115 protein-coding genes and 1 riboswitch (2 of these 116 running past the window's edge) are annotated in these 111068 nt (G+C 67.0%); of the genes, 36 read left to right on the plus strand and 79 right to left on the minus strand.

Annotated features, from left to right (window positions below):
* From BLR51_RS08085 to mutY, 6 genes are all read right to left on the minus strand, one after another.
* Positions 1–434, minus strand: the 5' portion of a protein-coding gene (locus tag BLR51_RS08085) for an adenosine deaminase (RefSeq protein ID WP_242656683.1). The gene continues 592 nt to the left of window position 1, outside the view; only the first 434 of its 1026 coding nucleotides appear in the window; it begins with the start codon at positions 432–434; its stop codon lies off the left edge, out of view.
* Complete coding sequence (locus BLR51_RS08090; protein WP_089845790.1) at positions 431–1636, minus strand: phosphopentomutase; 1206 nt, start codon at positions 1634–1636, stop codon at positions 431–433. Before BLR51_RS08090 ends, BLR51_RS08085 begins: the two co-directional genes overlap by 4 nt.
* Entirely contained in the window at positions 1636–2925 is a 1290-nt protein-coding gene (locus BLR51_RS08095; RefSeq protein WP_207543593.1) for a thymidine phosphorylase, read from the minus strand. The genes BLR51_RS08090 and BLR51_RS08095 overlap by 1 nt, the downstream gene beginning before the upstream one ends.
* Positions 2925–3317, minus strand: coding sequence for a cytidine deaminase (locus BLR51_RS08100; RefSeq protein ID WP_089845794.1), 393 nt, complete (start codon positions 3315–3317; stop codon positions 2925–2927). The genes BLR51_RS08095 and BLR51_RS08100 overlap by 1 nt, the downstream gene beginning before the upstream one ends.
* A gap of 148 nt (positions 3318–3465) precedes the next feature.
* Positions 3466–4611 (minus strand): alkane 1-monooxygenase, encoded by a 1146-nt coding sequence (locus BLR51_RS08105; protein WP_089845796.1) that lies wholly within the window; start codon positions 4609–4611, stop codon positions 3466–3468.
* 143 nt (positions 4612–4754) lie between these two features.
* Entirely contained in the window at positions 4755–5810 is a 1056-nt protein-coding gene (gene mutY / locus BLR51_RS08110; RefSeq protein WP_375342680.1) for an A/G-specific adenine glycosylase, read from the minus strand.
* Between the two features lie 86 nt (positions 5811–5896).
* Here mutY and BLR51_RS08115 point away from each other — a divergent pair, with 86 nt between their 5' ends.
* On the plus strand, positions 5897–6403 hold the full coding sequence (locus BLR51_RS08115; protein WP_089845798.1) for a DUF721 domain-containing protein: 507 nt from the start codon (positions 5897–5899) through the stop codon (positions 6401–6403).
* Between the two features lie 32 nt (positions 6404–6435).
* Positions 6436–7113 carry a DsbA family protein gene (locus BLR51_RS08120; RefSeq protein WP_089845799.1) on the plus strand — a complete coding sequence of 226 codons (678 nt, stop codon included), beginning with the start codon at positions 6436–6438 and terminating at the stop codon, positions 7111–7113.
* Positions 7114–7159: 46 nt separating this feature from the next.
* Here BLR51_RS08120 and BLR51_RS08125 read toward each other — a convergent pair whose 3' ends face one another.
* The 3 genes from BLR51_RS08125 to BLR51_RS08135 are packed head-to-tail and all read right to left on the minus strand — an operon-like array spanning position 7160 to position 10877.
* Positions 7160–9355, minus strand: a complete 2196-nt coding sequence (locus BLR51_RS08125; protein WP_089845801.1) for a xanthine dehydrogenase family protein molybdopterin-binding subunit — start codon at positions 9353–9355, stop codon at positions 7160–7162.
* A complete protein-coding gene (locus BLR51_RS08130) occupies positions 9352–10374 on the minus strand; it encodes an FAD binding domain-containing protein (protein ID WP_089845803.1) in 1023 nt (340 codons plus the stop codon). Before BLR51_RS08130 ends, BLR51_RS08125 begins: the two co-directional genes overlap by 4 nt.
* Positions 10371–10877 carry a (2Fe-2S)-binding protein gene (locus BLR51_RS08135; protein WP_089845804.1) on the minus strand — a complete coding sequence of 169 codons (507 nt, stop codon included), beginning with the start codon at positions 10875–10877 and terminating at the stop codon, positions 10371–10373. Before BLR51_RS08135 ends, BLR51_RS08130 begins: the two co-directional genes overlap by 4 nt.
* A 170-nt stretch (positions 10878–11047) precedes the next feature.
* On the opposite strand from BLR51_RS08135, the gene BLR51_RS08140 reads away from it, so the two are divergent.
* Positions 11048–12448 carry a dihydrolipoyl dehydrogenase gene (locus BLR51_RS08140; RefSeq protein ID WP_089845806.1) on the plus strand — a complete coding sequence of 467 codons (1401 nt, stop codon included), beginning with the start codon at positions 11048–11050 and terminating at the stop codon, positions 12446–12448.
* A 2-nt stretch (positions 12449–12450) separates the two neighbouring features.
* Here BLR51_RS08140 and BLR51_RS08145 read toward each other — a convergent pair whose 3' ends face one another.
* The 5 genes from BLR51_RS08145 to ubiA form a co-directional block, all read right to left on the minus strand.
* Positions 12451–13506 (minus strand): saccharopine dehydrogenase, encoded by a 1056-nt coding sequence (locus tag BLR51_RS08145; RefSeq protein ID WP_089845808.1) that lies wholly within the window; start codon positions 13504–13506, stop codon positions 12451–12453.
* Between the two features lie 15 nt (positions 13507–13521).
* On the minus strand, positions 13522–14175 hold the full coding sequence (locus tag BLR51_RS08150; RefSeq protein WP_089845810.1) for a histidine phosphatase family protein: 654 nt from the start codon (positions 14173–14175) through the stop codon (positions 13522–13524).
* A 35-nt stretch (positions 14176–14210) separates the two neighbouring features.
* Positions 14211–14543, minus strand: a complete 333-nt coding sequence (locus BLR51_RS08155; RefSeq protein ID WP_089845812.1) for a hypothetical protein — start codon at positions 14541–14543, stop codon at positions 14211–14213.
* Complete coding sequence (locus tag BLR51_RS08160; RefSeq protein WP_089845814.1) at positions 14540–16462, minus strand: OmpA family protein; 1923 nt, start codon at positions 16460–16462, stop codon at positions 14540–14542. The genes BLR51_RS08155 and BLR51_RS08160 overlap by 4 nt, the downstream gene beginning before the upstream one ends.
* Positions 16463–16524: 62 nt before the next feature.
* Complete coding sequence (gene ubiA / locus BLR51_RS08165) at positions 16525–17493, minus strand: 4-hydroxybenzoate octaprenyltransferase (protein WP_375342681.1); 969 nt, start codon at positions 17491–17493, stop codon at positions 16525–16527.
* A gap of 12 nt (positions 17494–17505) precedes the next feature.
* On the opposite strand from ubiA, the gene BLR51_RS08170 reads away from it, so the two are divergent.
* The 3 genes from BLR51_RS08170 to BLR51_RS08180 all read left to right on the plus strand — a co-directional run bounded on the left by BLR51_RS08170 (position 17506) and on the right by BLR51_RS08180 (position 20251).
* Positions 17506–18231, plus strand: a complete 726-nt coding sequence (locus tag BLR51_RS08170) for a 16S rRNA (uracil(1498)-N(3))-methyltransferase (protein WP_089846111.1) — start codon at positions 17506–17508, stop codon at positions 18229–18231.
* A 55-nt stretch (positions 18232–18286) separates the two neighbouring features.
* Complete coding sequence (locus BLR51_RS08175) at positions 18287–18814, plus strand: hypothetical protein (RefSeq protein ID WP_089845818.1); 528 nt, start codon at positions 18287–18289, stop codon at positions 18812–18814.
* Positions 18815–18880: 66 nt separating this feature from the next.
* Positions 18881–20251 carry a glutamate--cysteine ligase gene (locus BLR51_RS08180; protein WP_089845820.1) on the plus strand — a complete coding sequence of 457 codons (1371 nt, stop codon included), beginning with the start codon at positions 18881–18883 and terminating at the stop codon, positions 20249–20251.
* 42 nt (positions 20252–20293) lie between these two features.
* Here the strand turns inward: BLR51_RS08180 and BLR51_RS08185 are convergent, their stop codons facing one another.
* From BLR51_RS08185 to BLR51_RS08195, 3 genes are all read right to left on the minus strand, one after another.
* Complete coding sequence (locus BLR51_RS08185; RefSeq protein WP_089845822.1) at positions 20294–21871, minus strand: gamma-glutamyltransferase family protein; 1578 nt, start codon at positions 21869–21871, stop codon at positions 20294–20296.
* A gap of 464 nt (positions 21872–22335) precedes the next feature.
* Complete coding sequence (locus tag BLR51_RS08190) at positions 22336–22794, minus strand: ATP-binding protein (protein ID WP_165616773.1); 459 nt, start codon at positions 22792–22794, stop codon at positions 22336–22338.
* A 22-nt stretch (positions 22795–22816) separates the two neighbouring features.
* Positions 22817–23155, minus strand: coding sequence for an STAS domain-containing protein (locus BLR51_RS08195; RefSeq protein ID WP_089845824.1), 339 nt, complete (start codon positions 23153–23155; stop codon positions 22817–22819).
* Between the two features lie 156 nt (positions 23156–23311).
* Between BLR51_RS08195 and msrC the strand changes: the two genes are divergently transcribed.
* The 4 genes from msrC (at position 23312) to ptsP (ending at position 28181) form a co-directional block, all read left to right on the plus strand.
* Complete coding sequence (gene msrC, locus BLR51_RS08200) at positions 23312–23764, plus strand: free L-methionine (R)-S-oxide reductase MsrC (RefSeq protein ID WP_089845825.1); 453 nt, start codon at positions 23312–23314, stop codon at positions 23762–23764.
* Positions 23765–23830: 66 nt separating this feature from the next.
* On the plus strand, positions 23831–24478 hold the full coding sequence (locus BLR51_RS08205) for a pseudouridine synthase (RefSeq protein ID WP_089845826.1): 648 nt from the start codon (positions 23831–23833) through the stop codon (positions 24476–24478).
* Between the two features lie 81 nt (positions 24479–24559).
* Positions 24560–25819 (plus strand): aspartate kinase, encoded by a 1260-nt coding sequence (locus tag BLR51_RS08210; protein WP_089845827.1) that lies wholly within the window; start codon positions 24560–24562, stop codon positions 25817–25819.
* A 121-nt stretch (positions 25820–25940) separates the two neighbouring features.
* Positions 25941–28181: a phosphoenolpyruvate--protein phosphotransferase gene (ptsP, locus tag BLR51_RS08215; protein ID WP_089845828.1), complete on the plus strand. Its 2241-nt coding sequence runs from the start codon at positions 25941–25943 to the stop codon at positions 28179–28181.
* A gap of 259 nt (positions 28182–28440) precedes the next feature.
* On the opposite strand, the gene BLR51_RS08220 is transcribed toward ptsP, so the two are convergent.
* A complete protein-coding gene (locus tag BLR51_RS08220; RefSeq protein ID WP_089845829.1) occupies positions 28441–29190 on the minus strand; it encodes an EcsC family protein in 750 nt (249 codons plus the stop codon).
* Between the two features lie 51 nt (positions 29191–29241).
* Positions 29242–29727: a GNAT family N-acetyltransferase gene (locus BLR51_RS08225; protein ID WP_089845830.1), complete on the minus strand. Its 486-nt coding sequence runs from the start codon at positions 29725–29727 to the stop codon at positions 29242–29244.
* Between the two features lie 80 nt (positions 29728–29807).
* Between BLR51_RS08225 and BLR51_RS08230 the strand changes: the two genes are divergently transcribed.
* Positions 29808–30410 (plus strand): flavin reductase family protein, encoded by a 603-nt coding sequence (locus BLR51_RS08230; protein ID WP_089845831.1) that lies wholly within the window; start codon positions 29808–29810, stop codon positions 30408–30410.
* Between the two features lie 6 nt (positions 30411–30416).
* Here the strand turns inward: BLR51_RS08230 and BLR51_RS08235 are convergent, their stop codons facing one another.
* The 6 genes from BLR51_RS08235 to ccrA all read right to left on the minus strand — a co-directional run bounded on the left by BLR51_RS08235 (position 30417) and on the right by ccrA (position 35718).
* Positions 30417–30815, minus strand: a complete 399-nt coding sequence (locus tag BLR51_RS08235) for a PaaI family thioesterase (protein ID WP_089845832.1) — start codon at positions 30813–30815, stop codon at positions 30417–30419.
* A gap of 57 nt (positions 30816–30872) precedes the next feature.
* Positions 30873–32417: an ATP-dependent DNA helicase gene (locus BLR51_RS08240; RefSeq protein ID WP_089845833.1), complete on the minus strand. Its 1545-nt coding sequence runs from the start codon at positions 32415–32417 to the stop codon at positions 30873–30875.
* A gap of 140 nt (positions 32418–32557) precedes the next feature.
* Positions 32558–33202: an acyl-homoserine-lactone synthase gene (locus tag BLR51_RS08245; RefSeq protein WP_089845834.1), complete on the minus strand. Its 645-nt coding sequence runs from the start codon at positions 33200–33202 to the stop codon at positions 32558–32560.
* A gap of 140 nt (positions 33203–33342) precedes the next feature.
* Positions 33343–34071, minus strand: a complete 729-nt coding sequence (locus BLR51_RS08250; protein ID WP_089845835.1) for a helix-turn-helix transcriptional regulator — start codon at positions 34069–34071, stop codon at positions 33343–33345.
* A complete protein-coding gene (locus BLR51_RS08255; protein ID WP_089845836.1) occupies positions 34019–34216 on the minus strand; it encodes a hypothetical protein in 198 nt (65 codons plus the stop codon). Before BLR51_RS08255 ends, BLR51_RS08250 begins: the two co-directional genes overlap by 53 nt.
* Positions 34217–34431: 215 nt before the next feature.
* Positions 34432–35718, minus strand: coding sequence for a crotonyl-CoA carboxylase/reductase (gene ccrA, locus BLR51_RS08260; protein WP_089845837.1), 1287 nt, complete (start codon positions 35716–35718; stop codon positions 34432–34434).
* Between the two features lie 302 nt (positions 35719–36020).
* Here ccrA and BLR51_RS08265 point away from each other — a divergent pair, with 302 nt between their 5' ends.
* The 3 genes from BLR51_RS08265 to deoD all read left to right on the plus strand — a co-directional run bounded on the left by BLR51_RS08265 (position 36021) and on the right by deoD (position 39155).
* Entirely contained in the window at positions 36021–37985 is a 1965-nt protein-coding gene (locus BLR51_RS08265) for an ethylmalonyl-CoA mutase (RefSeq protein WP_089845838.1), read from the plus strand.
* A 154-nt stretch (positions 37986–38139) separates the two neighbouring features.
* Entirely contained in the window at positions 38140–38451 is a 312-nt protein-coding gene (locus tag BLR51_RS08270; protein WP_089845839.1) for an H-NS histone family protein, read from the plus strand.
* Positions 38451–39155: a purine-nucleoside phosphorylase gene (gene deoD, locus BLR51_RS08275; protein ID WP_089845840.1), complete on the plus strand. Its 705-nt coding sequence runs from the start codon at positions 38451–38453 to the stop codon at positions 39153–39155. Before BLR51_RS08270 ends, deoD begins: the two co-directional genes overlap by 1 nt.
* Positions 39156–39236: 81 nt before the next feature.
* Here deoD and BLR51_RS08280 read toward each other — a convergent pair whose 3' ends face one another.
* The 14 genes from BLR51_RS08280 to BLR51_RS08340 form a co-directional block, all read right to left on the minus strand.
* On the minus strand, positions 39237–40079 hold the full coding sequence (locus BLR51_RS08280) for an urea carboxylase-associated family protein (protein WP_089845841.1): 843 nt from the start codon (positions 40077–40079) through the stop codon (positions 39237–39239).
* A gap of 120 nt (positions 40080–40199) precedes the next feature.
* Positions 40200–40391: a hypothetical protein gene (locus BLR51_RS08285; protein ID WP_089845842.1), complete on the minus strand. Its 192-nt coding sequence runs from the start codon at positions 40389–40391 to the stop codon at positions 40200–40202.
* 63 nt (positions 40392–40454) lie between these two features.
* Complete coding sequence (locus tag BLR51_RS27705) at positions 40455–40601, minus strand: hypothetical protein (protein ID WP_165616771.1); 147 nt, start codon at positions 40599–40601, stop codon at positions 40455–40457.
* A gap of 199 nt (positions 40602–40800) precedes the next feature.
* The gene (locus BLR51_RS08290; protein ID WP_089845843.1) at positions 40801–41580 is read right to left on the minus strand and encodes a succinate dehydrogenase iron-sulfur subunit; all 780 of its coding nucleotides are present in this window, start codon (positions 41578–41580) and stop codon (positions 40801–40803) included.
* Between the two features lie 3 nt (positions 41581–41583).
* Positions 41584–42438, minus strand: a complete 855-nt coding sequence (locus BLR51_RS08295; RefSeq protein WP_089845844.1) for a hypothetical protein — start codon at positions 42436–42438, stop codon at positions 41584–41586.
* Between the two features lie 81 nt (positions 42439–42519).
* Positions 42520–42843 (minus strand): hypothetical protein, encoded by a 324-nt coding sequence (locus BLR51_RS08300; RefSeq protein ID WP_230797337.1) that lies wholly within the window; start codon positions 42841–42843, stop codon positions 42520–42522.
* On the minus strand, positions 42828–43187 hold the full coding sequence (locus BLR51_RS08305) for a hypothetical protein (protein WP_131821799.1): 360 nt from the start codon (positions 43185–43187) through the stop codon (positions 42828–42830). Before BLR51_RS08305 ends, BLR51_RS08300 begins: the two co-directional genes overlap by 16 nt.
* An 86-nt stretch (positions 43188–43273) precedes the next feature.
* The gene (gene sdhA / locus BLR51_RS08310) at positions 43274–45079 is read right to left on the minus strand and encodes a succinate dehydrogenase flavoprotein subunit (RefSeq protein WP_089845846.1); all 1806 of its coding nucleotides are present in this window, start codon (positions 45077–45079) and stop codon (positions 43274–43276) included.
* 16 nt (positions 45080–45095) lie between these two features.
* Positions 45096–45467: a succinate dehydrogenase, hydrophobic membrane anchor protein gene (sdhD, locus tag BLR51_RS08315; RefSeq protein ID WP_089845847.1), complete on the minus strand. Its 372-nt coding sequence runs from the start codon at positions 45465–45467 to the stop codon at positions 45096–45098.
* Positions 45468–45478: 11 nt separating this feature from the next.
* The gene (gene sdhC / locus BLR51_RS08320; RefSeq protein ID WP_089845848.1) at positions 45479–45874 is read right to left on the minus strand and encodes a succinate dehydrogenase, cytochrome b556 subunit; all 396 of its coding nucleotides are present in this window, start codon (positions 45872–45874) and stop codon (positions 45479–45481) included.
* A 247-nt stretch (positions 45875–46121) separates the two neighbouring features.
* Positions 46122–47153: a MaoC family dehydratase gene (locus BLR51_RS08325; RefSeq protein WP_089845849.1), complete on the minus strand. Its 1032-nt coding sequence runs from the start codon at positions 47151–47153 to the stop codon at positions 46122–46124.
* Positions 47153–47356 (minus strand): DUF1737 domain-containing protein, encoded by a 204-nt coding sequence (locus BLR51_RS08330; RefSeq protein ID WP_089845850.1) that lies wholly within the window; start codon positions 47354–47356, stop codon positions 47153–47155. Before BLR51_RS08330 ends, BLR51_RS08325 begins: the two co-directional genes overlap by 1 nt.
* A 4-nt stretch (positions 47357–47360) precedes the next feature.
* Positions 47361–47906, minus strand: coding sequence for an NnrU family protein (locus BLR51_RS08335; RefSeq protein WP_089845851.1), 546 nt, complete (start codon positions 47904–47906; stop codon positions 47361–47363).
* Positions 47907–47941: 35 nt separating this feature from the next.
* Positions 47942–48793, minus strand: a complete 852-nt coding sequence (locus tag BLR51_RS08340) for an HpcH/HpaI aldolase/citrate lyase family protein (RefSeq protein ID WP_089845852.1) — start codon at positions 48791–48793, stop codon at positions 47942–47944.
* Positions 48794–49036: 243 nt separating this feature from the next.
* Here BLR51_RS08340 and BLR51_RS08345 point away from each other — a divergent pair, with 243 nt between their 5' ends.
* The 11 genes from BLR51_RS08345 to lpdA all read left to right on the plus strand — a co-directional run bounded on the left by BLR51_RS08345 (position 49037) and on the right by lpdA (position 60655).
* The gene (locus tag BLR51_RS08345; protein ID WP_089845853.1) at positions 49037–49342 is read left to right on the plus strand and encodes a hypothetical protein; all 306 of its coding nucleotides are present in this window, start codon (positions 49037–49039) and stop codon (positions 49340–49342) included.
* A gap of 330 nt (positions 49343–49672) precedes the next feature.
* Positions 49673–50635 (plus strand): malate dehydrogenase, encoded by a 963-nt coding sequence (gene mdh / locus BLR51_RS08350; protein WP_089845854.1) that lies wholly within the window; start codon positions 49673–49675, stop codon positions 50633–50635.
* 278 nt (positions 50636–50913) lie between these two features.
* On the plus strand, positions 50914–52107 hold the full coding sequence (sucC, locus tag BLR51_RS08355) for an ADP-forming succinate--CoA ligase subunit beta (protein ID WP_089845855.1): 1194 nt from the start codon (positions 50914–50916) through the stop codon (positions 52105–52107).
* Positions 52108–52112: 5 nt separating this feature from the next.
* Positions 52113–52517: a hypothetical protein gene (locus tag BLR51_RS08360; RefSeq protein WP_089845856.1), complete on the plus strand. Its 405-nt coding sequence runs from the start codon at positions 52113–52115 to the stop codon at positions 52515–52517.
* Position 52518: 1 nt separating this feature from the next.
* Positions 52519–53403, plus strand: a complete 885-nt coding sequence (gene sucD / locus BLR51_RS08365) for a succinate--CoA ligase subunit alpha (RefSeq protein ID WP_089845857.1) — start codon at positions 52519–52521, stop codon at positions 53401–53403.
* Positions 53404–53523: 120 nt separating this feature from the next.
* Positions 53524–56493 carry a 2-oxoglutarate dehydrogenase E1 component gene (locus tag BLR51_RS08370; protein WP_089845858.1) on the plus strand — a complete coding sequence of 990 codons (2970 nt, stop codon included), beginning with the start codon at positions 53524–53526 and terminating at the stop codon, positions 56491–56493.
* 4 nt (positions 56494–56497) lie between these two features.
* Positions 56498–58039, plus strand: coding sequence for a 2-oxoglutarate dehydrogenase complex dihydrolipoyllysine-residue succinyltransferase (gene odhB / locus BLR51_RS08375; RefSeq protein WP_089845859.1), 1542 nt, complete (start codon positions 56498–56500; stop codon positions 58037–58039).
* Between the two features lie 66 nt (positions 58040–58105).
* Complete coding sequence (locus BLR51_RS08380; RefSeq protein ID WP_089845860.1) at positions 58106–58339, plus strand: hypothetical protein; 234 nt, start codon at positions 58106–58108, stop codon at positions 58337–58339.
* The gene (locus tag BLR51_RS08385; protein WP_089845861.1) at positions 58336–58728 is read left to right on the plus strand and encodes an MAPEG family protein; all 393 of its coding nucleotides are present in this window, start codon (positions 58336–58338) and stop codon (positions 58726–58728) included. Before BLR51_RS08380 ends, BLR51_RS08385 begins: the two co-directional genes overlap by 4 nt.
* A 3-nt stretch (positions 58729–58731) precedes the next feature.
* Entirely contained in the window at positions 58732–59121 is a 390-nt protein-coding gene (locus BLR51_RS08390) for an MAPEG family protein (RefSeq protein WP_089845862.1), read from the plus strand.
* Positions 59122–59260: 139 nt separating this feature from the next.
* A complete protein-coding gene (gene lpdA, locus BLR51_RS08395; protein ID WP_089845863.1) occupies positions 59261–60655 on the plus strand; it encodes a dihydrolipoyl dehydrogenase in 1395 nt (464 codons plus the stop codon).
* Between the two features lie 107 nt (positions 60656–60762).
* Here the strand turns inward: lpdA and BLR51_RS08400 are convergent, their stop codons facing one another.
* The 4 genes from BLR51_RS08400 to BLR51_RS08415 are packed head-to-tail and all read right to left on the minus strand — an operon-like array spanning position 60763 to position 63665.
* On the minus strand, positions 60763–61365 hold the full coding sequence (locus tag BLR51_RS08400; protein ID WP_089845864.1) for a pyridoxamine 5'-phosphate oxidase family protein: 603 nt from the start codon (positions 61363–61365) through the stop codon (positions 60763–60765).
* The gene (locus BLR51_RS08405) at positions 61352–62086 is read right to left on the minus strand and encodes a lysophospholipid acyltransferase family protein (RefSeq protein ID WP_089845865.1); all 735 of its coding nucleotides are present in this window, start codon (positions 62084–62086) and stop codon (positions 61352–61354) included. Before BLR51_RS08405 ends, BLR51_RS08400 begins: the two co-directional genes overlap by 14 nt.
* Entirely contained in the window at positions 62086–62985 is a 900-nt protein-coding gene (locus BLR51_RS08410; RefSeq protein ID WP_375342682.1) for a cell division protein FtsX, read from the minus strand. The genes BLR51_RS08405 and BLR51_RS08410 overlap by 1 nt, the downstream gene beginning before the upstream one ends.
* A 2-nt stretch (positions 62986–62987) precedes the next feature.
* The gene (locus tag BLR51_RS08415; RefSeq protein ID WP_089845867.1) at positions 62988–63665 is read right to left on the minus strand and encodes a cell division ATP-binding protein FtsE; all 678 of its coding nucleotides are present in this window, start codon (positions 63663–63665) and stop codon (positions 62988–62990) included.
* A gap of 158 nt (positions 63666–63823) precedes the next feature.
* Here BLR51_RS08415 and BLR51_RS08420 point away from each other — a divergent pair, with 158 nt between their 5' ends.
* Complete coding sequence (locus BLR51_RS08420) at positions 63824–64651, plus strand: zinc-ribbon domain-containing protein (protein ID WP_089845868.1); 828 nt, start codon at positions 63824–63826, stop codon at positions 64649–64651.
* Positions 64652–64658: 7 nt separating this feature from the next.
* Here the strand turns inward: BLR51_RS08420 and BLR51_RS08425 are convergent, their stop codons facing one another.
* The 3 genes from BLR51_RS08425 to BLR51_RS08435 form a co-directional block, all read right to left on the minus strand.
* The gene (locus BLR51_RS08425) at positions 64659–65924 is read right to left on the minus strand and encodes an ABC transporter permease (protein ID WP_089845869.1); all 1266 of its coding nucleotides are present in this window, start codon (positions 65922–65924) and stop codon (positions 64659–64661) included.
* Positions 65921–66727, minus strand: coding sequence for an ATP-binding cassette domain-containing protein (locus tag BLR51_RS08430; RefSeq protein WP_089845870.1), 807 nt, complete (start codon positions 66725–66727; stop codon positions 65921–65923). The genes BLR51_RS08425 and BLR51_RS08430 overlap by 4 nt, the downstream gene beginning before the upstream one ends.
* 76 nt (positions 66728–66803) lie before the next feature.
* A complete protein-coding gene (locus BLR51_RS08435; protein ID WP_089845871.1) occupies positions 66804–67796 on the minus strand; it encodes a taurine ABC transporter substrate-binding protein in 993 nt (330 codons plus the stop codon).
* A 344-nt stretch (positions 67797–68140) separates the two neighbouring features.
* On the opposite strand from BLR51_RS08435, the gene BLR51_RS08440 reads away from it, so the two are divergent.
* On the plus strand, positions 68141–69526 hold the full coding sequence (locus BLR51_RS08440) for an aminotransferase family protein (RefSeq protein ID WP_089845872.1): 1386 nt from the start codon (positions 68141–68143) through the stop codon (positions 69524–69526).
* A 1-nt stretch (position 69527) separates the two neighbouring features.
* Positions 69528–70226 carry a GNAT family N-acetyltransferase gene (locus tag BLR51_RS08445; RefSeq protein WP_089845873.1) on the plus strand — a complete coding sequence of 233 codons (699 nt, stop codon included), beginning with the start codon at positions 69528–69530 and terminating at the stop codon, positions 70224–70226.
* 85 nt (positions 70227–70311) lie between these two features.
* On the opposite strand, the gene BLR51_RS08450 is transcribed toward BLR51_RS08445, so the two are convergent.
* The gene (locus BLR51_RS08450) at positions 70312–70599 is read right to left on the minus strand and encodes an HU family DNA-binding protein (protein WP_089845874.1); all 288 of its coding nucleotides are present in this window, start codon (positions 70597–70599) and stop codon (positions 70312–70314) included.
* Positions 70600–70730: 131 nt separating this feature from the next.
* Positions 70731–72215, minus strand: a complete 1485-nt coding sequence (locus tag BLR51_RS08455) for an AMP nucleosidase (protein WP_089845875.1) — start codon at positions 72213–72215, stop codon at positions 70731–70733.
* Between the two features lie 114 nt (positions 72216–72329).
* Between BLR51_RS08455 and BLR51_RS08460 the strand changes: the two genes are divergently transcribed.
* On the plus strand, positions 72330–73316 hold the full coding sequence (locus BLR51_RS08460) for a DNA topoisomerase IB (RefSeq protein WP_089846114.1): 987 nt from the start codon (positions 72330–72332) through the stop codon (positions 73314–73316).
* Here BLR51_RS08460 and BLR51_RS08465 read toward each other — a convergent pair whose 3' ends face one another.
* Positions 73317–73802 carry a transglycosylase SLT domain-containing protein gene (locus tag BLR51_RS08465; protein ID WP_089845876.1) on the minus strand — a complete coding sequence of 162 codons (486 nt, stop codon included), beginning with the start codon at positions 73800–73802 and terminating at the stop codon, positions 73317–73319. It abuts the gene before it with no gap.
* A 138-nt stretch (positions 73803–73940) separates the two neighbouring features.
* Between BLR51_RS08465 and BLR51_RS08470 the strand changes: the two genes are divergently transcribed.
* Positions 73941–74795, plus strand: coding sequence for an SDR family oxidoreductase (locus tag BLR51_RS08470; protein ID WP_089845877.1), 855 nt, complete (start codon positions 73941–73943; stop codon positions 74793–74795).
* A 127-nt stretch (positions 74796–74922) separates the two neighbouring features.
* On the opposite strand, the gene dxs is transcribed toward BLR51_RS08470, so the two are convergent.
* The 6 genes from dxs to BLR51_RS08500 all read right to left on the minus strand — a co-directional run bounded on the left by dxs (position 74923) and on the right by BLR51_RS08500 (position 80264).
* Positions 74923–76848, minus strand: a complete 1926-nt coding sequence (dxs, locus tag BLR51_RS08475) for a 1-deoxy-D-xylulose-5-phosphate synthase (RefSeq protein ID WP_089845878.1) — start codon at positions 76846–76848, stop codon at positions 74923–74925.
* Between the two features lie 15 nt (positions 76849–76863).
* Complete coding sequence (locus tag BLR51_RS08480; RefSeq protein WP_207543594.1) at positions 76864–77754, minus strand: polyprenyl synthetase family protein; 891 nt, start codon at positions 77752–77754, stop codon at positions 76864–76866.
* Entirely contained in the window at positions 77754–77996 is a 243-nt protein-coding gene (locus BLR51_RS08485) for an exodeoxyribonuclease VII small subunit (RefSeq protein ID WP_089845879.1), read from the minus strand. The genes BLR51_RS08480 and BLR51_RS08485 overlap by 1 nt, the downstream gene beginning before the upstream one ends.
* Positions 77993–78919, minus strand: coding sequence for a histone deacetylase family protein (locus BLR51_RS08490; protein WP_089845880.1), 927 nt, complete (start codon positions 78917–78919; stop codon positions 77993–77995). The genes BLR51_RS08485 and BLR51_RS08490 overlap by 4 nt, the downstream gene beginning before the upstream one ends.
* A 137-nt stretch (positions 78920–79056) precedes the next feature.
* Entirely contained in the window at positions 79057–79758 is a 702-nt protein-coding gene (locus BLR51_RS08495) for a response regulator (RefSeq protein ID WP_089845881.1), read from the minus strand.
* Positions 79755–80264, minus strand: a complete 510-nt coding sequence (locus BLR51_RS08500; protein WP_089845882.1) for a MarR family winged helix-turn-helix transcriptional regulator — start codon at positions 80262–80264, stop codon at positions 79755–79757. Before BLR51_RS08500 ends, BLR51_RS08495 begins: the two co-directional genes overlap by 4 nt.
* Positions 80265–80420: 156 nt before the next feature.
* Between BLR51_RS08500 and BLR51_RS08505 the strand changes: the two genes are divergently transcribed.
* The gene (locus BLR51_RS08505; RefSeq protein WP_089845883.1) at positions 80421–81290 is read left to right on the plus strand and encodes a branched-chain amino acid aminotransferase; all 870 of its coding nucleotides are present in this window, start codon (positions 80421–80423) and stop codon (positions 81288–81290) included.
* 69 nt (positions 81291–81359) lie between these two features.
* On the opposite strand, the gene BLR51_RS08510 is transcribed toward BLR51_RS08505, so the two are convergent.
* The 5 genes from BLR51_RS08510 to BLR51_RS08530 form a co-directional block, all read right to left on the minus strand.
* Positions 81360–82586: a PAS domain-containing protein gene (locus BLR51_RS08510; protein ID WP_242656685.1), complete on the minus strand. Its 1227-nt coding sequence runs from the start codon at positions 82584–82586 to the stop codon at positions 81360–81362.
* Positions 82587–82693: 107 nt separating this feature from the next.
* Complete coding sequence (locus BLR51_RS08515; protein ID WP_089845885.1) at positions 82694–83881, minus strand: ABC transporter permease; 1188 nt, start codon at positions 83879–83881, stop codon at positions 82694–82696.
* 4 nt (positions 83882–83885) lie between these two features.
* On the minus strand, positions 83886–85520 hold the full coding sequence (locus BLR51_RS08520; RefSeq protein WP_089845886.1) for an ABC transporter permease: 1635 nt from the start codon (positions 85518–85520) through the stop codon (positions 83886–83888).
* Between the two features lie 91 nt (positions 85521–85611).
* Entirely contained in the window at positions 85612–86718 is a 1107-nt protein-coding gene (locus BLR51_RS08525) for an extracellular solute-binding protein (protein ID WP_089845887.1), read from the minus strand.
* A gap of 115 nt (positions 86719–86833) precedes the next feature.
* The gene (locus tag BLR51_RS08530) at positions 86834–87937 is read right to left on the minus strand and encodes an ABC transporter ATP-binding protein (protein WP_089845888.1); all 1104 of its coding nucleotides are present in this window, start codon (positions 87935–87937) and stop codon (positions 86834–86836) included.
* 419 nt (positions 87938–88356) lie between these two features.
* Here BLR51_RS08530 and BLR51_RS08535 point away from each other — a divergent pair, with 419 nt between their 5' ends.
* Both BLR51_RS08535 and argE read left to right on the plus strand, forming a co-directional pair.
* Complete coding sequence (locus BLR51_RS08535) at positions 88357–89550, plus strand: M24 family metallopeptidase (RefSeq protein WP_089845889.1); 1194 nt, start codon at positions 88357–88359, stop codon at positions 89548–89550.
* The gene (gene argE, locus BLR51_RS08540; protein WP_207543595.1) at positions 89547–90707 is read left to right on the plus strand and encodes an acetylornithine deacetylase; all 1161 of its coding nucleotides are present in this window, start codon (positions 89547–89549) and stop codon (positions 90705–90707) included. The genes BLR51_RS08535 and argE overlap by 4 nt, the downstream gene beginning before the upstream one ends.
* Positions 90708–90791: 84 nt before the next feature.
* On the opposite strand, the gene BLR51_RS08545 is transcribed toward argE, so the two are convergent.
* The gene (locus BLR51_RS08545; protein ID WP_165616781.1) at positions 90792–91313 is read right to left on the minus strand and encodes a L,D-transpeptidase family protein; all 522 of its coding nucleotides are present in this window, start codon (positions 91311–91313) and stop codon (positions 90792–90794) included.
* Complete coding sequence (gene ribA / locus BLR51_RS08550) at positions 91313–92404, minus strand: GTP cyclohydrolase II (RefSeq protein WP_089845890.1); 1092 nt, start codon at positions 92402–92404, stop codon at positions 91313–91315. Before ribA ends, BLR51_RS08545 begins: the two co-directional genes overlap by 1 nt.
* Before the next feature lie 160 nt (positions 92405–92564).
* Between ribA and BLR51_RS08555 the strand changes: the two genes are divergently transcribed.
* Together BLR51_RS08555 and BLR51_RS08560 are read left to right on the plus strand one after the other, a co-directional pair.
* Positions 92565–93251 (plus strand): response regulator transcription factor, encoded by a 687-nt coding sequence (locus BLR51_RS08555; protein WP_089845891.1) that lies wholly within the window; start codon positions 92565–92567, stop codon positions 93249–93251.
* Positions 93252–93751: 500 nt separating this feature from the next.
* The gene (locus BLR51_RS08560) at positions 93752–94522 is read left to right on the plus strand and encodes a DUF2711 family protein (protein ID WP_230797377.1); all 771 of its coding nucleotides are present in this window, start codon (positions 93752–93754) and stop codon (positions 94520–94522) included.
* A gap of 68 nt (positions 94523–94590) precedes the next feature.
* Here the strand turns inward: BLR51_RS08560 and BLR51_RS08565 are convergent, their stop codons facing one another.
* The 4 genes from BLR51_RS08565 to BLR51_RS08580 form a co-directional block, all read right to left on the minus strand.
* A complete protein-coding gene (locus BLR51_RS08565) occupies positions 94591–94944 on the minus strand; it encodes an ester cyclase (RefSeq protein ID WP_242656686.1) in 354 nt (117 codons plus the stop codon).
* Between the two features lie 117 nt (positions 94945–95061).
* Complete coding sequence (gene pnp / locus BLR51_RS08570) at positions 95062–97209, minus strand: polyribonucleotide nucleotidyltransferase (RefSeq protein ID WP_089845893.1); 2148 nt, start codon at positions 97207–97209, stop codon at positions 95062–95064.
* Between the two features lie 267 nt (positions 97210–97476).
* Positions 97477–97746, minus strand: a complete 270-nt coding sequence (gene rpsO, locus BLR51_RS08575; RefSeq protein ID WP_089845894.1) for a 30S ribosomal protein S15 — start codon at positions 97744–97746, stop codon at positions 97477–97479.
* Between the two features lie 136 nt (positions 97747–97882).
* Positions 97883–98860 carry a calcium-binding protein gene (locus BLR51_RS08580; RefSeq protein WP_089845895.1) on the minus strand — a complete coding sequence of 326 codons (978 nt, stop codon included), beginning with the start codon at positions 98858–98860 and terminating at the stop codon, positions 97883–97885.
* Positions 98861–99017: 157 nt separating this feature from the next.
* On the opposite strand from BLR51_RS08580, the gene BLR51_RS08585 reads away from it, so the two are divergent.
* A complete protein-coding gene (locus BLR51_RS08585) occupies positions 99018–99992 on the plus strand; it encodes a threonine ammonia-lyase (protein WP_089845896.1) in 975 nt (324 codons plus the stop codon).
* Positions 99993–100007: 15 nt separating this feature from the next.
* Here BLR51_RS08585 and BLR51_RS08590 read toward each other — a convergent pair whose 3' ends face one another.
* From BLR51_RS08590 to miaB, 13 genes are all read right to left on the minus strand, one after another.
* Complete coding sequence (locus BLR51_RS08590; RefSeq protein ID WP_089845897.1) at positions 100008–100199, minus strand: Trm112 family protein; 192 nt, start codon at positions 100197–100199, stop codon at positions 100008–100010.
* Entirely contained in the window at positions 100196–100849 is a 654-nt protein-coding gene (locus BLR51_RS08595; protein ID WP_089845898.1) for an LON peptidase substrate-binding domain-containing protein, read from the minus strand. Before BLR51_RS08595 ends, BLR51_RS08590 begins: the two co-directional genes overlap by 4 nt.
* A gap of 27 nt (positions 100850–100876) precedes the next feature.
* Positions 100877–101788 (minus strand): thioredoxin family protein, encoded by a 912-nt coding sequence (locus BLR51_RS08600; RefSeq protein WP_089845899.1) that lies wholly within the window; start codon positions 101786–101788, stop codon positions 100877–100879.
* Positions 101789–101878: 90 nt separating this feature from the next.
* Positions 101879–102667: an exodeoxyribonuclease III gene (locus tag BLR51_RS08605; protein WP_089845900.1), complete on the minus strand. Its 789-nt coding sequence runs from the start codon at positions 102665–102667 to the stop codon at positions 101879–101881.
* Between the two features lie 64 nt (positions 102668–102731).
* Entirely contained in the window at positions 102732–103634 is a 903-nt protein-coding gene (locus BLR51_RS08610) for an EamA family transporter (protein WP_089845901.1), read from the minus strand.
* Positions 103635–103740: 106 nt separating this feature from the next.
* The gene (gene metK, locus BLR51_RS08615; protein ID WP_089845902.1) at positions 103741–104913 is read right to left on the minus strand and encodes a methionine adenosyltransferase; all 1173 of its coding nucleotides are present in this window, start codon (positions 104911–104913) and stop codon (positions 103741–103743) included.
* Positions 104914–104916: 3 nt separating this feature from the next.
* Positions 104917–104965: riboswitch (SAM-SAH riboswitch) on the minus strand.
* A 43-nt stretch (positions 104966–105008) separates the two neighbouring features.
* Positions 105009–106514 (minus strand): apolipoprotein N-acyltransferase, encoded by a 1506-nt coding sequence (gene lnt / locus BLR51_RS08620; RefSeq protein ID WP_089845903.1) that lies wholly within the window; start codon positions 106512–106514, stop codon positions 105009–105011.
* A gap of 16 nt (positions 106515–106530) precedes the next feature.
* Positions 106531–107496 carry a hemolysin family protein gene (locus BLR51_RS08625; protein WP_089845904.1) on the minus strand — a complete coding sequence of 322 codons (966 nt, stop codon included), beginning with the start codon at positions 107494–107496 and terminating at the stop codon, positions 106531–106533.
* Between the two features lie 31 nt (positions 107497–107527).
* A complete protein-coding gene (gene ybeY / locus BLR51_RS08630) occupies positions 107528–108049 on the minus strand; it encodes an rRNA maturation RNase YbeY (RefSeq protein ID WP_089845906.1) in 522 nt (173 codons plus the stop codon).
* 68 nt (positions 108050–108117) lie between these two features.
* The gene (locus tag BLR51_RS08635; RefSeq protein WP_089845908.1) at positions 108118–109098 is read right to left on the minus strand and encodes a PhoH family protein; all 981 of its coding nucleotides are present in this window, start codon (positions 109096–109098) and stop codon (positions 108118–108120) included.
* Positions 109099–109249: 151 nt separating this feature from the next.
* The gene (locus BLR51_RS08640; protein WP_089845910.1) at positions 109250–109567 is read right to left on the minus strand and encodes a hypothetical protein; all 318 of its coding nucleotides are present in this window, start codon (positions 109565–109567) and stop codon (positions 109250–109252) included.
* A 13-nt stretch (positions 109568–109580) separates the two neighbouring features.
* On the minus strand, positions 109581–110192 hold the full coding sequence (locus tag BLR51_RS08645) for an OmpA family protein (RefSeq protein WP_089845913.1): 612 nt from the start codon (positions 110190–110192) through the stop codon (positions 109581–109583).
* A 241-nt stretch (positions 110193–110433) separates the two neighbouring features.
* A protein-coding gene (miaB, locus tag BLR51_RS08650; RefSeq protein WP_089845915.1) for a tRNA (N6-isopentenyl adenosine(37)-C2)-methylthiotransferase MiaB crosses the window boundary here: on the minus strand, positions 110434–111068 show its 3' portion. Its footprint extends 673 nt past the window's final position; 635 of the gene's 1308 nt are visible here — the last part of the coding sequence; the start codon falls outside the window, past its right edge; its stop codon occupies positions 110434–110436.

The raw sequence follows: 111068 nt of genomic DNA on the forward strand, positions 1-111068 counted from the left end.
GTGACGATGCCGCGCAGGGTGACCCCCATGTCGCGCTCGGCCTCCGCCGCCGCTTCGCGCATCGCGTGCAGATATTCGCGCCACGCCCCCAGATCGCCGCCACCGCAGAAATCCGGGCTCAGGAACGCCTCGGCATAGATCACGCCAGAGGCCGCGCATTGCTCCAGCACGGCGGTGGTCAGCCGGGCATAGTCGCGCGGGCTGGTCAGCACCGAGGTCGCCGCCTCATAGACCTTCAGGAATTCGGCAAAATCGCCATAGGCATAGCTGCCATCCTCGCGGAACACGCGGTCGAGCCGGATGGATTTCTCCTGCGCGAGGCCGCGGATGAAGCCCGGCGGGGCAGCACCTTCGATATGCAGATGCAGCTCCAGCTTGGGCAGCGCCCGGATGCGGTGCAGCGACTCCTCGTCATGATCGCGGGGATCTCTCACAGGAAACTCCTTCCCGGGCCCTGCGGGGCCACCTTCAGATGCGTGGCGACAGAAGCCGCCACATCGGCAAAAGCCACCTGCCCCAGCGCGCCGGATCCCGCCCCCGCCACCAGCACCGGCACCCGTTCGCGGGTGTGATCGGTGCCGGACCATGTGGGATCGTTGCCGTGGTCGGCGGTCAGCACCAGCAGGTCACCGGGCTGCAGCTTCGGCAGCAGCCGCCCCAGTTCCGCATCCATCCATTCCAGCGCGCGGGCATAGCCCGACACGTCGCGGCGATGCCCCCAGAGGCTGTCGAATTCCACAAAATTGGCGAAGGTCAGCGAGCCCTCTTCGGCCTCCGCCACCAGATCGTGCAGATGGCGCATCAGCGTGGCATCGTCTCCCTTGCGCAGCGTGTCGATGCCCTGCATCGAAAAGATGTCGCCGATCTTGCCCACCGCATGCACCCGCCGCCCCGCCGCCTGCACCCAGTTGGTCAGCACCGGCGCGGGCGGGGTGATGGCGTAATCGTGACGGTTGGCGGTGCGGCGAAAGGCGCCCGGCTCGCCCAGAAAAGGCCGCGCGATGACCCGGCCCACCCGCATGTCATGCAGCAGCGGCGCCACCGCCTCGCAGAGCGCCAGAAGACGGTCGAGCCCGAACCGCTCTTCATGGGCGGCGATCTGGAACACGCTGTCGGCGGAGGTGTAGCAGATCGGCCAGCCGCTGCGCAGATGCTCGGCGCCGAACCGGTCCAGCATCACCGTGCCCGAGCTGTGACAGTTGCCCAGCGTGCCGTCCGTCCCCGCCGCCTGCCGCACCCGCGCCAGCAGGTCGGGCGGAAAGGCGGGCTGCGCATCGGGAAAATAATGCCAGTCCCATGGCACCGGCAGCCCCGCCAGTTCCCAATGCCCCGACGGCGTGTCCTTGCCGCGCGAGGTTTCGGTGGCCGCCCCCCAGCGCCCCTCCGGCACGGCGCCCAGACCGGGCGCGGCCAGTCCGCTGGCAAGCTCCAGCGCGCGGCCCAGCCCCAGCCCGTCCAGCACCGGCAGGCGCAGCGGCCCGCTGCGCCCGGTCTCCGCCCGGCCTTCGGCACAGGCCTGCGCGATATGGCCCAGCGTGTTGGCACCGGTATCCGGGCGCGCCTCGTTGAAATAGGCCTGCGCATCGGGCGCCCCGCCGATCCCCAGCGAATCCAGCACCACCAGAAATGCCCGCATCAGCCGATCCTTTCCAAAACCAGCGGCAGCGGTTCCGGCGCAGGCCCCAGCGTCACCGCCGCCTGCACCTCCCGCACCGCCCGCTCCGCCGCCTCGGGCGTGGCGGCATGCACCACCGCCAGCGGCGCGCCGCGGTCCAGCTTCTGCCCCAGCCGCACCATCCCGGCAAGCCCCACCGCCGGGTCGATGCGATCCTCCTTCTGCAGCCGCCCACCGCCCAGCCGCACCACCGCCAGCCCCAGCGCCTCGCCATCGATGACCGCCACATGCCCGGCCTCGGGCGCGGGCACATCGCGCCGCACCGGCGCCTGCGGCAGATGCCGCGCGGCGCGGTCCAGCAGATCGGCAGGCCCGCCCAGCCCCGCCACCATACGCCCCATACGCTCGGCGGCGGCACCGCTCTCCAGCGCCGCGCGCAGCCGTGCCGCCCCGTCCGCGATCCCGGCCCGGGCCAGCAGCGCCTCACCCAGCGCCAGCGACAGATCGCAGAGCGGCCCCCGCGCCGCCCCGGTCAGCACCGCCAGCGCCTCCGCCACCTCCAGCGCATTGCCAAGGCTGGGGGCCAGCGGCTGGTCCATGCCGGTGACCAGCGCCACGGTGGGACAGTCCGCCGCCTCCGCCGTCTCAACCAAAGCGCGGGCCAGCGCCCCCGCCTCGACTTGTGTCTTCATGAAGGCGCCGCTGCCGCATTTCACATCCAGCACCAGCCCTTCCAGCCCCGCCGCCAGCTTCTTCGACAGGATCGAGGCACAGATCAGATCCACGCTCTCCACCGTGCCGCTGACATCGCGCAGCGCGTAAAGCCGCCGGTCGGCGGGGGCGATCTCGTCAGAGGCCGAGACGATGGCGCAGCCCGCCTCCGCCACCACCCACCGCAGCCGCGCCGCATCGGGCGCCCCGTCATAGCCGGGGATCGCCGCCAGCTTGTCCAGCGTGCCGCCGGTATGGCCCAGCCCCCGGCCCGAGATCATCGGCACATAAACCCCGCAGGCGGCCAAGAGCGGCGCCAGCACAAGGCTCACGCAGTCCCCCACCCCGCCGGTGGAATGCTTGTCCAGCACCGGCCCCGGCAGATCCCAGCGCAGCACCGTGCCGCTGTCGCGCATGCCTTGGGTCAGCGCCGCACGCCCCGCAGGCCCCAGCCCGCGCAGACAGACCGCCATGGCAAAGGCCCCCGCCTGCGCGTCGCTCACCTCGCCGGTGGCGAGCCCGCGCGCAAAGGCGCGCAGATCCTCTGCCGCAGGCACCTCGCCCCGCCGCAGCGCCGTCAGGACCGCGCGCGGCTCCATCAGGCGCGGTCCATATGCTCCGGCCCGAAGGCGCCCGGCAGCAGCCCCGCCACCGTCATCTCCTGCTCCAGCCCGTCCAGCGTCGCCAGCACCACCCGCACCTCGCCCCGGGCGAATTCCGCCAGCTTCTGGCGGCAGCCGCCGCAGGGCGCCACCGGCAGCGGGCTGTCGGCGATCACATAGGCCTCGGCGATCTCGGTCTCGCCCGCCGCCACCATGGCGGCAATGGCCCCCGCCTCGGCGCAGGTGCCCTCGGGATAGGCGACGTTCTCGACATTGCAGCCGACATAAACCGCCCCCGAGGCAGAGCGCAGCGCCGCCCCCACCTTGAACCGCGAATAGGGCACATAGGCGTTTTCGCGCACCGCGCGCGCAGCATCAGCAAGCGACATGGGATCCCCTTCGTCTCTCCGGAACCACCCATGTTGCGAAGCCACGGGCACAAAGGCAAGCCGCCTCCTTCATCTTGCCCCTAAACTCCACGGGGGTGCGGGGGTGTGAAACCCCCGCGTCGCTGCCGCGCAGCCCGCACGACGCCGCTCAGGACGCCCCGCGCGGCAGCGGCAGAGCGCCCCGGTTATACGCCGACCAGTCCTCGATCTCGGGATACCAGCGCCGCCGCCATGCCCGCACCCTCGGGTTCATGATCCGCCGCCACAGCGGCGGGATCATCGCGGCCATGGTCATCACCGGATAGCCATAGGGCAGCTGCGGCGCCTCGGTCTCGGCATAGCTCTGCAGCAGGGGAAAGCGCCGGTCGGGCTTGTAATGATGGTCCGAATGGCGCTGCAGGTTGATGAGCAGCCAGTTGGTGGCCCTATGCGAGGCGTTCCACGAATGATGCGGCTTCACATGCTCATAGCGCCCCTCGCCCAGATGCTTGCGGGTCAGCGCGTAATGCTCGACGTAATTGGTCAGCTCCAGCTGCCAGATCGCCACCCCCGCCTGCACCAGAAACAGCGCCAGACCACCCCAGCCGCCCAAGGCAGCCGCCAGCGCCAGCAGCGCCGCCTGCAGGCCAAGATACAGCCAGAACGGGTTGCGCCGGTGCCACCATGGCAGGCCGCGCCGCGCCAGCAGCGCCGCCTCGGCGCGGAAGGCCGAGCGCGGGCAGTCGCGCAACACCCGCGCGTAATAGCGGTGAAACCCCTCGTTATAGCGCGCGCTGACCGGATCGCGCGGCGTGCCGACCCAGAGGTGATGCACCAGCAGATGTTCCGACCGGAAATGCGAATAAAGCACCATGGCCAGCAACAGGTCGCCCAGCCGCCGCTCCAGCCGGTTGCGCTGGTGCAAAAGCTCGTGGGAATAGACGATGCCCACCGTGCCGGTCATCACCCCCGTGCCGAAGAACAGCCCGAATTTCTCCCACCCGCCCAGATGCGTGCTGGCCTGCACATACCAGATCAGCCCGAACAGCGTCACCGCCTGCACCGGCGCCCAGAGCATGACGCCTAAGCGATACCAGCGCAGCGCCGCCTCGGGGGTCTGCGGATCGGCATTCTGCTCGTTAAGACCCAGCGCCGCATCCAGCGCCGAAAACAGATACCATGTCACCAGCGGCGCCAGCAGCACCCACAGCCCGCCCTGCACCGCCCCCAGCCACAGCAGCGGCGGCAGCGCATAGACCAGCCAGAACGGCAGCGCGGCGCCAAGGCGCGAGATCGAAGCGGTGGTCGTGACCATGAGCCCATATCCTTGACGATCCGGCATCGGGGCGGCTCGGGCTGCCGTAACAGGGGCGCGGGCCCGCTGCCGGCAAGCTGCGACATCACCCTAGCAGGCAATGGCGCGATTTCACTGCGGCATCTCGCGCCGGTCAAGCCCGCTCAGCGCCCCACCAGCGCAAAGGCCTTGCGCATGACGGTGGGCAGCGCCTCGGGGTCAAAGGTGTCGGGCTCCACGAACATGCCGCGCGCAGGCGCGCGGTCCATGGGCACCAGGGCCGTGCGCACCACCAGCCGCAGGTGGAAATGCGTGAAGGTGTGCCGCGCCTCTTCGGACACGGTCTTCCATTCGGCGCGGATGGGCGGCGCCTCCTCGGGCGGGGTCTCGGACCAGTCGCTGCCCGGCCAGCCCAGCATCCCGCCCAGAAGCCCGCTGTCGGGGCGCTGTTCCAGCAGCCATGCGCCATCGACCCGCCGCGCCAGATAGGCGATGCCCAGCCGGGTGGGCTTGCGCTTCTTCGGGGTCTTCTTCGGCAGTTCAAGCTGGGTGCCCGCTGCCCAGGCCGCGCAGGGGCCGCGCCACGGGCAGAGCCCGCAGAGCGGATTGCGCGGCGTGCAGACCGTGGCGCCCAGATCCATCACCGCCTGCGCGTAATCGCCGGGCCGGGTCTGCGGCGTCAGGGCTGCGGCATGGGCGGTCAGCACCGGCTTGGCCTGCGGCAGCGGCATGTGTTCGTCATGAAGCCGCGCCATGACCCGTTCCACATTGCCGTCCACCACCACTTCGGGCCGGTCAAAGGCGATGGCCGCCACCGCCGCCGCCGTATAGGGCCCGATCCCCGGCAGGGCGCGCAGCCCCTCCAGCGTGTCGGGAAACACCCCGCCGTGATCGCTGGCCACGGCGCGGGCGCATTTCAGCAGGTTGCGGGCGCGGGCGTAATAGCCAAGCCCGGCCCATGCCGCCATCACCTCGGCATCCGGGGCGGCGGCCAGAGCGGTGACCGTGGGCCAGCGTGCAGTGAAGGCCAGAAAATACTCCTTCACCGCCGCGACAGTGGTCTGCTGCAGCATCACCTCGGACAGCCAGATGCGATAGGGATCCGGCACGACACCCGCCGCACGGTCGGCGGGGGACAACCGCCACGGCAGAACACGGGCATGGCGGTCATACCAGTGCAGCAGGTCGCGGGGCCTTGCCGGGTCACACACGTCTGACATTCCCTTGATCGTTTGCCACATTCCTGATTCCGGACTGGCGCCGGAAGGCGCGGTCACTAGAATAGCGTCAGGCAGAGGGATTCAAGATGGCACGGCACAAGGGCACCACCTATGGCTTCGCGCGCACCTCGGGGCTGCTGAACTCGCAGATCCGCCGGGCCAGCGAATCCCGGGGCTTTGCGCAGTCCCGGCTGCTGACCCATTGGGAGGAGATCGCGGGCGCCGACATCGCCGCCATCGCCCGCCCGGTAGAGATCAGCTATGGCCGGGGCGGCTTTGGCGCCACGCTGACCCTGCTGACCACCGGCGCGCAGGCACCGCTGCTGGAAATGCAGAAGGAACCGCTGCGCGAAAAGGTCAATGCCGTCTACGGCTACAACGCCATCGCCCGCATCCGCATCACCCAGACCGCCGCAACCGGCTTTGCCGAAGGCCGGGTGGCCTTTGGCCACGCGCCCCGCAAACCCGCCGACACCCAAGCGCCGGAAATCACCGCAGAGGCGGAGGGCGTGGCGGGGGGCATCGCCGATGACGGATTGCGGCAGGCGCTGGCGCGTCTTGCCGGCCATGTGATCGCCAAATCCCGCGGCTGAGCCGCGGCAGTTTTTACTCAAGAGGATCTCAGATGACCCGAATTCTTCCCGTTGCAGCCCTTGCGACCGCCTTCGCCCTCGGCGGCGGCTGGCTTCTGACCGGGCCCGGCCTTTCGGCCACGGGCGCCCTGCCCGGCGCTGCCGCAGCGCAGGACAGCACCGCCGAGGCCGAGGCGCCGCAGGTGATCGAGATGGTGAAGGGCGATGTCGACGCGCCGGTGGAGATGATCGAATACGCCTCCTACACCTGCCCGCACTGCGCCAGCTTCGCCACCAACGTGCTGCCGCAGATCGAGGAGAATTACATCGAGACCGGCAAGGTCAAGCTGGTCTACCGCGAGGTCTATTTCGACAAATACGGCATGTGGGCCTCGCTGGTGGCACGCTGCGGCGGGCCCGAGAAATTCTTCGGCATCACCGACATGATCTACAAGACCCAGAACGACTGGGTGCGGCAGAATTCGGATCAGGCCATTGCGGACAGCCTGCGCAAGATCGGCCTGATGGCCGGTGTGGGCCGCGACCAGCTGGATGCCTGCCTGAATGACGGCGAACAGCTGCGCACGCTGGTGGAATGGTATCAGGCCAACGCGACGCGCGACAACATCACCTCCACGCCGTCCTTCCTCATCGACGGCAAGCCCTATTCCAACATGTCCTACGAGGATTTCGCCGAAGTGCTGGACGAGCACGTCGGCGCAGCGGAATAAGACGGATCGCGCCGCGCCCGGATCGTGCCGGGCGCGGCGCCCTGCCTCAGCGTCCCGCCGCCTCCAGCGCGGCGATGACGCGGTCTGGCGTTGCGGGAATGTCGCGGATGCGCACGCCGCAGGCGTTGTGGATGGCGTTCAGCACCGCGCCCCCTGCCCCGGAAATGCCCAGTTCGCCCACGCCCTTGCTCTGCAGCGGGTTGGCGAAATCGTCGCGCTCTTCCAGAAACACCGCCTGCATGTCGCGCGGAATGTCGGCATGGGAGGCGATGTGGTAATTGGCCAGATCGCGGGTCACCACATGGCCGGTGCGCGGATCATGCGACATGTCCTCGTGCAGGGCGGATCCCACCCCCCAGATCATGCCACCCACCGCCTGAGACCGGGCGGTTTTTTCGTTCAGCACCCGGCCCATGGCAAAGGTGCCATGCATCCGGCGCACCCGCACCTCGCCGGTCCAACGATGCACCGCCACCTCGCAGAAATGCGCGCCGAACCCGGCAGAGAAATGGCTTTCCGCCGTCTTGCCGCCCTTGATCTCGGCCTCTTCCACCAGCACCTCGCCGGCCAGCAGGTCATTGATCGGCGCCTCCAGATTGGCGCCGCGCGCCAGCCCGTCCTGCAGGCTCAAATCCTCGGGCGCGCAGCCCAGCTTGGCGGCGAGCCGGTCGCGGATCTTCTTCGCGGCCAGAAACACCGCCGAGCCCGAGGAACTGGCGCCGAACGAGCCGCCAGAGCCGGAGGCGCCCGGCAGATCAGTGTCGCCCAGCTTGACCGTCACCTGCCCCGGCGGCAGGCCCAGCATTTCGGCGGCGACCTGCGTCAGCACGGCATAGGTGCCGGTGCCGATATCGGTCATGTCGGTTTCCACCACGGCACCTTCGGCAGAGAGCCGCACCCGGGCTGCGGATTTCACCAGCATGTTGGGCCGCGCCGCCGAGGCCATGCCCATGCCGATCAGCCAGTCGCCCTCCTGCCGCGCCCCCGGCGCCTGCCGGTCGGACCAGCCGAAGCTTTTTGCCCCTTCGCGCAGGCAGTCGGCCAGCGCGCGGGCGCTGAAGGGCTGTCCCGTCACCGGGTGCTGGTCGGGCAGGTTGCGCAGCCGCAGCTCCACCGGGCACATGCCCAGCGCGTCGGCAAGCTCGTCCATCGCCGCCTCGATGGCGATGACCCCCACCGCCTCGCCCGGGGCGCGGACCGAGCCAGCGCCCACGCGATGCACCCGCACCATGTCCTGCCGGAACCGCGTCGCGCGGGCGCCGTACAGAAACTGCGAGGCGCTGCTGACCGGTTCGGCAAATTCCTCTCCGGGCAGGTTCGACACCCGGTCGTCATGGCCCAGCGCCAGCAGCTTGCCTTCGGCATCGGCGGCCAGCTGCAGGTGCTGCCGCGTTTCGGTGCGGCGCAGCACGGCGTCAAACACGGTCTGCCGCGCCATGACCACACGCACCGGGCGGCCCAGTTCGCGCGCGGCCAGCGCCGCCGCCACCGCCTCGGTGCCGATGCCCAGCTTGGAGCCGAAGCCGCCGCCGACATAGGGCGCGAGGATCTGCACCTGTTCGGGCGGGATCCCCACCGCATCGGCCAGTTCCTTGCGGTTGAAACGCAGCATCTGCAGCGCGCCGCGCAGGATCAGCCGGTCGCCCTGCCATTCGGCCACGGCAGCATGCGGCTCCATCGCCGCCGACGCATGGCAGGGCGTGGTATAGACCACATCGACCTGATGCGCGGCACCGGACCATGCGGCGTTCCAGTCGCCGCTTTCGGTCGGATCCTGCGGCTCCACCTCCGTGGCATGGTCCGGGTCCACCTCTGCCGCCACGCTGTCAAAGCGCAGCTTCAGCCGCAGCGCCCCGTCGCGCGCCGCCTCGAAGGTTTCGGCCACCACCAGCGCCACCGGCTGGCCGTGATAGTCGATGCGGTCGCCCGGCTGGTCCGGCGCCTCCCCGGCCATGCCCTGCGCCGGGTTGCGCAGGAAGCGCGGGTCGCGCACCACCGCCAGCAGGCCGGGAATGTCGGCGATGCTGTCGCGGTCGATGTCGCGCAGATGGCCCCGCGTCACCGTGGCGCGCACCAGCATGCCATGCACGCAGCCCTCGGGCAGCGCGTCGGCGGTATAGGTGGCCTGACCGCTGACCTTCAGCGGGCCGTCGGGCCGGTCCATGGACGTGCCGATCACGCCCTGCCGGGTTTCGTCCAGCAGCCGGGGCTGCGGCTTGTCCATGCGGAAAGTCTGGGTCATGCGGCGTCCTTCGTGGCATCGGTGCCGATGGAGGGTTGGGCGAGCCCGGTCGCCTCGCGCAGCACCGCAACCAGCGTGCGGCGCAGCAGCGGGCGCTTGAACTCGGTATCGGGATTGGGCGCGGGATCGGCGGTCAGCCGCTGCGCCACCTCGCGGAACAGCGCCTCGTCGGGCGTTTTGCCATGCAGCATCGCCTCAAGCCCCGCATCGCGCCACGGGCGCGGCGCCACGCCGCCAAAGGCCAGCGCCGCCTGTCCGATGCGGCCCTGATCCATGCGGATCACGGCAGCCACCGACACCAGCGCAAAGGCATAGGAGGCGCGGTCGCGCAGCTTGCGATAGGCCTGCACCGATCCCGCCACCGGCGCGGGCAGGATCACCGCCGTGATAAGGTCATCTGCGGCGAGCGTGGTTTCCAGATCGGGGCGGTCGCCCGGCAGGCGGTAAAGCTCGTCCAGAGCCAGCCGACGCAAGCCGCCATCGCGGCTGCGCACCTCCACCTCGGCGTCAAGCGCGCGCAGCGCCACCGCCATGTCGGAAGGATGCGCGGCAAGACAGGCGTCCGAGGTGCCGAAGATTGCCAGCATCCGCCCCACGCCGCCCTGTGCCGCGCAGCCCGCGCCGGGCTCGCGCTTGCTGCAGGCCATCGCCGGGTCATAGAAATACGGGCAGCGGGTGCGCTGCAGCAGGTTGCCGCCGGTGGTCGCCTTGTTGCGGATCTGCCCCGACGCGCCAGAGAGCAGCGCGCGGGACAGCAGCGGATAGCGCGCGCGGATGCGCGGATCGGCGGCAAGGTCGGAATTGCGCACCAGGGCGCCAAGGCGCAGGCCCTCACCCTCGGGCTCGATGGCGTCCAGACCGGGCAGGCGCGTGATGTCCACCACCCGTTCGGGGGTCATGACCTGCAGTTTCATCAGATCAAGCAGGTTGGTGCCGCCCGCGATCACGCTGGCGGCAGGATCCAGTGCGGCGGCAGCCTGATCGAGGCTTTCGGCGCGGGTGTAGTCAAACGCTCTCATGACCGCTCTCCCTTCGCGCCAAGGCTGATCGCCTCGCGGATGAATGGATAGGCGGCGCAGCGGCAGAGATTGCCGCTCATCCGTTCGGCGATTTCGGCATCATCGGCGCTGACCTGCGCCAGATCGGGTGAGGCATGCGAGGGATCGCCGCGCGCCAGTTCCTCCAGCATGCCGGTGGCCGACATGATCTGCCCAGAAGTGCAGAAGCCGCACTGATAGCCGTCGCAGGACACGAAGGCCTGCTGCAGCGGCGACAGCGCGCCGGGCTCGCCCAGACCTTCGATGGTGGTGATCTCGTCGCCGTCATGCATGGCAGCCAGCGTCAGGCAGGCATTGATGCGGCGACCGTTGACCAGCACGGTGCAGGCGCCGCACTGGCCATGATCGCAGCCTTTCTTGGTGCCGGTCAGGCGCAGGCTGTCGCGCAGGGCGTCCAGCAGCGTGGTGCGTGGGTCATGGTCCACGCTCCGCGTGTGACCGTTCACTGTCAGGGTAGTCTGCATGGGAACTCCGTGGCTGGGGGGCGCGCAGCGGCCCGGGCTTTGATGTCCAACAGCCCCGAACGCCCCGAGGTTCCCGCCGCCGCGACGGAACCCGGGACGCGGCGGCTTGGTTGAGGATGCGGCGGGCGGACGACAGGCGCGCGCCGCAACGCACCCGAAAGGACAGGAATATGACCGATCTCAGCTGCGACGTGGCCATTCTGGGCGCGGGCACCGCCGGGCTTGCCGCCGAACGCAGCGCGCGCAAGGCAGGCGCGCGGACCCTGCTGATCGACCCCTATTTCGCGGGCACGGTCTGCGCCACGGTGGGCTGCATGCCGTCCAAGCTGCTGATCGCCGCCGGCAATGCCGCCCATGGCGTGCGGCTGGCGCCGGAATTCGGGGTCATGACCCAGCCGCCGCTGATCGACGGCGCAGCGGTGATGGCCCGCGTCCGCGCGCTGCGCGACGATTTTGTTGCCAGCACCAAGGAGGGGTTCGAGTCCCTGCCCGAAGGCACCTGCGTGCAGTCCCGCGCCCGGTTCACCGCGCCGGGCGAGCTGGTGCTGGAGGATGGCCGCCGCGTCACCGCCCGCGCCGTGGTGCTGGCCACCGGGTCGGCGCCGGTGGTGCCCGGCCCGTTCAAGGATTTGGGCGACCGGGTGCTGACCAACCAGACGGTGTTCGACCTGCCCGATCTGCCGAAGCGGCTGGCGGTGATCGGCGCCGGGCCCATCGGGCTGGAACTGGCGCAGGCCATGGCGCGGCTCGGGGTCGAGGTGACGCTCTTCGATCATGCCGACCGGCTGGGCGGGCTTGCCGACGATGCCGTGCACGAGGCGCTGCTGACCACCCTGCGCCGCGAGATGGTGCTGCATTTGGGCACCAAGGCCACGCCCGAGGATGCGGGCGAGGCCGTGCGGCTTAGCTGGGAGGGCGGATCTGCGGAGTTCGACCGCGTGCTGCTTGCCGCCGGGCGCCCGCCGAATGTCCGGGATCTGGGGCTGGAGGCGGCGGGGCTGACGCTGGACGATCATGGCGTGCCGGTCTTTGACCGCGAAACCCTGCAATGCGGCGAGGCGCCGGTCTTCATCGCGGGGGATGCCAATGCCGACCGTCCGGTGCTGCACGAAGCCTCTGCCGAGGGCGCCATTGCCGGGCGCAACGCGGTGGCATGGCCTGCGGTGGTGCGCTCCGCGCGCATGGTGCCGTCCAGCATGATCTTCACCGACCCGCCGGTGGTGCAGGTGGGCCGTGCGCCGCAGGGCGAGGCGCTGACCGGGCGGTCGGATTACGGCGATCAGGGCCGCGCCCGGGTGGAGGCGCGCGGCCACGGGCAGGTGCTGCTGCAGGCCGCCGCCCCCGACGGGCGCCTGACCGGGGCCGAAATCTGCGCGCCCGGGGGCGAACATCTGGGTCATCTGCTGGCTTGGGCGATCACCGAAGGCCACACCGCCTCGGATCTGCTGTCGCGCCCGTTCTACCATCCGACGCTGGAAGAGGGCCTGCGCAACGCGCTGCGCGACATCTGCCGCGCCACCTCGCGCCCGCTGCCCGGCGATCAGGACGAAGGCGCCCCGCCGGGCGGCTGAGTTTACAGCCGGTTGGCCAGATAGTCGCGGAAGACCGTGGCCGCCCGGCCCCAGACGCCCGCATCCAGCTGATCCAGCGCCAGCAGATGCGGCAGAAGCTGGGCGGCAAAATCCTCGGAGCTTTCGCGCGGCAGCAGCGAGGGCAGGTTGTCGATGGCCATGACATCCAGCACCGGCGTCTCATGGGTGCGGATCACCGGCGCCTGCCAGTCGGTGACGCGGTCATAGACCTTGACCGGGGAAAAATCGCTGTCGGGATCGCAGGCAATGTCGCCGATGACGCGCAGCCGCCGCTCTGCCTGCCGCGCCTCGGCGGGCACAAAGACCGGCGTGCCGGGCCGCGCGAGGATGCAGTTGAAAAACACCTCATGCGCCAGCACCTCGGGGAAGGGTCCGCCATGCGCGGTTTCGGCCATGTCCCATTGCGTGACCTCCACCCCCGACTTCGCACAAAGATCGGTGGCGCCGGTGCCGACACGCCCCAGCGCCCCGATGACCAGCGCGCGCGGACGGCTGCCCGTGGCATCCAGCTCGTCGCGCACCGCAGCTTCCATCGCGCCCGCATCGGCCCAGACCGACACCGGCGGGCAGATGCCGCCCCGCGCCTGCGCCGCCCATGCCAGCAGCGTCACCGCCGCCCCGGCATAGCCCGCCCAGTAGCCAAACGCCGCGACCCGGCGGCCCTGCGCATCGGTGAGATATTCCAGATCGTAAAGCGTGCCGCCCCCCGCGTGGAAGCGGCGCAGCAGCACCTGCCCGGCGGGCTGGCCCTTGAAGCCATGACCAAACATGATGTGGCGGTGGCGCAGCGGCGTGCCATCCTCGGGCAGTTCCTTCAGCCCGAAGATCAGCGCCTCGGCGGGGGCTGCGGGCCAGCTGCCTTCGGGGGCGATCTCCGCCCCGGCGGCGCGGTAGCCGGCAGTGGCGATGGCGCGGGCGCCGCTGTCCTCGACCGTGACCCGCATCCCCAACGCCCGCAGCGCCGCCACACCTTCGGGGGTGATCCCCACCCGCTGCTCGTTGGCGCGGGGTTCGGCGCGCACCCACAGATGTGTCATGGTTCCGTCAGATCCTCAGAGATGGGTGCGCATCAGCGCGCGGTCAGGGCTTTCCAGATGCGGCACCGCGTTGAACAGCGTCAGCGCAAGCCCGGTGGGCAGCGGCTGGAACCGGTGCAGCGAGGAGTTTTCGACCGCGATGCAGGCATGGGCCAGCGCCTGCATTTCCAGCCCCATGGTCACCCGCATCGCCATGCCGATCAGCCCGCCCGAGGTGATGGCGATGGCGCGCCCCTCTCCCGCCGCGATCTCGGCCAGCACGTCGCGCACGCGGGCCTCGAAATCGGCGAAGGTTTCCGGGGCACCCTCCAGCCGGTCCTCGCGCCAGTAGCTGAACACGCGCGGCAGATGCAGCACAAAGGCTTCGCGGTCCACCGGCATGGCGACGCCGTGCTGGGTTTCCAGAAGCTGCGCCATGGTGAAATATTCCAGCTCGTTCAGCCGGGGGTCGCGCACCACCTCCAGATCCAAGGCCATTTCGCGCGCGGTTTCCACATGGCGTTCCAGCGTGCCGCAATAGGCGCGGGCAAACACCTCGCCCGTGGCGCGCAGATGGTCGCCCAGCCAGCGCGCCTGCTGGCGGCCCAGATCGCTCAGCTGGTCATAGCTTGCTTCGTCGCGGGCGTGGGTATTGGCCTGCCCGTGGCGCACCAGCGTGACAAAAGACATCCGTGTTCCGTTCCTGATCGGTCGGCGCCGCGCGGTCAGGCGGTGCCGGTATGGTGACGTTCTATCCAGCTGCGCAGATCCTCGGCCTCGTGCCGGGCCTCGCGCAGCCCTTCCATGGCGGCAGACAGCTCCGCCTCGGTCTGGGCCAGCTGGTTGGTCAGTTCCGCTTCGCGCTGCTGCAGATAGGTGATGGCCTGATCGCGGGTTTCTTCCGCCTCGTGCAGTTCCTGACTCATCTTTTCAAGCTGGTCCACATCGGCCTGAGAGACCCGTTTGAAGCGATGGATCAGCCAGTTGGCGAACCAGCCCGTGCAGAAGGCCACAAAGAGAATGATCGCCGTTGCGATGATGAATTCGGTGCGGTTCATTCCCCGGTCCCTTCTTCCGGCGCGTCAGGTTCTGCCTCTGCCGCGCCGTCCCCGTCTTCTGCGTCCGCTTCCGTTTCCTCCACCGCGTCCGTTTCGTCAACCGCCGGTTCGGCTTCGATCAGCTTGAACTCGATCCGGCGGTTGGATTCGCGGCCCTCTTCGGTGCCGTTATCCGCGATCGGCTGGGTCTCGCCATAGCCGGTCACGGTATAGCCCGCCACCAGCACCCGGCGGTTGCGCAGCGCGTCCAGCACCGACTGCGCCCGGCTCTGGCTCAGCTGCTGGTTCATCTCGTCGCGGCCCTGACTGTCGGTATGGCCCTGAATTTCCAGCGGGATGTCCCCGCACAGCTGCAGCAGCTCCGCGATGTCATCCATGATGTCCTTGGCCGAGGCATCCAGCGTGGCCGATCCCGGCTCGAAGCTGATCTTGCGGTCGCCGATGATGCCGGTGATCTGCGCCACACATTCCTCGGGGGTGGGAATGCCCAGCGTCGGGTCCAGCTTTTCGTCATAGGTCACGGCGATGTCGAACTCCTCGGCATCGCCCAGCTTGTCGAGCAGCAGCGCGGCAATGTCGGCGCTGGCTTCGGAATTGCCGGTCGTGCCGCGCACCTCGATCAGGTCGGGGGTGACGCGCACCGACCCGTTGGCAAGCGATCCCAGCGCCTCCAGCCCGGCCAGAACCCGCGCGGGCCAGTTGGCGGGCAGTCCCTCCACCACGCGGGCGGCGGTATAGACCGCGCCCGAGCCGAACCGCGCCTTGGCGAAGCTGTCGGCGGTCTGGCGGGTCAGGTCGGAATTGATCCGCCCGCGCAGCTGCACCCCGCCTTCGGGGCTGAGCGTGGCGGTGAATTCCGGCGGGCCCTGTTCGGCGGCCTCGGGCGGCTGCGGCAGATCGGCATGCAGCACGAACACGTCCGGCAGGCCGTTTTCCAGCTCGCCCACCACGCGGTCGAACAGCCCCTGATCGGTGCCCTCCACCGCCAGCAGCGCCACATCGGCGTTGGAAAAGGTGATGGAGCCGCCGCCCAGTTCCGCAACACCCGCGATGCCGCGCGCCGCCGCCTCGCCCCAGCGGCTGGAGGGCACGCCCAGACCCAGACGGCAGGTGGCCTCCCCGGCCACGCCCGCCTTTTTCGCAGCGGCAAGGATCTGGTCCCGCGCCTCTTCGGTATCGGCGGAACAGGCATCAAGCCGCGCGCCGCCCTCGTCGATCACGAAGCGCAGGGTGAAGGGGCTGATGACCGGACGCGGCGCCGACAGATCCAGCGTCAGCGCCACCGCTTCGGGCAGGCGGCGGCGCAGATCCGCCTCGATCCGGCGGCGGTCCTCCTCGCTTTCGGTCATGGCCTTGATATGCACCTGACCCGCCGCGACCGACACCTTGGACCGGGGCAGATCGCGCAGCGCCCGCTGCGCGAAGGTCACGGCATCCCGCCAGCCGTCGGGGGCGGGAAACTCCGCCTCCTCCAGCAGGTCCGACACCTGCGCCGTCTCGCCCGCCATATCGGCGAACCCCGCCATCAGCCGGTCGCGATCCGAGGAGGAGGGCACCAGCCCGATCACCGAGATCCCCGCATCGTTGCGCAGGATCTCCATGGAAAAGCGCGGCGGCGCCAGATCGTCGCCCTCGGCCACCAGCATCTGGTCGATGACCCGCGCCGAATCCACCACCGATCCCGCGACGGTCATGGCGCGGAACCGCGCGGCCTCGTCCGGGGCGGTGCCGATCAGGAAGACCTGCAATCCGTTGACATCGACCTCCGCCCAGTCCTGTCCGTCGCGGGTCAGCGCCGAGGCGACGCTGTCGCGTGAATTGTCCTCGACAAGGCGGACGGAAAAGAACGCCGCCACCACGCACAGCAGCGCTGCGGCGAGAAGGGCGGCAATGGGAATGAGCAGCCGTGAAAGGCGCATGGGCGCGTCGCTTTCCTAAAATTCATCCAAGGTCTGATAGGGCGCGGTCCGCCCCTGCGCAATCACGCCACCAGCGCGGTGGCGAAAAACAGCACAGGCAGCAGGCCCGCATCGCGGTTTGAACGGAAGAGCCGCAGAAGTCCGTCGTTATCCGTCACGTTGAGTCGCCGCAGCTGCCACATCATGTGCCAGCCCATGGCCCATGGCCCGCCCGCCAGCAGCACCAGCTGCAGAATCTCGCCCCGGGGGGCGGCCAGCACCACGGCGAGCCCCATCAGCGCCACCGTGGCCACCAGAAACCGGGCAAGCCATGCGGGGGTGCGGTCATCGCCAAAAAGCCGCGCGGTGGATTTGACCCCGATCAGCGCGTCGTCTTCCTTGTCCTGATGGGCATAGATCGTGTCGTAGAACAGCGTCCACGCCATGCCCGCCAGATAAAGGATCACCGCAGGCCAGCCAAGGCTGCCGCTATGCGCGGTCCAGCCCAGCAGCGCCCCCCAGTTGAAGGCGATGCCCAGAAACACCTGCGGCCACCATGTAAACCGCTTGGCAAAGGGATAGATGGCCACCGGCAGCAGCGACACCACCCCCAGCAGAATCGCCATGGGCGGGAAGGTCAGCAGGATGGCCAGCGCCACAAGGCACTGCGCCACGACCCAGAGCAGCGCGCCCTTGGCGCTGACCTGACCGGAGGGAATGGGCCGCGAGGCGGTGCGCGCCACCTTGCCGTCGATATGGCGGTCGGTGATGTCGTTCCATGTGCAGCCCGCACCCCGCATCAGAAAGGCGCCCAGCCCGCAGCCCGCAAAGATCCACAGGTCGAACCAGCGCGCCTGCCCGTCCGCCACCATGGCCAGCAGCAGCCCCCACCAGCAGGGCAGCAGCAGCAGCCAAGTGCCGATGGGCCGGTCGGCGCGGCTGAGCCGCAGATAGGGCCGCGCCCAGCTTGGCGCGCGGTGGTCGACCCAGTTGCCGCGCACGGCATCGGAAACATGGCCCGCGGGATCTGGCGCTGGTCTGGGTTGGGTCATATGGTCTGCCTCATGGAAGCCAAGGTTCGACTGTTTGTAGATCACCCGCTGGGCGCGGGACAACCTGTCCCCCTGACACGGGAGCAGGCACATTATCTCTTTTCCGTGATGCGGCTTGGTCCCGGGGCCGCCATAGCGCTGTTCAACGGGCGCGATGGCGAATGGCGGGCCGAGGTCGAGGAGGCGGGAAAACGCGGCGGCACGCTGCTCTGCGCCAACCAGACCCGGGTGCAGGGCACGCCGCCCGACCTGTGGCTGATCTTTGCCCCGATCAAGAAAGCCCGCACCGATTTCATCGTGGAAAAGGCGGTGGAGCTGGGGGTGCGGCGGATTCTGCCGGTGCAGACCGAATTCACAAATTCCGAACGTATCCGGCAGGACCGGCTGCAGGCCCATGCGGTGGAGGCGGCGGAGCAATGCGGCGCCACCTTCGTGCCAGAGGTGGCCGATCTGGTCCGGCTCGACCGGCTGCTGGCCGACTGGCCCGACCGCGCGCTGGTGTTCTGCGACGAGAAACAGGCGGGCGCGGGTGATCCCGGCGCGGCACTTGCGCGCAGCCCCGCCCCCGCCGCCGTGCTGATCGGCCCCGAGGGCGGATTTTCCGACAGCGAACGCGCCCGGCTGCACGCGATGGAGCGGGCGCAGGCCATCGCCCTTGGCCCGCGGATCCTGCGCGCCGACACCGCCGCCGTGGCGGCCCTGACGCTGTGGCAGGCGCAGTGCGGAGACTGGCAATGACCCGCGCCGCCAGAGGTTTCGCCGCAGGCGCGCCCACACGGGCAGGAGCAGAGGCATGAGCTTTCTTCGGCCCGAAGCCCGCGCGCAGATCCATCGCTGGCGCGAGGTGCTGGCGGGGGCGGCGGTGACGCTGCTGGGGCTTTACTGGGCGATCTTCACCGGCGGGCTGCTGGCATGGATCGGCTGGGTGGTGGTGGCGCTTGGCGCCGTGCTGCTGGTGGCCGGGGTGCAGCGGGCACGCTTCCGCATCGGCACCGGCGGGCCGGGCGTGGTGCAGGTGCTGGAGGGGCGGATCGCCTATTTCGGCCCGCTGACCGGCGGGGTCGCGGATCTGGACCGGCTGGACCGGCTGATGCTCGATCCGTCCGCCCGGCCACCGCACTGGCTGCTGCGCAGCGATGACGGCACCACGCTGGCCATTCCGCTGACCGCCGAAGGGGCGGACCAGCTTTTCGACGCCTTTGCCACCCTGCCCGACCTGCGCACCGAACGCATGCTGGCCCTGATGCAGAAACCGGGCGCGGGTCCGGTGATGATCTGGCAGGCGCCGCGCGCCGCGGCTGCCGCCCTCCGTCTGCATTGACAAGGTCGGTCATTCTGACCATCCCTGAGCGCCGAACCCACCGGCAGCCAGATCGGAGCCTTCCTTATGTCCATCCCTCAAACCGGCGGCGGGCCGATCGAGCATCAGACACAGCTGGCGGAATATCTCGCCTCGGGCTGCAAGCCCAAATCCGACTGGCGCATCGGCACGGAACACGAAAAATTCGGCTATCTGACCGACACCCACGCGCCGCTGCCCTATGAGGGGCCGCGGTCGATCCTTGCCGTGCTTGAAGGCCTGCGCGACCGTTTCGGCTGGGCCGAGGTGCGCGAGGCGGGCAAGCTGATCGGGCTGACCAAGGGCGATGCCAATGTCTCGCTGGAGCCGGGTGGCGCGCTGGAACTGTCCGGCGCCCCGCTGGAGACCATCCACCAGACCTGCGACGAGGTGAACGAACACCTGCGCGAGGTGAAGGGCATCGCCGACGAGATCGGCGTGGGCTTCATCGGGCTGGGCGCCGCGCCGGAATGGCATCACGACGACATGCCGCTGATGCCCAAGGGCCGCTACAAGCTGATGGACAGCTATATGGGCAAGGTCGGCACGCTGGGCCGGGTGATGATGCGCCGCACCTGCACCGTGCAGGTGAACCTCGATTTCGGGTCAGAGGCCGACATGGTGCAGAAGCTGCGCGTGGCGCTGGCGCTGCAGCCGGTGGCCACGGCGCTTTTTGCCAATTCGCCGTTCTTCGAAGGCAAGCCCAACGGCATGAAGAGCTTCCGCGGCGCGGTCTGGCGCGATCTGGACGGCGCGCGCACCGGCATGCTGCCCTTCGTGTTCGAGGACGGTTTCGGCTTTGAACGCTATGTGGATTACGCGCTCGATGTGCCGATGTATTTTGTCTACCGCAACGGCGAGTATATCGACGCGCTCGGCCAGTCCTTCCGCGATTTCCTGAAGGGCGAACTGCCTGCCCTGCCGGGCGAGATGCCCACCCTGTCGGACTGGGCCGACCATCTGACCACCATCTTCCCCGAAGCGCGCCTGAAGAAATTCATCGAGATGCGCGGCGCCGATGGCGGGCCGTGGCGCAGGCTCTGCGCGCTGCCCGCGCTGTGGGTTGGCCTGACCTACGATCAGGGCGCGCTGGATGCGGCATGGGATCTGGTCAAGGGCTGGGATGCGCAGACCCGCGACGCGCTGCGCGTCGCCGCCTCGACCGACGGGCTGCAGGCGCAGGTGGGCAACATCAACATGCACGATCTGGCGCGCGAGGTGCTGGCCATCGCCGAAGCGGGGCTCACCTCGCGGGCCTGCCCCGGCGCGGGCGGGCTTCTGCCTGACGAGACCCATTTCCTCAACGCGCTGAAGGAAAGCGTGGACAGCGGCAAGACCGCCGCCGACGAACTGCTGGAGCATTATCACGGCGACTGGCAGGGCGATCTGTCCCGCATCTACGGCGCCTACAGCTACTGAGCCTTGCGGGGGCGCCTCGCTGCGCCCCCGGCACCCTCCCGGTCAGTAGCCGATGGCGCAGCCATCCTTGCGCGGGTCGGAGGCGCCTTCCAGCACGCCGCTGTCATGGATCAGGATGGCCTGCGCCCCGCCGATGGGCGATGCGGGCTCGCGCAGGTCATGCCCCATCTCCGCCAGCGCCGCGCGCACCTCGGGCCGGTAGCCGCGTTCCAGCTCCAGCCCACCCGCCGTGGCAAAGCTGCGCGGCGCGTCCAGCGCGCTTTGCGGATCCATGCCAAAATCGGTCAGGTTCGACATCACCCGCGCATGGCCATTGGGCTGATACTGCCCGCCCATCACGCCAAAGGGCATGGTCACGCGCCCGCCCTCGGCCAGCATGGCGGGAATGATCGTGTGCATGGGGCGCGCACCGCCGCGCATCTCGTTCGGATGGCCCTCGGCCAGCGTGAAGCCCGCGCCCCGGTTCTGGAACAGGATGCCGAATTTTTCGGATGCGATGCCCGATCCGAAGCCGTGGAAGATCGAATAGATCAGCGACACCGCCATGCGGTCACGATCCACCACGGTGATGTAGATCGTGTCCTTGTGCACCGCCTCGCTCAGTTCCGCGGGCGCGGCCATGGCGCGTCTGGGATCGATCAGCGCGGCAAGCTGGTCGGCCAGATCATCGCTCAGCAGCCGGTCAAGCTTGGTCATGTGATCGGCATCGGCCAGAAAGCGGTTGCGCGCGTCATAGGCCAGCTTCGCCGCCTCCGCCTCCAGATGGGCGCGCTCGGCGCCGAAGGGATCAAGGGCGGCAATGTCGAACCGCTTGAGGATGTTGAGCAGCAGGATCGCCGTCACCCCCTGCCCGTTCGGCGCATGTTCCAGCAGCGTCTGGCCCTGATACTGGCCAGAGATCGGCGCGCCAAACGTGCAGCGCATGGCGGCAAAATCCTCTGCCTCGTGCAGCCCGCCCAGCGCCTGCAGCGTGGCCAGCATGTCCTCGGCCACCTCGCCTTCGTAGAACCCGGCGCGCCCGTCGCGCGCGATGCGGCGCAGCACCTCGGCCTGACCGGGCAGGCGGAAGATGTCGCCGACCCGGGGCACGCGGCCATCCTGCAGGAAATGCCGCCGTGCCGCGCCCTGCAGCACGCCGTGATCGGCCTGCCAGTCAAAGGCGACGCGCGGCGCCACCGGCACACCCTCCTCCATATAGGCGATGGCGGGGGCAAGGCTGTCGGCCAGCCCCAGCTTCCCCCAGCGCTCGGACATGGTGCAGAAGGCGTCGACGGCCCCGGGCAGCGTCACCGCCTCCGGCCCGTAGAGCGGCACGGTGGAAAGCCCGCGCGCGCGCAGATCGGCGGCCTGCGCCGCCTTGGGCGCCCGGCCCGAGCCGTTGACCGCGACCACCTCGGCCCCCGGCGCCGGAGAGATCAGCGCAAAACAGTCGCCGCCGATGCCGGTCATCTGCGGTTCGGCCAGCCCCAGCAGCACCGCGCCCGCAATCGCCGCATCAACCGCATTGCCGCCCTGCTTGAGGATGGACACCGCCGCCTCTGCGGCCAGCGGATGGGATGTGGCGCAGATGCCGTTCCGGGCATAGACGGCCGACCGGCCGGGCAGCTGAAAATCGCGCATGGTCTGATGATCCCCCCTGTGATGTCGGCGCGAGCATAGGCAGGGCCGGGGCGGGGTCAATCTGGCTTCGTCTGGATCAGTGGCTGCAGACCTCGGTGCCACACTCCAGGTGGGGGCTGAATTGGTGTGGCACCGAGGGAAGCCAGTTGCAGCTACCCTCTCTGTATGGCCGGTCTTCGGGGCGAAAATGCGGAGCTTTCGCGGTCTTTGCGGGGCAGGTCCGTCCCGGTCGCAGCCCCGCGAATCAAAAAACGCGCCGCTTCCACAGAAGCGCCGCGCGATGGGGCCGGATGGGGGGAAATCCTCGACGTCACACCTTAGGTGGGGGCTGATTCGATGTGACGCCGAGGGAAGCTTTAGGCAGCTACCCTTTTGGTATGACGGTCCAACCGGGCAGGATTGCGGGCAGATTGCGGCATTTTCGCGAAACCTGCCCCCGATCTGTCGCCGGTGGCAAAAGGACTTCATGCCGAAGGCGGCAGCGGAATGCGGATTTCCAGCACGTTCGCCCCGGCTTCGCGGCGATAGCGCACCCGTTCGGCCAGATGGCGGATCAGGAACCAGCCGAACCCGCCCTCCGGCAGATCCGCCTCCGGCACGTCCAGATCCACCCTTTCACCGGGCGGAGGCCGCCCGCCCGGCATGGCGCTGCCGGTGTCGCGGATCGCAAGGTCGATGCGCCCCTCCCTTGGCAGGATTTCCAGATGGATGGTGCCCCGGCACAGGCCGCCATAGGCATGTTCCACCACGTTGTTGAGCACCTCGGCCAGCACAAGCTCCACCGTGCCCCGCACCTGCGGCGGCAGATCCCGCGCCAGAAGCCAGCCGCTGGCCAGCCCCAGCGCCGCGCGCACCTCTTCCGGCGCGCTGCGCAGATCCAGCGTGAAGATCCGGTCGCTCCGGCTGACCTCCTGCTGCGGCATCGCCCCTCCCCGGATCCGGGCGTCAGTGTCCTGCGCCGCGGCGTGCCGCCTCCAGCGTGTCATGGATGACAAAGATCGTGTCCATCCGGGTCAGCCGGAACACCCGGTCGACCATGGGCGTCAGCACCGCCAGATCCAGCCGCTGCCCCTCTCCCATGCCCTTCATCGCGGCCACGATCGCCCCCAGCCCGCTCGAATCAATGAACTCCACCGCGCCCAGATCCAGCACCACCCGGCTGGCCTGCGGCGAGACGGCGGCGCGCACCGCATCCTTGAACTGGATCGCCACCGAAGAATCGATGCGCGGCTCGTCCACCCGCAGGATCTGCGGCTCTTCCCCGTCGAGAACGGTCAGTCTCATGATCTTCCTCCATCCGGCGCGACCAGACCAGAGGCTAGCCCTCATTCCTTACCATCGGGTGTGCGGCCACGCGGCGCTTGCACTTCTTCTTGGCTGAAATATCCCGGGGGTGCGGGGGCAGCGCCCCCGCGCGATGTCTCAGGCGAAAGGCTCCTCATGTCCGTCCATTACCCCACACTGGCGCAGACCATCGCCGCGCTGACCGAAGGCGAAACCGACAGCGTCGCGCTGATGGCGACGCTGGCCTGCGAAATCCACCACGCCGATGACCGCTTCGACTGGACCGGCTTCTACCGCGTCACCGAACCCGACCTGCTGAAGATCGGCCCCTATCAGGGCGGGCATGGCTGTCTGGTCATCCCGTTCGAGCGTGGCGTCTGCGGCGCCTGCGCGCGCAGCGGCACGGCGCAGCTGGTGCCCGATGTCGACGCCTTTCCCGGCCATATCGCCTGCGCCAGCTCGACCCGGTCCGAACTGGTGCTGCCGGTGCGCGATGCCACGGGCGCGCTGATCGCGGTGCTGGATCTGGACAGCGACCAGCCAGACGCCTTCACCGAAGACGACGCGCGCGAGTTGCAGGCGATCCTCGACGCCACCTTCGCGCGCTGACGGAAGGGCAGCGCAGATGGCCCGACCACCTTGCACCGCCGCGCGCCCGATGGCAGGGACGGCGCCATGAGCGCCGCCTATTCCCCGCCTTCGGGCGACATCCCCATCCTGCATGCCGATCATGAAATCCTCGTGGTCGACAAACCTGCGGGCCTGCTGTCGGTGCCGGGCAAGGGCCCGGATCTGGCCGACTGCCTGATCGCGCGGCTCCGCACCGCCTTTCCCACCGTGCTGCTGGTGCACCGGCTGGACCGCGACACCTCGGGCGTGATGGTCTTTGCCCTGACCCCGCATGCGCAGCGCCATCTGGGGCTGCAGTTCGAACACCGCCGCACCAAGAAGACCTATCTCGCCCGCGTCGCCGGACGGCTGGAGCCCAAGACCGGGCAGGTCGATCTGCCGCTGATCGTGGACTGGCCCAACCGCCCGCTGCAGAAGGTCGATCACGAGACGGGCCGCCCCGCCCAGACCGACTGGCGGGTCATCAAGGCCAGCGATGCCGAAACCCGCGTGCATCTGATGCCGCTGACCGGGCGCAGCCACCAGCTTCGCGTGCATATGCTGGCGCTGGGGCATCCGATCCTTGGCGATCCGTTTTATGCCCCCGACACCGCCGCCGAGCATCCGCGCCTGATGCTGCATGCCGAAGAGCTGCGCCTGCGTCATCCCGATGGCGGGCTTGGCCACAAATTCCGCGCCGCAGCGCCGTTCTGACCGCCGCACGGCGCCTCTTGCGCAGCATCTTCCCTGCGCGTAAACCGCGCGCGGACTCTGACGACCCCCGGGGAAAGACCCATGCCCGTTCTCGTGATGAAATTCGGCGGCACTTCTGTCGCCACGCTGGACCGTATCCGCCGGGCTGCCAAGCGCGTCGGCGTCGAAGTGGCCAAGGGCTATGACGTGATCGTCATCGTCTCTGCCATGTCGGGCGAGACCAACAAACTGGTGGGCTATGTCGAGGAAACCTCGCCGCTGTTCGACGCCCGCGAATATGACGCCGTGGTCAGCTCCGGCGAAAACGTCACCGCCGGTCTGATGGCGCTGACCCTGCAGGAAATGGACATCCCCGCCCGCAGCTGGCAGGGCTGGCAGGTGCCGGTGAAGACCACCTCCGCCCACAGCTCCGCGCGGATCGAGGAAATTCCCTCCGACAACATCCTGCGCAAGTTCGCCGAAGGCATGAAAGTGGCCGTGGTCGCGGGCTTTCAGGGCGTCAGCCCCGAGGGCCGCATCACCACGCTGGGCCGGGGCGGGTCGGACACCACCGCCGTGGCCTTTGCCGCCGCCTTCGACGCCGAACGCTGCGACATCTATACCGATGTGGACGGCGTCTACACTACCGATCCGCGGATCTGCGAAAAGGCCCGCAAGCTGGACCGAATCAGCTTCGAAGAGATGCTGGAACTGGCCTCGCTCGGGGCCAAGGTGCTGCAGACGCGGTCGGTGGAACTGGCAATGCGCTACAAGGTGAAGCTGCGCGTGCTGTCGAGCTTCGAGGAAATGTCCGACGAGGGCGGAACGCTCGTCTGCGACGAGGAGGATATCATGGAATCCAAGGTTGTGGCCGGTGTGGCCTTTTCGCGCGACGAGGCCAAGATGACCCTCGTCACCATCGAGGACCGCCCCGGCATCGCCGCGGCGATCTTCGGCACGCTGGCCGATGCGGGCGTGAATGTAGACATGATCGTGCAGAACGTGTCGGAACTGAACTACAAGGGCCATGTGGGCGGGGTCACCGACATGACTTTCTCCTGCCCGGTCAATCAGGTGGCCCGCGCCGAAAAGGCGCTGGACGATGCCAAGGCGGCGGGAATCCTGAACTTCGACAAGCTCGAATCCGAACGCGATGTGGCCAAGGTGTCGGTGGTGGGCATCGGCATGCGCTCTGCCGCCGGGGTCGCCGCGAAGATGTTCAAGGTGCTCTCGGACGAGAACATCAACATTCAGGTCATCACCACCTCCGAGATCAAGATCTCTGTCCTGATCGAACGGAAATACATGGAACTGGCCGTGCAGGCGCTGCACGATGCCTTCGATCTGGACAAGGCCGCCTGAGGCCGGACGCAAACAGGCGGTATCCGCCCCCGGATGCCGCCTGCCGGGGTCACAAGGCCTTTCCCTCCCCGGTCCCGCTCGCCTATAGCTGGTAGCTGGAGCAAGAAGGAGCGAGGGCGCCATGGCCGACGGTCTCGAGAGTGAAAGCCGCAAGCTGCTGGGGCGGCTGCGCGACACCATGGCCGAGGATGCCGCCGGGCAGGCGCGCCTCGACAAGATCACCCATCTGACCGCCGATTCCATGGGCACCGAGGTCTGCTCCATCTATCTCTTCCGCGACGAGGAGACGCTGGAGCTTTGCGCGACCGAGGGCCTCAAGAAAGAGGCGGTGCACCAGACCCGGATGCGGCTTGGCGAAGGGCTGGTGGGCCGGGTGGCCCGCACCGGCAAGGTGGTGAACACCGCCGATGCCCCCTCCGCCCGCGGCTTCCGCTACATGCCCGAGACCGGCGAAGAGATTTATTCCTCCTTCCTTGGCGTGCCGATCCAGCGGCTTGGCGAAAAGCTGGGCGTGCTGGTGGTGCAGACCAAGGTGAAGCGCGAATTCACCTCTGACGAGGTCTATGCGCTGGAAGTGGTCGCCATGGTGCTGGCCGAAATGGCCGAGTTGGGCGCCTTTGTCGGCGAGGGTGCGGCGCTGACCGCGCGCCATACCCAGCCCGCCATGCTGCGCGGCGGCACCGGTCAGGAAGGCACCGCCGAGGGCCATATCTGGCTGCACGAGCCGCGCGTGGTGGTCACCAACCTTGTGGCCGATGATCCGGTGCGCGAACTGGAACGGCTGGGTGCCGCCATCGAACGGCTGCGGGTCGGCGTCGACGAGATGCTGGCCGGGGCCAGTGCCGATGCCGAACAGCTGGAGGTGCTGGAAGCCTATCGCATGTTCGCCAATTCCAAGGGCTGGCGGCGGCGCATGGAAGAGGACATCGCGCGCGGCCTGTCCGCCGAGGCGGCAGTAGAAAAGGAACAGTCGCAGGCCCGCGCCCGCATGGCGCAGGTGTCGGACAATTACCTGCGCGAGCGGCTGCATGATCTTGATGACCTGTCGAACCGGCTGCTGCGCATCCTGACCGGGCAAGGGTCGGAAACCGGCGCCACCCTGCCCGCCGATCCCATCCTTGTGGCGCGCAACATCGGCCCCGGCGAATTGCTGGATTACGGGCGGCAGCTGCGCGGCATCATTCTGGAGGAAGGCTCGGTCGGCAGCCATGCCGCCATCGTTGCCCGCGCGCTGGCCATTCCGCTGGTCATCAACGTCGCCCGCATCACCACCGAGGCGCTGAACGGCGACCATGTCATGGTCGATGGCGATCAGGGCGTGGTGCATCTGCGCCCCGATGACACCATCGTGTCGGCCTTCCGCGACAAGATCGCGATGCAGGCGCAGGCACAGGAACGCTATGCCTCGATCCGGGGCAAGCCTGCCATCACCACCTGCGGCAAGCGGGTGGAGCTGCACATGAACGCGGGCCTGCTGGCCGACCTGCCCTCGCTGACCAATTCCGGTGCCGAGGGCGTGGGCCTGTTCCGCACCGAGCTGCAGTTCCTTGTCCGCAACAAGATGCCGCGCCGCACCGAACTGGTCGCGGTCTACAAGCGGGTGCTGGCGGCGGCGGGCGAGCGCCCGGTGGTGTTCCGGACGCTGGACATCGGGTCGGACAAGGTGCTGCCCTATATGAAGCCCACCGACGAGCCCAACCCGGCGCTTGGCTGGCGGGCGATCCGGGTGGGGCTGGACCGTCCGGGCGTGATGCGGATGCAGCTTCAGGCGCTGCTGCGCGCCACCGAAGGCCGCCCGCTGACGCTGATGTTCCCCTTTGTCGCGCAGTATGACGAATTCCGCGCCGCCCGCGCCGAGGTCGACAAGGCCGTGGCGATCGAACGCAAGCTGGGCCATGTGGTGCCGGAAAAGATCACCGTGGGCACGATGCTGGAAACCCCCAGCCTTGCCTATGCCTCGAAGAAGTTCTTCGAGGATGTGGAGTTCATCTCCATCGGCGGCAACGACCTGAAGCAGTTCTTCTTTGCCGCCGACCGCGAAAACGAACGGGTGCGGCGGCGCTATGACACGCTGAATGTCAGCTTCCTGACCTTCCTTGAAGAGATCGTGAAACGCTGCGAATCGACCGGCACGCCGCTGTCTTTCTGTGGCGAGGATGCGGGCCGCCCGATCGAGGCGGTCTGTCTGGCCGCCATCGGGCTGCGGCGGCTGTCGATGCGCCCGGCCTCCATCGGGCCGGTGAAAAGCCTGCTGATGCGCACCAATCTGGACGCGCTTTATCAGGTGATCTGTGACGCGCGCGAACGGGGTGACCAGTCGGTGCGCGAACATGTGATGGAGTTCATGCGCTGGCAGGGCTGAGCCCTGCCGCGCCTGCTGTCCTAAAATCGCCCGGCCCGCCAGAGCCCCCCGGCAGCACCGGGCGAAAAGTTTCTTATGCGTGCCCCCGGCCTTCTGGCGCGTGACACTGCCTGCACGTTTTGCGCAGGGCTGTCGGCCTTGTTCCCCCTGACCCAGACGCATGGCGCGATGTCTCGCACGGCGCTGGCGGGACCGGACCGCTGCGGCAGGCTTTTGCCCCTCCGCCGCCCCTGTCTAGGGCGTTAACCCAAAGATCCGGTTAACGCTGCAGCAGCCGCTGGCGCAGCTGCGCCACCAGTTCCTCGCGCGGGCGACCGCTATCCTGCGACAGGCGGCGCAGGCCGAACTGCACATGCGCCATCTGCTGGTAATAGCTGGTATAGGCGTAATTGGTCGCGGCCCCTGCCGCCGCCCCCAGCAGGGGGATGGTCTGCGCCGCCAGCTTCTGGCCCAGCGTCGTGGCCAGCTTCGGCGCCACCTTGCCGATCACCCCGTGCACGGTGGCCCCGGTCAGCGTCACCCGCGCCGACAGGAAGCCCAGATCGGATCCGTCATCCCCCGATAGTGGCCCCGCCGAGGCGAAGACCGCCAGACAGTCGCGCCGCACCTCCGGATCGTCGGGATCAAAGCCGTACTCCACCGCGATGCCCTGAATCGTGCGCAGCAGCACCGTCACGGTGACCGGCAGTTCGGCCAGCGCCGTCGGCAGGCCGCCCGCACCGCCCGCCGCCCCCATGGCGGTGGCGAGCGCCGTGTTCAGCCAGCCCTTCTGGTCCGGCACCCAGCCGCGCGATCCCGCCGCCGCGTTCATCGCCGTATCCAGCGCGCGCGAGGTCGCGGTTTCCAGCCGCTCCTTCACCTTGTCGGGCAGCCGTTCCAGCAGGTTTTCCGCCTGCCCGCCCAGAATGTTGAGCAGCTGCATCCCGACTCCGCCCGCAGCCCGGTGCCGCCGGGCCAGCGCCGAAAGCTCGGCGTCGATGCTGAGGGGAACCAGATCCGTTCCGGTCATGGGCGATCCTCCTTGGTGCCTCATAGGAAGATCGTCGCGCGGGCGGCGATTTCAAGCGTGCCGCGTCACCTGCCCCGCAACACCCGCCCATGCATTGGGCCGCAGCGCCAGCCCCAGAACCCGCTCGGGATTGGTGGGGGGCGGCATCTCCACCCCGGTCAGCCGCGAAAAGCCGAATCGCGAATAATAGGGCTCGTCGCCCACCAGCATGACCCGGCCCCATTCCAGCAGGCGCGCGCGTTCCAGCGTGTCGCGGATCAGCGCCGCACCCAGCCCTTCGCCCTGCGCGGTAGGATGCACCGCGACCGGCCCCAGCAGCAGCGCCTGCGCCCGCCCGATGCGCACCGGCCAGTAGCGGATGGCGCCGCCCAGAAAGCCACCCTCGTCGCGCGCCACGCGGCACAGCTCCGCCACCGGCGCCACGCCATCGCGCAGCCGGTAGGAAGACAGCAGCGTGCGGCCCGGAGCAAAGCTCAGGTCATACAGATTCTCGACCTCGGGCCTGTCGGCCCTGCCTTCCTGATGAAGCGTGAACAGCGGCGGATCTCCCCGTGCATTCTGGCGGGGATGCCCCTATCACGGGGGCCACATCCGCGCAAACAGCTGAGAGGGCACAGATGTTCTATCGTCCCGCCGAAGGCCATGGCCTGCCGCATAATCCGTTCAACGCCATCGTGACCCCCCGCCCTATCGGCTGGATTTCCACGCGCGGCACGCTCGGCGACAATCTTGCGCCCTATTCCTTCTTCAACGCGGTGGCCTATGTGCCGCCGCAGGTGATGTTCGCCTCCACCTCCGCCAAGCCCGACCGCGACGGCACCAAGGATTCGGTGGCACAGCTGCGCGAGGCGGGGGTGTTCTGCGTCAACATCGTCGAACATGCGGCGCGCGACGCGATGAACCGCAGCGCCGCCACCCTGCCCGCGGGCGAGGATGAATTTCTCGCCGCCGGCGTGGAAAAGGCCGAATGCCTGACCATCGACTGCCCGCGCGTGGCCTTGGCCCCCGCCGCGCTCGAATGCCGGGTGACGCAGATCGTGCAGCTGCCGGGAGAGGCGAATTTTGTCACCTTCGGCGAGGTGACCGGCGTGCATCTGCGCGACGACTGCCTGAGCGACGGCATGTTCGACGTGACCCGGTTTCAGCCGCTGGCCCGGCTCGGCTATCGCGACTACGCCGTGGTGCGCGAGGTCTTCTCCCTCAAACGTCCCGGCGAATAACCGCGTTCAGCGGCGGCGATACCGGAAGACCCCGGTGCCCTTGGCCACCACCTCGCCGGTCTCGTCGCTGATCTGGGCTTCGGCAAAAAACGTGCTCTTGCCGCCACCGGTCTTCGTGCCTTCGGCAATCAGCCGGTGGCCGCGCGGGCGCGACAGATACTGCACGTTCAGCGACAGGGTCAGCGCCATCTGCCGGACCTCCGGATCGCCGGTCCAGCAGCCCGAATAGCCCATGACCGTGTCCAGCAGCGTCGCATGCACGCCGCCATGCAGGTTGTCATGGCGGTTCATGTGTTCGGGCCGCAGCGCCAGTTCGAACCGGGCATAGCCCTCGCGCCAGTCCACCATTTCCATGCCCATATGCGCCGAAAAGGCGTAAGGGGGCTCAAAGAACCGCTCGTCCATGGGTCACCTCTCTTCCTGACCCCGCCTTGTCCGGTTTCTGCGACGCAGCGTCAAGGCTCAGGCGGCATCTCCGTCCGGCGTCATGGCCAGTTCCAGCGGCGCGGGCGCGCCCCCCAGATCATCGACCCGCAGCGGTCCGCTGGGCTTTGACAGCCGGTTGCGCACCACCCAGTAGAGCCGGTCCGAGGCGCGGGTGATCGCCACATAGGCCAGACGTTTCCACAGCGGCTGCCCGGCCTCCACCCGCCCCATGCGCGCGGCGGCGTAAAGGTCGGGGGCAAAGACCTGCACCTGTTCCCACTGGCTGCCCTGCGCCTTGTGGATGGTCACCGCCGCCCCGTGCAGAAAGGTGGCGCCCATGCGCGCGGCAAAGGGGATGAAGGGCTCCTCCTCGTCCGGCTTCTCGATCTTCACGATCGAGGCGGCAGACAGCTGCGGCTCCGGCGCGCCCATCACATGCAGCCGCGAAAAGCCCGGCTTGCGCCCCGGCCCCAGATAGACCACCTGCGCGCCCTTGATCAGGCCCCGCGCCTCCAGATCCAGCCGTTTCTTGCGATGCTTGAGCGGCAGCTCGATCCCGTCGCAGACCAGCGGCTCGCCCGCCAGCAATTCGGTCTCCGGCGCGCCATGCACGGCACGGAACGCCGCAATCAGCCGGATCCGCGTGGCATTGCGCCAGACCAGCACCGGCGAGCGCGCCATCAGATCGACTTCCACCCGCTCGGCCCAGACCACCCGGTCATCCCGCGCCGCCGCCTCCTCCACCAGACGCTCGAACCGGGCAAAATCCACCTCCGGATCAGCCAGCGCATGGGCCAGATCCAGAATGGGGCTCGACGCTTCCTGCCGGTGGATGCGGCTCAGCTCCATCTTCTGCGCCTCGGGGACGGACTCGAACACCATCTTGCCCGACTGGTTCACCGGCGCCAGCTGCGCCGGATCGCCGAACAGCACCAGATTGGGAAAAATCTCGCGCAGATCCTCGAACTGCCGCTCGTCCAGCATCGAGGCCTCGTCGACAAAGCCGATATCCAGCGGCTCCTCGCGGCGCTTCCAGCCGGTGATGAAATCCGACCCGCGCAGGCCAGCGGCGGCCAGTGCCGCGGGCACGGATTTATGGCCCTGATACGCGGCAAAGGCACGGTCCAGCGCCTCGTCGCCCAGCCCCGCGACGGTGGGCCGCTCGCCATTGCCCATCAGCCATTCGGCGATGCGCTCATATTCGGGATCATAGACCGGCGTATAAAGAATGCGGTGAATGGTCGTGGCGGGCACGCCGCGCATCCGCAGCACCGAGGCCGCCTTGTTGGTGGGCGCGAGCACGGCAAGCCGCCGCGTCTCGCGCCGCCGCCGGGCCTCGTAATCGCCGGACACGATCTCGCAGCCCGCCGCCTCCAGCGCCTTGCACAGTTCCGACAGCAGCAGCGTCTTGCCCGACCCGGCCTTGCCCATCAGCGCCATCACCTGCGACCGGCCTTCCTGCGCGGGCTGGGTGGTGCCCTCGTCGGGGTCCACCCCGGCCTCGCGCAGCATCGCGGCCACACGGTCCCAGGCTTCGGCCTGATCTTCGGAAAAGCGGAGGGCGGCTGCGGTCTCGGTCATGCCGCGACCCTACAGCCCCCGCACCGCCAGCACCAGAGAGTGCGGCACCGCCCTTTCATCTTGCCCCTAAACTCCGGGGGTGAATTGGCGCAGCCAAGAGGGGGCAGAGCCCCCTCCCCTGTTTCCGTCCAGCGGCCCCCTCAGGCCGCGCGCACCGCCGCCGCGGGGGCCACAGGGTCCGCTCCGAAGGCCGCCTCGAACCAGCGGCGCGACTGCGCGGGCTCGATCCCGGCGCTTGCGGCCACCCGCGCCTGCGCCTCGGGGGAATAGCCCCAGAGCCCGACGCTGATCCGCCCCCGCCCCTCGCCCTGATGCCCCAGCACCTCGGGCGAGGCGCCGATGCGGCCATAGATCCGCACCATGCGCGCATCAAAGACCCCGACAAAATGCTCCACCCCCAGCCCGCGCATCACCTCGCCCCCGGCCAGCATCAGCGCCGCCGCCACGCCCGGCCCCGCATCGCGGGCAAGGCAGAACCGGGTGCATTCCCAGATCAGCGGGCTGGCGATCCGCACGCCCTCGGTCAGGTGCAGGAAATGCTCGTTGACCATGGTCCGCCCGGTGGTGGGCAGGAACCGCATCGACCCGCCATGACGCCCGCAGGGCTTCTGCCAGAGGACGTAAAGCGGGTTCAGCGCGTCATACTGATCGCGCTCGAACCCCTGCGCATCCACCGTCACCTCCCAGCCCAGCCTCGTGTGGAATTGGTCGGCGCGGTCGCGGAACATGCTGTCCGCCAGCAGGGGCTGCGTGGCAAGCTGGTCGCCGTAAAGATACCGGATCATGGCTGTCTCCCATCAAGATGATGAAAGACAGCCTGCAAACCTCCGGTGAACGAGATCTGAGCGGAGCGCGCGCCCGTCTCACCGCAATCCTGCCGCAGCGTGCGCCCGTCTCACCGGAAGGTTAACGCAAAGGGGGCGGCTCAGACCACGATCAGCCCGCGCGACAGGGCGCGGGCCACCGCATGGACCGTGTTCATCGCCCCCAGCTTGAACCGCGCACTTTCCACATAGACCCGCAGCGTGTGTTCGGAGATGGCGAGCGTCTCGGCCACCTGCGCGCGGGAATAGCCCACGGCCAGCAGGGTCAGCGCCTCGATCTCGCGCGGGGACAGCGGCTGCGCCGCTTCGGGCCTGCGCCCCGGCTCCAGATCCAGCGCCTTTTCGTTGAAGGTATGCGCCATCAGGATCATGTCCCGGCGGTGCAGCGCGGTGAACTGCGCCCAGTCCTCGTCCGGGCAGCTGTGACTGACCGTGAACAGCGCGAACTGCCCGTTCGGGCCGCGGATCGGGATGGAAAAGCCCTGATTGCCGACGCCATGCGCAATCGCGTCCTTCTGAAAGGCCCGCGCCGCCTTGGAGGACCAGTCGAGCCGCTTCCAGTCCACCGGGTGAAAGCGCTGGAAACAGCCCTGCACCACCGGATCGATGCGCAGATAGCCTTTTTCAATGTAGCGCTGCACCCAGTCCGGGCTGTAGGTGCCGCAGCCATACTGTTCGCCGCTGGCGCTGACCCAGTGATAGACAAGGTGATCGACGCCGTAATGCGCCCTCAGCGCCTCGCTGACCGCCTGCAGATCCTCCAGAGAGCGCGCCGCCTCAAGCTGCTCCAGGAACCCGCCCGCTGCGGGAAGTTGCGCCGCAAAGCCCAATCGCGCCCCTCGTCGATGTCGACGCGATTTCGACCTGCGCCACCAGCCGGGTATCGTCCAGCTGCCCCGCCAGCGCCTCCAGATTGTTGGCGCGGGCGAAGGTCTGCAAGTCCGTCAGAACGTCGATGATCCAGTCATGTCTCATGACGAGTCTCGCTTTCAAGTGGTTAACAATGCCTTAACACAACCCTACCATGTCGGGGCTTTTGCCACCATTCACGCATTTTACCTCCCCAGAAATGGCGGGGGTGCCGCGGGGCAAGCGCTTGATCCGCCATGGCACCGCCCGGGCCCTGAACGCGGACCGCCCGCGATTCGACATTGCGGATCGCGGGCGGCAGGGGATGGGGCGCAGGCGGCTCAGCTTCTGGCGTCCAGCGCCTCCTCGAAGGTGCGCAGCCCGGTGCGCGGCGCCTGCACCAGCACCGACATGTTGCCGGGCTTGTGCAGGTTGCGCCGCATCTTCACATGCGCCGCCGGGATCTGGTCCCACGGGAACACCTCTGACATGCAGGGATCCAGCCTGCGGTCCACCATCAGCCGGTTGGCGGCGGCGGCCTGTTTCAGATGGGCAAAATGCGAGCCCTGCAGCCGCTTCTGGTGCATCCACATGTAGCGCACGTCAAAGGTGCAGTTGAACCCGGAGGTGCCCGCGCAGATCACCACCATGCCGCCCTTCTTGCAGACCAGCGCCGAGACGGGAAAGGTCGCCTCGCCCGGATGTTCGAACACCATGTCGACGCTGACGCCCTTGCCGGTGATTTCCCAGATCGCCTTGCCGAACTTGCGCGCCTCGGCGAGCCAAGTGGTGTATTCGGGCGTGTTGACGGTGGGAAGCTGCCCCCAGCATTTGAAATCGTTGCGGTTGATGACGCCCTTGGCGCCCATGGACATGACAAACTCGCGCTTGCTCTCGTCAGAGATCACCCCGATCGCATTGGCCCCTGCCGTGTTGATGAGCTGGATCGCATAGGATCCCAAGCCGCCCGAGGCGCCCCAGACCAGCACGTTCTGCCCCGGCTTCAGGTCATGCGGTTCATGCCCGAACAGCATCCGGTAGGCGGTGGCCAGCGTCAGCGTGTAGCAGGCGCTTTCCTCCCATGTCAGATGCTTGGGCCGTGGCATCAGCTGCTGCGCCTGCACCCGGGTGAACTGCGCGAAGCTGCCGTCATGGGTCTCGTAGCCCCAGATGCGCTGGCTCGGGCTGAACATCGGGTCGCCGCCGTTGCATTCCTCGTCGTCGCCATCGTCCTGATTGCAGTGGATCACCACCTCGTCGCCGACCTTCCAGCGCTTCACCTTGTCCCCCACCGCCCAGACGATGCCAGAGGCGTCGGATCCCGCGATGTGATAGGGTTGCTTGTGGCCGTCAAAGGGGCTGATCGGCACGCCAAGCCCGGCCCAGACCCCGTTGTAATTGACCCCCGCCGCCATCACCAGAACCAGCACTTCGTGGCTGTCGATGGACCATGTATCGACCACCTCCTGCTGGAAGGAGACGTCGGGTTCGCCATGACGCTCGCGCCGGATCGCCCAAGCATACATCTTTTTCGGCACGAACCCGAGCGGCGGCATCTCGCCAATCTCGTAAAGGTCTTTCTCCGGCGCGTCATAGGGCGCGATCTCGGTCTTGGTATCCAGAGCCATCGGGAACCTCCTTCCTGCAAACGTCCTGCAACCAGCTTCCTCGGCGCCGCAGTGCAGAATCGCCGATCCTGAACCCCGGAGATAAACTTGGTCGCGCAATATTGCAATCTTCAACGTAGTTATTTTGTAATTTTATGACCGAGCGGATGCAGAAACTCCCCGCCGAAGCCTTGTTTTTATGCCTCCACCCCCTCCGCACAGGACGCTGCAGCGCGGCGAATTGACGGGACATTTTGTTTCTTATATCAATCCACAAACGCAACAAGATTAGCTTCACGATTCACGCCGCGCGGGAGACCCCCATGACCGACGCTTCGAAAGACAAACCCTGGCTGATCCGCACCTATGCCGGACATTCCACCGCCCAAGCCTCGAACGCGCTTTACCGCAGCAATCTGGCGCGCGGTCAGACCGGGCTGTCGGTGGCCTTCGACCTGCCGACCCAGACCGGCTATGACAGCGATCACATCCTTGCCCGTGGCGAGGTGGGCAAGGTCGGCGTGCCGGTCTGCCATCTGGGCGACATGCGCACGCTGTTCGACCAGATCCCGCTGGAGCAGATGAACACCTCGATGACCATCAACGCCACGGCGCCATGGCTGCTTGCGCTCTATATCGCGGTGGCCGAAGAACAGGGCGCCGATGTCGCGCAGCTTCAGGGCACGGTGCAGAACGATCTGATCAAGGAATACCTGTCGCGCGGCACCTATATCTGCCCGCCAAAGCCTTCGCTGAAAATGATCGGGGACGTGGCCGAATATTGCTACAGCCATGTGCCGAAATGGAACCCGATGAACGTCTGCTCCTACCACCTGCAGGAGGCGGGGGCGACGCCGGAACAGGAACTGGCCTTTGCGCTGGCCACCGCCTGCGCCGTGCTGGACGATCTGCGCCCGCGCGTGGCCCCCGAGGATTTCCCCGCGCTCTGCGGGCGCATCAGCTTTTTCGTCAATGCGGGCATCCGCTTTGTCACCGAGATGTGCAAGATGCGCGCCTTTGTCGATCTGTGGGACGAAATCCTGCGCGACCGCTACGGGGTGGCCGACGCGCGGCACCGGCGGTTCCGCTATGGCGTGCAGGTCAACAGCCTTGGCCTGACCGAACAGCAGCCGGAAAACAACGTCTACCGCATCCTGATCGAGATGCTGGCCGTGACCCTGTCCAAACGCGCCCGCGCCCGCGCGGTGCAGTTGCCCGCATGGAACGAGGCGCTTGGCCTGCCCCGCCCGTGGGACCAGCAATGGTCGATGCGGATGCAGCAGATCCTCGCCTATGAATCCGACCTGCTGGACTATGACGACCTGTTCGACGGCAACCCGGCGGTCGACCGCAAGGTGCAGGCGCTGAAGGACGAGGCCCGCGCCGAACTCGCCAATATCGACAGCATGGGCGGCGCCATCGGCGCGATCGACTACATGAAGGCGCGGCTGGTGGACAGCAATGCCGACCGTCTGAACCGGATCGAACGCAACCAGACCGTGGTGGTGGGAGTCAACCGCTGGACCGAAGGCGAGCCCTCGCCGCTGATGGGCGAAGATGGCGGCATCATGGTGGTGGATCCCGCGGTGGAGCAGGAACAGATCAGCCGCCTGCAGGCATGGCGCCAGACGCGCGACGCGCAGGCGGTCACGGCGGCGCTCGCCGATCTGCGCGCCGCCGCTGCCGAAGGGCGCAACATCATGCCCGCCTCCATCCTCTGCGCCAGAGCGGGCGTCACCACCGGCGAATGGGCGGCGCAGATGCGCGCGGTGCATGGCGAATATCGCGGCCCCACCGGCGTGTCGAAATCCGTCAGCAACAAGACCCAAGGGCTGGACGACATCCGTGCCGCCGTCGATGCGGTATCGGACCGTCTGGGGCGGCGGCTGCGGTTTCTGGTGGGCAAGCCGGGGCTTGACGGGCATTCCAACGGCGCCGAACAGATCGCCTTCCGTGCCCGCGACTGCGGCATGGAGATCGATTACGAAGGCATCCGCCTGACCCCGGAACAGATCGTCACGGCGGCGCAGGAGGGCGCGCATGTGGTCGGCCTGTCGATCCTGTCGGGCAGTCATATTCCGCTGGTCGAGGATCTGATGGACCGGATGCGCGTGGCCGGATTAGGACATATTCCGGTGATTGTCGGCGGCATCATTCCCGAAGAGGATGCCCGCCGTCTCAAATCCATGGGCGTGGCGAAGGTTTATACTCCCAAGGATTTCGAGCTGAATGCCATCATGGCGGATATCGTGACGCTCGCCGACCCGGCAGATCTTGCCGCTGCATAGCGTCAGAACGCCTAAATCCTGAAAAAATTGCCGCCCGCTCTCCAAATGCGAGAGCGGGTTATCATTTTTTTAACCATTTTCTTTAAACTGACACAGACCGTGGCCTTGCAAAAAGCGCCAGTTTCGCAAAAGGCTATAAAAAAAGGAGTAGACCATGAACGCAGATCTTGACTCTCTTTCGAAGGACGAGCTGATCCAGCTGAGAACCGACGTGGAAAAGGCCCTGAAAACCATCGATGCGCGCCGCAAGGCGGATGCAAAACGCGCCGCAGAGAAGGCCGCAAAAGAATACGGGTTTTCGCTGGATGAAATCCTTGGCGCCGCCACCGGCAAAACCACCAAGGGTGCTGCAAAATACGCAAATCCCGCCAATCCGGAACAGACCTGGACCGGGCGCGGGCGCAAGCCGAACTGGGTGATCGAAGCGCTGGATAACGGCAAGTCGATCGAGGATCTGGCGATCTGATGACGATCCATATCGGGGCTGACCCGGGCGATGTGGCGGAAACCGTCCTCATGCCCGGCGATCCGCTGCGCGCGGAATGGGTGGCGCAGACCTTCCTCACCGAAGTGCGCTGCATCAACCGCGTGCGCGGCATGCTGGGCTTCACCGGGCTGTGGCAGGGCCACCGCGTTACGGTGCATGGCTCCGGCATGGGGATGGCCAGCCTGTCGATCTATGCCAATGAACTGATCCGCGATTACGGCGCAAAAACCCTGATCCGGATCGGCTCCTGCGGCGCGATGCAGCCTGATGTGCAATTGCGAGATGTCATTCTTGCAATGACCGCCACCACGCTGTCCACGCCCTCTTCCGGGATCTTCCGGGAATTGAACTTTGCCCCCTGCGCCAATTATCCGCTGCTGCGTGCGGCGGCGGATGCGGCCATGGCGCGCGGAACGCGCTGCCATGTCGGGGGCATCTATTCCTCGGATGTCTTTTACGACGAACGCCCTGACCTGAACGAGATCATGACCCGTCATGGAATATTGGGCGTCGAAATGGAAGCGGCGGAACTTTACAATCTAGGCGCGCGCCATGGGGTCCGCACTCTCGCTGTTCTGACCGTGTCGGATCATCTGCTCACCCATGAGGCGCTGCCCGCAGCCGACCGTCAAAGCTCTTTTGCCGATATGGTGGAAATAGCGCTAACTGCCGCCTTTTCCTGAAATCCGGAGTCCCGGCAAAATCGAACAATTTTCTGGCATAGCCCCGTGATCCCGGTCACGGGGCTATGCTTTTGCGCCCCGTCAGCCGTGACTCCGGTCATAGCCATTGACCGGCGGCGGCGCCCAGCCTGCCAGCAGATCCGCAGATGCTGCAAGGATCTCCACCTCCAGCGGATAGCAGGTGGCGGCGTCCGAACTGTGCTCGCTGGAACAGTCCCCGCCCGGACAGGCGCTCAGCGCGCCCAGCAGATCGATTTCGGCAAAGAAGGTCAGCGTGTCGCCGGGCCGCACCGGGCTTGCCTTCATGAAATACTGCCCCGTGTCGCGGGTAAAGCCGGTGCACATGAAGACGTTGAGCACATCCTGCACATATCCCTCCGCCGCCGCACGGCTCTGCCCCGTGGCCTCGGCCAGCGCGCGGGTCAGGTTGGAATGGCAGCAGTGGTGATAGGCCTGTCCGCTCAGCAGATGGTGGGTATAGGGATCGCAGCGGGTGCCGATCACGTCATGCACCGCCCCGCCAAACGCGTCGATGCCATACCAGTCCAGACTGTCCTGCACGAGCGTCGCCATGGGCCGCAGCGTCGGAAAGCCGGACCACATCCGGTCCCCCACCCCCAGATGCGAGCCATGCAGCGCCCGCGTCTTGCCGGAATAAAACCGTTCCGACAGATCGGCGGCGTTCCACAGGTTCAGATCGCCGACCTGCGGACCCTCCGTGCAGCGGATGCGGAAAAAGCCGCCCGCCGGCACGCGAAAGGCGCAGGCCTCGCGCGGGGCGGCCACGACCTTGTCCACCACCTCCGCCGCCGCCAGCGCCCTGGCGTAAAGCGCCAGATCGGGCACGGGCAGGGTTTCGACCGGATAACAGATCACCGGCGCCACGGCGCGGCGGGCTTCGGCATCAGCGGGGGCAGGACACATGGCTCGCTCCTTTTTGCGCAGCAAAGCCCGGCGCGCGCGCCCGTGCAAGCCCGTCGCGTCTTCTGACCCCAAATATCCCGGGGGAGCCGCGCGGCACGCGCGGCGGGGGCAGCGCCCCCGTCACGGATCAGGCCGGAAACAGGTCTCGGGGGTCTTGCCGCGCGAGCCCGTGGTCTCTGCGCCGCAATAGATGCAGCGCCACTGGCTGTCGCCCTCGCGCCGCGTCTCCCGCCAGCGGCAGAGGCGGGTCTTGCGGTTGGTGAAGATCAGCAGCAGCACAAAGGCGATGACGAGGCCAAGGGCAACAATCACCCTGCGCCTCGTCGGTGAATATGTTTGATCATGACGCGCAAGATGGCCCGCAGGCCCCTCGGGTCAAGCCGCCCGGTAATAATCCGGGGCGCCCAGATCGTCGCGCGGCTCGGCCTCGGCTGCGGGCACAAGCCGGGGCTCGGGCTGGTAATAGCCATAGGCCTGCTCCAGCGCGGCGCGGGCTTCGGCGGGAGTGACGGTCTTGGTCATCGGAGTCATCCTTTTCTGCGATCCAGCAAGCTCCCCCTCGCCCCGTCACATAAGGCGCCGCGCCGGGCCGTGCACCGGTTGATGCTGCAACTGCGAAATGCACCCAGCGCAACCGTGCCCCAGCGTCATGCCCGGTCCAAAGAAAAGGCGCCGCACCCGGACGGGTACGGCGCCATGTCAGAACGGCAAAGCCCGCAGATCAGACGTGCCGGTTCAGCATCATCTTCTTGATCTCGGAAATCGCCTTGGCCGGGTTCAGCCCCTTGGGGCAGGTCTTGGCGCAGTTCATGATGGTGTGGCAGCGATAAAGCTTGAACGGATCCTCAAGATCGTTCAGCCGCTCGCCGGTCGCCTCGTCACGGCTGTCGATGATCCAGCGATAGGCATGCAGCAGCGCGGCCGGGCCCAGATAGCGGTCGGAATTCCACCAGTAGCTCGGGCAGGCGGTCGAGCAGGAGGCGCACATCACGCATTCATAAAGCCCGTCCAGCTTCTTGCGGTCCTCGATGGACTGGCGCCATTCCTTCTGCGGACGGTTGGTCTTGGTTTCCAGCCACGGCATGATCGAGGCATGCTGCGCATAGAAATGCGTCAGGTCGGGGATCAGATCCTTGACCACCGGCATATGCGGGAGCGGATAGATCTTCACCTCGCCCTTGATCTCGTCGAGACCATAGATGCAGGCCAGCGTGTTGATCCCGTCGATGTTCATGGCGCAGGATCCGCAGATCCCCTCGCGGCAGGACCGGCGGAAGGTCAGGGTGGGGTCGACCTCGTTCTTGATCTTGATGAGCGCGTCCAGAACCATCGGGCCGCACTTGTCCATATCGAGGAAATAAGTGTCGACCCGCGGGTTCTCGCCGTCATCGGGCGACCAGCGGTAGATCTTGAAGGCCCGGACATTGGTCGCGCCCTCGGGCTTCGGCCAGGTCTTTCCGGTCCGGATCTTGGAATTCTTGGGAAGCGTCAGTTGCACCATGGCTCAGGACTCCTTGGCTGAAAGAGTGGCGTTCGCGCGGGGACGGCGGGCATAACGCGCCTGCCGCCGGAGATAGTTGATACGTCGGCGCAGGCGAAGCAGATGATGCGAAAGGCGCAGGCGCGTGCCGTCAAGCCACACATCCTCCGCCAGCGTCGGCACCTTGCGGGTGCGCATCTGGCGCGCCGCCTTGGCCTCGTAGTCATCGAGGCAGTCGAAATATCGCTGGTCCACCACGGCCTCGCCCTGATGTTCCACATGAAAGTCGATCACATGCGCGGTCAGACCGCGCGCCTGCGCCTGCTGCACCAGATCCAGCCCGTAAAGGTGAAACCCGGTCAGATCGCAGGAGGGCGCCACCAGCCGGTCGCGACGCAGCAGGATGAAATTCTCATCCACCACATCCACCTCTGCCGGAAAGGGGCCGCGCGCCTGATTTAGCCGCCAGCGGTCACTGATGCGGATGATATACCGCCCGTCCCGGCGTCCGGCATTGGCCGCGATGGCCCAGCGGGGTGCTGCGGCGTCCAGCTCGGCCAGTCGCGCCTCCAGCACGTGGCGGTCGTCCTGCAGGGCCAGAACATCCTGATGCAGGCAGATCAGGTAGCTGCCGCGCGCCTCCTGCAGCAGCCGGTTCAGGCCGGAATAGGCATCAAACTGATTGCCGTCGCGGTTGTCGACATACAGGAATTCCGCAACATCCGGGGTAAAGCCGCGCGCCACGAAGCTGGACACCATGGCCGCATATTGATCTGGCCGGGTGACAAGGCTGAGAAAGGAAAACCGCAGCGGCGCCTCGGGAGCGGCACCGCTGACCGCGCGTGCGGGCAGCCCGGCAAGGGGGCAGCCGCTGCTCATGCCATGACCCCGAAACAGCCGCACCGCCGGCCAGTCGACCGGGTCAAGGCAGCAATGTGACGGAACATCAGGCCAGCCATGTCAGAACCCGGCCAGCAGCGCGGGCACCGCCTGCTGCCCGAAGCAGCGCAGCGTTTCGGGTTTCTGCGCGATCTCGGTCACGATCTGCACCGAGCTTGCGGTGGGCCCGGTGACCGCCTCGCTGGCCAGCGCATAGATCTGCGTGGCATTGGCGTTGTTGATCAGGCAGTCGATGGCGGGCTGCACCGGCACGCCGGGGAACCGCTCTGCCACCACTTTTGCGGTGGTGGACCGGGCGGCCTGACGGGCGATCTGGTCCTGCGTCTGGGCCGAACAGGCGGCCAGCAGCGGCAGGAGGGCAGCAAGGATCAGAGTCCGACGCAATAGGTGGTTCCTCCATAAAGCACGGATGCCCCCGGCGGGCAGTGAGCGCCGCGCGCCGGGCTGGCCGCGGGCGTGAGGCTGGTCAGGCCTGCGCTCCGCGAGGGCGGGGTGCCATAGGTATAGGTCCGGACCGTGGCGCCGTCATTCTGGCGAAGGTCCACCCGGTGGTCGCCCGCCACAGGCCCGGTTTCGGGTGTCGCGGGAAGCGCGCCTGTGGTGCGCGCCCGCACGCAGGCGTTGAGCGCATCGGCGCCCTCCTGCGTGCCGTCCGGGCCCGGTATCGCCACCGGAACCGGCTGCCCCGCCGGGTAGCTGTAGCTGCCCGGCGGGGAGATCTGAAGCATGCAGCCCACCATCGGATCGCGCGACGCGCCAGTGGCGCAGGCGGGAAGCCCGGCCAGCGCGACCAGTCCGATGAGGCGCGGACCGATCAAAATGTCCGGGCCTTGGGTGCGATCTTGGCAAGGCTGATGCCGCCTTCGGCTTCGCTGGTCAGCGGATCCAGCACCACCGGACGCTGGCTCAGCGTCACCTTGACCCCATCCACATGCGCGATGGTGTGCACACGCCAGTTGTCGTCGTCGCGCGTCGGGTAATCCTCGTGGGCATGCGCCCCGCGGCTTTCCTTGCGCGCCTCGGCGCCAACGATGGTGGCCAGCGCATTCGGCATGAGGTTGGTCAGCTCAAGGCTTTCCATCAGGTCGCTGTTCCAGACAAGGCTGCGGTCGGTGACCTTGATGTCGGCCATCTTGCCCGCCACGGCGGTCATCTTGTCGACCCCGTCTTTCAGCGTCTTGTCGGTGCGGAACACCGCCGCATCGGCCTGCATGGTCTTCTGCATCTCCAGCCGCAGCTCGGCGGTGGGGATGGCGCCATCGGCGTGGCGCAGCGTGTCGAAGCGGTCAAAGGCCTTGTCCACCGACGGCTTGTCAAAGGCCGCCACCGATGCGGCGCGGTCCACGACCTGCCCCGCCCGGATCGCTGCGGCCCGGCCGAACACCACAAGGTCGATCAGCGAGTTCGAGCCCAGCCGGTTCGCCCCATGCACCGAGGCGCAGCCCGCCTCGCCCACGGCCATCAGGCCCGGCACGATGGCATTGGGATTGTCGGCGGTGGGGTTCAGCACCTCGCCCCAGTAGTTGGTCGGGATGCCGCCCATGTTGTAATGCACGGTGGGCAGGACCGGGATCGGTTCCTTGGTCACGTCGACGCCCGCAAAGATCTTGGCACTTTCCGAAATGCCGGGCAGGCGTTCGGCCAGCGCTTCCTTGGGCAGGTGCGACAGGTTCAGGTGGATGTGGTCGCCATGCTCGCCCACGCCGCGGCCTTCGCGGATTTCCATGGTCATGCAGCGCGAGACATAGTCGCGCGGCGCCAGATCCTTGTAGTTGGGGGCGTAGCGTTCCATGAACCGCTCGCCTTCCTTGTTGGTGAGGTAGCCGCCCTCGCCCCGCGCGCCTTCGGTGATCAGGCAGCCCGAGCCATAGATGCCGGTCGGGTGGAACTGCACGAATTCCATGTCCTGCAGCGCCAGACCCGCGCGCGCCACCATGCCGCCGCCATCGCCGGTGCAAGTATGTGCCGAGGTGGCGGAGAAATAGGCCCGGCCATAGCCGCCGGTCGCCAGCACCACCATCTTGGCGTTGAAGACATGCATGGTGCCGTCATCAAGCTTCCAGCAGACCACGCCCTGACATACGCCGTCGGGCGACATGATCAGGTCGATGGCGAAATATTCGATGTAGAATTCCGCGTTATTCTTCAGCGACTGGCCATAAAGCGTGTGCAGGATGGCATGGCCGGTGCGGTCGGCGGCGGCGCAGGTGCGCTGCACCGGCGGGCCTTCGCCAAATTCGGTGGTGTGGCCGCCAAAGGGGCGCTGGTAGATCTTGCCCTCTTCGGTGCGCGAGAAGGGCACGCCGTAATGTTCCAGCTCATAGACCGCGGCGGGGGCGGAACGGGCGAGGTATTCCATCGCATCGGTATCGCCCAGCCAGTCGGACCCCTTCACGGTGTCATACATGTGCCACTGCCAGTTGTCCGGGCCCATGTTGGCAAGGCTCGCGGCGATGCCGCCCTGTGCCGCGACGGTGTGCGACCGGGTCGGGAACACCTTGGTCACGCAGGCCGTGCGCAGCCCCTGTTCGGCCATGCCGAGGGTCGCACGCAGGCCGGCACCGCCTGCCCCCACGACCACGACGTCATAGTCATGCGTCTCGTATTCGTATGCAGCCATCTTTGCGGTCTTTCTCTCAGAGAGCGATCTTGGCGAGCGCGAAGAGCCCGGCGGCGGTCAGAGCGTAGCTGAGCCCGATCACCAGCATGATCAGCAGCTTGCGGGTGCTGCCTTGGGTGTAATCCTCGATCATCACCCGGGCGCCCTTGTGGAAATGCTGCAGGCCCACCACCAGCACCAGCCCGGTCAGGATCGCCGGAAACGGCCGCTGGAAGGTCGCCAGCGCGGCGTCATAGCCGGATCCCAGCGCATTGCCGAAGATGTAGAGGAAGGTAGGAACCATGAAGGCCAGAGCAACGGAGCTGACGATCATATACCAGTGATGTTCGGCCCCGCTATGGGCGGAGCCCTTGCCCACGGCGCGCTTGCGGTCGGTCAGGTAACGCATCGGTTGCTCCCTCAGATCCAGAACAGCAGGACGGTCAGCACGGTCAGCACCACCGAGCCATAGATGCAGGCCCAGCCGAGCTTTTCGGCGGTGGGAATGTCCAGCGCCTTGCCCGCGTCGAACGCGAGATGCCGCAGCCCGGCAAGGTAGTGGTACCACATGCCCCAGAGCGACAGCAGCATCACCAGATTGCCCACCCAGCTGGTGATCCACCATTCGGCGGTGGCAAAGGCCTCGGGCCCGGCGGCCAGCGCCAGCAGCCACCACACCATCGCAAAGGTGGCGACGATCAGCGCGTTGCCAGTGATGCGGGTGAGAATGGAGCTCATGGAGGTGAGCTGAGGTCGGTAATAGGGCCCGATCATGAAAGGGGAGAGCGGGCGTTGGATCCGGTTCTCGTCGGCCATGGCTTGTCCTTTGTGTTCCCTTGTGGCCGGTTTCTACCGGCTTTTCCCCTGCCCTGTCACGTCGCTGCACATGCATTGATCGCATTTTTTGCCGTGATAGCGAAAAAATGAGGGGCTAATGTGATCACAGCCTGAAAACCGTGATCACATTTGCGGCGCTAACGGATTCCCTAGAGGAATGATCGCCTTTTCCAGAAGGTTGCGCCCCACGGCGGGCGGGGCGCGGCAGCGACTCAGGCCGCTGCGGCTAAAGCGGCATCAGCGCCCAGTAGTCCAGATCCAGCAGGACATGCGGCAGATAGCGGCCATCCTCACCCCTCAGCTCGAAGGGGGCGCCGCCACTTGTGGCCACCAGCCGCAGCCGGATCGCGCCGACCCCGGGGGCCTTGGTTTCCGCCTTGTCCAGCACCTCGGACCACGCCCGGACCGTGGTCCCGGCGAAACAGGGATTGGCATGGGCGCCGCCGTTCAGCCCCACGATCATCTGTGCATTGGCCAGCCCGTTGAAGCTGAGCGCGCGGGCCAGCGACATCACATGCCCGCCATAGATCAGCCGCCGCCCGTCCTCGCGGAAGGTGGCGTCGAAATGCACCTTGGCGGTGTTCTGCCACAGGCGCGTGGCGAGCATATGCTCTGCCTCCTCGATGGTGACGCCGTCGACATGGTCGATGGTCTCGCCCACGGCATAATCGCCCCAGCGATGCGGCTCGCCTGCCTGCGCAAAATCATAAGCGCTGAAATCCAGCCCCTGCGGGATGACCAGATCCGCCGCCTGCAGCGCCGGCTTCAGATCGGGCACCACCGGATCCGGGGCGGGCAGGCCTTGGTCCTGCTTGCGCACCAGCACCCAGCGCACATAGTCCAGCACCAGATCGTCACGCTGGTTGCGCCCTTCGGTGCGGACATAGACCACCCCCGACCCGCCACTGGAGGTCTGTTTCAGGCCGATCACCGTCGAGCGCGCCCGCAGCGTGTCGCCCGGCATCACCGGATGGTGCCAGCGGCCCTCGGCATAGCCCAGATTGGCCACCGCGTTCAGCGACACATCCGGCACGGTCTTGCCGAAGACCAGATGGAACGCCGCCAGATCGTCCAGCGGCGCGGCGGGCAGCCCGCAGGCGCGGGCAAACTCGTCCGAGGAATAAAGCGCATGCCGCGCGGGATAAAGCGCGTGATACAGCGCCCGTTCGCCGCCGCTGACCGTGCGCGGCACGGCATGCTCGATCACCTGACCCAGCCGGTAATGCTCGAAAAAGCGGCCCGGATTGGTCTTGGCCATCACTGCGCCCCCAGCTTCGTCTCGGGGGTGTAGATGCCCGGCGCCTCCTTCACCACGGCCTGCCCGCAGCGCATGACGCCATTCGCGGCGTCAAAGGCATAGGTCGGGCTGCCGTGAAGCTCCCAGCCCTTGTTCAGGGCGTCGGTGACCTTGTGGCAGAAGGCCGACGTGTCGTCAGCACTCAGAAAACGATAGAGTTTCATGAACTTATCCGAAGGTTGGGTAGCCAAGAAGATAATGCACGGCGACAATCGCCGCATAGACGATCACGGTGCCGACCAGCGCCATGATTTCCTTGCGCGCCGGAAAGGGGCCGGTGGGCCGGGTCCACGGGGTCTGGCGGTTGATGAGGATCACCTCCACCACCGCCCAGGCCAGCAGGCCACCGAACAGCACGAAGGACGGCACGTCGCCATTCACCAGCAGATGCGCCACCGCCCAAGCCTTGACCGCCGTCAGCTGCGGATGGCGGATGCGGGCGGTGATCGCGGTCTTCATGCCCGAGGCGGCAAAAAGATAGACGGCAAACAGCGTCAGCAGATTGTTGAGGCCTACGGTCGCCGGGTGCCGCCCCCAGACAAACGCGCCATCGGCCATGCGGTAGCCAAGGATCATGAGGACAAGCCCCGCCAGAATGCCTGCGGTGGCAAGCCCGCGCCCCTTGGGGCCGATGGCTGCGCGCTGCGCCGGGGCCAGCCGTTTCCACAGATGGGCGCCGGACCAGAGGAGCAGACCTAGGATGAGGATCAGCATGGGGAACTCCTGTTCAAACTGCGCCCACCCTCGCCTTATTGTGCCAGCGCGGCAATGGCTTCGGCGCGGGCCAGCAGCGATTTCGCCGTGGCCACATGCAGGTTCTCGACGATGCGGCCATCGACCACGGCAACCCCCTGCCCCTCGGCGGCGGCGGCCTCATAAGCCGCGATCTGCCGACGCGCGAGGTCGATCTCTGCCTCGGTGGGGGCAAAGGCGGCATTGGCGATCTCCACCTGCGCGGGGTGGATCAGGGTCTTGCCGTCAAAGCCCATGTCTCGGCCCTGATCGCATTCGGCGCGCAGCCCGGAATCGTCCTTGAAGGCGTTATAGACCCCGTCGACGATGATCCGGCCATGGGCTTTGGCGGCCAGCAGGCACAGCTGCAGCGCGGTCAGCATCGGCAGGCGGTCGGCGCGGAAGCGGGAATTCAGCTCCTTGGCCAGATCATTGGTGCCCATCACCATGCCCGCCAGCCGGGGATGCGCGGCGATGGCGGCGGCGTTCAGCATGCCGCGCGGCGTTTCCATCATGGCCCAGAGCGGTTTGCCGGTCAGGGCAGCCAGCGCGTCAAGCTGCGCGGGGCTTTCCACCTTGGGCAGCAGCACCGCGTCGCAGTCCATGCTGGCGGCGGCGCGGGCATCCGCCTCGCCCCATGCGGTGTCGAGCCCGTTGATCCGCACGATCCGCGTACGCGCGCCATAGCCGCCCATGGCCAGCGCCGCGGTCAGCGTCGCACGCGCGGCGGGTTTTTCGGCGGGGGCGACCGCGTCTTCGAGATCGAAAATGACCGCATCCACGGCAAGGCTGCGCGCCTTGTCGAGCGCGCGGTCCTTGGAGCCGGGAATATACAGCACCGAGCGGTAGGGGCGCAGCGCGAGGTCCATGGTTTCCTCCCTTGAGAAACAAAGTTGCGTGATAGGGGCCATTATTTGCCGAAAAATGCAAGCACCCTGTCGCTGCAATGCAGAGAAAGGCGCAGCGCGCGCTCCGGTTAACCTCTCCTTCGGGTTTTGGGAGGAGAGTGAGGGCAGAGACAAAAGCACGGCGGGAAGCGGGCAAGGATCTGGTCAGGGGACATGGGGGCAGGACCGCGGCAGCGGATCCTGCCAAGCCGAAAGGGTGACACGATGAGCTGGAAAATGGCACTCGGGGGGCTGGGACTGGCGATCTGCGCCGCACCCGCCCTTGCACAGACCCCTGCCTGTGCGCCCCGCGATCAGGTGGTGGACCAGCTGGCCCGCCGCTATGGCGAGGTGCCGCAATCCATCGGGCTGGGCAGCGACAATGCGGTGATGGAGGTCTTCGCCTCGGCAGAGACCGGCACATGGACCATCACCGTGACCACGCCCGCCGGCCTGACCTGTCTGCTGGCCAGCGGACAGGCTTTCGAGGCGGCGGCGGCGCTGCTGACCCCGCCCGGCAGCGATGCCTGAGGTCTGGCGCGCTGGGGGCTCTGCCCCCGTCCGCGCCTGCGCGCGGCCTCCCCCGGAGTTTGCCGAGCAAGATGAAGGCGCGCAGATTCGAGGCGGGACAGGCCCGGACGCGGCGGCGGGTGATGCCGGGCCGGGCAGACCGGCGCAGGGGGCATGCCCGCCCCGCAGGAGATGTCGGCGAGTAAGGCGTTGGAATGGCGATGTTTAGCGCAAACAATGTCCGGCTCATCCTTTGCCGCTTCCGAAACGCCGCTGTGCAGCGCCCTTGCACGCAGGGCCGCAAGCCCTTACGCAAGCGGCGGACTTCACAATGGAGCGGAGAACAGATCCATGGCCAGACCCAAGATCGCCCTCATCGGCGCGGGACAGATCGGTGGCACGCTTGCCCACCTGGCAGCCCTGAAGGAGCTGGGCGACATCGTGCTTTTCGACATCGCCGAGGGTACGCCCGAAGGCAAGTCGCTCGATATCGCGGAATCCGGCCCCTCCGAAGGGTTTGACGCCAAGCTCAAGGGCACCCAGGACTACGCGGATATCGCGGGGGCCGATGTCTGCATCGTCACCGCCGGTGTGCCGCGCAAACCCGGCATGAGCCGGGACGACCTGCTGGGCATCAACCTCAAGGTCATGAAATCCGTGGGCGAAGGCATCCGCGACAACGCGCCGGATGCTTTCGTGATCTGCATCACCAACCCGCTCGACGCCATGGTCTGGGCGCTGCAGCAGTTTTCGGGCCTGCCCGCGAACAAGGTCTGCGGCATGGCCGGCGTGCTCGATTCCGCACGCTTCCGCCACTTCCTCAGCCTTGAGTTCGACGTGTCCATGAAGGACGTGACCGCCTTCGTTCTGGGCGGGCATGGCGACACGATGGTGCCGCTGGTGCGCTATTCCACCGTGGCGGGCATCCCCCTGCCCGATCTGGTGGACATGGGCTGGACCACCAAGGACAAGCTGGACGCGATCGTGCAGCGTACCCGCGACGGCGGCGCCGAGATCGTGGGCCTGCTGAAGACCGGGTCGGCCTTCTACGCCCCCGCCACCAGCGCCATCGAAATGGCCGAAGCCTATCTGAAGGACCAGAAGCGCCTGCTGCCCTGCGCGGCATGGTGTGACGGCGAATTCGGCCTGAACGGCATGTATGTGGGCGTGCCCACCATCATCGGCGCCGGTGGCATCGAGAAGATCGTCGACATCAAGATGACCAAGGACGAACAGGCGATGTTCGACAGCTCGGTCAGCGCGGTGAAGGGTCTTGTGGAGGCCTGCAAGGGCATCGACTCCTCGCTCGCCTGAGCCAGAACGCACCCCGACGGAGGGCTCCGGCTGCGGAAACGCACCGGGGCCCTTTTTCTATTCTGCACGCTCCGGTTGCGATACGGATGATTCTGAAGGCTGACGGCGCTAACGGATTCCACGGGGGCGGAACTATGTGATCACACCCCGGAAACCTGTGATCACATTGACCGGAATTTTTCCGCCAATCTTCGCTTTGTGCAAGATTTCCCTTCGCAGGCAGGGGGAAGGCGGCTTATACCACCCCCGAAATCGCAGCAAGACGGGAAGAGTCTTCCATGAACATTCATGAATATCAGGCGAAAGCGCTTCTGCGCGACTATGGCTGCCCGGTTTCGGACGGCCGCATCGTGCTTTCCGCCAATGAAGCCAAGACCGCTGCCGGCGCGCTGGACGGTCCGCTCTGGGTGGTGAAAGCGCAGATTCACGCGGGCGGCCGGGGCAAGGGCAAGTTCAAGGAAGCCGAGGCCGGCGAAAAAGGCGGCGTCCGTCTTGCCAAATCGGTGGAAGAAGCCGCCGAGGAAGCCAAGAAGATGCTCGGCAAGACGCTGGTGACCCACCAGACCGGTCCGGCGGGCAAGCAGGTCAACCGCGTCTATATCGAAGACGGTTCGGACATCGAGCGCGAGCTGTATCTGGCGCTGCTGGTGGACCGCGTGACCAGCCGCATCTCTTTCGTCTGCTCCACCGAAGGCGGCATGGACATCGAGGAAGTGGCGGCCTCCACCCCGGAGAAGATCCTGTCCTTCTCGGTCGATCCGGCCACCGGTTACCAGCCCTATCATGGCCGCCGCGTCGCCTTCACGCTGGGTCTTGAAGGCCCCGCCATGAAGCAGTGCGTCAAGCTGATGGGTCAGCTCTACAAGGCCTTCGTCGAGAAGGACATGGAGATGCTGGAGATCAACCCGCTGATCCTCATGCCCGGCGGCAACCTCAAGGTTCTGGACGCCAAGCTCGGCTTTGACGGCAACGCGATGTATCGCCAGCCCGACATCGCCAACCTGCGCGACGAGACCGAGGAGGATTCCAAGGAACTCGAAGCCTCCAAGTATGACCTGAACTACATCGCGCTTGATGGCGAGATCGGCTGCATGGTGAACGGCGCGGGTCTGGCCATGGCGACCATGGACATCATCAAGCTCTACGGGGCCGAGCCTGCCAACTTCCTCGACGTGGGCGGCGGCGCCACCAAGGAGAAGGTGACCGAGGCGTTCAAGATCATCACCTCCGACAAGAACGTGAAGGGCATCCTCGTCAACATCTTCGGCGGCATCATGCGCTGCGACGTGATCGCCGAGGGCGTGATTGCCGCTGTCAAGGAAGTTGGCCTGCAGGTGCCGCTGGTGGTCCGTCTTGAAGGCACCAACGTGGAACTGGGCAAAGAGATCATTGCCAATTCCGGCATGAACGTGATCGCCGCGGACAACCTCAGCGACGGGGCCGAGAAGATCGTGAAGGCTGTGAAGGGCTGAACGGCATGGCGCTGATCGCAAAAATCGACCCTCCGCTGGACGTTGACGCGGACGGGGTCGCGCAGATCCACGCGCGGCCCTACGGCGCGGCAGATGCCATGACCGGAGAGGAGATCTTTGTCTGGACCTCCGAACGGTCCGGCGGGTACGGGCTGGCCGCGCGCGGCACGGTCCTCGAGGCCCGGATCGACAGCTTCGCCAACACGGCGGGCGACGGCACGCACAAGGAGCTTGTGCTGGCCGTCCGGATCACCCACGGCGCGCCGCTGCGCCCGCTGGATCTGGATCAGGTCGCCCCGCCTGCCGATGGCGATGCCGCAAGGCCCATCTACGCGCATGCACTCAACAAAATCACCTCGCTGGAGCCCGATGTTGCAGGCTTCGTGAGGTCGCATTTCGAGGAAGAATGAAATGGCAGTTCTCGTAAACGAACACACCAAGGTCATCTGTCAGGGCATCACCGGCTCGCAGGGGACTTTCCACTCCGAACAGGCCATCGCCTATGGCACCAAGATGGTCGGCGGCGTGACCCCCGGCAAGGGCGGCACCGACCATCTGGGTCTGCCGGTCTTCAACTCGGTCCACGAGGCGAAGCACGTGACCGAAGCCAATGCCTCGGTGATCTATGTGCCCCCGCCCTTCGCGGCCGATTCCATCCTCGAGGCGATCGACGCCGAGATGGAGCTGATCGTCTGCATCACCGAAGGCATTCCGGTGCTGGACATGATGAAGGTCAAGCGCGCGCTGCTGAACAGCAAGTCGCGGCTGATCGGGCCGAACTGCCCGGGCGTCATCACCCCCGATGCCTGCAAGATCGGCATCATGCCCGGCCACATCCACCGTCGCGGCTCGGTCGGCGTCGTGTCCCGTTCGGGCACGCTGACCTACGAGGCGGTCAAGCAGACCACCGATCTGGGTCTGGGCCAGTCCTCTGCCGTGGGCATCGGCGGCGACCCCATCAAGGGCACCGAACATATCGACGTGCTCGACATGTTCCTTGATGATCCGGAAACTCAGGCCATCATCATGATCGGCGAAATCGGCGGCTCCGCCGAGGAAGAGGCTGCGGCCTTCATCGCCGAGCAGAAGAAAAAAGGCCGCTGGAAGCCGATCGCGGGCTTCATCGCGGGCCGCACCGCCCCTCCGGGACGCCGCATGGGCCATGCCGGTGCCATCGTCGCCGGTGGCAAGGGCGACGCGGAATCGAAGATCGAGGCGATGAAATCCGCCGGAATCGTGGTGGCAGACAGCCCGGCAACGCTGGGTGAGGCTGTCATGAAGGCGATCAACGCCTAAGTTATGTCTGAGGGGCGGCTCCGGCCGCCCCTGAGCCCCTGTCCGAAGCCGCCCGGTCGGGCCCCGTTGCGGGGGGTCGCCCAGGCTGCTTCACCGATCGGTCGAAAAGGAATACGCGCAATGACGGATCAAAGCTCAAACGACCAGTTTCACGCCCTCAGCTTCATGCAGGGCGCGAACGCGGAATATCTCGAACAGATGTATGCCCGCTACGCCACCGACCCCAAGGCGGTGGACGAGGCCTGGGCCGAGTTCTTCCGCGCGCTTGGCGATGACGAGACCAGCGTGAAGAAAGAGGCGCAGGGCGCCTCGTGGCAGCGCGCCGACTGGCCGCCGGTGCCCAATGACGACCTGACCGCCGCGCTGACCGGCGAATGGCCGATGGCCGCCCCCGCCGAAGCCAAGGGCGCGGGCCGCAAGATTGCCGAGAAGGCCGCCGAAAAGGGCGTCAACCTGAGCGACGATCAGGTGAAGCGCGCCGTGCTGGATTCGATCCGCGCGCTGATGATCATCCGCGCCTACCGCATCCGCGGCCATTTCGCCGCCGATCTGGATCCGCTGGGCCTGCATGGCCGCGACCCGCATCCCGAGCTTGACCCCAAGGCCTATGGCTTTGCCGAGGCCGACATGGACCGGCCCATCTTCATCGACAACGTGCTGGGGCTGCAGGTGGCCTCCATGCGCGAGATCATGGGGGTGCTGAAGCGGACCTATTGCGGCACCTTCGCGCTGCAATACATGCATATTTCCGATCCCGAACAGTCGGCATGGCTGAAGGAGCGGATCGAGGGCTACGGCAAGGAAGTCAAGTTCACCGGCGAGGGCCGCAAGGCGATCCTCAACAAGATGGTGGAGGCCGAAGGCTTCGAAAAGTTCCTGCATGTCAAATACATGGGGACCAAGCGCTTTGGTCTTGATGGCGGCGAAAGCCTGATCCCGGCGATGGAGCAGATCATCAAGCGCGGCGGCGCGCTGGGGATCAAGGAAGTGATCTTCGGCATGCCGCACCGGGGCCGTCTGTCGGTGCTGGCCAACGTGCTGCAGAAACCCTACCGCGCGATCTTCAACGAATTTCAGGGCGGCAGCTTCAAGCCCGAGGACGTGGACGGATCGGGCGACGTGAAATACCATCTCGGCGCCTCTTCGGACCGCGAGTTCGACGGCAACAAGGTGCACCTGTCGCTGACCGCCAACCCCTCTCACCTCGAGGCGGTGAACCCGGTCGTGCTGGGCAAGGTCCGCGCCAAGCAGGACCAGCTGGGCGATGGCGACCGCAAGCAGGTGCTGCCCGTGCTGCTGCATGGTGACGCGGCCTTTGCGGGTCAGGGCGTTGTCGCGGAATGTTTCGCGCTCTCGGGCCTGCGCGGGCACCGCACCGGCGGCACCATCCATATCGTGGTGAACAACCAGATCGGCTTTACCACGGCGCCGCATTTCTCGCGCTCCTCGCCCTACCCCACCGACAACGCGCTGGTGGTCGAGGCGCCGATCTTCCACGTCAATGGCGACGATCCCGAGGCGGTGGTGCATGCCGCCAAGGTCGCGATCGAGTTCCGCCAGAAATTCGGCAAGGACGTGGTCATCGACATGTTCTGCTACCGTCGCTTCGGTCACAACGAAGGCGACGAGCCCATGTTCACCAACCCGATCATGTACAAGCAGATCAAGGGTCACAAGACCACGCTGACGCTCTACACCGAACGGCTGGTCAAGGACGGTCTTATCCCCGAGGGCGAGATCGAGGACATGAAGGCCGCGTTTCAGGCCAAGCTCAACGAGGAATTCGAGGCGGGCAAGACCTACAAGCCCAACAAGGCCGACTGGCTGGACGGGCGCTGGTCGCATCTGGATGCCCAGAAGGAAGGCAATTACCAGCGCGGCGAGACCGCCATCAAGGAAGAGACCCTTGCAGAGATCGGCAAGGGCCTGACCACGGTGCCGGAGGGCTTCCCGCTCCACAAGACGGTGGGCCGCTTCCTTGAAGCGCGGGCGCAGATGTTCGAAAGCGGGCACGGCTTCGACTGGGCCACGGCAGAGGCCATGGCCTTTGGCGCGCTGCTCACCGAAGGCTATCCGGTGCGTCTGGCCGGTCAGGACAGCACGCGCGGCACCTTCTCGCAGCGTCATTCCGGCCTGATCAATCAGGACACCGAAGAGCGGTACTACCCGCTCAACCACATCCGCGAGGGTCAGGCCCGCTACGAGGTGATCGACAGCGCGCTGTCCGAATACGCGGTGGCCGGGTTCGAATACGGCTATTCGCTGGCGGAACCCAACGCGCTGACCCTGTGGGAAGCACAGTTCGGCGATTTCGCCAACGGCGCGCAGATCATGTTCGACCAGTTCATCAGCTCGGGCGAATCCAAGTGGCTGCGCATGTCCGGCCTCGTCTGCCTGCTGCCGCATGGCTACGAGGGTCAGGGGCCGGAGCACAGCTCGGCGCGTCTGGAACGCTTCCTGCAGATGTGCGGGCAGGACAACTGGATCGTCGCGAACGTCTCGACCCCGGCGAACTACTTCCACATCCTGCGCCGCCAGCTGCACCGCAGCTACCGCAAGCCGCTGATCCTGATGACGCCGAAATCCCTGCTGCGCCACAAGCTGGCCGTGTCGGATGCTGCCGATTTCTCCACCGGGTCGAGCTTCCACCGCGTGCTCTGGGACGATGCCGAAAAGGGCCATTCGGAAACCAAGCTGGTGGCGGATGACAAGATCCGCCGCGTGGTGATGTGCGCGGGCAAGGTCTATTACGACCTGCTGGAAGAACGCGACGCCCGTGGCATCGACGATGTCTATCTGCTGCGGATCGAACAGTTCTACCCCTTCCCCGCGCTGAGCCTCGTCAAGGAGCTGGAGCGGTTCAAGGGCGCGCAGATGATCTGGTGTCAGGAAGAGCCGAAGAACCAGGGCGCCTGGACCTTCATCGAGCCGAATATCGAATGGGTGCTGGGCCGCATCGACGCGACCCACAAGCGGCCTGTCTATGTGGGCCGCGCCACCTCGGCCTCGCCCGCGACGGGTCTGGCCAGCCAGCACAAAGCACAGCAAGAGGCGCTCGTGAACGAGGCGCTGACGATCGAAGGGAACTGAAACGATGACGACCGAAGTGCGCGTCCCCACGCTGGGCGAATCCGTGACCGAGGCGACCGTGGCCACCTGGTTCAAGAAACCGGGTGACAGCGTCGCCGTCGACGAGATGCTCTGCGAGCTTGAAACCGACAAGGTCACCGTCGAAGTGCCCTCGCCGGTGTCCGGCAAGCTTGCGGACATCGTGGCGCAGGAAGGCGACACCGTCGGCGTCGATGCCCTGCTGGCCAATATCGCCCCCGCAGGCGAAGCCGGGTCCGAGACGGTCGAGGAACGGCCCTCCGCCAAGAAGGCCGATGACAAGGCCGCTGCCGCCGCCTCCGCCTCCGGCACCGAGGTCAAGGTGATGGTGCCCACGCTGGGTGAATCCGTCTCCGAAGCCACCGTCGCCACATGGTTCAAGAACGTGGGCGACAGCGTCGCGCAGGACGAGATGCTGTGCGAGCTGGAAACCGACAAGGTGTCGGTGGAAGTGCCCTCGCCCGCCGCAGGCGTGCTGGGCCAGATCCTTGCCGAAGAAGGCAGCACCGTGCAGGCCGGTGGCCAGCTGGCTGTGCTGACCTCGGGCGATGGCGCGGTGAAACCCGCCGCCGAAGTGCCGGGCGACACCCAGTATGACACGCCCCCCGCTGGCAATGCCGGGCCCAAGGGCGATATCGAGGATGCGCCCTCCGCCAAGAAGGCCATGGCAGAGGCCGGTCTGTCGCGCGATCAGGTCAGCGGTTCGGGCCGGGATGGCCGGGTGATGAAATCGGACGTGTCCGCCGCCGTCTCCGCCGCCAAATCGGCGCCGGCCCCCGCAGCCGCCCCCGCCAGCGCGCAGCGCGCCCCCAGCCCCGCCGAGGATGCGGCGCGCGAAGAACGGGTGAAGATGACCCGCCTGCGCCAGACCATCGCCAAGCGGCTCAAGGACGCGCAGAACACCGCCGCCATGCTCACCACCTATAACGAGGTGGACATGACCGAGGTGATGTCGCTGCGCAACACCTACAAGGACCAGTTCGAGAAGAAGCACGGCGTGCGTCTTGGCTTCATGTCCTTCTTCACCAAGGCCTGCGTGCATGCCCTGAAAGAAGTGCCCGAGGTCAATTCCGAAATCGACGGCACCGATGTGGTCTACAAGAACTTCGTCCACATGGGCATCGCCGCGGGCACCCCGCAGGGGCTCGTGGTGCCGGTGATCCGCGACGTCGACCAGAAGAGCTTCGCCGAGATCGAGAATGAGATCGGCGAAAAGGGCAAGCGCGCCCGCGACGGCAAGCTCAGCATGGCGGAAATGCAGGGCGGCACCTTCACCATCTCCAATGGCGGCGTCTATGGCTCGCTGATGTCCTCGCCCATCCTGAACCCCCCGCAGTCGGGCATCCTCGGCATGCACAAGATTCAGGACCGGCCCATGGTCATCAACGGCAAGATCGAGATCCGCCCGATGATGTATCTGGCGCTCAGCTACGATCACCGCGTCGTCGACGGCAAGGGCGCCGTGACCTTCCTCGTCCGCGTCAAGGACGCGCTCGAGGATCCGCGCCGCCTGCTGATGGATCTGTGATCCGATGACCTTCGCGCCCCGCCCGATCCGGCGGGGCGCGCCCCCGACCGGCGAAAGGACAGCCCCATGAGCCAGCAGCTTCTGCTTCGCTTTGACGCCTTCGACCAGACCCGGTTCGATGACGATGCCGAAACCCGTGCCGCTGCGGGCCTGACGCTCCTGCAGCTCTGGACCGCCGAGGGCGCCACCCGCTGGGCGCTGTTCTCGGTCAATGACGCCGCCAAGGCGCGGAACTGGCTGTCAGAGGCCGGCGCGCTTGGCCATGGCCCTGCCGAGTCGCATTTCCTGAGGACGGCATGACCCCGGAACTGGCCGCCCTTGCCGCCAGTGTGCTGGTGCATCTGGCCGCCGTGATGTGGTCGCAGCAGGCGCTGAACGGCGATATCGGCAAAGACGGCAATGTTGGCACCCGTGAAAACCTCGAGGCGCGGATCTCGCCGCGCACCGCCCGCCTGCGCCGCGCGCTCGCCAACCATGTGGAAAACACCGGGCTTTTCATCATCGCCGTGGTGCTGGTGCAGATGACCGGCAGCAGCAGCTGGCTCACCGCCACCGCCGCTTGGGTCTATGTGGCCGCCCGCGCGCTCTATCTGCCCGCCTATGCCTTCGGCTGGGTGCCATGGCGGTCGCTCATCTTCACCGCAGGACTGCTCGCCACCCTCCTGATGATCGTCGCGAGCCTGATCTGAGCCATGACGCCCGAACTGACCGCCCTCACCCTCGCCGCCCTGCTTCAGGGCCTGCAGTTCCTGCTGTTCTCGATCCTCGCCCAGCGTCAGGTCGGCCCGAAATACGCGGCCTCCCCCCGCGATCAGAAACGCGAGCTGACCGGCTATGCGGGCCGCGCGCAGCGGGCGCTGCAGAACCATTTCGAAGCGCTGATCCTGTTCGGCATCGCCGCCGGGGTGGTGACCTTCGCCGATCAGGGCAACGCGCTCACCGGGGCCTGCGCGCTGGTCTATCTGGGCGCCCGGGTGCTCTATGTGCCCGCCTATCTCTTCGGCTGGACGCCATGGCGCTCGCTGATCTGGGCCATGGGCTTTGCCGCCACCATGATCCTGCTGATCGCGGCGCTGACATGACCCTTCTTCTGACCACAAATATCCCGGGGGGAGTCGCGTCAGCGACGGGGGGCAGCGCCCCCCTTTCCCCCGCCCCACACCGCGCGAGGCTGCGGCACCGCCCGCCCCACGCCCCCGTTTGACCCGATAGGAGACTCCCATGGCACAATATGACGTCATCGTGATCGGCGCAGGCCCCGGCGGCTATGTCGCCGCCATCCGCTGCGCCCAGCTGGGCCTGAAAACCGCCTGCGTCGAAGGCCGCGACACGCTTGGCGGCACCTGCCTCAACGTGGGCTGCATCCCTTCCAAGGCGCTGCTGCACGCCTCCCACCAGCTGCACGAGGCCGAGCACAACTTCGCCAAGATGGGCCTCAGCGCCGGCAAGGTGAAGGTCGACTGGAAACAGATGCTTTCCTACAAGGATGACGTGATCGGCCAGAACACCAAGGGCATCGAATTTCTGTTCAAGAAGAACAAGATCGACTGGATCAAGGGCTGGGGCACCATCCCCGAGGCGGGCCGCGTCAAGGTCGGCGACGAGACCCATGAGGCCAAGGCGATCATCATCGCGTCGGGCTCCGAACCCGCCCCGGTGCCCGGCGCCAAGGTCGAGGTGGACGAAAAGATCGTGGTCACCTCCACCGGCGCGCTGGACCTGGGCAAGATCCCGAAAAAGCTGGTGGTGATCGGCGCGGGCGTCATCGGGCTGGAAATGGGCTCGGTCTATGCCCGGCTTGGATCCGAGGTGCAGGTGATCGAATATCTCGACCACATCACCCCCGGCATGGATCCGGAAGTGCAGCGCGCCTTCCAGAAGCTGCTGCAGAAGCAGGGCATGGAGTTCACCCTCGGCGCCGCCGTGTCGGGTGTGGAGACCAAGGGCGGCAAGGCCACGGTCACTTACAAGCTGCGCAAGGATGACAGCGACCACACGGTCGAGGCCGATGTGGTGCTCTGCGCCACGGGCCGCAAGCCGGTGACCAAGGGGCTGGGTCTTGACGCGTTGGGGGTCAAGCTGACCTCGCGCGGGCAGATCGAGACGGATGCGCAGTGGCAGACCTCGGTCAAGGGCATCTATGCCATCGGCGACGCCATCGAGGGCCCGATGCTGGCCCACAAGGCCGAGGACGAGGGCATGGCCTGCGCCGAGGTGATCGCGGGCAAGCATGGCCACGTGAATTACGACGTGATCCCCAGCGTCATCTACACATGGCCCGAGGTTGCCGCCGTCGGCAAGACCGAGGCCCAGCTGAAGGAGGAAGGCCGCGCCTACAAGGTCGGCAAGTTCTCCTTCATGGGCAATGGCCGCGCCAAGGCGGTGTTTGCGGGCGACGGCTTCGTGAAGATCCTCGCCGACAAGGACACCGACCGGGTGCTGGGCTGCCACATCATCGGCCCGTCGGCAGGCGACCTGATCCACGAGATCTGCGTGGCGATGGAATTCGGCGCCTCCGCCGAGGATGTGGCGCTGACCTGCCACGCGCATCCCACCTTCTCGGAAGCGGTGCGCGAGGCGGCGCTGGCCTGCGGCGACGGCGCCATCCATTCCTGATCCCGCCCGCGGACAGACAAACGGCCCCCTCTTCGCGGAGGGGGCCGTATTTATGTGGCGCAGGGCCTGTCGCCGAAAATTTTCCTGCGAAAAATTTTCTGGCGCCCTTACCAGAGCGTGGCTCTGGCCCGGGCGGGGTAGTCCCGGTCCCACGCCCCGGCCTCGATCCCGCCGCGGGTCATTTCCGCAAGGATCTCGCCAAGGCTCGGCACCAGCGCGCCATCGTCGCGGCCCCAGAGCCCCGAGCGCAGCAGCGCCTTGGGGCATTGGGCATAGACCTCGGCGATCTCGATCACGATCACCGTGGCAGGCTCGCGCCCGTCCCGGGTGAAGCGCGCGCGCAGGTCTGCGTCATCGGTCAGCCATGCCCGGCCGTTCACCCGCACCACGGCATTGTCCCCCGGCACCATGAACATCAGCGCGATGCGCCCGTCGCGCAGGATGTTACGCAGGCTGTCGAGCCGGTTGTTGCCGCGCCAGTCGGGCAGCGCCAGCGTGCCCGCGTCCAGTTCCAGCACCACCGGGCCATCATCGCCGCGCGGGCTGGCATCCATGCCTTCGGGGCCGCAGGTGGCCATGACGCAGAACCGCGACGCGGCGATCCAGCGCCGGTAGGCGGGTGTCAGCCGTCCCGCGACCTTGTCGAGCGCCGCACCGGAAGCCTGCCCGTAAAGCGCCTCCAGCTCGGGCAGCGTGTCAATCCTGCGCATAAAATCCCGCCTCTGCCATGAGCCGGTCCGAAGCCGGCTCGATCTCCTGTTCGAGCCGCGACAGGAATTCGCTCTTGCTGAGCCCGGGCGCGAGCGGCGGCAGGAATTCCACCACCGCCAGCCCCGGCTTGCGCAGGATGCCCCGGCGCGGCCAGAACAGCCCAACATTGGTGGCCGCAGGCACGCAGGTCTGCCCGGTCTGGCCATAAAGCAGCGCGGCCCCGACGCGATAGGGCAGCTTGACTCCCGGCGCGACCCGCGTGCCCTGCGGATAGATGATCAGCTGGCCGGGCCGCACCAGCCCCTTTTTCACCTGCGTCAGCATCTGGCCGATGGCGGCGCCGCGCTTGCTGCGGTCCACCGCCACGCAGCCGATGCGCATGGCATATTGCCCCAGCACCGGCGTCCAGAGCAGTTCGCGTTTCATGATGAACTTGGCCGCTGGCACCGCCGAGAAGATCATGATGATGTCGAAAAAGCTCTGATGCTTGGCGGCAATGATGACCTCGCCCTTGGGGGGCGTGCCGCGCACCTCGCTGCGCAGGCCGACCATCCATGACGCCGACCAGCGCACCCAGCGGCACCAGCTGATGCAGGCAAAGCGGGCGCCCCGGCGCGAGACCAGCGCCCATGGGAAACAGCCAAGGCCGATCACGGCCATCATCAGATACATCTGGACGATGAACAGCACCGACCGGACCCATTGCAGCGCATCGCGCATCAGCTCAGACCTCCTAGAACACGGCGTGCCGCCGCCGCCGTGGCGGCAAAGGCCACCGCCGCCGCAAGCGGCGGCACCAGCAGCGGGAAGATCCAGTGCCAGCCGACAAAGGTCAGCCCGGTCAGGAACCCCGCCGTGGATCCGGCGCCGGGCATCAGCAGCACCGCCACCACCCCCAGCGCCACCCCTGCCGCAGCCCCCGTCAGCGCGCGCAGGGTGAAGCGGCGCACGAAGGCGCGGGCGATATAGGCATCGGTGGCGCCCACCAGCCGCAGCACGGCGATCACCTGCGCATTGGCGGCCAGCGCCGCATTGGCGGCCAGCGTCACCATCGCGCCCACCGTGCCTGCGATCAGCAGGATCGACACCCAGCCCAGCAGGCGCAGCCCGCTTGCCGCCGCCACCAGCGGACGGCGCCAGCGGGTATGGTCATCCAGCACCGCCCCCGGCACCTCGGCCTGCAGGCGCAGCCGCAGCCCCGCCGCGTCATAGCCTGTCGCATCCTCGACGATCTCGATCAGCTGCGGCACCGGCAGATTGGCCAGCGGCAGATCCGGGCCGAACCACGGCTCCAGCAGCGCCTGCTGTTCCGCCTCGGTCAGGGCGCGGGCGCGGGCGACACCGGGCGTCTGCTCCAGCAGGCGCAGGGCGGCGGCGGTCTGCGCCGCCTGCTCGCCCGAGGGCGCCGAGATGCGCAGCGTCGAGGAGCGCGCCAGCTCGTCGCCCCAGCTGCTGGCCAGCCGTCCCGCCGCCAGCGACAGCGCCAGCGCAAAGACCGCCAGAAAACACATGGCGGCAGAGGCGAACAGCGTCAGCCGCGCGGTGAAGCCGGTGGGGGGCACCACCCGGTCCGCCGCCGCATCCCCGCGCGCCAGCGCCCGCAGCGATCCAAGGGACACCCTCACAGATCCGCCCCCGCCATCTGCAGCCGCCGGTTGGAGATGCGCAGCACCCGCGCCGAAACCTGCGCCTTGGCGGCGCGGATCAGCGCCAGATCATGGGTGGCGATCAGGATGGTCTTGCCCATGCGGTTCAGTTCGACCAGCAGGCGCAGCAGGCGCTGCGACATCTCCCAATCGACATTGCCGGTGGGCTCGTCGGCCAGCACCACCTCGGGCGACATGATGACGGCGCGGGCCAGCGCCGCGCGCTGCCGTTCGCCGCCCGACAGTTCCGGCGGCAGCGCCGTGGCGCGCCCGGTCAGCCCGACCCAGGCGAGAAGCTCGTTGAGATTGCCCATCTGCCCGCTGCTCCAGCCGCCCGAGACGCTGAGCGGCAGCGCCACGTTTTCCGCCAGCGGCAGATGGTCCAGAAACTGGCAGTCCTGATGCACCACGCCCACCCGGCGCCGCGCCAGCGCGATGGCGTCGCGGTCCATGCTGCGCACGTCCTGTCCGAACAGCCGCACCTGCCCCGCCGTGGGGATAAGCGCGCCGTAACAGAGTTTCAGCAGCGTGGTCTTGCCCGCGCCCGAAGGGCCGGTCAGGAAGTGGAATGACCCTGCGGCAAGCTGCAGCGTCAGGTCGGTCAGAAGCTCTCCGCCGCCGTAGCTGTAGCCCACCTGGTCAAGTTCAATCACACCATCACCCGTATTGCCGAGGGTCGGTCTGTTGTGCCCGAGCCTCGCTGCAGTTGCAATCCGCGCGGAGGCGGGAAAACGGGCTTTTCCTTGGCCTGCGGGCAACCTATTGTCCGCAAAGGCGGGACGCCGCCGACGGAGCAGCGGGTGGTGACGAGATGCGGCTGATTTGCCCCAAGTGTGGCGCACAATACGAGGTGCCCCGGGACGCGATCCCGCAGGAGGGCCGCGACGTGCAGTGCTCCGGCTGCGGCCATACATGGTTCCAGTCACAGGCCGATGACAGCGCGCCCGCCCCGGCGCCGGTGCAGCCCCCCGAACCGCCCCGCGCCCCTGATCCCGAACCAGAGCCCGTTGTCGTGGCCGAGCCCGCCCCGGAGCCCGAAGAGCCGCCCGCCCCGGTGCGCCCGGCCCGGGGCCGCGCGCTGGATCCCTCGGTGGCCGAGGTGCTGCGCGAGGAAGCCGAGCGCGAGAAGCGCCGCCGCTCCTCCGAAGGCCCAGGGCTGGAAACCCAGCCCGAACTGGGGTTGAGCGGGTCTGCCGATGACGAGGCCGCGCGCCGTGCGCGCGCCACGCGCGACCCCATGGGGCATGTGGGCGGCAGCGCGCCGAAACCCGATCCCATCGGCCCGACCGGCGGGGCGGCCACCGCCACCGCCGCCTCCCGGCGCGACCTGCTGCCCGATATCGAGGAAATCAATCAGACGCTGCGCGCCACCAGCGAACGCCGCGCGGTGGAAACGCTGCAGGGCCGCGCCGCACTGGAAGAAGAGGCGGCAGAGGGCAATGGCGGCTTTGGCCGGGGCTTTCTTGTGGCGGTGCTGCTGGGGCTGGTGGCGGCGGGGATCTACCTGATGGCCCCGCGCCTGAGCGAGATGCTGCCCGCCGCCGCCCCCGCGCTGGAAAGCTATACGCAGGCGGTGAACGGCGCGCGGCTGTGGCTGGACGGTCAGGTGGCGGCGCTGCGCGCGCAATGGGGCGCCTGATCCGGCATCAGCCCCGGCCCTTCCACGGCACCAGCACACGTTCCGCCCAGCGCATCAGCACGTCGATGGCAAAGCCGATGCCCCCGATCAGGATGATGCCCATCAGCACGATGTCGGTCAGCTGGAATTTCGACGCGACCATGATCATCATGCCCGCGCCCTTTTCCGCCGCGACCAGTTCGGCGGCGACCACCGTGCCCCAGCACACGCCCATGGCCACCCGCGCCCCGGTAAAGATGTCGGGCAGCGAGTTGGGGATGATGACATGGCGCAGGATCTGCGCCTTGCTGGCGCCCAGCGCATAGGCGGCATGGACCTTGGAGATTTTCACCCCCGACACGCCAGAGCGTGCCGCGATGCACATGATCCAGAGTGCTGCCAGAAACAGCAGGATGATCTTGCCCGCCTCGCCGATGCCCGCCCACAGGATCACCAGCGGGATCAGGGCCAGCGGCGGCACCGGGCGCATGAATTCCACGATCGGGTCGAACCAGCCCCGGAACCAGCCCGACAGGCCCATGGCATAGCCCAGCGGAATCCCCACCAGCGCCCCCAGCACGAAGCCCGCCACCACGCGCCACAGCGACCAGCCCAGATGTTCCCACAGGGTGCTGTCGCGATAGCCGTTCTGCGCGATTTCGACCAGCCGCGCCACCACCGCTTCGGGGGCGGGCAGCCAGATCGGCTCCATCTGCCAGCCCTTCGCGGGCTCGAAAGTCAGCGTGCCCTTGGGCGACATGCCGACCCGGCCATAGGGGGTCTGCACCGCGCCGCCGGGGCTGATGGGCTCATCATTGACCGCCACCACGCGATGGCCCGCATCGCGCCCCGCCGCATCGTTCTCGTCCACCCGGATCAGGCCCGACCGCCATGCGGTGACACTGGCCGCGTCATCCTTCGCCCAGCCCTCGCCTTCGGGCACCTGAGGCGCCGCCGCCTCCTCTCCCAGCGGGGACACCGCCACCGTCACCGTGGCGTCATCGGGCGGCAGGCCATCGGCCTCGGCGGTATAGGTGAACCGCGCCTCGCCCACGAAGGGCCCCGGCGCGTGCAGGAATCCCGGCACCCAGTGCGAGCCGGTGAACGCCCCCCAAAGCAGGAAGATCGTCAGCACCGACAGCACCGAGGCGACGCGGTCGGGGCGCACCGCGCTTTCATCGCCAAAGGTCACGGTCTTGCGCGCTGCCATGCCCGACAGGCTGCGGTGCACCAGCAGCCGCACCAGCGCAAACGACGCCGCGAACACCACCAGATAGATCAGCAGAACGGTCATGTGGCGGCCTCGGTGCGGCCCATGATTTCCTCTTCCATGTCCCAGATCATGCTCAGGATTTCCTCGCGCCGCAGCGCAAATTCGGGATGTTTCTTGACGCAGCGCAGATCCTCCGCCGCCCCCAGATCGGCAAAGGGCAGCCGATACTCGCGGTGGATGCGGCCCGGGCGCGGCGCCATGACGATCAGCCGTTCGCCCAGAAGCAGCGCCTCTTCGACGGAATGGGTGATGAGGATGATGGTCTTGCCGGTTTCCTTCCAGAGCTTCAGCACAAGGCTCTGCATCTTCTCGCGCGTCAGCGCATCCAGCGCCCCCAAGGGTTCGTCCATCAGGATCACGTCCGGGTCATTGGCCAGACACCTCGCCAGCGCCACGCGCTGCTGCATGCCGCCCGACAGTTCATAGACCGCCTTGTCCTTGAAGGCGTGCAGGCCCACCACCTCCAGCAGGTGATCCACCTGCGCGCCCCAGTCGCGTTCGCGCCGCCCGGCCATGCGCGGGCCAAAGCTGACATTCTCGCGCACGTTCATCCATTCGAACAGGGCGCCCTGCTGGAACACCATGCCGCGTTCGGCGGCGGGGCCGCGCACCTCATGGCCGTTGAGCCGCACCACGCCTTCGGTGGGGGCCAGAAACCCCGCCACGATGTTCAGAAGCGTGGTCTTGCCACAGCCCGACGGCCCCAGCACCGACAGCAGTTCACCCCGCGCCAGCGTCAGCGACACATCGTTCAGCGCCTGAACCGTGCCGCCCCCCGGCAGATCGAACCGCATCGACAGGTTTTCAAGGGAAAGCCCGGTCATCACCACCCCGCCTTTCAGGAAACGAAAGGCGCGGCACCCCAAGGGCCGCCGCGCCGTCACAGGCCAGAGGCCCAGGTTACATGGCCGAGGCGGATTGCAGCGGCCCGGTGTTCACATGATCGGCGTAGCTGTCGAGCGCGCCATCGATGGATCCGGCTTCGACAAACACGTCGGCCACGCCCTTCATGAACTCCTGCGCGCCGCCGCCCAGCCATTTCGCCGTCATCTGCTCCTCGACGGTGGGAAAGACGAAGGTGGCCAGCGTTTCGGCGGTGGCGGCCTCGTCCATGCCCGCATCCTTGGCGATCACCGGCAGCATTTCGGCATGGTTGGCCTCATCCGCCCACATGGCATTCGCCTCGGCGGTCACGGCCAGAAACTTTGCCACCAGATCGGAGTTTTCCGCCACCCATGCGGCAGGGCCGGAGGTCACGTCGAAGACGAGGATGCCCAGATCCTCCTTCTCGGCGCCGGTCAGCAGCACGTTGCCGTGCTCTGTCATCCGGCGCAGCGCCCCGCCCCAGCCGCAGGCCATGTCCACAGCCCCCTGCGCGATGGCGGCGGCGCCATCGGGCGGCGCCATGTCCACGATCTCCAGACTGGCGAGGTCGACGCCAAAATGGTTCATCTGCTTGAGAAAGCCGTAATGCGCGGCGGTGCCCAGCGGCACGGCGACCTTCTTGCCCGCCAGTTCGCCCGCGCTGTCCTTGTCGATCTCCAGCTCGCTGCGCACCACGCAGTTGTCATTGTCGGCATAGCTTACCGCCACGTCGAGGATCTGCAGATCCTGCCCGGCAGAGGCCGCGACCACGAAGGGCGGCACGCCTTGGCTTACCGACATATGCACATCGCCCGAGGCCATGGCGGCGGACATGGCGGTGCCGGTGTCGAAGCTGACCCAGTTCACCGGGACGCCCAGCGCCTCGTCATAGAGGCCCTTGGCCTTGGCATATTCGAAGGGCATCGGCCATTCGAGGAAATAGCCCACCGTCACCGACTGCGCCTGAGCAGCCCCCGCCATCAGCGCCAGAGCGGCCACCGCCCCCGTCAGCACCCGTGTCCGTGTCATCCGCATCTCCCTGTGTGGCGCCCCGCATCGTTGCGGCGGGGCTTGGCCCGATCCGACCGGGAATCCCTGCGGCGTTCAATGGCCAACCCCGGATCCGGCGGTCCCGACACCTGCGCGCCGGGGGCATCTGCCCGGAAATGCGGCACTCCGCCGCCCGGTTTTGCGGCAGCACACAGGGCGCAGGCCAAGGGATCCGGGGGATCAGGAAATCTGGCCTTACCCTTGCCCCAGATCTGGCCCTAAGACATCCGTGCGTTTCCGGATCATGTGCTATGATCCCGAATGACCCCGGCCCGCCGTGGACCGCCCCGTGCCGGCCCGGCCCAGAGACAAGGAGACCCGAAATGGACGGCTCGCTTTCCCAGAACGACCTTTCCCATGTGATCGAGGCCGACAAGGCCCATGTCTGGCACCACCTGACCCAGCACAAGCAGTTCGAAACCGGCGATCCCCGCATCATCGTCGAAGGCAAGGGCCTGCGCGTCTGGGACCAGACCGGGCGCGAACATCTGGACGCCGTGTCGGGCGCGGTCTGGACGGTGAATGTGGGCTATGGCCGCAAATCCATCGTGGACGCGATCTCCGAACAGCTGATGAAGCTCAACTATTTCGCGGGCGCCGCAGGCTCGATCCCCGGCGCGCTTTACGCCGAAAAGCTGATCGAAAAGATGCCGGGCCTGTCCCGCGTCTATTACTGCAACTCCGGATCCGAGGCCAACGAGAAGGCCTTCAAGATGGTGCGCCAGATCGCGCACAAGCGTTACGGCGGCAAGAAGCACAAGATCCTGTATCGCGAACGCGACTATCACGGCACCACCATCGCCTGCCTGTCAGGCGGCGGCCAGCAGGAGCGCAACGCGCAATATGGCCCCTTTGCCCCCGGCTTCGTCGAGGTGCCGCATTGCCTTGAATACCGCGCACAATGGGATCTGAGCGGCGAGGCCTATGGCCAGCGCGCCGCCGATGCCATCGAGGAGGTGATCCTGCGCGAAGGCCCCGACACGGTGGGCGCGCTGTGTCTGGAGCCGGTGACCGCAGGCGGCGGCGTGATCGTGCCGCCCCCCGGCTACTGGGAGCGCGTGCAGGAAATCTGCCGTAAGTATGACATCCTGCTGCATATCGACGAGGTGGTCTGTGGCGTGGGCCGCACCGGCACTTGGTTCGGCTACCAACATTACGGGGTGGAGCCGGATTTTGTGACCATGGCCAAGGGCGTGGCCTCGGGCTATGCCGCCATCGCCTGCTGCGTCACCTCGGAACGGGTGTTCGACCTGTTCAAGGACGATGCCAGCGATCCGATGAACTATTTCCGCGACATTTCCACCTTTGGCGGCTGCACCGCCGGTCCCGCCGCCGCGCTGGAAAACATGCGCATCATCGAAGACGAGGATCTGCTGGGCAACTGCACCCGCATGGGCGATTACATGCTGGGCCGTCTGGGCGAGCTGAAGGACAAGCACGCCGTGGTGGGCGACGTGCGCGGCAAGGGGCTGTTCCTTGGCGCCGAACTGGTCGCCGACCGCGAGTCCCGCGCGCCGCTGCATGAAAAACAGGTGGCCGCCGTGGTGGCGGATGTGAACCGGCAGGGGGTCATCATCGGCATGACCAACCGCTCCATCCCCGGGCTGAACAACACGCTGTGCTTTGCCCCGCCGCTGATCGTGACCAAGGATGATGTCGACGAGATCATCACGGCGGTGGACAATGCCCTGAGCCGCGTCGCCGTCTGAGATGACCGCGTCGCAGCAGAACCACCTCGGGCAGCCCGTGGGGCTGCCCGTCCCCGATCCCCGCCCGCGGCCCCGGCCCGACCCCGTCACGCTGACCGGGCGCTGGGTCACGCTGGTGCCGCTGCAGGCAGATCATGCCGAGCCGCTGCTTGCCGCCTTTGACGCGGATGCGGACGGGCGCGGCTGGACCTATCTGCCCTACGGGCCTTTCGCCAGCCGCGCCGAAGGCCGCGACTGGATCGCGCGCTGCGCCGAAAGCCGCGATCCGCTGTTCTTTACCCTCTGCGCTCCGGACGAGACACCGCAGGGCATGGCAAGTTATCTGCGCATCGACCCCGCCAATGGCAGCATCGAGGTCGGGCATATCCACTACGCCCCCGCGCTGCAGCGCCGCCCCGCCGCGACCGAGGCCATGGTCCTGCTGATGCGCCACGCCTTCGAGGATCTGGGCTACCGGCGCTATGAATGGAAATGCGACGCGCTGAACGCGCCCTCGCGCCGGGCTGCGGAACGGCTGGGCTTCACCTATGAGGGCACCTTCCGGCAGGCCGCCATCGTGAAGGGCCGCAACCGCGACACCGCATGGTATGCCATCACCGATCAGGACTGGCCCGCGCTGCGCAGCCGGCTGGACCGCTGGCTTGCGCCCGAAAATTTCGACGCACAGGGCCAGCAGATCACCCGGCTGTCGCAGGGCTAGGCGCCGCTTCGCCCCGGCCACGGATTTCGCAACAAAAAAAGGGTCGCCAGCGGCGACCCTTCAACTGCAGCGGATGGTCCGCGGATCAGCCGTTGACGCTGTCTTTCAGCGCCTTGGCGATCGTCATCTTGACCACCTTGTCGGCCTCTTTCTTGAACTGCTCGCCGGTGGCGGGGTTGCGCACCATGCGCTCGGGGCGCTCGCGGCAGTAGATCTTGCCCACGCCGGGCAGGGTCACGGAACCGCCATCGGCGACTTCCTTGGTGATGATGCCGGTCAGGGCGTCCAGCGCGGTGGATGCGGTTTTCTTGTCCGACCCCATCTCTTCCGCCAGAGCGGCAACGAGTTGGGTTTTGGTCATCGGCTTGGCCATTTCATGGTCTCCTTGAACTGCCCGATCTTCAGGGCCCAATTGCGGGTATCTAACAGATGGTCGCGCTCAAACACAACGATTGCAGGGCTTTTGCAAGGGCAAAAGCAAGCGCTTTGGCCGATATCCGCGCGTCAGAGGAAGGCCGTTTCATCAAAACTGCGCAGCTTGCGGCTGTGAATCCGCTCCAGCGGCATGGAGCGCAGATGCTCCATGGCCCGGATGCCGACCATCAGATGCCGCGCCACCTGAGTCTTGTAAAAGTCCGAGGCCATGCCCGGCAGCTTCAGCTCGCCATGCAGCGGCTTGTCGCTGACGCAGAGCAGCGTGCCGTAAGGCACCCGGAAGCGGAAGCCGTTGGCGGCGATGGTGGCGCTTTCCATATCCAGCGCCACGGCGCGGCACTGGCTCAGCCGCTGCACCGGGCCGCGCTGGTCGCGCAGCTCCCAGTTGCGGTTGTCGACGCTGGCCACGGTGCCGGTGCGCATCACCCGCTTCAGGTCATAGCCCGACAGCTGGGTTTCCTCTTCCACCGCATCTTCCAGCGCCACCTGAATCTCGGCCAGCGCCGGGATCGGCACCCAGACCGGCAGATCGTCATCCAGCACCTTGTCCTCGCGCAGATAGGCATGGGCCAGCACGAAATCCCCCAGCGACTGCGAATTGCGCAGCCCGGCGCAATGGCCGACCATGATCCACGCATGCGGGCGCAGCACCGCGATATGGTCGGTGGCGGTCTTGGCGTTGGAGGGCCCCACCCCGATATTCACCAGCGTGATCCCCGACCCGTCGGCGCGCTTGAGGTGATAGGTCGGCATCTGCGGCATCTTGGGGCTTTGCGGGATCACCTCGTCGGATCTGGTGATCTGCACATTGCCGGTGGAGACAAAGGCGGTATAGCCGCTGTCCGGATCGGCCAGCTTCAGCCGGGCATAGGCCTCGAATTCGCTGACATAGAACTGGTAGTTGGTGAACAGCACGTGGTTCTGGAAATGCTCGGGGTCGGTGGCGGTGTAATGCGCAAGCCGGGCCAGTGAATAATCCACCCGCTGCGCGGTGAAGGGCGCCAGCGGCTCCGCCCCGTCCGGCGCGGGACGGGCCACGCCATTGACGATGTCATCATTGGTGGTCGACAGATCGGGCACATCGAACACGTCGCGCAGGATGAAGGCGCCCGCGCCTTCCTGCGGCACGGTCAGTTCGGGGTAATTGGCCACGGCAAAATGCACCGGCATCGGGGTGGTGGACAGGCCCACCTGCACCGGCACGCCATGATTGGCGATCAGAAGCCCGATCTGCTGCGTCAGGTAATGCCGGAACAGATCCGGCCGCGTGACCGAGGTGGCATGGGTGCCGGGCTGCGACACATGGCCAAAGCTCAGGCGGCTGTCGACCTTGGCAAAGCTGGTCGTGGTGATGCGCAGTTCGGGATAAAACGCGCGGTAGCGCACGCCCGGATGCCCGGTGGCCATGGCCTGCAGGAAATTGTCCCGCAGGAATTCGGCGGCCTGCGCATAAAGCGCGCAAAGCCGGTCCACGGCGGCGGCGGCATTGTCGAACAGCTCCGGCCCCGGCGTGTCGGGCGTGACGATGTCCAGCTGTCCGGGTGTGTCCTGCATGATCGGCCTCCGTTTTGCGGCGTTATTGCAGGGCAACGTGACAGGAAGGTGTGAGGCATTCAAGCGCAAGCACCCGCCACGGAACCGGTGCTGCGGGCCGCGCGTTCCGCGCCCATGTCCCGTGCCCCCAACCTTGTCTATTTCCCCGACACCCGCCCCGGCATCCGGCGCCGCCGCTGCGGGCGCGGCTTCAGCTACACCGCGCCCGATGGCACCCGGATCGACGACCGCGCCGAACGCGCCCGCATCGCGGCGCTGGCGGTGCCCCCCGCCTATGAGGATGTCTGGATCTGTCCGCGCGCCAATGGCCATCTGCAGGCCACGGGACGCGACGCGCGGGCGCGCAAGCAGTATCGCTATCACCCGGACTGGACCGCCTTCCGCGCCGAGCGCAAGTTCGCGCATCTGGCCGAATTTGGGGCCGCCCTGCCCGCCCTGCGCCGCCGCATCCTTGCCGACCTGCGCAGCCATGATCCGGGCGAGCGCAGCTTCGCGCTGGCGGCGGTGCTGGCGCTGCTGGACCGGGCGGGGCTGCGGGTCGGCAATGCGGGCTATGCCAAGGAAAACCGCACCTTTGGCGCCACCACCCTGCGCGGCGCCCATATGCAGCTTGACGGCGGCGCGCTGCATCTGCGCTTTCCCGGCAAGGGCGGCAAGCCGGTGGATCAGGTGCTGCGCGACCACACGCTGAACCGCGCGCTGACGCGGCTCGACGATCTGCCCGGGCAGGACCTTCTGGGCTGGCTGGACGAGACGGGCGCGCCGCATGGCATCCGGTCGGAGGAGGTGAATGCCTTTCTGGCGGACCGCACCGGCAATGACCGCCTGACTGCCAAGACCTTCCGCACATGGACCGGCACCGTCGCGGCGCTGGACGCAGCGCTGCGCCCCGGGCCTGCCAGCATCAAGGCCATGGCCGAGGCGGCGGCGGAGCGGCTGCACAACACCCCCGCGATCGCCCGCAAGTCCTATATCCATCCCGAGGTGATCGCGCTCGCCGATCTGGACGAGGCCGCGCGGCAGGAGCGCACCGCCGATGCCCGGGACATTCCCGGCCTGCGCCGCACCGAGGTGCGGCTGCTGCATCTGCTCGGCGGCTGATCAGCCCGCCGAGCGCAGCCCGGTCTGCACCAGCATGCCGCGGCGCTTGGCCTCGTAATAATAGCCGCGCGCATACCAGCCGATGGCGGTGTCATGGCTGCCATCCGCCAGAAGCCACGCGCCGCGCAGGTATTTCACGCCATATTGCAGATTGGTGTCCGCCTTCAGCAGATCCGTCGCCTCGCCGCGAAAACCCATGGTCTGCGCCGTCTGCGGCAGGATCTGCAGAAGCCCCATATAGGGCCCGTTGCGCGCCGCCGGATTGTGGCTGCTTTCGCGGATCGCGAGCCGATGCACCAGCGACCGGGGCACTTCGTAGTGATCCGACCATTTGTTGATGAGAAAGCGCAGCTGCGGCGTCTCGTTGGGATGCAGCGGCGGATCGTAGGTTTCAGGCTCTTCCTGTGACATGCGCGGACCGGAGGCACAGGCGGCCAGAGGCAGGAGCAGCAGCGACAGGCAGGCACGGCGGGAATACGCGGTCATCCAGACACCCCTTCTGAGGACAGAAATCCGGTAGCGAAACCGGGCGGGCCTGCCTATCCCCTTTGGTCGCGATCGGCGAAACCCTGCCAAGCGCGCAGCCCCCTTGCCAAGACAGGCGGCAAAATCCACTCTGCCGCCATGACACAGACGCTCCTGACCCTCGGCCATGGCTATTGCGCCAAGGCCCTTGCCGCCCGGCTACTGCCGCAGGGCTGGCAGGTGCTGGCCACCCATCGCGACCCCGACCGCGCCGCCGATCTGGCGGCGACGGGTGTCGCCCCCGTGCTCTGGACGCGCGAGGCGGTCGCTGCGGCGCTGGCGCAGGCCAGCCATGTGCTGGTGAGCGCCGGCCCCGATGGCGAGGGCGATCCCGCGCTGCGGCTTGCGGGCGACCTGCTGGCGGCGCGGGGCGCGGATCTGGACTGGCTGGGCTATCTGTCCACCACCGGTGTCTATGGCGACCAGAAGGGTGGCTGGGTGGACGAGGACACGCCCCCCGCGCCGTCAACCGCGCGCGGCAAGGCGCGGCTCGCGGCGGAACAGGCGTGGTCGGCGCTGCCCGGCCTGCCGCTGCACATCTTCCGGCTGGCGGGGATCTACGGCCCCGGGCGCGGTCCGTTCGAAAAGGTCCGGCAGGGCAGCGCGCGGCGCATCGTGAAATCGGGGCAGGTGTTCAGCCGCATTCATGTCGAAGACATCGCGCAGGCGCTGGAGGCGTCGATCCGCCAGCCCCGGCCCGGCGCGGTCTACAACCTCTGTGACGACGACCCCGCCCCGCCGCAGGAGGTCATCGCCCATGCCGCCCGCCTGCTGGACCTGCCGCCGCCGCCGGAAGTGCCCTTCGCCGAGGCGGATCTGACCCCCATGGCGCGCAGCTTCTATGCCGAAAACAAGCGGGTGCGGAACGATCTTGTGAAGCGCGAGCTTGGGCTGCGCCTGATCCATCCCGATTACCGCTCCGGCCTCGCCGCCCTGCTGGCGGAGACGGGGTAAGGGGGGCGCTGCCCCCCTCCTGGCCTGCGGCCAGTTCACCCCCCGGAGTTTAGGGGCAAGATGAAGGCGGAAGAGCGGGCTTTCATCTTGCCCCTAAACTCCCGCCGGAGGCAGGCCGTGACGGATCTCAGGCGCGCTTGCTGAGGAGGTCGATACCCAGCGTCACCAGAACCTTTTCCTCGATCCGCGCGACGTCGAGCCCGGCGCTGGCATACATGTCGGCAGGGCTCGCGTGGTCGATGAAGGTGTCGGGCAGCACCATGGAGCGGAATTTCAGCCCGTGGTCGAAGACGCCTTCCTCGGCCAGAAGCTGCGCCACATGGCTGCCGAAACCGCCGATGGCGCCTTCCTCGATGGTCAGCAGCGCCTCGTGATCGCGGGCGAGGCGCAGGATCAGATCGCGGTCGAGCGGCTTGGCGAAGCGGGCATCGGCGACCGTTGGCGACAGGCCGCGCGCCTCCAGCTTTTCGCAGGCGGCCATGACCTCGGACAGCCGCGTGCCGAAGCTGAGAATCGCCACGCGCGAGCCTTCGCGGATCATGCGGCCACGCCCGATCGGCAGCGGGATGCCGCGTTCCGGCATCTCGACCCCCACGCCCTCGCCGCGCGGGTAGCGAAAGGCGATGGGGCCCTCGTCATGGGCGGCGGCGGTGGCGACCATATGCACCAGTTCCGCCTCGTCGGCGGCAGCCATCACCACCATGCCCGGCAGGTTGGCGAGAAAGGCCACGTCGAAGGCCCCGGCATGGGTGGCGCCATCGGCCCCCACCAGCCCGGCGCGGTCGATGGCGAAGCGCACCGGCAGGCGCTGGATCGCTACATCATGCACGATCTGGTCATAGCCGCGCTGCAGGAAGGTGGAATACATCGCGCAGAACGGTTTCATGCCCCCCGCCGCCAGCCCGGCGGAAAAGGTCACGCCATGCTGTTCGGCGATGCCCACGTCGAAGACGCGGGACGGAAAGCGTTCGGCCATCAGGTCAAGCCCGGTGCCATCGGGCATGGCGGCGGTCACCGCGCAGATGCGCGGATCCTCGGCGGCAAGCTGGGTCAGGGTCCGGGCAAAGACCTTGGTATAGGCGGGGGCGTTGGAGGGTGCCTTTTTCTGCTCGCCCGTCGCCACGTCGAACTTGCCCCGGGCATGGCCCCGGTCGGCGGCATGTTCGGCGGGGGCATAGCCCTTGCCCTTGCGGGTCAGCACATGGATCAGGATCGGCCCCGTCGCCCGCGCCTTGACCATGCGCAGGACCGGCAGCAGCTGGTGCAGGTCATGACCATCAAGCGGGCCGAGATAGCTGAAGCCCAGTTCCTCGAAGAGCGTGCCGCCCACGGTCAGGCCCTTGAGAATGTCGCGGGCGCGCTTGGCGCCTTCGCGGAAGGGCGGCGGCAGCAGGTTCACCGCGCCCTTGGCGGCGGCTTTCAGGTCGTGAAAGGGCTGTTCGGCGTAAAGCCGGCTGAGATAGGCGGACATGGCCCCGGTGGGCGGCGCAATCGACATCTCGTTGTCGTTCAGCACCACGATCAGCCGCTTGCCCAGATGGCCCGCATTGTTCATCGCCTCATAGGCCATGCCCGCCGACATCGACCCGTCGCCGATCACCGCGATGGCATCGCCCAGCCCGGTGTCGCAGACCCCGCCCAGTTCCCGCGCCATGGCAAAGCCAAGTGCTGCGCTGATCGAGGTGGAGCTATGCCCCGCGCCAAAGCAGTCATAGGGCGATTCCGACCGTTTGGCGAAGCCCGACAGCCCGTCCTTCATGCGCAGGGTGCGGATGCGGTCGCGGCGGCCGGTCAGGATCTTGTGCGGATAACACTGGTGCGACACGTCCCAGACCAGCTTGTCGCGCGGCGTGTCGAAGACCGCGTGCAGCGCCACGGTCAGTTCCACCACGCCCAGACCCGCGCCCAGATGGCCGCCGGTTTCCGACACGGCGGAAATCGTCTCGGCCCGCAGTTCATGGGACAGCCGGACCAGTTCGTCATCCGAAAGCCGCTTGAGATCGGCGGGCGCGGTGACGCGGTCCAGAAGGGGCGTTTGGGGGCGGGAGGACATGAGAGGCTCCTGACGTCAGGTCTTGCGCGAGATAACGAACCGCGCCGCATCCCGCAAGTTCCGGGCGGCATCGCCATAGGGGGCAAGCGCCGTGCAGGCCTCCTCCACCAGCGCGCGGGCGCGGGCGCGGGCCGGCTCCAACCCCAGCAGCGACACGAAGGTGGCCTTGCCGCGTCCGGCATCCTTGCCGGTGGCCTTGCCCAGCGTCGCGGCGTCGCCTTCGACATCAAGGATGTCATCGGCGATCTGGAAGGCAAGGCCCAGACAGTCGCCATAGCGGCAGAGCGGCGCGGGATCCGCCCCCGCCATCCGCGCGCCAGCGGCGGCGGACCATGTGATCAGCGCGCCGGTCTTCAGCGCCTGCAGCGCCTCGATCTGCGGCAGGGTCAGCGGGTCGGCGGCGGTTTCGGCGGCGATGTCCAGCAGCTGCCCGCCCACCATGCCGCGCACCCCCGAGGCTGCCGCCAGCGTGGCGATCAGGTGCAGCCGGGCTTCCGGCGGGCAGGTCGCGCGGGTCAGCAGCTCGAAGGCGAGGCCCTGCAGCGCGTCCCCGGCCAGCACCGCCGTCGCCTCCGACCAGCGGCGGTGCACGGTAGGCTTGCCGCGGCGCAGGTCGTCATCATCCATGCAGGGCAGATCGTCATGCACCAGCGAATAGCCGTGCAGCGCCTCGATGGCGGCGGCGGCGGGGGCGGCGGCCTCGGGGCTCAGCCCGTGCAGCCGCGCGCCTTCCAGCACCAGAAAGGCGCGCAGGCCCTTGCCGCCCTCGACGGCATAGACCATCGCCTCGGCCACGTCGCCGCCCTGCCCGGCCAGTGCCGCGCGGATCTGGTCAAAGGCCAGATCCCGCGCCCGGCCCATCGCCTGCGCCAGATCCGGGGCCAGATCGCGCACCGGTGCCGACATCAGAGCCCCTCGACCGGAGTCACCCCCGACGGTTCGCCCTTGGCGTCCAGCGTGATGGCGGCGACCTTTTCCTCGGCCTCCTTCAGCTTGTCCTCGCAGCGTTTGCGCAGATCGCTGCCGCGCTGATAAAGGCGGATGGATTCGTCCAGCGGCACCTCGCCGCGTTCCAGCTGGGTCACCACCTGTTCCAGTTCGGCCATCGCCTGTTCAAAGCTCATGTCCGCGACGGGGGTATCAGTCATCTGCCTGCCTCGATCAGTTCCATCACATGCACCCGGGCGCTGTCCGCCAGAGCCGCCAGATCATAGCCGCCTTCCAGCACGGAGACCACCCGCCCCCGCGCCGTGCGTGCCGCAATCTCGCAGAGCCGCTGGGTGAGCCAGCCAAAATCCTCGGTCTGCCAGTTCAGCTCTGCCAAGGGATCGTCGGCATGGGCGTCAAACCCCGCCGACAGGATCAGCAGGCGCGGCGCAAACGCCTCCAGCCGGGGGAAGACCTGCGCCTCATAGGCGGCGCGCATCTCGGCGCCGGTGCTGCCGGGGGGCAGCGGGACATTCAGGATCGTGTCCTGCGCGCCGCGTTCGGACGGAGCGCCGCTGCCGGGCCAGAGCGGCATCTGCTGCGAGGTGATGACCAGCGCGCGCGGTTCGTCCCAGAGCAGCGCCTGCGTGCCATTGCCGTGATGCACGTCAAAATCGACGATGGCGACCCGGTCGAGCCCGTGATGGTCCAGCGCATGTTTGGCGGCGAGCGCGGCATTGCCGAAGATGCAGAAGCCCATGGGGGTTTCCGCCTCGGCATGGTGGCCGGGCGGGCGGGTGGCGCAGAAGGCATTGGCGAATTCCCCCGCGATCACGCCATCGACGGCGCGGAGCGCGGCGCCCACCCCGCGCCGGGCGGCGCGGACCGACCCCGGCGACAGCCATGTGTCGGCATCCAGCTGCGCATGGCCCCGCGCCGGTTCGGCGCGCGCCAGCCGGTCCAGATAGCGCTGGGGATGCAGTCGCAGCAGATCGGCATCGCCCGCCTCGGGGGCGGCCAGCCGCAGCAGGTCCAGCGTCGCCAGCGCCTCCTGCACATGCCGCAGCCGCGCCACCTGTTCGGGATGGCCGGCGGGCGTCACATGCGCGAGGCAGTCGGCATGGGTGATCAGCGCGGTGGTCATGTGTGGCCCTCCTCCGGTTGCGCCAGCGCAGGCAGATGACCCCGGCGCGCGGGATCCGGCAAGCCCTTAGCCACAGATATGGCGCGGAACGGGCTGCAGAAAACCGCGCCGCCGCGGAAAATTGCACGAGGTGGCGGTCAGTCCGGGGCCAGCATGTAGCCCGCGCCGCGCACCGTCTGCAGGTAGCGCGGCTGTTTCGGATCCGCCTCGATCTTGCGGCGCAGGCGGGTGATCTGCACGTCCACCGCGCGTTCCTGTGCCTGTCCGCGGTCGCGGCCCAGCTCCTCCACCAGCTTGGTGCGCGACAGCGCCTCGCCGGGACGGGCGGAGAAAATCCGCATCAGCTGGCTTTCGGTGGCGGTCAGCCGCACCAGATCGCCGCCTTTCCACATCTCGCCGCGTTCGATGTCATAGCGGATCGGCCCCAGCGTCAGCAGCTTGGGCTGCGTCGCGTCGGAGGGCGCCTCAGGCATCCGGCGCAGGATCGCATTGATGCGCAGCAGCAGTTCCTTTGGCTCGAAGGGTTTGGACAGATAGTCATCCGCCCCCGCCTCCAGCCCCTTGATGCGGTCCTCGGTCTCGCCGCGTGCGGTCAGCAGCAGCACCGGCATCCGGCCCGACTGACGGATGAAGCGGGTCAGGCTGATGCCATCCTCGCCGGGCATCATCACGTCCAGCACCACCATGTCGAAATCAAGCCCGGCCATCAACCGCCTTGCATGGGCGGCCTCGCGGGCGGCGGTGACCATAAAGCCGTGGCGGATCAGGAACTTCTGCAGCAGCCCCCGGATCCGTTCATCATCATCAACGATCAGCAGGTGGATGTCCGGATCGCTCATGTCCGGTTCTCCCGCAGCCGCAGATACTGCCGGTGCATGTCCGGATCCATCATCGCCTCCAGCACGCGGCGGAAGCCTGCCACCGCCTCCGGCCCGGCCTGACGGAAGGCGGCGCGCATGCGGGCGCGCTGCGCATCCGACAGCTGCCGTTCCAGCTGGTCGCCCGCGGGGGTCAGGAACAGATGCCGCTCGCGCTTGTCGGCGCGGCCCACCCGGCTTTCCACCAGACCGTCCTCGACCAGCGTGCGCAGCACCCGGTTCAGCGACTGCTTGGTGACGCCAAGGATGTTGAGCAGGTTGTTCACCGTGGTGCCGGGGGCGCAGTGGATGAAATGCAGCGCGCGGTGATGGGCGCGGCCATAGCTCAGCCCCTGCAGGATGCGGTCGGGATCGGCGGTAAAGCCGCGATAGGCAAAAAACATCGCCTCGATCCCCTGCCGAAGCTGTTCGTCGGTCAGGTAAAGCAGCGCCTCGCCACCCTGTGCCTGCACGCCCGCTTCCGCCATCGTCGCCTCCTTCTGCCTGTCCAGCCCGTTTTAAGTCAGCCTTGTTGACATTCCAACAGCAAACTGCTAGCGAGTCTCAGTTTTTGCGCAATATTATGTCCTGAACGGACCTAACTGCCGCAACTTTTGAAAAGAACCCGAGGAAGGAGAGGGCTCATGGAAGGCGCATACGACAATCGCGACGGCAAGATCTGGATGGATGGCCAGATGGTGGAATGGCGCGACGCGCAGGTGCATGTGCTGACCCATGCGCTGCACTATGCCAGCTCTGTCTTCGAGGGGGAACGGGCCTATAACGGCAAGATCTTCCTCAGCCACGAGCATTCGAAGCGGCTGCATTTCTCGGCGGGCCAGCTGGATTTCGAAATCCCGTGGACGGCGGAAGAAATCGACGCCGCCAAAGATGCCGTGCTGAAGGCCAACGGCTTTACCAACGCCTATGTGCGCGCGGTGGCGTGGCGCGGCGCGGGTCCGGACATGGGCGTCGCCTCCAAGCGCAACCCGGTGCGGCTGTCGATCGCGGCATGGGAATGGGGCAACTATTATGGCGATGCCAAGATGAAGGGCGCCAAGCTCGACATCGCCAAGTGGAAACGTCCCTCCCCCGAAACCGAACCCAGCTTTGCCAAGGCCGCCGGTCTTTACATGATCTGCACCATGGCCAAGCATGCCGCCGAGGCAAAGGGCTGTTCCGACGCGATGATGTTCGACTATCGCGGCTATGTGGCCGAGGCCACCGGCGCCAACATCTTCTTCGTGAAGGATGGCGAGGTGCACACCCCCCTGCCCGACTGCTTCCTGAACGGGCTGACCCGGCAGACCGTCATCAAGCTGCTGAAGGAAAAGGGCGTCACCGTGCATGAGCGCCATATCGAACCCGGCGAGCTGGAAGGCTTTGAACAGTGCTGGCTGACCGGCACCGCGGCAGAGATCACGCCCGTGGGCCAGATCGGCGATTACACCTTCGACGTTGGCGCGCTGACCCGCGACATTTCGGAAACCTACGAAAAGCTGGTCCGGGCCTGACACCCTGACCCACTGAGACCCACTGAACAGGCCGGGGCGATTCAGGTTTCGCCCCGGCCGCAGCGCCGGTCAGGTCATCGCGCGCAGCATTCCGGTATTGGACTGGATCACGGTGTTCAGTTCCACGATCTTGGCCAGCCGCGCCTCGATCTCGTCCTGCCCCGCATCCAGTTGATCGACGATCCCCGACAGCGAATCCCCCGTGCCGGTCAGTGCCGCACTTTCGATCTTGCACATCATGCGGGTGGAGCTGAGGCCGGTGACATAGCGTTTCATGTCCAGCACCGACCGACCAAGCCGCATCGCCTCCATCTCCACGACCTTGAGCGCCTCCTGCGCAGAGCGCTGGAACATCCGTTCTTCGCCATCCAGCCGGGTCTTGTCATCGGCAAGGTCGCTTGTGTTCTCGCCATGACGGGTGTCGTCGTTGAACATCTCGGACATTTCGCCCTGCATGGCCGCCGCGCAGACCAGAAACTGCCCGCGCTGGATGGTTTCGCGCATCCGCACATAGGTGCTGTCATCGCCATCGACGAAGCCGCGCACCCATGACGCCATTTCATCCAGCATGGAGCCGTAGTTCACGGAAATGGCGCTGATCGGACCCCCGGCGTTTTCCAGCCGCGAGGCGAGGATCCGCATGTTCATCGGCACGGTGCGGATCGCCTTGATGATCTCTGTCATCTGGTCGGTCTGCGCCTTGATGTCCGCAATGGTGCGCGACATCACCAGAAACCGCTGCTGGCGCTGGTCCAGCTTGACGCCGATGCGCCGCGCCCGCTCCTCCATCTCTGTGGCGATGGCGGCGGCCATGAAGCCCTCGTAGCTGGCAAAGCCGTGCTGGGCCAGCCGGTCCAGCAGCATCTGGGCGCTGCGTCCCGCCTGCAGCCCCTGTTCCTTTTCCGCCTGCAGCATGTCGGCATAGATGCCACGCACCTGCGCGAACAGCTCCGACGACGGTTTCATCCGGACGGAGATATATCCGCCCTCGATCGGCCAGGCCACGGCAAAGACCCAGTAGAACCGCCCGTCCTTGGTGCGGTTCTTGACATAGGCGGCGACGTTCTTGCCGTCCTTCAGCCGTTCCCAGTACAGGTGGAACACGCCCTTGGGCATGTCGGGATGGCGCACGACCTTGTGCGGGGCGCCCTTCAGCTCGTCCCAGGTGAAGCCGGAAACCCGCTGGAAGACGCTGTTGCCTTCCTGAATCACCCCGCGTTCATCGGTGCGGGTGAAAAACAGTTCTTTCGCTTCGAAAGGCACCTCGCCCAGCGTGCTGTTCCGGGTCTGTGCCATGAGTTGCGCATCATGCTGCGTCATCGGTGCCTCGACTGCCATATCCCGCGTTCGAGGCACCATGCGCCGAGACCCGTTAGAGAATCGTTTAGACGCGCCGCTTTATGTCAGCCCGGAGACAGGCCGCGCAGCCGTTCGGAGCGGCGGCGCAGCATTTCCACCGTGGCCAGCAGGCAGATGGAAATGGCCACAAGGATGGTCGCGGCGGCAAGGATGGTGGGCGACAGCTGTTCGCGCAGGCCGGTGAACATCTGCCATGGCAGCGTCTGCAGTTCGGCGGATCCGATGAACAGCACCACCACCACCTCGTCGAAAGAGGTGATGAAGGCAAAAAGCCCGCCAGAGATCACGCCGGGCAGGATCAGCGGCATCTGCACCCGGAAGAACGTGGTGACGGGATTGGCCCCCATATTCGCCGCAGCCCGGGTCAGCGAGCGGTCAAAGCCCACCAGCGTGGCGGTCACCGTGATGATGACAAAGGGAATTCCCAGCACCGCATGGGCCAGCACCACGCCCCAGAGCGTGCCGACGATGTTGATCTTGGAATAGAAGAAATACATCCCCGTGGCCGAGATGATCAGCGGCACGATCATCGGCGAGATCAGGATCGCCATGATCGCCCGCCGCCCCGGCACATGCGACTGCGACAGGCCGATCGCGGCCAGCGTGCCCAGCGTCACCGAAATGATCGTGGCCAGCGGCGCGATGATCAGCGAATTGCGCACCGCCCGCGTCCATTCCGGGTTGGTCAGGAAATCGACGTAATGCTGCAGGGAATAGCCCGCAGGATCAAAATCCAGCATTTCCGGCGTGAAGGTAAAGAAGTTCTGCGCGTTGAAGGACAGCGGGATGATGACAAGGATCGGCGTGATCAGGAACACGAAGATGGCGCCACAGATCACCCGGAAGGTGTAGTGCCACAGCACCTGCCCCGCCGTGAGGTAAGGCACCAGCGGCATGCGGTAGCGGCGCCAGCCGATCCAGTAGACGAACCAGCCGAAGAACCAGCCGAAAAGCGCGCCAAGAATGGCGCCGGACACGCCGCTCATTGCATAGCCCGCCAGCAGCAGCAGCGCCACAAGCCCCCAGCGCAGCGGACGCTCCAGCGCGGCGGGCAGGGTCATGGCCGCAAAGCCCAAGGCCGCCAGCAGCAGCGCGCCGCCGAGGATGCCCAAGGGCACCGACCCGTTGGCCGCCCCCACGAACATCCCCGCAAGCGCGCCCGCGGCGGCCAGAGTGGGCAGGGTGAAAGACAGCGGCTGCTTGGCCGAGGGGGTGAGGATCACGGTGCTCATGTCTTTATCCCAGCTTCACGTTGTCGATGCCCACGATGCGGTCATAGGCCCAGTAGAGCACCAGCACGACCGCCAGCAGGATCGCCCCCAGCGCCGCCGCCAGCCCCCAGTTGAGCGAGGTGGAGATGTGATAGGCGATGCGGTTGGAAATGAAGGTGCCGGTGGTGCCGCCCACGATTTCCGGCGTGATGTAATAGCCGATGGACAGGATGAACACGAGGATGGACCCCGCGCCGATCCCCGGCACCGACTGCGGGAAATAGACCCGCCAGAAGGTGGTCCAGTTGGTGGCCCCCAGCGATTTCGCCGCCCGCACATAAGAGGGCGGGATGGTCGACATCACCGAATACATCGGCAGGATCATGAAGGGCAGCAGGATATGGGTCATGGCGATGATGGTGCCAAGCTGGTTGTTGATCATCGCGAGCCGCGCATCGTCCCCCACCAACCCCAACCAGACCAGCGTGTCATTGATGACCCCCTGCTGCTGCAGCATGATCTTCCACGCCGAGGTGCGCACCAGCAGCGAGGTCCAGAACGGCAGAAGCACGAGGATCATCAGCAGGTTGGCGCTGCGCGACGGCAGGTTGGACAGAAGATAGGCCACCGGATAGGCCAAGAGCACGCAGCTGAACGTGATGGCCAGCGACATGAACAGCGTGCGTCCGAACAGCAGCATGTAGATGCGTTCGTTTTCGGGCCGCTTCTCCATCCCCTCCGGGGTCAGCTGCATGTCCATCGCGTTGAGGAAATAACCCGGCGTGTAATCGGGGGAGTATAGCTTCAGCGTCTGCCAGATCTGCGGCTGCACCCAAGCCTCGTCAATCTCGGCGAACCCGTCCGTAAAGGGCAGGCGGCTGAATTCGGGGCTGTCCACCAGCGCATCGGCGGCGGCCAGCATCTCGGCCCGGGGGCCGTCATAGCCGGACAGATCCGCTGCGGCCAGATCCTGATAAAGCGCGGTATGCACGGCCGACCACGGCTCTTCTTCCAGCGGGCTGTCGCCATCCTCGGTCTGGGTGAAGCGCGCAAAGGCCGCATAATGTTCGGCGCTGCGCGGCAGCAGGGTCTCTGCCCCCTCGCGCAGCTGGAATCTGGGCATGCGTCCTTCGCCGTCCCATGCAGCCTGTTCCGCCAGCCACTCGGGGTCGCCAAAGATCTCGGCCCAGGGTTCGGGCTCGTCCCAGTCGCCGTTCAGATCGGTGAACTGGTCCTGATAAAGCTCGCCCATATCCTCGAGCCCGCGGCCCGACTTGCGGAAGAGCGAGGAGGCGCCGGTCTGTTCGTAATTCAGCCGCGAGCCCAGCCGGGTATGTTCCTTGCGCTCTGCGGCCAGAAACAGGTCGTAATAGGCGGCTTCGAACACCGGCTCGTCGGGAACCCCCTGCCCGTCCCAGTCCGCCAGCAGGCGCGCGGTGCGCGGCATGGTGTTGGACACGATCTGGTTTTCCACCGACCGGAACAGCATGTCGGCGATGGGAGCGATGAAGGTGATCAGCACGAACAGCAGCAGCGGCGCGATCAGGGCCAGCGCGCGCATCTTCTGCATCCGCAGCGCGCGGGACAGGCTCTTTTTCAGCGGCGTGCCGTCAGCGGCCAGCATGGGCCCCCGTGATGCGGGTTGCGTGGCGTCGGTCATCCGGTCTCCGTGCGTTATCGGCGGGCTGCGGGAAAGGGGAGAAAGGGATGCGGCGCGGACGGCGCCGCATCCCGATCAGCGAAGGGTCAGATCACTGCGCAAGCCAGGACTGGAACTTCGCGTCGATGTCGTCGCGGTAGTCGGCCCAGAATTCATACTGGGTGACATAGACGTTGGTCGCGTTGGCCGGATCGGTCGGCATGTGCGGCGCCATCTCGATGCCCAGCTCGGCATGCTTGCCCACCAGCGGTGCCGAGGAGGCGCGGGCCGGACCATAGGAGATGTAGGCGGACTGATCGGCCAGACGCTGCGTGTCGGTGGCGAACTCGAGGAAGTGCATCACGCGGGCCAGACGATCCTCGGGCAGACCTTCGGGCACGATCCAGCCGTCGAAATCCAGCATCTGCGCATCCCAGAGCATGCCGATGGGCTGGCCCTGCTCGGCGATGGCGGAGAACAGGCGACCGTTATAGGTGGAGCCCATCACGACCTCGCCATCGGCCAGCAGCTGCGGGGTTTCCGCGGCGGCGGACCACCAGATGGTGTCATCCTTGATGGTGTCGAGCTTGGCCAGCGCACGGTCCTGCCCTTCGGGCGTGGCCAGCACGTCATACAGCTCTTCCTTCGGCACGCCGTCACAGATCAGCGCCCATTCCACATTCGCCAGCGGGCGCTTGTTCAGCGCGCGCTTGCCCGGATAGGTTTCGGTGTCGAAGAGCGCGCAGATGTCGGAGGGCGGCGTGTCGCCCACCATGTCGGTGCGGTAGCCCACGGTGGTCGAGAACACGATCTGCGGGATGAAGCAGTCGGAGACGAGCGAGTCGCCGAAATCGTCGGTGGGCGCGCTGCCGTCGTCGCCTTCGGCGAGCACCTCGTCGAAATCGATCTCCATCGCCAGACCTTCGTCACACAGACGGATGCTGTCGGCGGCTTCCACGTCCACCAGATCCCATGTGATGTTGCCGGCTTCGGTCATGGCGCGCAGTTTGGCCACCGCCTCGGCAGAGCTTTCGTCCCATGCGATGCTGACCTCGGGGTGCAGCGCCTGATAGGGCTCGGCATAGGCTTTGAGCTGGCTGTTCTGATAGGCCCCGCCCCATGACACGATGGTCATGGAATTGGCCATGTCCTGCGCAGCCACGGCGCCTGCCGCGACCGAAAGCGCGGTCGAGGCCAGAAGCGTCTTGGTCAGTTTCATCTTATACTCCCATTGATACCCGTATTGTCAGGGGATCCGGGACACGGGCAAACCACCGGATCCTGTGATGCGCCGCAGGGCCGCCCCGAGCAGGGCCGCCGCGCGGGCCTCGATCTCAGAGCGCGTCCAGCGCGCGGCAGTCCTCGGGCAGCCAGCCGATCTCGATCTCCTGACCGGGCTTCAGCCGCACCTGATCGGGGGCGTTGCGGGTCTTGATGACGAAATCGGTATTGCCCGCCACGGCAAGCCGGGTGCGGAAAATGTCACCCATATAGATGAATTCCAGCACCTTGGCCTTCAGCGTATGGGCGCCGGGCCGCAGCCGCTCGCGGTTGTATTCCACCCGCTCCGGGCGGATCGACACGCGGGTGCGTTCGCCCACCTTCGACACGTTCACGGGCTTGGCGTCGATGACCTCGCCATCGTCCAGCCGCACCGTGCAGATGTCGCCGCGCATCTCCTGCACCACGCCTTCCAGCGTGTTGTTCTCGCCGATGAACTGCGCCACGAAGCTGTTCTGCGGCTCTTCATAAAGCTCGGCAGGCGGGGCAAGCTGCTGGATGCGCCCGTCATTGAACACCGCCACCCGGTCCGACATGGTCAGCGCCTCGGTCTGGTCATGGGTGACATAGACCGTGGTGATGCCCAGCGAATGCGCCAGCGAGGTGATCTCGAACTGCATCTTCTCGCGCAGCTGCTTGTCGAGCGCGCCAAGCGGCTCGTCCATCAGCACCAGCTCCGGCTCGAAGACCAGCGCGCGGGCCAGCGCGATGCGCTGCTGCTGCCCGCCCGAAAGCTGCGCCGGACGGCGCCCGCCAAAGGCCCCCATCTCCACCATGTCGAGCGCACGCTTGACCTTGGCCTCGCGGTCGGACTTGCCGATCTTGCGCACCTCCAGCGGGAAGGCGAGGTTTTCGGCCACGGTCATATGCGGAAACAGCGCATAGTTCTGGAACACCATGCCGATGCCGCGCTTGTGCGGCGGGATGTTGTTGATGGGCTTGCCCGCCAGCTTGATCTCGCCATGGGTGGCAGTCTCGAACCCGGCCAGCATCATCAGGCAGGTGGTCTTTCCCGATCCCGACGGCCCCAGCATCGTCAGGAACTCGCCCTTGGGCAGGGTCAGGTTCAGATCCTTGACGACGAGCGACACGCCGTCATAGCTCTTTTGCACACGTTCGAAGGCGACGAATGCGTCGCTTGATCCGGTATCAGGCAAATCCGGCTCCCCGTTGATGTCCGCGGATTTTTTCCGCTGTCTTGTAGCCTGATAAAACCGCGTCGGAACCAATCTTGCAACCGTGTTGAGACAAAGCGCCGGGGATTCGGGCACTTGCGGGACAAGGCGACACATTTGCGGCACTTCGCAGTGAAAATGCGTCATCAGACAGACCCAAACGGGAAAACCGCCCGCACCCGTCCCGCCCTGCCCTAAGGTCACCCAGCAGGCTGCGGAGGGGATTTCTGCCCAGAATCGCCCCTGACCCCGCCATGACAGCCCCGGTGGCGCCCAATTCGGCGGCAGCGGGCGCCGAAAAGGTCAGAAAACGCGCAAGGATGCCGCGAAATGTCGTTTTCGGCGGGCCAAGCCCCCCTGTCATGGCGTGAACTGACCTCATCGGCAGCAAGGAGAGGCGCATGGACCACAAATTCCACAAAGATCTTCCGTTCAGCGCGGCGGAATATGCCCGCCGCCTGTCGCTGACCCGCAAGGCCATGGATGTGGCCGGGCTCGACGCGCTCTGGGTCACCGATCCGTCGAACATGGCGTGGCTCACCGGCTATGATGGCTGGTCCTTCTACGTGCATCAGGGCGTGCTGGTGCTGCCCGATCAGGATCCGATCTGGTGGGGCCGCAATCAGGACACCAATGGCGCGCTGCGCACCGTCTGGATGTCCGACGATCATGTCTGGGGCTATGCCGACAATTACGTGCAGTCGCCCGACCGCCACCCGATGCGCGATCTCGCCGTGCGCATGGCGGGGCTTGGCCTCGAAGAGGCGCGCATCGGTGTCGAGACCGACAATTACTATTTCTCCGCCAAGGCGCTGATGGTGCTGACCGAAACGCTGGCCCGCGCGCAGTTCCCCGATGCCACGGCGCTGGTCAACTGGCAGCGCGGCATCAAATCCGCCGAAGAGATCACCTTCATGCGCCGCGCCGCGCGCATCTCGGAAAAGATCATCGACGGGCTGGTGGAACGTGTCGAACCCGGCATCCCGAAAAACGAGGTGGTGGCAGAGATCCTGCGCGACGCGGTGATGGGGGCCGATGGCCACTGGGGCGATTACGCCGCCATCGTGCCGCTTTTGCCCTCGGGCACCGATGCCGCCGCCCCGCATCTGACATGGGACGGGCGCCCCTTCGAAAAAGGTCAGGCCACCTTCTTTGAAATCGCGGGCTGCTACCGGCGCTATCACACGCCGTTCTGCCGCTCGATCTATCTCGGCACCCCGCCCGACTTCATCCGCATCGCCGAGGCCGCGCTGATCGAGGGGCTGGAGGCCGGGCTCGAAGCCGCCCGCGCCGGCAACCGCGCCTCCGACATCGCCCATGCGCTGGCAGCGCCGCTGGACCGGGCGGGCATCGAACGCGGCGCGCGCTGCGGCTATCCGATCGGGCTCAGCTATCCGCCCGACTGGGGCGAACGCACCATCAGCCTGCGCACCGAAGATGAAACCGTGCTGCAGCCCGGCATGACCTTCCACTTCATGCCCGGGCTCTGGATGGCGGACTGGGGGCTGGAAATCACCGAGAGCATCCTCATCACCGAAGACGGCGCGGCGGAATGTTTCTGCGACCGCCCCCGCCAGCTTTACGTGAAGCCATGAGCCTGCTGCCCCGCACCGAAGCGCTGCTGGCGCGCCTCATCGCCTGCCCCACCGTCTCCAGCGACAGCAACATGGAGATGATGGCGCTGATGGCCGACCATCTGGAGCATTTCGGCGCCCGGGTGGAGCTGTTCTCCGACAGCACCGGGCGCAAGGCCAATCTCTTTGCGACGCTTGGTCCCGACATCCCCGGCGGCGTGGTGCTGTCGGGGCATTCGGATGTGGTGCCGGTCACCGACCAGATCTGGTCCAGCGATCCCTTCACCCTCACCGAACGCGACGACCACCTCTATGGCCGGGGCAGCTGCGACATGAAGGGCTTCATCGCGGCGGCGCTGGCCTTGGCCGAACCCGTCTCGCAGACGCCGCTGCGCCGCCCGCTGCACCTGTGCTTCACCCATGACGAGGAGGTGGGCTGCCTCGGCGCCCGCGCGCTGGTGCCGGAACTGCAGCGCCGCGGCTACGCCCCGCGCATGGCGCTGGTGGGCGAACCCACCGGCATGCGGCTGATCGAAGGCCACAAGGGCTGCTGCGAATACACCACCCGCTTCACCGGGCTCGAAGGCCATGGCTCCGACCCCGATGCCGGGGTCAACGCGGTGCTTTACGCGCTGCGCTACACCCAGCGGCTGATGGATCTGGCGGAGGCGCTGAAAACCCGCGCCCCCGCCGACAGCCGCTTCACCCCGCCCTGGACGACGGTGAATGTGGGCCGCCTCGCGGGCGGGGTCGCGCATAACGTCATCCCGGGCCGGGCCGAGCTTGACTGGGAAATGCGCCCCGTCCAGCCCGGCGACGCGGAATACATGCGCGAGGCGCTGGCGCATTACGTCACCCATGACCTGCTGCCCGCCATGCGCGCCGTGCATCCCGGCGCCGACATCACCACCGAGGTGATCGGCGAGGTGGCGGGGCTGATGCCCGTCCCCGACAACGAGGCCCGCGACCTGATCTCGCGCCTGACCGGCAGCAACACCGCCGATGTGGTGCCCTTCGGCACCGAGGCGGGCCTGTTTCAGGACATGGGCATGTCGGTGGTGGTCTGCGGCCCCGGCGAGATCGCGCAGGCGCACAAGCCCGACGAGTTCGTCACCCGCAGCCAGCTCGCGCAATGCCTCGGCCTGCTCGAAGGCGTGGCCCGCAGCCTCGCCGCCTGAACCAGCCGGGCCCCCGCGCCCCCTTCATCTTGCCCCTAAACTCCACGGGGGTGCGGGGGTGTGAAACCCCCGCGGCGCGGTGCCTCAGCCCGCGCCGCGCCCGGCCAGTTCCTCCGGCACCACCAGCCGCGTGCCATAGGTGATCCGCGTCACGATCCGCCGCAGATGCTCGGGGCGGAAGGCGATGCATCCTTCGGTGGCAAAGCCGGGCCGCCGCCAGCGGTGCAGGAAGATCGCCGAGCCCCGCCCACGCTCCGCGCGCGGCCAGTTCCAGTCGGTCAGCAGCACCAGATCATAAAGCGGATCGCCCCGCCGCAGCCGCTCGTGGCTGTGCGGATAGGGCGCGCGCACCATCAGGTTGTAATCCTCGTGGCCCGGATCGTCGGACCACAGGTCGCCGGGCCGGATCGGCAGCGCCCAGTCCACAGGCCGCGCCATGCGGTCGGGCCGGTAAAGGCAGCCCACCAGCCGATGCACCCCCGCCGGGGTCGCGCCATCACCCTCGCGCTTGTCGGCCCGCACCCCGCCGCGCCCGATGCTGCAGGGCCAGAGCCGCCCGGCAAAGCGCAGCCCCTGTGGCGTCAGCACCATGTCCTCGGGCCGGATCACAGCAGATGCCCCGATTTTTCGGCCTTGGTCGCCAGATAGCGGGCGTTCTGCGGCGTATGCCCGACCTTCAGCGGCACGCGTTCGGCCACGGTGATGCCGCAGCGCTCCATCATCGCCATCTTCGCGGGATTGTTGGTCAGAAGCCGCACCGCGCCAAAGCCCATGCGGCGCAGGATCTCGGCGCCCAGCCGGAAATCGCGCTCGTCATCCTCGAACCCCAGCCGGTGATTGGCCTCCACCGTGTCAAAGCCCTGATCCTGCAGCGCATAGGCGCGCATCTTGTTGGCAAGCCCGATGCCGCGCCCCTCCTGATTGAGGTAAAGCAGCACCCCCGCGCCCTCGGCCCCCATCTGCGCCAGCGCCGCGTTCAGCTGCGGCCCGCAGTCGCATTTCAGCGAGCCCAGCAGATCGCCGGTGAAACAGGCCGAATGCAGACGCGCCAGCACCGGCTGCGCCCGGTCGGGGCGCCCGATCTCGATGGCGTAATGCTCGTCGCTGCCATCCTCGGGGCGGAAGATATGCAGCCGGGCATTCTCCGCCGCACGCAGCGGCACCCGTGCCTGCACCACATGATCAAGCCGCGCCAGCGCCAGCATATGCGGCGCCGCAGCCTCCGCATCCACCAGCGTCAGCCGCTCGGCCTCGGCCAGCCGCTGTGGCGCGGCCAGCGGCAGCACCAGCGCTGCGGGCAGCAGGCGCGCGGATTTCACCAGCGTGATCGCCAGCCGGTGCAGCGCCACATCGCCGCCGCGCCGCGTCGAAAGCGGGCCCTTCATCGGCTTGTCCAGATCATCCGCCGGATCGGCCAGCGCCTGCAGCCAGCCCAGATCGGCCTCGGGCGGCAGGATCACCCGCGCCACGTCGCCGTCATAGGCGCGCGCCTTCAGCGTCTCGGCCCGGCGCGCGGTCAGGACCAGATCGATCTCGCCGGGCTGGCGGCGCAGCACCGCAAGCCGCGCCGCCGACAGCGTCTCTGCCGCGACCACCAGCGCCCCGCCGCCCGCGCCTTCCAGCACCACGGGCACGCCCATGCGCAGGTCGGCGCGGGCGCGGGCAAGAATCTCTCCAAGGTCGGGGGCAAGCGGCATCTGTCGGTTTCCTGTCGCGGGGCGCGGGCGCTGCACCAAAGCAGGGCCACGGCTGTAACAAAACCCCGCCCTCAACACGAGGCCGTGAAAGGACTGCAGCAAAACTTGCCCACACGCAACGGTGTTTCCATTTGAAGGGGAAGGCAAATTGGAGACAGGCATGGCCCAGATCAAGAATATCCTTCTGGTGGACGACGACGACGACCTGCGCGAGGCGCTGGCCGAACAACTGGTCATGACCGAGGATTTCGAGGTGTTCGAGGCCGATGCAGGCGCCGCCGCCATGACCCGGGTCAAGGAACAGGTGCATGACCTCATCATTCTCGATGTGGGCCTGCCCGACACGGACGGGCGCGAGCTGTGCAAGCTGATGCGCAAGCAGGGGGTCAAGTCGCCCATCATCATGCTGACCGGGCATGACACCGACGCCGACACCATCCTCGGGCTCGACGCGGGCGCCAATGACTATGTGACCAAGCCGTTCAAGTTTCCGGTGCTGCTGGCCCGCATCCGCGCGCAGCTGCGCCAGCATGAACAGTCCGAAGACGCGGTGTTCACCGTGGGGCCCTATACTTTCAAACCCGCGATGAAACTGCTGGTGACCGAGGATGACCGCAAGATCCGCCTGACCGAGAAAGAGACGAACATCCTCAAGTTCCTCTACCGCTCCGCCGAGGGCGTGGTGCCGCGCGACATCCTGCTGCACGAGGTCTGGGGCTATAACGCGGGCGTCACCACCCATACGCTGGAAACCCATATCTACCGGCTGCGCCAGAAGATCGAGCCCGACCCCTCGAATGCCCGGATTCTGGTCACCGAATCGGGGGGCTACCGGCTCGTCGCCTGAGAGTTCGGCGGAAATGTCACGCCTTTGGCGGATCCGCGCTCATCTCATGGATCGCGCATTGGTTGATCTGGGGGCTGGTGATACGCTTGTGGAACCTTTTGAGGGATCACGGGTTGACCCAGCGCCCCGGACGCAGACCCCAAGGCATCACAGATCCCGTTGCATGTGCGGGTTATCACATGCACCTCCCTGTTGGACCTGGCCGGGCGATCATGCCCGGCCTTTTTTTAGGCCCCGCACAGGCTTGCCCCCGCCGCGCCCTGCTCCGCGTTCCCGGGACGTGTTCCCGCGACGCCGCTCTGCATCCGGGGCTCCGGCATCCCCTCCGGAGCCCCGCAGGCCCGCCCTGTCCCCTCTGGCGTCCCCGGCTTGCGGCGGAGAGTTAGGGCAGAATGGTTAAAACTTCGCTAACCATTCGTCGGCCCCCGCACGCGCCTGCCCTGTGCAGCCCGGCCAAGCCGTGTTAGACACCGCCCGCTTCCGCCCGAAAGGACCGCATCTTGAACGATACGCCGCGCAGACTGACTCATCCCAACCTCAACGCCCCGGTGCTGGACTGGTGGGCGCGGGATTACGACCATGTCTTCGTGGTGCTCAACCCGTTCTTCCGCGTGCCCGGCACGCCGCCGGAATCCGTGCGCTGGACCACGGGCGGCGGCAGCATGCTGCTGGCCGACACGCCCGATGCCCTGACCGCCGAAGCCCCCGACGGGTTTGACGAGGTGGTGAAGACCACCGGGCGCCCGGTGCGCTGGTCGCATGTGGCCCAAGGCGTGGGCGCGATGGATTTCACCCATTTTGCCCGCACCGTCTGGCTGTGGGTGATCGGCGCCGAGGCGCCGGATCACGATCTGGCGCTGGCCGAAAAGCTTGCCCGCTACTGTCAGGCCGAAGGGCTCTACAAGCCCGAGGAGGACTGGCTGCCGCTGGTGCTGGAACCGGCACTGGCCCGCTATCTTCAGGCGGTGGGCATCGACGAGGTGACGCTGTGGGACGAATGGCGCGAAACCTCGCTGCTCTGTCCTTCGGAGGCCTTTTCCCGGGACGAGCCGCCGGTGACGCTGGTGGATGAAGGCCCGGTCTCTGCCGTCTCGGCGCCGGGGCTGCTGCTGAGCTGGGCGCAGAGCGATGTGGCCGGGCTGCTGGCCATCACCGAGGACATGCGCGCCCGCGTCGATCCTGCCCGCCATTTCGAAGGCTTCTGGGCCAGCGCCCGCACCGGCTCTGCGGTGTTCGATCCCGAAGAAACCGCCCCCGCCCTGCTGCACTGACCGCAGGCGCAGGGTTCAGCCTGCGGGCGGCGCGGCCCCGATCTGCGCCGCCACGGCGGCCTTGTCGATCACCGACCAGACGGCGCCGATGCGCCCCCGGCGATGTCGTAAAAGACATTTTCGGAAAACTGCACGCGGCGCCCGTTCACCGGCAGACCGAACAGCAGGCCGGTGGGGGTGCAGTCAAAGCCAAGCCGCACCGCCACCACCGGCGGCTCGCAGACCAGCTGCAGGAGGGTGAAGCGCAGGTCGGGAATGGCCCGCACATCCGCGACCAGCATGGCGCGATAACCCCCGAGCCCCAGCAGCGCGCCGTTGTAGCGGACATCCTCCGCCACGAAGCGGGGCAGATCGTCCCAGTCCCGCCGGTTCAGGCAGTCGATATAGCCATGATAGAGGCCCGTCAGGTCTAGCGGTGTCATGGGCATCTCCCTCCTCATTCCGTGCAGACAGAAAGGCCCGGCAGTCTCCTGCCGGGCCTTGCGAAGATCGAACCGGGCCGCGCCTCCCAACGCGGCCCGATGAGGCCGGATGGCGGATTACTCCGCATCCTCCTTCTTCTGCTTCTCTTCCTCGGGCATGGCCTCTCCGGTGTCCTGATTGACAACCTTCATGGACAGGCGGACTTTGCCACGATCGTCGAAGCCCAGCAGCTTGACCCACACGTCCTGGCCTTCTTTCAGCACGTCGGACGGATGGTTCAGGCGGCGGTTTTCGATCTGGGACACATGCACCAGACCATCCCGCTTGCCGAAGAAGTTCACGAAGGCGCCGAAATCGACGATCTTCACGACCTTGCCCTTGTAGATCCCGCCCTCTTCAGGCTCGGCCACGATGGACCAGATCATGTCATAGGCCTTCTGGATCGCCTCGCCGTTGGCGGAAGCAATCTTGATGATGCCGTCATCGTTGATGTCGACCTTGGCACCGGAAACCTCGACGATTTCGCGGATGACCTTGCCGCCGGACCCGATCACTTCACGGATCTTGTCGGTGGGGATCTGCATGGTCTCGATGCGCGGCGCGTGCACGCTGAACTCGCCGGCTTCGGACAGGGCCTTCGACATCTCGTTCAGGATGTGCAGACGGCCGTCACGCGCCTGTGCCAGCGCCTGCTTCATGATCGCGGGCGTGATGCCTGCCACCTTGATGTCCATCTGCAGCGAGGTGATGCCCGTTTCGGTCCCGGCCACCTTGAAGTCCATGTCGCCAAGGTGATCCTCGTCGCCAAGGATGTCCGACAGCACGGCCCAGGATCCGTCATCTTCCAGCACCAGACCCATGGCCACACCGGCCACCGGCGCCTTCAGCGGCACGCCCGCATCCATCATCGACAGCGACCCGCCGCAGACCGAAGCCATCGAGGAGGAGCCGTTCGATTCCGTGATCTCGGACACGATGCGGATGGTGTAGGGGAAATCCGTCGCGGCGGGCAGAACTGCCTGCAGCGCGCGCCATGCCAGCTTGCCATGGCCGATCTCGCGGCGGCCCGGGCTGCCAACGCGGCCCACTTCACCCACCGAATAGGGGGGGAAGTTGTAATGCAGCAGGAAGTTGGATTTGAAGTTGCCGTGCAGCGCGTCGATGAACTGTTCGTCATCGCCGGTGCCCAGCGTGGTCACGACCAGCGCCTGCGTTTCACCGCGGGTGAACAGCGCCGAGCCATGGGTGCGCGGCAGCAGGCCGGTTTCCGACACGATGGGACGGATCTGGTCCAGCGCGCGACCGTCGATGCGGCGCTTGTTCTTCACCACATCCGAACGCAGCACGCTCGATTCCAGCTTCTTCAGCGCGGAGCCCAGATTGGCGTCAGCCAGTTGCTCTTCGTTCAGTTCCGCCTTGATGGCATCCTTGGCCGCAGACACGGCAGCAACGCGCGCCTGCTTGTCGCTGATGGCATAGGCTTCCAGCATCCGCGCCTCGCCCACGGCTTTGACCGCAGCGTAAAGCTCGGAATAATCCGGCGGGGTGAAGTCGAACGGCTCTTTCGCGGCGGCTTCGGCCAGCGAGATGATGAGGTCGATCACCGGCTGGATCTGCTCGTGGGCAAAGACCACGGCGCCAAGCATCTCGTCCTCGGTCAGCTCGTAGGCTTCCGATTCCACCATCATCACCGCGTCTTTGGTGCCGGCAACCACCAGATCCAGACGCTGTTCGGGGTTGGCGCGCAGCCCCTGCATGTCGTCCACGGTGGGGTTCAGCACATAGTCGCCATTCACATAGCCCACGCGGCAGCCTGCGATCGGACCCATGAAGGGCACGCCCGACAGGGTCAGCGCGGCGGAGGCGGCGATCATCGCCACCACGTCGGGGTCATTGACCAGATCGTGGCTGAGCACGGTGCACATCACCAGAACTTCATGCTTGAAGCCGGGAACGAACAGCGGGCGGATCGGACGGTCGATCAGGCGGGCGGTCAGCGTCTCCTTTTCGGTGGGACGGGCCTCGCGCTTGAAAAAGCCGCCGGGCACTTTGCCCGCGGCGTAGTATTTCTCTTGGTAGTGGACGGTCAGCGGAAAGAAATCCTGACCTTCCTTGGCTTCCTTGGCGAACGTGACGTTGGCCATGACGGAGGTTTCGCCCAGAGTGGCGATGACCGTGCCGTCGGCCTGACGGGCAACCTTGCCCGTTTCCAGCGTGAGCGTCTCTTCGCCCCACTGCATCGTTTTCGTCGTAACGTTGAACATTTCTGCATCCTGTAAGGGAGCACTCCCGGCCCTCCGGGTCTCCCGTTTTGCGTGGCGGCCCCATTGCCGCCGCCCCCAAATCCTGTCGCATGTGCCCGGGGGCCTTGGGCGTCACGTCTCAGATGTTGCGCGCATACAGGTTTTTCCCTCACTTGGGAAGGGTGCAAACCGGCGCGCCCCTTTGACACAAGGGCTTTGCGCGCCCCTGAAACGCAAGACGCCCGCACCTTCCGGTGCGGGCGTTCAATCTGCCGTCAGGCGCGTCGCTTAGCGGCGGATGCCCAGACGCTGGATCAGCGAGGTGTACCGCGCCTCTTCCTTGGCCTTCAGGTAATCCAGCAGCTTGCGGCGCTGTGCCACCAGCTTCAGAAGGCCACGACGGGAGTGGTTGTCCTTCTTGTGGGTCTTGAAGTGTTCGGTCAGCGTGGTGATCCGGTTGGTCAGGATCGCAACCTGGACTTCGGGCGAGCCGGTGTCGCCGTCCTTGGTCGCAAACTCTTTCATCACGCGGGTTTTTTCTTCGGGAGTGATCGACATCGGGATCTCCTTTCGGATTGGAGGAATGGCGCAAGCCGGGATGTCGTCCAGCAGGGCCCATGGAGAAGTCCGGCGCGCATCGCCGGATGGGCGCCTTTACGTCAGATCGCCCCAAAAGAAAAGCCCAAAGCGCGGCTCAGCCGTCAAACTCCACCTCGCTTTCGCCGACCAGCAGGATCGCGTCCAGCGCGGGGGCGTCTTCGCTGGGCAGGACCGCCACCACGGCGCCATCCACCACCAGTTCCGTCAGCGCGGGATCCTCCGCGCTTGGCCGCAGCTCCAGCTCCGGCAGCGCAGCACCTTCGGTGTCGGGATAGACCACGATCATGCAGTCCTCGTCGGGGTCGAAATCCATCAGCTGCGCCGGATCGCCGTCGCTGCCCCAGTGCCCCAGCAGGAAATCATCGGCCCCGGCACCGCCACTGGCCACATCCCCCGCGCCGATCAGCAGGCTGTCATCGCCGTCATTGCCGTTGAGGTAATCCAGCACGGCATCGTCCTGCCCCGGCGCGGCCCCGAACAGAAGATCCGCGCCAGTGCCGCCGAACAGCGTGTCCTGCCCCGTCCCGCCGCTGAGCGTATCGTCGCCTTCGCGCCCGTGCAGCGCATCGTCGCCGCCACCGCCCAGCAGGCTGTCGCTGTCGAGCCCGCTTTGCAGCGTATCGGCGCCCTCGCCCCCGTCCAGCGTGCCACCGCCATCATGGGCGAACAGCAGGTCATCGCCATCAAGCCCCCGCACCAGATCGGTGCCGGCATCGCCATGCAGCGTGTCATTGCCATCGCCGCCCAGCATGGTATCGGCCCCGGCACCGCCCACCAGTTCGTCATCCGCGCCCAGCCCGTCCAGCAGGTCATCGCCGCCCGCGCCGCCCAGCTGGTCGGTCTGCGGCGTGCCGGTCAGGGTATCGTCGCCTTCGGTGCCAATGGCGATCACCCCGCCGGGCGGGGCCTGATCGCTGTCGTCCAGCACCAGCGGGTCGCCCTCCAGCTCTGGCGCGTCGTCGTCGGGCAGATCATCCCGCTCCTCGTCGTCTTCGGGCGTGGGGTCGGGAAAGCCGATGACCGCAAGCGATCCCAGCACCATCATGCCCACCATCCCCGCCAGCCAGACCATGACCCGAACCCCGCACAGACCCTGCCCGACATTGTCCCGCAGCCCCCCTCCCCGGGCAACGCAAATCGCGGAGCAGGGTTAACGGCGGGCAGGCGTTGACAGGCCTTGCCGAGCGGCCCAACGTCGCCGCAGACCAGAGACAAGAACAGGATCCCTCATGGACATCACCGCGATCGAAGCCGCCGCAGAGCGGCTCAAGGGCCATGCCCGGCGCACGCCGCTGCTTTCCTCGCCGTTTCTGGACCGGATCGCCGGGCGGCGCCTGCTGGTGAAGGCGGAATGCCTGCAGCATACCGGCAGCTTCAAGTTCCGTGGCGCGTGGTCGGCGCTGTCCGCGCTGGATCCCGACACCCGCGCCAAGGGGGTCATCGCCTTTTCTTCCGGCAACCATGCGCAGGGGGTGGCCGCCGCCGCGCGCGCCTATGGCGTGCCCGCCGTCATCGTGATGCCCGCCGACGCACCCGAAGCCAAGGTGGCGGGCACGCGCGGGCTGGGGGCGGAGGTGGTGCTTTATGACCGCGCCACGCAGGACCGCGACGCGCTGGGGGCCCAGCTTGCCACCGAACGCGGGCTGACGCTGATCAAGCCCTTTGACGAGCCGCTGGTGATCGCCGGGCAAGGCACCTGCGGGCTGGAGATCGCCGAACAGGCCGCCGAGGCGGGCGTGACGGAAGCCGACGTGCTGGTCTGCTGCGGCGGCGGCGGGCTGACCTCTGGCATCGCGCTGGCGCTGGAGGCGCGCGCCCCCGGCCTGCGCGTCCGCCCGGCAGAGCCCGAAGGCTTCGACGACGTGAAACGCTCGCTGGAGGCGGGGCGGATCGAACGCAACGCCGCGCTGTCGGGGAATATCTGCGACGCGATCATCACGCCGCAGCCCGGCAACCTGACCTTCCCGATCCTGCACCGGCTCTGCGGTCCGGGGCTGGCGGTCAGCGAGGAGGAGGCGCTGCGCGCCATGCGGCTGGCCTTCCGCCATCTGAAGATCGTGGCAGAGCCGGGCGGCGCCGTGGCGCTGGCCGCGGCGCTGTTCCGCCCTTCGGAGATCAGCGGCGACGCGGTGATCTGCACCGTCTCCGGCGGAAATGTCGATCCGGCGATCTTTGCCCGCGCGCTGGCCCTGCCCGAAGAATGACCAGGACGCGGCGGATCAGTCCGCGATCCGCCGCGCCTCGTCCAAGAGCATGACCGGGATGCCGTCGCGGATGGGAAAGGCGAGCCCGGCATTGCGGCTCAGCAGTTCCTGCCGCTCCACATCATATTCCAGCACGGCATGGGTCACCGGACAGACCAGCGCCTCCAGCATCCGGCGGTCGAATCCGGCGTCATCGGCATGGGTCATTGCATCCGCTCCTCTTCGCCACCGCCACCCCGCAGGGCATATTCGATCAGGGTCACCAGCGTTTCGCGCCGCGTCTCCAGCCGGGGGGCTTCCAGCAGGGCCTGTTTGTCCTCGGGGGCGAAATCCAGCAGCATGGACAGCGAGTTGATGAGCAGCTCATCCTCGGCATCCTGCAGCGCGCTCCAGTCCGCCGACAGGTTCCGGGCGGAAAAATAGCGGTTCAGCAGCCGCATCAGCGCCTCGCGGTCAAAACCCTCGTCGCCCTCGGCGCCGGTGGCCTGATCGCGTTCGAACCCGTCCCAGCTGACCTTGCAGCGGCGATAGGGGGTAAAGCCCGTCACCTCTTCCAGCACCCGGTAGCGGGAAATGCCGGTCAGGGTGAGCATGTAGCGGCCATCCTCGGTTTCGGAAAACTGGGTGATCCGGCCCGCGCAGCCGATGCGGTGCAGACCGGGATCGCCATCGCGTCCCGCCACCGCGTTCGGCTGGATCATTCCGATCACCCGCGTGTCGGTTTTCAGCACGTCATCGAGCATCGCCAGATAGCGCGGCTCGAACACATGCAGCGGCAGGCGGGAGCGCGGCAGAAGCAGCGCCCCCGGAAGGGGGAATACGGGGATAACTCCCGGCAGATCACGTCGTCGCACCATGCCTCCCCAGCTAGAGCGTCAGGCCGCTCAGGCAAATATCATCGAGCTGAGTTTGCGCCGACCGTTCAGCACCACCGGGTCATTGGCCTTCATCGCTTCGAAAATGGTGAAGAGCTGCGCCTTGGCGGCGCCGTCATTCCAGTCGCGGTCGCGGCGGAACAGGTCCAGAAGCTGGTCGACCGCCTCGGCCACATTGCCATGCGCATGCAGTGCCTTGGCCAGATCGAAACGCGCCTGCAGATCGTCGGGATTGGCCTCCACCTGCGCCTGCAGCTCGGCCACGGGACCGGCATTGGCGGCCTGCTTGGCCAGTTCGATCTGGGCATGCGCGGCTTCCAGCTCGGGCGCCTTGGAGATGGCCACGGGCGCGCCGTTCAGCACCGCCTCGGCCTGTTCGACATCCCCCAGCGCCAGCTGAACCCGCACCAGCCCGCCATAAGCGGCGGCATGTTCCGGCTGTTCCTCCAGAATGGCGGCGAAGATCGCGCCCGCATCTTCGGCGGCACCCTGCTCCAGCATCTCTTCGGCGGCGGCGATGGCCTCATCCAGCCCGCCAGAGGCATCCCCCCCGGCCGCTTTCACCACACGTTCGATGAACGCCTTGACCTCGGAGGCGGGCAGCGCGCCCTGAAACCCGTCGATCGGCTGACCCTTGTAGAAGGCGTAAACCGTGGGGATCGACTGGATGCGCAGCTGGCCTGCGATCATCTGCGCCTCGTCCACGTTCACCTTGGCCATGCGCACCGCGCCCTTGGCCTCTTCCACCGCCTTTTCCAGTGCGGGGCCCAGCGTCTTGCAGGGGCCGCACCACGGCGCCCAGAAATCGACGATGACGGGAACCTGCATCGACAGGTCCACCACCTCGGCCATGAAATCGGCCTCGCTTACGTCCTTGACCAGCTCCTCTTTCGGAGCCTGCGTCTTGCCCAGTTCCAGCATCTTGCCCTCCGCCGGTTGCGGTCACGTCTCGCAGACAGATGGCGCAAGCGGCCTTGGGTTGCAAGGGGAAGCGCCCCGAAGCCGCAGTCCCTAAAGATCGAAGCTGGCAAAGACCGGCGCATGATCCGAAGGCTGGTCCCAGCCGCGCACCGCCCGCAGGATGCGCGACCCGTGCCCCGCCGACGCGATGTCCGGCGTGGCCCAGATGTGATCCAGACGGCGGCCCTTGTCGGCGGCGTCCCAGTCCTTGGCCCGGTAGGACCACCACGAATAAAGCAGCCCCTCGGGGATGTCCTGCCGCGTGATGTCGACCCAGCCGCCCGCGTCCTGCACCTGCGCCAGATGCTCCACCTCGACGGGGGTGTGCGACACGATCTTCAGAAGCTGCTTGTGCGACCACACGTCATCCTCGCGCGGGGCGATGTTCAGATCGCCGACAAGGATCGATTTTTCCGGCGGCGCACCATGGAACCAGTCGCGCATGCCGGTGAGGTAATCGAGCTTCTGGCCGAATTTTTCGTTCACGGCGCGGTCGGGCACGTCGCCGCCGGCGGGGACATAGAAATTATGCACCGTCACGCCGTTTTCCAGCCGCGCCGCCACATGGCGGGCATGGCCCAGCGTGGCGAAATCCTGATCGCCCGCGTCCAGCAGCGGCAGCTTGGACAGGATGGCCACGCCGTTATATCCCTTCTGCCCGCGCGCGACGACATGGGTGTAGCCAAGCGCCCGGAAGCCGTCGAGCGGCATCTTCTCCAGCGGCGTCTTGATCTCCTGCAGGCACAGCACGTCGGGCTGTTCCTCGGTCAGCAGACGGCTGACCAGCGCCTCGCGCAGGCGGACGGAGTTGATGTTCCATGTGGCAAGGGTAAAGGGCATGGCGGTCTCCTGATCTGGCGGGAAACTGGCAGGGCGCGGGGCCGGGCGCAACCCGGAAGCGGCGCTACAGCACCAGCACGAGGATCAGCACCGACAGCGACAGCACCCCGATCCCCACCAGTTCACGCCGCGTGATCCGTTCGCGGAAGAACAGCACCGAGGCCATGAGCGAGAACACCAGCTCCACCTGCCCCAGCGCCTGCACATAGGCGGCGGTCTGCAGCGTGAAGGCGGTGAACCACGACAGGCTCCCCGCCATGGAGGCAAGCCCCAGCCAGATGGCGCGGCGCCGCGCGGCCCAGACGGCGGTGATCTGCCCCGGCTCCACCAGCCGCAGCCACAGCGCCATGGCAAGGCTCTGCGACAGGGTCACGCAGACCAGCGTGACCCCCGCCCGCAGGAACGGCGCATCCGACGCGATCTGCAGCGAGGCGCCGCGATAGCCCACCCCGGAAAAGGCAAAGAAAAACCCCGAGGCCAGACCCAGCGCCACCGACCGCGTCGCCATGCGGCGCAGCCAGTTGCCCGACAGGCCCGGCGTTTCCGACAGCAGCAGCACCCCCACCAGCCCGACAAGGATCGCGCCCCAGCCTGCGGCGGACAGGTTTTCGCCAAGGATCGCCAGCCCGACCAGCGCGGTCTGGATGACTTCGGTCTTCTTGAAGGTGATGCCCACGGCAAAATTGCGCTGCTGGAACAGCATCACCACGAAGATGGTGGCAAGGATCTGCCCCAGCGCGCCCATCATCGCATAGGCCCAGAAGGCAGGCGTCAGATGCGGCCAGTCCTGCCCGGTCCAGACCAGATAGCCCCCCACCACCAGCAGCGCCCCCGGGGAGGCATAGGCGAAGCGGGCAAAGGTCGATCCGGTGCTGCTGAGCGCACCCGTGCTGAGCACCTTGTGCAGCATGAAGCGCAAGGTCTGGAAAAACGCGGCAGAGAGCGTGACGGCGATCCACAGGTCCATCGCCGTGGCATGGCATGTGGCTGCGGGATTGACCAGATGCGCCAGATAAGGAAAGGGCCGGAGGTGTCCCCCCGGCCCCTGTCCCTGCGATGGCGATAGCGGTGGCTCAGACCTCGCGGGCCAGAGCCTCGGCCAGATCGGTGCGTTCCCAGCTGAACCCGCCATCCGCCTCCGGCGCGCGGCCGAAATGGCCATAGGCGGCGGTGCGTTCGTAGATCGGCTTGTTCAGATCCAGATGCGTGCGGATGCCGCGCGGCGTCAGGTCCATGATGCGCGGAATGGCACGTTCGATGGCGGCGGCGTCCACCTCGCCGGTGCCGTGGGTGTCCACATAGATCGACAGCGGCTTGGCCACGCCGATGGCATAGGACAGCTGCACGGTGCAGCGGTCGGCCATGCCCGCCGCGACCACGTTCTTGGCCAGATAGCGCGCGGCATAGGCGGCGGAGCGGTCGACCTTGCTGGGATCCTTGCCCGAGAAGGCGCCGCCGCCATGCGGTGCGGCCCCGCCATAGGTGTCGACGATGATCTTGCGCCCGGTCAGGCCCGCGTCGCCATCCGGCCCGCCGATGACAAACGTCCCGGTGGGGTTCACCCACCATTCGGTTGCATCGGTGATCCAGCCCTCCGGCAGCACCTCGCGGATATAGGGCTCCACGATGCGGCGGATGTCGTCCGAGGTCTGGCGTTCGTCGGTATGCTGGGTGGACAGCACCAGCGTGGTGATCCCCACCGGCCTGCCGCCTTCGTAGCGGACCGAGAACTGCGATTTGGCATCCGGACCCAGCAGCGGCTCCGCCCCCGATTTGCGCGCCTCCGCCAGCCGCTTCAGCACGGCATGGGAATAAAGGATCGGCGCGGGCATCAGCTCGGGCGTTTCGTTGGTGGCATAGCCGAACATGATGCCCTGATCGCCTGCGCCGTCACGGTCGCCGCTGACGCCTTGGGCGATATGCGCGGACTGTTCGTGCAGCAGGTTGGTGATCTCGCAGGTGGCGTGGTGGAATTTCTCCTGCTCGTAGCCGATATCCTTGATGCAGGCGCGGGCGATGTCGGGAATGCGCGCCATGACCCCGGCCAGCTTGTCCTGATCGGCAAGGCCGATCTCGCCGCCGATCACCACGCGGTTGGTGGTGGCGAAGGTTTCGCAGGCGACGCGGGCCAGCGGCTCCTCGGCCAGCAGGGCGTCCAGAACCGCATCGGAAATGCGGTCACAGACCTTGTCAGGGTGACCCTCGGAAACGGATTCCGAAGTGAAGATATAGTTCTGTCTGGACATGAGTGCTCCGTTGGATACCGACCGTCACGCCAGGAAGCCGTTGTGACGGGGATGTGAAGGCCCCTCGCTAGAGGTTTGCGGCAAGCGCGTCAATCTCAAACGCGCCGCCCCCAGACCGCCAGCGCCGCCCCCAGCAGCAGCAGCAGGGCGAGGGCAGGCAGATCGCCGGTCCGGCTGTAGGGGGTCACGCGCAGCGGCGGCGGCAAGAGCGCGTCCAGATGCCCGGCCTCGCCCAAGGGCAGCGACACCAGCACCCGCCCCGCCCCGTCGATCACCGCCGACACGCCGGTATTGGCGGCGCGCAGCAGCGGCAGGCCCTGTTCGATGGCGCGGATCCGCGCCTGCGCCAGATGCTGATAGGGGCCCGAGGCTTCGCCGAACCACGCGTCATTGGTGATCTGCAGCAGCAGGTCGGGCCGTTCGGCGTAGCCGTTCACATCCTGCGGAAACACCGCCTCGTAACAGATGAGCGGCAGAGCCCGGCCCAGACCGGCGCCCAGATCCACCAGCTGCGGCCCCGGCCCGGCGCTGTAGCCCCCTTCGGCCCGCGCGGCGAGGCCGCTGAAATTCAGCCGCCGGAACAGCGGTTTGAGCGGCATGTATTCGCCAAAGGGCACAAGATGGTGCTTGTCATAGACCTGCAGCACCTCCGCCCCCTGCCCCACCAGCGCCAGCGAATTGTAGAAGGCCTCGTCCTCCAGCCGCTGGATGCCCAGCACGACACGGGCGGGAAAGGCCGCATCGGAAATGACGGCGAGCGCCTCTTCGGCATTGTGCAGCAGCGTGGGCACGGCGGTTTCCGGCCAGACGATCAGATCGGGCCGCGGCAGGCTGCCATGCGAGGGCGCGGCGGTAAACTCTACCTGCCGTTCGAAGAAGAACTGCATCCACGCCCGGTCCCATTTCTGGGTCTGCGGCGCATTGGGCTGGATCAGGCGCACCACCGGCTGGCCCTCCAGCGCCTGCAGCGGCGGGATCATCGCCTGCCCGCCCGCCAGCGCCGCGACCAGCCCGCCGGCGGTCAGCGCGGCCTTCAGGGTGGCGCCACGCCAGCGGCGCAATGCCGCGCCCCGCACAGCGCCCGCCGCCAGCGCCGCCAGCGCCAGCGTGGCCAGCGTCAGCCCGTGCGGGCCCAGCACCGCCACCCATTGAATCGCGGGGGTCTTTTCCCAGACATACCCCACCAGCCCCCAGGGAAAGCCGGTCAGCACATAGGCCCGCGCCAGTTCCGCCGCAGCCCAAGCCACAACCAGCCCCAAAAGCGGCGCGCGCCGCGCATGGGCCCCGACCCAGAAAGCCAGCGTCCAGAACAGCGCCAGCCCCGCCGCCATGAGGATCAGCGCAAAGGGCGCCATCCACGCGGTGACGGCGGCATCCACCTGAAACGGCTCGGTGATCCAGTTGAGTGCAAGGCCGAAATAGCCAAAGCCCACGCCCCAGCCCAAAAGCGCCGCGCGCCGGGGGCCGGGCTGCGCTGCGTAAAGCGCCATGGCCCCGGCCAGCCCGGCCAGAGCCAGCAGCCACAAGTCCCATGGCGCCTGTCCCAGCGCCATGAGAAGCCCCGCCGCGATGGCCAGCGGCAGACGCGCCCAGTCCGGCATCCGCCGCGCCGGACTGTCAGCCACGGGTGTCCCCGGCCCCGCTCTGCGCCGTTTCCGCCGCCGAAGGCGCGGGCAGCAGCGCAGGCGTGGCCGGCAGATCCGCCGCGTCAGAGGCGGGCGGGCGCACCCGCAGCCGCTTGATCCGGCGCGGATCGGCATCCACCACCTCGAAATCGATGCCCGCCGGATGGGGAATGACCTCGCCGCGCGCGGGGACGTGCCCGGCCAGCATGAAGACCAGCCCCCCCAGCGTGTCGATCTCTTCTTCGTCGATTTCGTCCGGATCGGTCAGGGCAAGACCGGTCTCCGCCTCGAATTCTTCGAGCGGGGTCTTGGCCAGCGCCAGCCAGCTGCCGGATTTTTCACGGAAGAAATTGCGACCCTCGGCGGTGTCGTGTTCATCCTCGATCTCGCCGATGACCTGTTCGATCAGATCCTCGATGGTCACGAGCCCGTCGACCCCGCCATATTCGTCGATCACCAGCGCCATGTGCCGACGTTCTGTCTGCATCTTCTGCAGCAGCACGCCGATCGGCATGGAGGGCGGCACGAAGAGCAGCGGGCGCACCATCTTTTTCATGTCGAAGCTCTGCCCGGAGCCGTTGAAGCCGTGGCGCAGGGCAAAATCCTTGAGGTGAACCATGCCCACGGGCATGTCGAGCGTGCCGGAATAGACCGGCAGCCGGGTCATGCCGCTGTCGCGGAAGACCTTGACCAGTTCATCGCGGGTTGCGGTATCGGGCACGGCGATGATGTCCGCCTTGGGAATCGCCACATCCTCCACCCGCATGCGGCGGAGGTTGATGAGCCCGTGCGCGGGTCGCCACGCGCTGGTGCCAGAGGGCTGTTCCACGGCGTCGTCCGTATCGGCGCCACCGTTCAAACCCCCGAAAATCCGACGGAAAAATCCTGCCGGACGCTCTTGTTGCTCTGTCTGCTGCGCGCTTTGCGCTGCGTTAGACGAGCCGTCACTATCGCCCATGAGTCCTTCTGTTCCTGTGTGGTTGCGGGGCCTAACCGCCCCCGTCGCTGACATATGGGTCCGCGATGCCCAAATTGCCAAGTATTTCTGTTTCCAGACCTTCCATCAGCGTGGCATCCGCGTCACGTTCGTGATCATAGCCCAGAAGATGCAAGGTTCCATGAACGACCAGATGCGTGACATGGTCGCTCAGGCGTTTTTCCGCCGCCTCCGCCTCGCGCGCGCAGGTCTCATAGGCGATGGCAAGATCGCCAAGTTCGGTGGCGAAGGGTCCGTCCTCCGCCTCGGGCAGATCCGGCGCGGCCCCGTCCTCTTCTGCGCCGCGCTCTTCCGAGGGCCAGGACAGCACGTTGGTGGGCACCGGCTTGCCGCGGAATTCGGCGTTGAGCTCGGCGATGCGGGCATCGTCGCAGGCCAGCACCGCGATCTCGAACCCGTCGGGATCAAGCCCGAGATGGGTCAGCGTGGCGCGGGCGGCGGTTTCCGCCAGCGGGGCGATCCCCGCCTGCTGCCAGCGGTCGTCCTCGATCAGGGTGTCGGTCAGATCTGGCATGAAACAAGCCGGGGGCGCTGCCCCCGGACCCCCGGGATATTTGTGGTCAGAAGAAGCCGGGCGCGAGGTCAGACCCCGCGCTCCGCGTCTTTTTCGTAAGCTTCGATGATCCGGGCCACAAGGGGGTGGCGCACCACATCGGCAGAGGTGAAGTAGCTGAAGCTGATGCGCGGGATGCTGGTCAGCAGCCGTTCGGCATCGGCCAGCCCCGAGGCCACGCCGCGCGGCAGGTCGACCTGCGTGCGGTCGCCGGTGATGACCATGCGCGAACCTTCGCCAAGACGGGTCAGGAACATCTTCATCTGCATGGAGGTGGCGTTCTGCGCCTCGTCGAGCACGACGAAGGCATTGGCCAGCGTACGCCCCCGCATGAAGGCCAGCGGCGCGATCTCGATCACCTTTTCCTCCATCATCCGGGCCAGCTGCTTGCCCGGCAGGAAGTCGTTCAGCGCGTCGTAAAGCGGCTGCATGTAGGGATCGACCTTGTCCTTCATGTCGCCGGGCAGGTAGCCCAGCTTTTCGCCCGCTTCCACGGCGGGGCGGCTGAGGATGATCTTGTCGACCTGCCCGGTGATGAACATGTTCACCCCTGCGGCCACGGCGAGATAGGTCTTGCCGGTGCCCGCCGGGCCGATGCCGAAGCACAGTTCGTTCTGAAAGAGTTCGCGCACATAGGCCTTCTGCGCGTCGGTCCGCGGTTCGACCAGTTTCTTGCGGGTCTTGATCTCGACCTTGCCGCCCGCGAACATTTCCAGCTGGTCGCCGGTGTCGATCTCTTCGGCGCCAAGGCGGAATTCACGGTCGATGTCGGCGCGCCCCACCGGGCGCCCCTGTTCCAGCCGCTGATAGAGGGCAGACAGCACCGCCTGCGCGGCATCCTGCGCCTCGGCCGGGCCGTGCAGGGCAAGCTGGTTGCCGCGGCGCAGGATCTGCACGCCGGTGCGGGCTTCGATATCGGTCAGGTTGCGGTCGAATTCGCCGCACAGATCTATGAGGAGGCGGTTGTCCGGAAATTCCAGAATGGCTTCGGTCAGGGTGCCTGTGGTCACGCATGTCTCCTGCGCTTGGGACTGGCACAATGGTGCCAAGCCCCGGGGGGCGGGGTCAAGCCCACATCGGGAGGACCGGCGGGCGCGATAGACAAAAAGGCCGCGCGGAGCGGATCCACGCGGCCTGTGCAGAGGTTTGGGCGGGGGCAGGTCAGAGCGGGTCGCCGATGACCGAGGTGGAGCCACCCTTGAAATCCCCGGTGGCCACCGTGGGCGGGGCCACGCCGGAACAGACCGGTTTGCCGTATTTGTCGAGCCGGCGGGCCAGATAGCCTTCGACGCCGTCATCGGCGATCCAGTTGTCGCAGCCATCGGGATCGACCCAGACACCCCATTTGATCTGGCTCAGATCCTTGCGGTCCACCGAGTTGCGGTCCACGCTCTTGTCGGCGCCGATGGGCACATCGGTGGCGCAGGCGGAGAGCAGGGCAGCGGCGGCGAGCCCGAGGCTCAGTTTCACGAGTTTCATGTCCCGCACCTCCTCAGCGCACACACAGGATTTCGACGCGGCGGTTCTGCGCCATGCCCTCATTGGTGCGATTGGTCGCCACCGGGTAGACCTCGCCATAGCCGCGCACGTCGATCACGCGCGATCCGATATTGTTCGCGACGGCGGCCACCGAATTGGCGCGGTTGTAGCTGAGCCGTTCGTTATAGGCGTGGCTGGCGCGGGCATCGGTATGGCCCACGATGATGTAGCCGAAGGCATTGGCCTGCCGGAAGAACTGTTCCAGACGGGCGCGGGCCTGCGGATAGATCTTGTAGCTGTCGGTGGCAAAATACTGATCGGTGTTCAGCGTGCCGCAGACATTGATGTCGCGGCAGACCGGGCGGCCATCCCGGGTCACGCGGGACACGGCATAGCCTTCGACGCCGTCATCCATCACCCAGATTTCGCAGCCATCGGGCGAGATGGAAATGCCGGGGATATAACGTTCCCCGATGATGGTGCGGGTGTTCTGCGTCGAGATGACCGGATCGGCCATGCCGCTGCTGTCTGCCGATGCGGGTGCCGTCGCCCCGGTGGCAGCCAGAGCGGCCAGTGCCACGGCGCAACAGGCGCCGCGGAAGGCTTTGGTAATGCGTTTTGCCACAGCCTCTGTCCCTATGTAAAAAGTTACGTCCCCCAAGCCGCGCGTGGCCCGGATTCGAGAGCGCGCGCAAACTCACTATATTCAAAAGAGTAGCAGTAAAATTGCGGCTGTGAAGAAAAAACCACCAGATATTGTGGCTCCCTGCGCAACAGCCCCGCAATGCTCTTCGCTCTGTTTCCGGAACGGGGGCAAAGCCCCACGATTTCAGAGGATCTGTGACAAAAACGCGGCAGGCCCTGCCTCAGACCAGCGCCGCTTTCAGCGAATTGGGACCACTTTCCAGCACGCGCACGCGGCGCAGATCGCCGGGCGCCAGACCTTCGGCGGTCACATGCACGGCGTGCAGGTAGTCGGATTTGCCCACCATCTGCCCCGGCATCCGCCCCGGCTTTTCGAAGAGCACGCTGACCTCGCGGCCCACCATGGCGTCCTGCAGGGCGCGCTGCTGGCGGGTCAGCAGGGCCTGCAGCCGCTGCAGACGTTCGTCCTTTTCGGCCTCGGCCACCTGCGGGCGTTCCGCCGCAGGCGTGCCGGGACGCGGCGAATATTTGAAGGAATAGGCCGAGCCGTATCCCACCGCTTCCACCAGATCGAGCGTGGCCTGAAAATCCGCCTCGGTCTCTTCGGGGAAGCCCACGATGAAATCGCCCGACAGATGCAGGTCGGGGCGGACGGCGCGCAGCCGCCCGATCAGTGTCAGATACTGCTCTGCGGTGTGCTGGCGGTTCATGCGCTTCAGGATGCGGTCGGATCCGGCCTGCACCGGCAGATGCAGATAGGGCATCAGCTTGGCGCAGTCGCCATGCGCGGCGATCAGATCCTCGTCCATGTCATTGGGATGCGAGGTGGTGAAGCGGATGCGTTCCAGCCCGTCCA

It is taken from the genome of Salipiger marinus, assembly GCF_900100085.1.
Lineage (GTDB): Bacteria > Pseudomonadota > Alphaproteobacteria > Rhodobacterales > Rhodobacteraceae > Salipiger > Salipiger marinus.

Coding starts and splice junctions, on each gene's coding strand:
- BLR51_RS08090 (WP_089845790.1), bottom strand. CDS start 1,636: ATGCGGGCATTTCTGGTGGTGCTGGATTCGCTGGGGATCGGCGGGGCG.
- BLR51_RS08095 (WP_207543593.1), bottom strand. CDS start 2,925: ATGGAGCCGCGCGCGGTCCTGACGGCGCTGCGGCGGGGCGAGGTGCCT.
- BLR51_RS08100 (WP_089845794.1), bottom strand. CDS start 3,317: ATGTCGCTTGCTGATGCTGCGCGCGCGGTGCGCGAAAACGCCTATGTG.
- BLR51_RS08105 (WP_089845796.1), bottom strand. CDS start 4,611: ATGGTCACGACCACCGCTTCGATCTCGCGCCTTGGCGCCGCGCTGCCG.
- mutY (WP_375342680.1), bottom strand. CDS start 5,810: ATGTCAGACGTGTGTGACCCGGCAAGGCCCCGCGACCTGCTGCACTGG.
- BLR51_RS08115 (WP_089845798.1), top strand. CDS start 5,897: ATGGCACGGCACAAGGGCACCACCTATGGCTTCGCGCGCACCTCGGGG.
- BLR51_RS08120 (WP_089845799.1), top strand. CDS start 6,436: ATGACCCGAATTCTTCCCGTTGCAGCCCTTGCGACCGCCTTCGCCCTC.
- BLR51_RS08125 (WP_089845801.1), bottom strand. CDS start 9,355: ATGACCCAGACTTTCCGCATGGACAAGCCGCAGCCCCGGCTGCTGGAC.
- BLR51_RS08130 (WP_089845803.1), bottom strand. CDS start 10,374: ATGAGAGCGTTTGACTACACCCGCGCCGAAAGCCTCGATCAGGCTGCC.
- BLR51_RS08135 (WP_089845804.1), bottom strand. CDS start 10,877: ATGCAGACTACCCTGACAGTGAACGGTCACACGCGGAGCGTGGACCAT.
- BLR51_RS08140 (WP_089845806.1), top strand. CDS start 11,048: ATGACCGATCTCAGCTGCGACGTGGCCATTCTGGGCGCGGGCACCGCC.
- BLR51_RS08145 (WP_089845808.1), bottom strand. CDS start 13,506: ATGACACATCTGTGGGTGCGCGCCGAACCCCGCGCCAACGAGCAGCGG.
- BLR51_RS08150 (WP_089845810.1), bottom strand. CDS start 14,175: ATGTCTTTTGTCACGCTGGTGCGCCACGGGCAGGCCAATACCCACGCC.
- BLR51_RS08155 (WP_089845812.1), bottom strand. CDS start 14,543: ATGAACCGCACCGAATTCATCATCGCAACGGCGATCATTCTCTTTGTG.
- BLR51_RS08160 (WP_089845814.1), bottom strand. CDS start 16,462: ATGCGCCTTTCACGGCTGCTCATTCCCATTGCCGCCCTTCTCGCCGCA.
- ubiA (WP_375342681.1), bottom strand. CDS start 17,493: ATGACCCAACCCAGACCAGCGCCAGATCCCGCGGGCCATGTTTCCGAT.
- BLR51_RS08170 (WP_089846111.1), top strand. CDS start 17,506: ATGGAAGCCAAGGTTCGACTGTTTGTAGATCACCCGCTGGGCGCGGGA.
- BLR51_RS08175 (WP_089845818.1), top strand. CDS start 18,287: ATGAGCTTTCTTCGGCCCGAAGCCCGCGCGCAGATCCATCGCTGGCGC.
- BLR51_RS08180 (WP_089845820.1), top strand. CDS start 18,881: ATGTCCATCCCTCAAACCGGCGGCGGGCCGATCGAGCATCAGACACAG.
- BLR51_RS08185 (WP_089845822.1), bottom strand. CDS start 21,871: ATGCGCGATTTTCAGCTGCCCGGCCGGTCGGCCGTCTATGCCCGGAAC.
- BLR51_RS08190 (WP_165616773.1), bottom strand. CDS start 22,794: ATGCCGCAGCAGGAGGTCAGCCGGAGCGACCGGATCTTCACGCTGGAT.
- BLR51_RS08195 (WP_089845824.1), bottom strand. CDS start 23,155: ATGAGACTGACCGTTCTCGACGGGGAAGAGCCGCAGATCCTGCGGGTG.
- msrC (WP_089845825.1), top strand. CDS start 23,312: ATGTCCGTCCATTACCCCACACTGGCGCAGACCATCGCCGCGCTGACC.
- BLR51_RS08205 (WP_089845826.1), top strand. CDS start 23,831: ATGAGCGCCGCCTATTCCCCGCCTTCGGGCGACATCCCCATCCTGCAT.
- BLR51_RS08210 (WP_089845827.1), top strand. CDS start 24,560: ATGCCCGTTCTCGTGATGAAATTCGGCGGCACTTCTGTCGCCACGCTG.
- ptsP (WP_089845828.1), top strand. CDS start 25,941: ATGGCCGACGGTCTCGAGAGTGAAAGCCGCAAGCTGCTGGGGCGGCTG.
- BLR51_RS08220 (WP_089845829.1), bottom strand. CDS start 29,190: ATGACCGGAACGGATCTGGTTCCCCTCAGCATCGACGCCGAGCTTTCG.
- BLR51_RS08230 (WP_089845831.1), top strand. CDS start 29,808: ATGTTCTATCGTCCCGCCGAAGGCCATGGCCTGCCGCATAATCCGTTC.
- BLR51_RS08235 (WP_089845832.1), bottom strand. CDS start 30,815: ATGGACGAGCGGTTCTTTGAGCCCCCTTACGCCTTTTCGGCGCATATG.
- BLR51_RS08240 (WP_089845833.1), bottom strand. CDS start 32,417: ATGACCGAGACCGCAGCCGCCCTCCGCTTTTCCGAAGATCAGGCCGAA.
- BLR51_RS08245 (WP_089845834.1), bottom strand. CDS start 33,202: ATGATCCGGTATCTTTACGGCGACCAGCTTGCCACGCAGCCCCTGCTG.
- BLR51_RS08255 (WP_089845836.1), bottom strand. CDS start 34,216: ATGAGACATGACTGGATCATCGACGTTCTGACGGACTTGCAGACCTTC.
- ccrA (WP_089845837.1), bottom strand. CDS start 35,718: ATGGCTCTGGATACCAAGACCGAGATCGCGCCCTATGACGCGCCGGAG.
- BLR51_RS08265 (WP_089845838.1), top strand. CDS start 36,021: ATGACCGACGCTTCGAAAGACAAACCCTGGCTGATCCGCACCTATGCC.
- BLR51_RS08270 (WP_089845839.1), top strand. CDS start 38,140: ATGAACGCAGATCTTGACTCTCTTTCGAAGGACGAGCTGATCCAGCTG.
- deoD (WP_089845840.1), top strand. CDS start 38,451: ATGACGATCCATATCGGGGCTGACCCGGGCGATGTGGCGGAAACCGTC.
- BLR51_RS08280 (WP_089845841.1), bottom strand. CDS start 40,079: ATGTGTCCTGCCCCCGCTGATGCCGAAGCCCGCCGCGCCGTGGCGCCG.
- BLR51_RS27705 (WP_165616771.1), bottom strand. CDS start 40,601: ATGACCAAGACCGTCACTCCCGCCGAAGCCCGCGCCGCGCTGGAGCAG.
- BLR51_RS08290 (WP_089845843.1), bottom strand. CDS start 41,580: ATGGTGCAACTGACGCTTCCCAAGAATTCCAAGATCCGGACCGGAAAG.
- BLR51_RS08295 (WP_089845844.1), bottom strand. CDS start 42,438: ATGAGCAGCGGCTGCCCCCTTGCCGGGCTGCCCGCACGCGCGGTCAGC.
- BLR51_RS08305 (WP_131821799.1), bottom strand. CDS start 43,187: ATGCTTCAGATCTCCCCGCCGGGCAGCTACAGCTACCCGGCGGGGCAG.
- sdhA (WP_089845846.1), bottom strand. CDS start 45,079: ATGGCTGCATACGAATACGAGACGCATGACTATGACGTCGTGGTCGTG.
- sdhD (WP_089845847.1), bottom strand. CDS start 45,467: ATGCGTTACCTGACCGACCGCAAGCGCGCCGTGGGCAAGGGCTCCGCC.
- sdhC (WP_089845848.1), bottom strand. CDS start 45,874: ATGGCCGACGAGAACCGGATCCAACGCCCGCTCTCCCCTTTCATGATC.
- BLR51_RS08325 (WP_089845849.1), bottom strand. CDS start 47,153: ATGGCCAAGACCAATCCGGGCCGCTTTTTCGAGCATTACCGGCTGGGT.
- BLR51_RS08330 (WP_089845850.1), bottom strand. CDS start 47,356: ATGAAACTCTATCGTTTTCTGAGTGCTGACGACACGTCGGCCTTCTGC.
- BLR51_RS08335 (WP_089845851.1), bottom strand. CDS start 47,906: ATGCTGATCCTCATCCTAGGTCTGCTCCTCTGGTCCGGCGCCCATCTG.
- BLR51_RS08340 (WP_089845852.1), bottom strand. CDS start 48,793: ATGGACCTCGCGCTGCGCCCCTACCGCTCGGTGCTGTATATTCCCGGC.
- BLR51_RS08345 (WP_089845853.1), top strand. CDS start 49,037: ATGAGCTGGAAAATGGCACTCGGGGGGCTGGGACTGGCGATCTGCGCC.
- mdh (WP_089845854.1), top strand. CDS start 49,673: ATGGCCAGACCCAAGATCGCCCTCATCGGCGCGGGACAGATCGGTGGC.
- sucC (WP_089845855.1), top strand. CDS start 50,914: ATGAACATTCATGAATATCAGGCGAAAGCGCTTCTGCGCGACTATGGC.
- BLR51_RS08360 (WP_089845856.1), top strand. CDS start 52,113: ATGGCGCTGATCGCAAAAATCGACCCTCCGCTGGACGTTGACGCGGAC.
- sucD (WP_089845857.1), top strand. CDS start 52,519: ATGGCAGTTCTCGTAAACGAACACACCAAGGTCATCTGTCAGGGCATC.
- BLR51_RS08370 (WP_089845858.1), top strand. CDS start 53,524: ATGACGGATCAAAGCTCAAACGACCAGTTTCACGCCCTCAGCTTCATG.
- odhB (WP_089845859.1), top strand. CDS start 56,498: ATGACGACCGAAGTGCGCGTCCCCACGCTGGGCGAATCCGTGACCGAG.
- BLR51_RS08380 (WP_089845860.1), top strand. CDS start 58,106: ATGAGCCAGCAGCTTCTGCTTCGCTTTGACGCCTTCGACCAGACCCGG.
- BLR51_RS08385 (WP_089845861.1), top strand. CDS start 58,336: ATGACCCCGGAACTGGCCGCCCTTGCCGCCAGTGTGCTGGTGCATCTG.
- BLR51_RS08390 (WP_089845862.1), top strand. CDS start 58,732: ATGACGCCCGAACTGACCGCCCTCACCCTCGCCGCCCTGCTTCAGGGC.
- lpdA (WP_089845863.1), top strand. CDS start 59,261: ATGGCACAATATGACGTCATCGTGATCGGCGCAGGCCCCGGCGGCTAT.
- BLR51_RS08400 (WP_089845864.1), bottom strand. CDS start 61,365: ATGCGCAGGATTGACACGCTGCCCGAGCTGGAGGCGCTTTACGGGCAG.
- BLR51_RS08405 (WP_089845865.1), bottom strand. CDS start 62,086: ATGCGCGATGCGCTGCAATGGGTCCGGTCGGTGCTGTTCATCGTCCAG.
- BLR51_RS08420 (WP_089845868.1), top strand. CDS start 63,824: ATGCGGCTGATTTGCCCCAAGTGTGGCGCACAATACGAGGTGCCCCGG.
- BLR51_RS08425 (WP_089845869.1), bottom strand. CDS start 65,924: ATGACCGTTCTGCTGATCTATCTGGTGGTGTTCGCGGCGTCGTTTGCG.
- BLR51_RS08430 (WP_089845870.1), bottom strand. CDS start 66,727: ATGACCGGGCTTTCCCTTGAAAACCTGTCGATGCGGTTCGATCTGCCG.
- BLR51_RS08435 (WP_089845871.1), bottom strand. CDS start 67,796: ATGACACGGACACGGGTGCTGACGGGGGCGGTGGCCGCTCTGGCGCTG.
- BLR51_RS08440 (WP_089845872.1), top strand. CDS start 68,141: ATGGACGGCTCGCTTTCCCAGAACGACCTTTCCCATGTGATCGAGGCC.
- BLR51_RS08445 (WP_089845873.1), top strand. CDS start 69,528: ATGACCGCGTCGCAGCAGAACCACCTCGGGCAGCCCGTGGGGCTGCCC.
- BLR51_RS08450 (WP_089845874.1), bottom strand. CDS start 70,599: ATGGCCAAGCCGATGACCAAAACCCAACTCGTTGCCGCTCTGGCGGAA.
- BLR51_RS08455 (WP_089845875.1), bottom strand. CDS start 72,215: ATGCAGGACACACCCGGACAGCTGGACATCGTCACGCCCGACACGCCG.
- BLR51_RS08460 (WP_089846114.1), top strand. CDS start 72,330: ATGTCCCGTGCCCCCAACCTTGTCTATTTCCCCGACACCCGCCCCGGC.
- BLR51_RS08465 (WP_089845876.1), bottom strand. CDS start 73,802: ATGACCGCGTATTCCCGCCGTGCCTGCCTGTCGCTGCTGCTCCTGCCT.
- BLR51_RS08470 (WP_089845877.1), top strand. CDS start 73,941: ATGACACAGACGCTCCTGACCCTCGGCCATGGCTATTGCGCCAAGGCC.
- dxs (WP_089845878.1), bottom strand. CDS start 76,848: ATGTCCTCCCGCCCCCAAACGCCCCTTCTGGACCGCGTCACCGCGCCC.
- BLR51_RS08480 (WP_207543594.1), bottom strand. CDS start 77,754: ATGTCGGCACCGGTGCGCGATCTGGCCCCGGATCTGGCGCAGGCGATG.
- BLR51_RS08485 (WP_089845879.1), bottom strand. CDS start 77,996: ATGACTGATACCCCCGTCGCGGACATGAGCTTTGAACAGGCGATGGCC.
- BLR51_RS08490 (WP_089845880.1), bottom strand. CDS start 78,919: ATGACCACCGCGCTGATCACCCATGCCGACTGCCTCGCGCATGTGACG.
- BLR51_RS08495 (WP_089845881.1), bottom strand. CDS start 79,758: ATGAGCGATCCGGACATCCACCTGCTGATCGTTGATGATGATGAACGG.
- BLR51_RS08500 (WP_089845882.1), bottom strand. CDS start 80,264: ATGGCGGAAGCGGGCGTGCAGGCACAGGGTGGCGAGGCGCTGCTTTAC.
- BLR51_RS08505 (WP_089845883.1), top strand. CDS start 80,421: ATGGAAGGCGCATACGACAATCGCGACGGCAAGATCTGGATGGATGGC.
- BLR51_RS08510 (WP_242656685.1), bottom strand. CDS start 82,586: ATGGCACAGACCCGGAACAGCACGCTGGGCGAGGTGCCTTTCGAAGCG.
- BLR51_RS08515 (WP_089845885.1), bottom strand. CDS start 83,881: ATGAGCACCGTGATCCTCACCCCCTCGGCCAAGCAGCCGCTGTCTTTC.
- BLR51_RS08520 (WP_089845886.1), bottom strand. CDS start 85,520: ATGACCGACGCCACGCAACCCGCATCACGGGGGCCCATGCTGGCCGCT.
- BLR51_RS08525 (WP_089845887.1), bottom strand. CDS start 86,718: ATGAAACTGACCAAGACGCTTCTGGCCTCGACCGCGCTTTCGGTCGCG.
- BLR51_RS08535 (WP_089845889.1), top strand. CDS start 88,357: ATGGACCACAAATTCCACAAAGATCTTCCGTTCAGCGCGGCGGAATAT.
- argE (WP_207543595.1), top strand. CDS start 89,547: ATGAGCCTGCTGCCCCGCACCGAAGCGCTGCTGGCGCGCCTCATCGCC.
- ribA (WP_089845890.1), bottom strand. CDS start 92,404: ATGCCGCTTGCCCCCGACCTTGGAGAGATTCTTGCCCGCGCCCGCGCC.
- BLR51_RS08555 (WP_089845891.1), top strand. CDS start 92,565: ATGGCCCAGATCAAGAATATCCTTCTGGTGGACGACGACGACGACCTG.
- BLR51_RS08565 (WP_242656686.1), bottom strand. CDS start 94,944: ATGACACCGCTAGACCTGACGGGCCTCTATCATGGCTATATCGACTGC.
- pnp (WP_089845893.1), bottom strand. CDS start 97,209: ATGTTCAACGTTACGACGAAAACGATGCAGTGGGGCGAAGAGACGCTC.
- rpsO (WP_089845894.1), bottom strand. CDS start 97,746: ATGTCGATCACTCCCGAAGAAAAAACCCGCGTGATGAAAGAGTTTGCG.
- BLR51_RS08580 (WP_089845895.1), bottom strand. CDS start 98,860: ATGGTCTGGCTGGCGGGGATGGTGGGCATGATGGTGCTGGGATCGCTT.
- BLR51_RS08585 (WP_089845896.1), top strand. CDS start 99,018: ATGGACATCACCGCGATCGAAGCCGCCGCAGAGCGGCTCAAGGGCCAT.
- BLR51_RS08590 (WP_089845897.1), bottom strand. CDS start 100,199: ATGACCCATGCCGATGACGCCGGATTCGACCGCCGGATGCTGGAGGCG.
- BLR51_RS08595 (WP_089845898.1), bottom strand. CDS start 100,849: ATGGTGCGACGACGTGATCTGCCGGGAGTTATCCCCGTATTCCCCCTT.
- BLR51_RS08600 (WP_089845899.1), bottom strand. CDS start 101,788: ATGCTGGAACTGGGCAAGACGCAGGCTCCGAAAGAGGAGCTGGTCAAG.
- BLR51_RS08605 (WP_089845900.1), bottom strand. CDS start 102,667: ATGCCCTTTACCCTTGCCACATGGAACATCAACTCCGTCCGCCTGCGC.
- BLR51_RS08610 (WP_089845901.1), bottom strand. CDS start 103,634: ATGGACCTGTGGATCGCCGTCACGCTCTCTGCCGCGTTTTTCCAGACC.
- metK (WP_089845902.1), bottom strand. CDS start 104,913: ATGTCCAGACAGAACTATATCTTCACTTCGGAATCCGTTTCCGAGGGT.
- lnt (WP_089845903.1), bottom strand. CDS start 106,514: ATGCCGGACTGGGCGCGTCTGCCGCTGGCCATCGCGGCGGGGCTTCTC.
- BLR51_RS08625 (WP_089845904.1), bottom strand. CDS start 107,496: ATGGGCGATAGTGACGGCTCGTCTAACGCAGCGCAAAGCGCGCAGCAG.
- ybeY (WP_089845906.1), bottom strand. CDS start 108,049: ATGCCAGATCTGACCGACACCCTGATCGAGGACGACCGCTGGCAGCAG.
- BLR51_RS08640 (WP_089845910.1), bottom strand. CDS start 109,567: ATGAAACTCGTGAAACTGAGCCTCGGGCTCGCCGCCGCTGCCCTGCTC.